This is a genomic window from Bdellovibrio sp. HM001 (genome assembly GCF_055397275.1).
In genome coordinates this window covers 2738725-2851548 of record NZ_AP029174.1, presented here as the reverse complement: position 1 = coordinate 2851548, position 112824 = coordinate 2738725, and the positions used below count along the sequence as shown (strand labels likewise).

The window sequence follows — 112824 nt, the reverse complement described above, 5'->3', positions numbered from 1 at the left end:
AGCTGTACCATGCAGGTGAATGAAAATCAGCAGTGGACGTGTCGGGTTCGCTTTCAGGACGAAGACGGTGACCCCGTCAAGGTGAGCAGTGACGGAATTGAGGGCTCGACAGCGGTCTATTTAAACGGACAGGCTACACCGACCGAAGTTGCAAACGCAAACGAAGTTGAAGTGCGTTGGACGCCTAATAACGAAGATGCACGCAAGGGTGTTAATACGATTGCTCTGCAACTTGTAGACTCTTTGGGCGGCCTGACTTTGGCAAATTTGCAGGTCAAGGTGATCGATACCAACTCGGCCCCTGTGATGCTGGGTGGGGTGAATCCGGTTTATGACAACCCCATTGAGTGGGACTACTGTGCCTCGGAAAATCCCGACGGCGTGGAGCCTTATCAATTCTATCTGGATTTCCAGGATCCTGACAATGTGGCGGCCATCCCGGCAAATCCTCTGGACGAAATCACATTGACGACGGCCGGGACTTTAAAAAGCTATATCACTCAGCTGGGCAGCGCTCAGGTTCTGGCCGATCGTGTGCGATACACCTTTGTATGGAAGCCTTTGCATTCATTGTTAAAAGGAACGTTCATTGTGACTTTGAAGGACAATCACAATGGAACTACTCCGCCCATCACTTTGAATCTGACTGCGGCAGATCGAAACACCAAGCCTTGTATGGGCGGTGGGGATATGACATTGCAGGTACAGTCCAATAAGCTGCAGCATCAATCTACCTTCTCTGTGAGTGACCGAGACAACGATCCCCTGTGGCTGGAGGCTTACGATTTCTCTATGGCGGGAACTCCTCTTTTGAAGGGGGCTGCGGATGCCTTAAGTAATCTGCAGGATTGTGGAACTAATCAGCCTCTTATCTTGCGGCGTTCAGTGGGAATGACGGAGCCGACTTATCGTCGGAATGCTTCCAGCTTCTGTATAAGAGCTCACCATACTTCTGAAAACGTCAATGGTGGTGTGGCGGGATATGTGCGTTTTGTGCGTGCAGCGGACGATACGGCAGTTCGGACTTTCTCGACGGCAAATACGTTCACCGATCCTGCGACAAATATCGTGTTCAAACCGCGTGTGACTGTTACCATTAATCCGGGAGACCTCGAAGTCTGGTTCCCGGTCTTTACCGAAGTCACAGCGGCGACCGCCGCCGCCAATACTCTGACTGTGATGTCACCTGCGGTGGCCGGAGTGACGGCGACAAATCCTTCTGCGTTTTACGACCGTGGGGTGATTCGTTTTACCAGAGCGACAACTGCGACGCCCCTTACGATTCCCAAGTTTACGATTGTCAAAACGGCTTCAGGCCGCTTGATTCAGGCCCGAACGGCGGATGATATTGTAATGGCTGTTGGGGTCGCTACCGTGGAGGTCCCGATTTGGCGTGTACCCCAAATGATAGCGAACAATACCGAGCTGACACCTTCCAACACATTGCCGGGTTCGCCAGCCTTTAAAATCCACGCAGTTTCGGGTGTTGTGACGGCGGGCAGTCTGCCGAATCCGCCGGGTCTGTATGATTGGAACGAAAATCTGGTGCATCAGGGAACTTCCAACAACGTCTTGCTGCAAAGACGTTTCCGTGTGCGGGTGATAGATGGCTATCGTCTTCCAGGCAATGCGGTTCTGACGTTCCTGGATGCTCCACCCGCCGGGGCTAGTAACGTCACCGTGAAGAATACGGCGACAATCTTTCAACATGAAGGAAAAGTGAACTTCACGCGTCCTTCCGGTGCGGGGGCTGCTGCGGCAATTACTTTGCCGGCCGGGACTCGTTTAAAGACAGCCAATAGAACTCTCTACGAGCTGATCGACCCAGTATCCATGGGTGTGAATGTGACTGCTGTTTCAGCATGGGTTCGTCGTATCAATAATATTGGGATGACGACGACGGCCGGGGTTAACAATCGATTTGCCACGATTCAGTTCCGTGATGTGAACATACCGTCAGTCATGGTAGGACCATCCGTAATTACAGCCTATGAGGGCGTGACCTTGCAGGACGGCCTGATCCAGATGGCTGACAGCACCCAGGAATTGCCTGTTCCCTATTATAAAAATCACGAGTACTGGTACCCGTTGGATGCCCCTGATTTCTTCAACTTTAAAGTTGAGAAGATCGGCACAGGTCCTGTGGGGCAGTGGGACTATTGTCGGGTGCCGGGCAATCCCACCGCAAATGGAGTAAGTTGTGCGGCCAGCCGTTGTGATGTCGACCCTGTCGTGGCGGACCGGGCTTTCTTCAGATCTAACAGATGTTATTTGCGCTATGTTCCTCACGCCAATGATCTATCCGGTACGTTCAACTTCAAGGTGACGATTACAGAAAGAGCTCCGTGGGGTAATACTGGCAACATTCAGACGATTACTTTGAATGTAAAAGAGATTAACAAAAAACCGGTTCTCACCGACAGCAACTTCGCTCCTCTGGCAGGGGGAGTGGGTTCGGCCTTGGGGAACCCTCAGGTGTTGGGTGACTATACAGAGGGAACAGAGTCTTTCTATAACATCTATGCGATAGATAGAAATAAAGGGGCTGAGCTGCAGACAGTGAACTTTGAGCTGGACACTCAAGTTTATGATCTTAAAAACAGCGTTTGGCGACCAGCACCGAGCGGTCTGGTTGTGCAGGTTGATAAGCGAGAGGCCTTGACGCCGGGGCCAGGTACGAAGACCACAGCAAAATTGTTGTGGAATCCAACCGACGAAGAGGCAAAGAAATTTGGCGGTACAGACGGATTGATCGTCAAAGTTAAGATTTATGACGCCAAAACGATGCCAGATGTGCGCGAGTCCATCGATGCATACTTTAAAGTGCGTCTGATTAACAAGAACCAGATTCCATCCATCGCGGAAATTTCTGCGGGCAATGAGTTTACCATTTTTGCAGACACGTATTTCTATAAAGATATCTATCTGTATGACAAGGATGCTTACACTCCGGAAGGCGGCAGCTTCACGACACAGCTGACCTTGTGTCGTGACTCGAATGGGGTGGCATTGCAACATCCCACTCTGGATCCAGGCGCCGCAAACCCATTTATTTGTCATGCTACGGTGGCCACATGGGCGACAGAACTGACCACTTACGATGCGGCCTACAAGCGTAATGTCAGTGTTACGAACTGTGGTGATGGCACCAATTTGAATGCGGATTTGGCCGTGCCGAAGCTGACTCCGGTTGGCTCTCCAGAGGTTATTAACGGAGTTCATCGCCAGCGCTATAAAATGGAATGGTGTCCACAGCGTTCGCACATTGGAGTTTATTCTTCAGAGCTATTTGTGAACGATAACGGGGACCAGGATCGAGATGGCACAATGTCTGGCAGGACAGTGAGCGCGACACCGCTAAGAATTAAAGTGGTGGCGCCTGCATTCTTCGTCAGTCCAAGGCAGAATCTTGCAGGGGATCCTATTCACTTCATGCCTCACACCAGTGCAAGTATGCCGTCTGCGCCATTTAAGTACCCTGTTATAGTTAACAATTCTCAAGGAAATCCCTTGGAGTATTCTTTGGTGACATCGCCAAGAGCCTGCTCTGAAGCCAACGGGATGTGTATTGACGCTGCCACAGGGATCATCTCCTGGAATCCTGCTTATCCGGGGGATGTGACTGCGGAAGGGGCGGCAGGGCACCTGGTGCGAGTGAAGGTCAAAGATTTAAAAACACAGGAAACCGATGTGGTGGGCTTCTATCTGAAGGTGCAAAATCCACTGGCGCCGTTTGAGGTTTCTCCAACCCTGGACAGCTTTATGCCGGCAGGGACTGATGTTCTGGCCTCTGAGAAAAATCCGGTGGCCTTCTCGGTGACGGCCTCGGATCCGAACACCAATGACACACTTTTCTATCGTTGGTATGTGAATGATGAGTTGATTAGCGATGAGGGGGCCAGTTTTTCCTTTAAACCCAAAGACACTGATGGATCTCTGGATCCGGATGGTTCTGGCCCGCTGAAGGCCGGGGAGTTTGTTGTCAGGGCCGAAGTGACTGACGGTAACTACATTGCTGCCAAAGAATGGAAAGTTAAGATTCGTAACAACTATCTGCTTGGAGAGTCATTGTTTGACCTGACCAAGGCTCGTCCAGAAAGTCTGCCATCTCAGATGCCATTAAGTCTGAACTGGAATCTTGAAAGTTATATTTCCGTCAGCTTGGGTGCAACCATGGTGGACCATGTGATCTTCGCAGGGACCTACATGATGGGGGTGTTTAAAAAGCATTTCTTGTGGGACTTTAGCTTGGTCAACGGTGTGGTGACGAAGCCCAATGGAACATTGATTAATCCTCCTTGGAATTTCTATGAGGATCTTCCTTGGTTGTCCGGAACAGAATCCAAACGTTTGGGGCTGGTCAGAACTAATGGCAGCTTTGATATTGTCCTGACTTCGCAGTCAGGGCGTGCGGGTCCCTTCGGTTTGACCACTGAAGCCCTGCGTATCCCGGCAGGTGATTTAACGGGGCTTTCCTTGGGCTCGGGGAACAAGTGTATCGGTGACTGTCCCCAAGATCTGTTCTTGACCTCAATGTATTCGGATGCTCGTTTTACGGAGTCAATGGATTCGACTTATGTCTTCTATTCCTCTGACAACAAGGACAAGCTGATGTACGACTATTTGGGTCCGGCGTCGCCGATCCAGATCTATAATTTCGGTTCAGCAAAGATTTCAGGAATGGCATTGAACAAGAACCTGAATCGAATTTACGTCACAACCCAGCAGACCAGTCCGTCTGTTTCACACAAACTTTGGGTCTTCAATGTTGCTCCGATCCGTTCGGGAGGGGCCGCAACCCTTGTCGCGCAGATTACTTTGTGGGATGGAGTCGTGGGACATGAAGACTGTAAGCCTTCGGATCTGGTTATCGACACCGTCAATCATCGCGTCATTGCGTTGCTATCCGGTACAGGCGGAGTGGCCGTCCTGACCGATGGCCCGGCGAAGACGCCGACAATTTCGGACGTTCAGTTTGTGGGAGTCAATGAAATCAGCAGTTCCCCATTTGATGTTCCGGGGCAGGGGAAGCGTCTGGTGATTCGTCCAGAGGACCGAATGGTCATTGGTACGATGAAAGACGCCAATCAGGTCTTCACGATTGATCTGGATAGCTATCATGTTTATACGAATTCAGTGCAGGATCCGATCGACAGCATCGGCAGTTTCGACTCTGGTCAGATCCTGCTGATCAGTCGAAGCAAGGGCCGGATTTACCGCGCTCGATAGCTTTGGAATTGTAACTTTCAGACAGGCCTCATAGACTTTAAGGGTGAGGCCTTTCTTCTTTTTTCTGAGTATTTTCTTATTCCTGAATGCGGCTTATGCCAGCATCATCAATACGGATATCATCCGTCGAAACTCTGTTCCTGTTGTCAGCGTCAACGACGATGTTGTCATGGTCAAACAATCACCTTTGATTCGCGTGGGGGATCTGGTGGTGATCGCGCGTATTGTTCAGGATGACATCGAGGTCATCGCACGCGGATCGGTTGAAAATGTTCAAAACGGCTTGCTGCTGATTCTTTTAGATTCAAAAACAATCACGAAGTTTCCCAAGGCCCGTGACAGGGTGGTCAGTCTGGCTCGCTTGCAGGAAAAAAAATATGAAGAGCCTCCCGTGCCACCTCCGGGAGATCTGATTCCGGATGAACCCGATTCCTATGAACCCGGTTATGCCCAGCTTGATTTTGGCCCTTACAAAGGAAAGTTTGAAAGTGGTTCTCCGAATCAGGCCAATCAGTACAAGATCTTTGAGTTTGATTTCATGAACACCCATCTGATGTGGTACTTCGATTTTCTCTGGCGAATTGGGATCGAATATCAAACTTCGGGTGGCTCGGTGCCTTTGCGATCTTACAATCGTGAAGAAAAGCCCACAAAGTATCAGGAAACCACACTGGCCATTCATTACCGTCTTCTGCCGATTTGGAAAGAGTTGCGTCCGACCTTCAAGCTGGTCAGTCGATCGACTAAATTTACCACTGAAAATGATGATGAATATGTTCTGAGCAGCACAGCGACAGGGACCGGCCTGGGGGTAAACCTGCACTATTTGTTCGGGGACAATAGATTTAAGTCGAATCGTACATTTGACTGGAGCTTCAACAGACTTTATTTCGACCTAACTTATTTTCCTATGTATTCGGCCAAAGACGAGGGTGTGACACGCGGGGAAAGTTCTACGGGCTCAGCGATGGAGCTGGCGGTGGGGGCAACAACGTTGGTGCATTTGGGGTTTGTGCCTTTCTTTAAAAGATTTTCGATCGATATCAGTATGGGGATGAGCGAAAGCCAGGTTGCCTTCTCGGGGGCACCGACGAACTCCCCGGATGGATTCTATTCCATACCCGAAGGTGGCACTTACAAAGAAACGCAGAACTTCGTTAAAATCATGATTGGCCTTCGTATGGAAGATTTCGTTGGAAAGATGTTGAAACCGCGATGAAAAAGATTTTATTCACAGGCCTGCTTCTTTGGGCCGGCCTTGGCGTTGCACAGACTGCTGAAGATAGTCCTTCGGTGCCGTTGGGAATGACCCAACTGCAGGCGACGGATCTTCTGGATAATATGGACTTTGACCCTGCGAAGGTTCCGGTCAGTCCCGAGGGGATTGCGACGGCAGAAAATCTTCCGGTGGAAGCTATTCCTTTGGTGGAATACATCATCGACAGTTCCGGCTCCATGGGGCAGTTGATGGGTCCCAAGAAAACCAAGATCTATGTTCTAAAAAAGCTTCTTTCTCGCTATCTGATGTCCCAGTGGACTGAAAAGACCAACAGTGGGCTTCGCGTGATCGGTTCCCGTCGTAAAAAGGACTGCAAAGATAACTATATTGCTATCCAGCCGGGACAGTCGAAACTGGGTGCGATCGAGGGGATTGTTAAAAGTTTCGAGCCGGTGGGCATGACACCGATTGGGGCGGCCTTGAAGGACGCTTACAAGGATCTGGAAGGCTATAAAGGACCTAAACGGGTGGTGCTGTTCACCGACGGAGAGGAAACTTGTGGTCAGGATCCTTGTAAGATTGCGGCAGAGCTTGCCGGCAAAGATGTGGATTTGAAGTTCTTTGTGGTGGCTTTCGGGTTGCAGAATCAGCCGGATGTTTTGGACAAGCTGGCCTGCATCGGCGAGATGAATCAGGCCGATGACGAAGAAAAGCTCGAGGATCTTCTGCAGGATCTGGATAAGAAGCTCAATCCAGGGAAAAACCTTTTCGTCAGCAGTCCACAACCCAATGCGACTGTCTTTTTGTTCCGTGCAGATTCACCTGGCGAGATCTATAGAAAGTTCCACGCCTCAACAGGAATTCAGGTTCCTCCAGGGAAGTATCTGGCAATTGTAAATATCAAACCCAAGTATAAGTTTGCCGAATTCGTGATTCCACCGGATAAGAAAGTAACTTTGAAAGTCCAAGGCAGCGGCTTCTTTCAGGCAAACTTTATTGAAAAGCTGATGAAGATCGAACTTTTGGATATCAACCGCAAGGTGGTTAAAAGATTCACCAGCGATGTCCGCACGCCACTACCTACCGGAAAGTGGGCCTTGCGACTGTATCGTGACCCGTTCTTCGAAAAGACCATTGAAAATTACCTGATTGTGCCTAACGGCGAGTACACCTATGATCTTCAAGAGGCGGGGGCTGTCGTGGTGGAAGATCCCAAAGTGCGTGGAATATATGTCTATGATGGACGTTTTGCCCTGCTGGGAAATCACCTGACCAATGTTCCATTTGTCTTGGGTAAGGGTGTTTACGAAATCAGAGTCGATGAGAAATGCGTCTTTAAGGATGTGATCATGGGTTCGAACTCCGGCCTGGTGAAGCTGGATTGCAGCAAGGTGAAAAAGAATGAATAGCAAAAGCAACAGGTCGATTCCCTTTTTCGTCAAAGTGCCTCTGATTCTGGCGGCTGTGATTTCTGTGGGACTGCTTGCCGTGATCTTTTTAGAGGAACATAAATCCCGAGGGGATCTTCCGCTGTGCACGACGACCCAATCCGGGAAGTTTGCAAACACAGCCATGGTTGTCGGGCTGGATAGATTTTCGGATGGAGAATACCGCGCTGTCAGCTTGAACCCGAAAGGGGACTCCTGGGTTCTGAATAAGCTGACTTTTAAGTCGGATTTCGCACCACATTTAGAGCCACAATCCACCACGGCCAACGCGATGTATGCGTTTGAGGAAGTAAAATATCAAATCGTGAATTCCTCGGGGGACATGGCTTTTCTTAGGTCCTCGACGGGAAGAACCTTGCCCATTCGCTTTGACAGTGAAAGGGTCGAGATGTTGAATCAACTGGGTATCTGCGGCAATCAGTGGTCGGCAGAGGTGCACTTTCTTCGTCTGAACCAACGGACCTTTGTTTCTTTGGAACCTTCCGGTCGATTGGGTTTTTACGACAGCCGCAGCTGGCAGAACGTGATTCCTCGTGAAGCCCCGCGCTCACCAGACACGTTGATGGGGGTTGAGGCGGGAAATACACTCAGTGTTCTGGCTTGCGGTCAGGCTTATTCCAACAGCAAAGCGCGTGTGCGAATTATACCGGGGATGCTGGCGTTTTCCTCTGGAGAAACCAATGACTTTGCTGTCTATAAGGTGGCCTCTGAAAAACTCAGCCTGGAATCTCAGCGTATGTCTTTGAGTGTCGCCACCAATCCTTTTGCGGATTTTGTGCTGGCTCCCTATGATCAGATAGGTTTTAAAACCAGTTCTTGGTTAGAGCGCGATGAAAAATGGGATTTCTATCCGCTTCGCTATTTGCAGGGGGCTGCGGCCACACCAGTTTCTGTCGGTGAGCCTCTGGAAACGCGTGAAGAGTATCGTGTGATTGGGGAATCAGAACCGCAGGCAGTATGGTTCGCCGAACGCCGTCGCCCTTATAATCTGTTGAAAGAATATGGGTTGACCGTGGCAGCACCGGCCGGAGAAGCCAAAAAGTATGTCCTGAAGGATGAAACGGCAATCAGTGCAGTGACGGATCGGGGATTGTGGACGGTTCTTCCTGGGGGGCGTCACTTGTTTATCCAGAATAAGAAAGACACTGTCGACTATTCTGTCGTTCAGTGCCCTCTGTAACTAAAGGAAATCCACGTTGGTCTGATAGCTTTGACGTTCAACGTATTGGCTGGCAGGTTCGCGCGCGGCAGGCACTTCCCAGTAAGCGGGCTGGCTTGGAGTTTCTTTTTTCGCGGCGGGGGTGCTTTCTCCGCGCACCACTTTTTGGGCCAGGTAAGTCAGCTGTGTTTTTGCCACATGCAGTTCGTGACGAATGTTCTTTTCTGATTCCAGGGCGCGGTTCCAAAGGACATAGATGCCCTGAACCTCATTACGGGCATCAGCCAGTTCTTTTTGGGTGGCAACCAGACGTTCGCCCAGAAGATTCTTTTCTTGATTGGCCTTATCCAGTGCAGATTGCAGCTTGGTATTTTTTTGCATCTTAAAATATTCAAGCCCTATCAAAATTCCTTCGACTGCAAAGATAAGTAGGCAGACCCCAATAAGAAGGTTTGTCATTTTCACTCCCTGTTCCATTTCATTATATAGAATTGCGGAACAAGTAATTTAGGCTTAACTGCGGAACACGCCAAAATCTAAGCCTTGGTACAGTTAGGGGGGCTGAAATATACGCCGAAAGGTGCAAGGTAAGGATTTACCTTTTTTCGGAGGAACTATGAACTTAGCGGGGCTTTTAGGTATTTTGGCTGCAGTGGGAATTGCAGCGTTCTCCATCTTGGATGCGGCAAAGAACCCGAAAGTGTTTGCAGACGTGCACGGAATTGTCCTAGTCATTGGCGGAACTCTGACTGTTGCGCTGATGAGCTTTAACTTTAAAAGCTTGTGGACGGCGCTAAAAATCGTCACTCGTAAAATGTTGGGCCGTGAAAGGGTTGACTACCTGGGAACGATTGCGACCATTGTCGATATCTCTGAAGCCTACCGCCGTGATCCAAAATCGGTTCAGGCCATGATCAAGCCGGACACGCATCCATTCATTAAGGACGGTGTGCAGTTGCTGGTGGAATATGGTTTTAGCTATGACGAATTGGCTGATGTCCTGACAAACTCTTTACGTGGTAAGAAAAAACGCGATGAAGAGGAAATCAAAGTATGGCACACGATCTCCCGCTTCCCACCAGCCTTCGGTCTTTTGGGTGCGACGCTGGGGATGATCTCTTTGTTGCAAACATTGGGTGAGCCTGGAGCTCAGGATCGCATCGGTCCTGCGATGGCAACGGCCCTGGTGGCGACTTTCTACGGTCTGGTTGTGGCCAATCTGGTTTTGATTCCGATTTCTGAAAAATTGCAGACGGTTTCCAAGGCGGACGTGACTTTGCGTGAAATCATTAAAGAGGGCATTCTTTTGGTTCACGAAAAGAAGCATCCATTGTTCATCAAGGAATATTTGAAGTCCTTCCTGTCTCCAGCGCAAAGAAGCGATGATGCGGCGGGATCTGCGGGTACTGTGAAGAAGGCGGCTTAATATGGGTGAACGCAAACAGCGCAGCCGAGTGCATCTGGAGGAGCATGAGCATGAAATGGCTCATGACGAATCCAACTGGCTTGTCAGTTATGCTGACATGATGACTCTGTTGTTTGGTTTCTTCGTTCTGATGTATTCAATGACCCGTTTTGACAATACCAAGTTTGATCTGGTTCGTAAGGAAGTGGCAAAGTACTTTGGTGGTAACATCAAGGAAGTCAGTGCCGTTCTGATGGCCGAGCAAAAAATTGTCAATATCCTTAAAGGCTCCGGCGAAATGAACGGTGTCGAAATCATCCGCGATGGAGATAACACCTTGCTTTTGAAGTTCGACGGCGAAGTGCTCTTTGACTCTGGTGCCGTGGAAGTGAAAGAGGCGGCCAAGCCTAATCTGCGTAAAGTGGTCAGCGCTCTGCGCTCTATCGAAGGGATCAATAAGATTGCCGTGGAAGGTCATACAGATGGTGATTCCATGAGCAGCGCGGGACTGGTGAAGTCCAACTGGGAGCTGTCGTCTTTGCGGGCGGGTTCCGTGGTTCGTTACTTTGAAGAAAGTGGTGTGGATTCTGATCTTTTATCCGCGGTCGGTTATGGTTCCTCCAAACCGCTGGCGCCTGAAAAGGACAAGGCGGGGCTGGTTCTTCCGGCGAATAAAGCTCTGAACCGCCGTGTGGTGGTGGCCGTGACGTTGGATGATGCGGAAGCGGCGTACAAGCTGCAGCAAAAGCAGTTCTCCAAACAGCTGACCAAAGAGGAAATCGAACACCAGAAGAAAGAAGCTGATCTGCAGGCGAAAATGAAGCTGGCCCAGGTTCGGTTCGAGGAAGCTCAGAAGCGCCACAAAGAGCAGATGGAGCAGCGTCGTAAGGAACAACAGTTAGAAAAGTTGCAGCGTAAAATCGAGGATCTTGAGAACAAGGCTCAGAAGTATGAGTCAGAACTCACACCTCCTGCGCAGTAACTAGTAATAGGAAGTGGTGAAGGAGATTCCGATTCCGAATCCGGAATAGCTCAACTTCTCTTCACCACTGCTGGAGCTGGCATCGCGGGTGCCCAGCTCTACGGCAATAAGAGCGTTAGGGCGAATAGGGTATTCGTAACCCACACCAAGACTCATTTCATACAATAAAGCACTAAACGAGAATCCATCTCCTGCATTGGGGGTGGATTCTTTCTTATTCAGGTTGAAGTTCACTGGAGTAAAGCTGGCAAACGTGAAGAAGCCCGGTTTGGACTTCTGGATCAAGGTCTCGTCCGGTGTGTTTTCATACGATGCCGGAAGACCCTTCAGATAGTAATAACCTGTGACACCGATTCCTGAAATCGGTGTAAATCCGTAGTTGCTGGCGAAATCAAGAATATAATGGATTCCCATACGAGAGTTGATGGAAGGGAAGTTCCACAGAACCATCGGTTGCAGAGTCAGCATTGAGCCCAAAGCCTCATCTTTAACCTGTTCACCGGCCGAAGCTGTCGTACTGAACATGGAGAGCTTCGTCCGAATTACCGGCGCTTGGAATTCCGCACTTGCAACGTGAGGAACAGTTAGAAATAGGACTAAGGTTATGAAGTATTTCATAGTGTTGTTAATTACGAGCTTTGCCGAGAAAATGTAGGAAGTCAACTGACCCCGAATCTAGGATGGATGGTGGTAATGAAAATCTTGAAAACAAGGCAACTTGTGATGTTGTCTTTATCTGTAACACCAGTATTGCTGTCTTCATGTGCTGGTAAGTACTCAATCAAATCCTATCCCAATGGAGCAAAAGTCTATATCAAGGACGTGCAAAGCCAGGAAAAGAAGCTTCTGGGGATTGCTCCATTGCAGGTCAAAGAGGAATCCAAGCTCGGTGACGTTTTCTTCCTGATTTTCGAGAAGCAAAATTACCGCACCAAAGAGGTGATGGTAAAGGTCAACGAAGGGGAAAGTTTGTCGGTGGCCACTCGACTGGATCCATTGTCTGACGAGGAAAAGAAAGCCGAAGAACTGGCGCAGAATGATGATCAGAAAAAGAATGATCAGCAAAAACCAAAGCCAGAAGACAAGGATAAAAAGCCGGAAGACAAAAAAATGGAAGAGCTGCTGGCGGAAATGCAGGAGCTTAAGCTTCGTGTGGCATTGCTGGAAAACACATCCTCCTTCTATAAAGATGCTTTGTTCTCGCCACGCCTTTCTGGTGGGATGCCCTCCACGGAGCGTGACCGCACGGATCGTGTGGTCGGCCATGTGTTCCAAGGTCAACAGTTGATCGTAAAAGGACAGTACGAAAAGGCCTTGGCGGAAATCGACAAAGCTTTGCAGCTGGATGAATATTCAAATAACGCATGGTTGTTGAAAGGGTCCGTCAAGTATCTGCAAAAAGACTTTGAAGGTGCGAAGATCGCCTGGGAAAGATGTTTGAAGATCGATCCTTACAACAAAGTGGCTTATCAGTATCTGTCTGATGTCTATCAGCGCTTGGGTATGGCGCCACTGCCTAAGACAGGAGCCGAGATGAGATATCCGGCATCTAATATCGAAATTGAGAAAAGAAATAATAGCAGGGTTCGCTGATGAAGATTCTGGGTGTCGTTCTTTCTTTAATGCTTGCTTTGCCTGCACAGGCCTATCTGTCGTCTGATTGGGACGTCAGTTTGGGGGCAAGTTCCCTGAAGTATCAGATGCCAAGTCGAGAGATTGACGAGACCGTTGAGTCTTCCACGACCCTGGAAGTAAATTACTCCATCAATAATCCTTCTCTGAACACGGCCATGACCTTATCCTTTATGGAAATGGCGGGTGGGGGTGGAAAGCAGCTGCCGTTCACGCGCATGGCAATTGGCGGCCGCTATTATATGTTTGGTGTGAATGGAATGCGCATGATCGTGGACAGCTCCTCTGAAGCCAAAGTCTGGCGGCCCACGCCGTTTATTGCGGCGAATCTGGGGTTGAGCAATCTGTCTGTGGACAACTTGAATGCTTCATTGATTGATCTGAGCTTGCGGGGTGGGGTGGAAATCCCGGTGATGTCCGATCTGCTTTTGATCGGGCAGGTTGCAATGGGCATGAGTCTGACGGCTCCCTCCGCCGAAGACGAAGATATCAAATATAACTTTATGACTTTATATGCGGGCCTCCGCTTTGTGGGGTTTGACTAATGGCAAAAACCAACACCAATAAAAAAATACTTATCGGGGCAGCGTCTCTTGTCGTTGGCGCGGGTGCCATCTTTGGATTTTACACCGTCTTTAAAGGCACCGGTGGATCCGTGCTCTCCAAGCAGCGCTCCAATCAGTCCAACTTTCAAGAGCTAAAACGAGCCCAGGCTTTGGCTGTGAACACGCACTTGTCCTCCAAGACAGGACAGGCGTGGAAGAATCACAACTTTGCTGACCTGCTGGCGGGTTTTGGAGAATCCAAGACAGCAAAAGAAAACAAGGAGTTTTTCCAGGCAAGCATCTTTGTCTTGGATGTGGCTCCTCCGGCATTTAAACCTGAAGAAAAGCAGGATGTTGAAAAGTTACAAAGTCAGATTGTGAAGTTCCTGACCCAGGATGCGCAAGTTGTTGGGGATGCGGCGCAAACACACAGCTATGCAGCGAAGACTCTCGTGAAGCTGGGCACGCCCTCGGCAGCTGATTTGAAGCAACTGGAAAGCTTCTATAAGAAAACCAAAGATGCCCGCAAGGAAATCATAGCGGATGTGTTGATTCAGACTGAACCTTTAAGCAGCGAAGGCAAGGCTCTTCTAAGCAAACAATTACTGTCCAAGTCAGAGGTGACTCAAGGCATGTTCTTACTGGCGCGGGTGCGTGATGGTGAGGCACGCAAAGAATTGTTTAATAGGGTTTATAAAAACTACGCAAGTTATCCTGCAGAGGTGAAACCGTTTGTGTACAAGCAGTTGGCTTTGAATCACGGTTTGATTCAGGGAGACCTGAAGAAACACCTGGCGGCAGCGGCTCAAAGCAAGGATGAAAAGTGGGAAGACACGTTCCTTGTGGCAGTTCAGGAGCTGGACTGTGTAAGTGAGTTTAAAGAGGATATTCGAAGAATTCAAAGTCAGTCACAACATCCGCATTTGCAGATGTTGGCCGGGGCGATTCTCGCGAAAGATAAAGGGATAAAATGATGAAGCGTTGGTCGGTACTTTTCGCATTGTTGATGTTTTCTCAGGCGTCCTGGGCCCAGTATATTGAAGAAATGGGCTCTTTGGAGAATGTGTATGAGGCGCGGGCTCGTTCAGTTCTGAATACTATTTTGCGCCCGACAGATTACACTCTTGTTGTCGCCATTGAGCTGGATCATGATGAAAAGAAACTGAAAGAGTTCCACGACGAAATGGATGTGCAGTACCTTCCGGGCATGCCGTTGATGGGTGATGTGCCGACGTTGGGTAAAGCCACAAACAAACTTCATGAAATGAAGTCCAAGACAGATATTTCGGTGGTGTTGTCTCGTAATGTGACCCCGGAAACGGAAAAGGTCATCAAGGACCTTCTGACTTCCAAGCTTCATCTGGATGCGACGGCGGGGGACAGTGTGACTGTCAAACGCATTGAACTGCCTGCGGACCCACCAAAAGGGGAGCCCAAGCCCGATACGTTGCCTGAGCTGACCTGGAAAATGTGGGCTTTGATTGTTATTCTGTCTTTGTTGGCACTGTCCGGTTTGATGTTCTGGGCGTGGAGACGCGGCCGTGCGCAGGAACCGCGCAAAGAACTTAAAGAAAATCACGATTATAAGCACACAGAGAAAGATCAGGAAAAAGAGCCGGAAGTTGCTGCTCAAGCCGCTCCGACCCCGGCACCGGTGCCTGAGGTCGCTGCAGAACCTGAATTCAATATGGATGCAGTAAAGCAGCATGTGCTGGCGATTGCGGCCCAATATCCTCAGATGACTTCTCGGGCCGTGACGGAATACACCTTGAACGATTCTGCCGACAACGCTTCCGTTTTGATGGAATTCCTGGGCTGGGATGTTTCCAAGCGTGTCTTTACAGAGGTCCCGGCGATGGCCTGGGCTCGTTTGGGTAAAGCAGTGAAAGAGCGCGCCAATCCGCCAACTAAAGCTCAGACAGAACAGGCGATTCGCGATGTCTATAAGGCAATTTTGGCTGCTTATGTTGAGCACGAAATGTCCACGGATGAAAGCAACCCGTTCTCGTTCGTTTTAAAAATGCGTGAGGAAGAGCGTCAGCAAATTCTGGACAAGGAGACCCCTTCCAACATCGCGGTTCTGTGCTTGCATTCCCCTCCGGAAGTGACGGCGGGTATTGTGGGGACATTGGATGCGGAAAAACGTGTACGTGTTCTTGCAGAGATTTCTCGTGTTGAAAAGCTTCCACACAATGTCGTGCAATCCGTGGTGGGTTCCTTCAATCAAAGACTGACGGAACTTAGAATGCGCCCTGAACCAAAAGTGGAAGGGGCGACTGTCCTGGCGAAAGTGATCCGTGGCATGTCCGCCGAAGAGGAGATGGATTTGCTGGCACTTTTTGCCAATGACAACCCTGAAGAGCTGGAACGTCTTCGCCAGGTGATTCTGACCTTTGACGATCTGAAGTTGGTGCCATCGGATATTCTTTCAGAAGTCCTGGGGGCCTACGAAGTGGATGCGTTGTATGCAGCGCTGTTCAAAACACACTCCGCTTTCTATAACAGAATTCTTTCCACGATCCCTGAGCGTAAAGCCATGATCGTTGAAAGAGATCTGGGTGACATGGTTCAGATCCCGTCCCGAAAGAAAACAGCGGAAATCCGTCGAGACATCTGTCTGCAGGTGGAAAAGGTGATGTACAGCAGATCCCTGCGTATCGGGGATCTGGTCAACGGCAACGTTCGCGTTGTTAAGTCGGTTTAACGTAGAGCCCGATGAACGTTATGTCGTCGGGCTGTTCCTGAGCCTCAATGTGCTCCACAATCTGTTTTTGCATAATATCATGAAGACTTCGGGCGGCTCCACGATTGGTGCTGTCCACAGCAGTTTTGATCACGGCTCGTTCACCGTAAGCCGTTCCTTCCTTGTTGACCGCATCAATCAGGCCATCTGTATAAGCAAAGAATGCACTTCCTGGTTGCAGGGGAACTGTGACTGTCGAAAAGACGGATTCCTTGGTTTCACCCAGGCGTTTTGAATTCGCATCCGTCAGGAAGACCAGGTCATTTTTCTTCAGCTTTTTACCTTCCGCAGGCAAGGGGCAGATCAAAGGGAAATCATGGCTGGCATTGGAATAGGTCAGGGTGTGGTTGGTCTGATCATACAGCGCAGCGAAAGCCGTCATCATTTTTTCACCTTTGGCCAGATCGCACAGAACCTGATTCATCATGCTAAGAACTTTTGCCGGATCCCAGATGTTTTCAGCCATCGACAAAGACAGGACAGAACGGGCGGCAGAGGTGATTAAAGCCGCCGGAACACCGTGCCCGGTGGCGTCGCCGATAAAGACAAAGAGTTTTTCACCATCGTTAAAGTGAAACCACAGATCTCCACCGCATTCGGTGGCAGGTTGATAGAAGCCTTTGAGTGTGTACCGATCTGTATCAGCTTTGCTCTTCGGAAGCAGAGTTGTTTGAACCTCTTTGGCGGTTTCCAGCTCGGCTTCCATGCGCGCCTTTTCCTCGGTTTGACGGAGCAAGCCCTGGATCTTTTCCAGCATGGAGTTAAAGACCTTGGCCATGCGTCCCACTTCGTCGGAGGACTTCAAATGAATCGGCTTGGACTGCCCTGTAGAGGCAAACAGGGACATTCCCCCCGCCAGAACAGAGATACTTTGAGTCAGAGAATCAACGCTGACAAAGGTGGCGATCAAACCCAGAGCAATGATGAGGGCCGAGGCCATCAATGTCTTATTCATGGTCTGCTTCAGAACAGAATAGATCTGGGCTTTGTCGAAGGCCTGAAACATGTAGGTTTGAATCTGGGGCAGATAAGAATAAGAAACCAGGTATTCACGATGGCCCAGTTCCACTTCACGCACACCACTGCTTTGATCCTTTAAGAAGGCCATAAAGGCCTGCTTTGCCATTTCCGGATTTTGCAGACCTGCAGGTGATTTCCATTGCGATCGGCCCGGACTCCAAAGCCCCAGGGCTCCTTTTTGGCTGGCAAGTTTCAACCCCTCGAACTTGAGGTCGCCGTAAATGAGCAACTCCCCTTTGCGGAAATAAACAATCAATGAGTCCGGACGATCCAGATTCAGGTCAGTTTGCAGTTTCCCTTCAGGCAAGGCTTGCAGGTAGCGCAATTGCGCCGGAGGAAGGCTGGTCGCTGTTTCGGCCAGGGAATCCATAAATTGGGTGGTACCTTCCACCTGGCGATAGACCTGGATATTTCCCCATTTTTGTTGCGTGGCGACCGTCTTGATCTGATTGGAGAAAACGGCGCCATCAAAAAAGAGCAGGGCGGTTTGCACCCGCTCCATCACCTTGTCAGAACCTTTGGTGATTTCATCAGTGGCATTCTGGATTCTTTCCATTGCCGAAGAATATAAATAGGAGCGCTTGTCATCCAGGAAAGAGGATCGATTGATCCAGAAGATCGTGGCAGAGGACAGCAGCAGAAGCAAAGATGTAATAACTAAGAACTTAATCTTGATCGACATGGCCTTTTCGTATCGGCTGTTTCCAGGTCAGAGTTAGCTGGACCATGGTCGAAGAATGCAAAGCTACGATCAAAGTCCAGGCCTGCTTTTCTGTGCAGCAATTGCTCCTGTTCTTATTTAAAATGAAAATATGAAGTATCTCGTAGTTGTCTCAGTCCTGTTCTTCGCATCTATATCTATGGCGGATGAAATCGTCTTTGATCGAACCACCAACGTGGGGGTGCGGCAGCGTGATGTCTTGCGTTTCGAAAAGGGTCATTACTATTTTGACGGTAAGGATCTGGGAAGAAAACTTCCGCCCATGGTTCAAGGAGCCTGGAAAGAGATTGAAACAGGCCCGACCGAGCGTCAACCGGCCTCTTGCTTTGCTGGCAATTATGTCTATTCCAAATCCCTTTCCGGTTCCAAGAAAAAGATCGTTCGGAAAGGTTGTACTTTCGGCCCTGAATTTGGTCGTTTGATGCAGAACCTTGAGGATCTGCGTAGCTATGCGCGGAGTTTATAAACTATGATAAAATTTTTGACCTTGGCGGCAATGTCGTTGTCTGTTTGTGCGGCTCAGGCCCAAAATGTCTCAGGAGAGGCCCTTTTGCAACGGCTGTCCCAGGTGCGTACGGCCTTGAAAGCGTCTGCGGGGGCATCGGTGGCTTGTGAAACACCTCAGTCTGCAAGCTGTGACTTTGCAGGTTATTGCGGTAAATTGGCGGAAAAGGCCGGTGATTTTTATCTGTATCGGGATAAAGAGGGTCGCACGATTCCCAATACGCAACTGATCGGGGCCTTAAGCATTGCCGAGTTCTGCGCCAAGAATCCGTTCCCACAGTCTGTGGTTCAGGATCCCTTTGTGTTCGTGGATCAATTTCTGTCTGAAGAAAAGGCCGGAGGAAAAGAACAGTTCCAAAAAAACCGGGCCGCATTGAAAGCCGCCGAACAGCGTGTGGAAAAAGTCTTCACCGACATGAAAACACGGGTGATCCGCATGTTGGAATCCAAGCGCACGGCAGAAAACTCGGCGGCCATTGATAATATGATCGGGCGCATTCGCACGGTGAAATACAAGCCCGCCAACACCAACGGCAACTATGGTGATCTGGCCATGCAGGGATGTGTTGGTCCTAACGGCTATTACAGTCCGGATGAACATGCCATCACCGTGTGTCCACAGTCCATGAATATGCCGGAGGCTTCTCTGTTTTCCTTGATGGCCCACGAAATCGGCCATGCCTTTGATCCCTGCACAATGACGATGGGACGCAGTCAGGAAGGATTGATAGAACCCGACTGGATAGAAGGTCGGCGTGCGGCAGGAAAAGAGGTCTTTGCCCCCGTGTTTATGGAGAAGAACCCCTTTAAATCCGTCGTGGCCTGTCTGCAGTCGCCAAGCTCTTTGAATGTTAAAATTCCTTCGATGAAGAATTTGCTCTCAAACGTCGACAAGTTTGAACAGGATTTGAAAAATGAGATGTCTGAAATGGAGGACCTGCAGGGTGAAGGCGAGGAGGCTCCTGCTCGCGATGCCACCATGGCTCGGTTTGAGGATGAGCGACAAAGAATCCGAGACAATTATGACAAGTTCAAATACTGCTCGATGCTGACCAACTCCGGCCATATCGGAGAGGCGTTTTCCGACTGGATTGCGGCAGAGGCGCTTGCCTCCAAAATCAAGGAGATTCCTGAAGCGGGCAAAAGACAAGAGTTTGCCTTTGCTTCGCAGGCGCATTTTTATGGCACCGGCTGTTCGAATATTCTGGAATCCAGTTTAAACAAGATTAACAGCGCCACTCAGGGGGCGTGTCCGGAACTTCAGGAATTTATGAAACATCAGGCTTCGGGGGGCCGACATAACGATCCTTATCATGTCGACTCACACCCAGCAACGGGCCAGCGTGTTGACCGCATCTATTATGCAAAGCCCGAATTGCGTGAGGCCCTGGGATGTAAGGGTGGCAATCACGGGCAGGCTTGTAAGTAGTGTGGCAAGCTGTGTTGAATTGTTAGGATTCTGTCAGGGGTCTTGACGGAACTCTGTCGTGGTCGCTAGCGTTGATGGCCATGACACCTGAAATGTTAACCAAACATTCGATGCCACTGGGAGCCCCACCCTCGGGAGAGAAAACCCGATTCGGCACCCGCTGTGTGTCTGCAAACCCGAAGTGTCAGCTAAAAAAATCAAATATTAATATCAATAAAAACGGCGTCCCAGTGACGCCGTTTTTGTTTTTTCAGGGAGTGCTTCCATGTGCGGAGTCGTAGGTCTTATCGGAGAAGATCAGGCCGGGGAAAAGCTGTATCCGGCGTTATTCGCCCTTCAGCATCGCGGCCAGGATGCTGCCGGAATTTTAAGTTACGACTTTGAACGCTGCCAGTTCCATCTGGAAAAAGGCCTTGGCCTGGTGGAAGATGTTTTTACCAGCGAACGCCGTCAGCGCCTGAAAGGCAGCATGGCATTGGGTCACACTCGCTATTCCACCATCGGCAGTGTCGACAAAGAGGACCTGCAGCCCATCTTCCTCAGCTACCCTTATGGAATCGGGATGATCCATAACGGCAATGTCACCAACTACGACGAGATCGTGGATTATCTTCGGGACCGAAAACTACGTCGCACATTCTCGCGTAACGACCTGGAAATTCTTATGCATATGGTGGCCGTGGGACTGGCTTCGCGCAAAGAGTCTGCCGACATTGCCGGCAACTTGTCCGCGTCAGTGAAGGAACTTTTGCAACAGGTTCAGGGCGCTTACAGTGCCATTGGCATGTTGGCAGATCACGGACTTTTTGCATTCTGCGATATGAATGGAATTCGTCCTCTTCTGATCGGGCGAAAACGGCAAGGGGACAAATACAGTTACTGTTTTGCCTCTGAAAAGCAGGTGTTTTTTGGTTTGGGGTTTGAGTACTGGCGTGATCTGCGCCCCGGTGAATTGGTGCTGGTGGATAAAGATCTGAATTTTCAGTCGTCAGTTTTGACGGAAAAAAAGCCGCGTCCCTGCATGTTTGAATGGATCTATTTTGCCGGCTCTGAAACCGAATGGCACGGACGTCCGGTGTATGAAGTTCGTTTGAAACTGGGTGAAATTCTGGCGCAGGAATGTCAAAAGCAAGGGATTGATGTGGACCTGGTGGCCCCGGTGCCGGATACATCCCGCGCAGCGGCCTGTCGTCTGGCGGAGGTACTGGAAAGGCCTTACCGCGAGGTTCTTATTAAAAACCGCTACGTACAAAGAAGCTTCATTGTCAATGAACCTGAAGTTCGCAAGATGATGGTGAATCTGAAACTCTCGCCCGTTCAAAGTGAGATCAAAGGTAAAAAGATTCTGCTCGTGGACGACAGTATCGTGCGGGGCACGACGTCCAATCGTATTGTGCGTCTGCTGCGTGAAGCGGGTGCGGAGAAAGTCTATCTGGCCAGCACATGCCCTCCGATCCGCCATCCTTGTTTTTATGGAATTGATTTCCCGGAAGGGGAATCCTTGGTGGCGCACAAACGCAGCGAGGCGGAGGTGGCGCGGATTCTGGAAGTGGACGGTCTGGTCTTTCTTCCGTTGAATCGTTTGCAGGAGGGCCTGGGGCTTAGCAGCCTTTGCAGTGCCTGCCTTGATGGAGATTATCCTGTTCCGGTCTCAAGCGAAAACTTTATGAGGACGCGGAACCTTAACCTTGGTGGTGAACTATGAAGATACAGGTTCTTTTTGGCAGTGCAAATGACGAGCGTGTGTACGGTCCGCTGTGCCGCTCTCTGGAAAAATGTGGTGAAGTAAAAATGCAGGTGGCTTCTGCCCATCGGGATCCACAAAAGGTCCACGAGATCGTCACGACCTGCAAAGCCGACGTTTTTGTGGCGGGTGCAGGTCTTGCGGCCCATCTTCCCGGAGTGGTGGCTTCCTTGACAGAGAAGCCTGTTTTCGGAGTGGCGGTCAATGGTGCCTTTGCCGGTTTGGATTCGTTCCTGTCTATTGTGCAGATGCCGCGTGGAGTCCCGGTGATGGCTGTGACCGAGGAAAATGCCGGGACCATAAGTGATTATCTGCTACACCTGAATCAAGTTCCCCGGGACCGAATTTGCCTGCACTGGAACCGCAGCCTTGAAAGTTATTCGCCCATTCAAAAGGCTTTGGACGAGATCCAGGCACAAACCCAACTCCCCGTGGAATGGACTGCAGCCAATGCTAAAAACTGTCTTGGTGAAATCGTCAGCCCCTGGGAATTGCCCAGAACACAGGGACTCAATCTGTTCCTGTGCGAAAAAGAACAACTGGCAAGTTCAAATCTGGCGCTGGATTTCTTTGCCAAAGCTCGCCACGGCGGATTCTGGGTTGGGGCCAACAATGTGACGAACTTTGTAGAGCAGTGGAAGAAGCTCATGATGTTGGGGGCGGCAAAATGAATCTAATCTATAAAGGTTCAGTGAAGGATCTTTACAAAAGCGGTGATGGCAAAATCATTTTTCAGTACAGCAACCGTTATTCCATTTTTGACTGGGGCGAAATGCCTGACGAGATCCCCTTGAAAGGGGAGGCCTTGGCGGTCATGGCCGGCATGTTCTTTGACTATCTTTCGGAAAAAGGAATTTCCTCCCACTACCTCGGGCAGAAAAACCGAAACTCCATTGAGGTTCAAGCCGTCGATGTTCTGCGGCCCGAATGGAAAGAAGACCGCTATGATTACGGTGCTTATGCCCATCGTCCGACGCAGTGTCTGGTTCCCCTGGAGGTGATCTTCCGTCGTCATTTGGGGATGGGGAATTCGCTGCAAGCCCGACTGGCCAGGAATCCGGCCTATGCTCAGGATCTGGGATTGAACCCCATCCCCACCAGTGACAGCAGCTTTGCTCCGGCTTTGATAGAGTTCTCCACCAAGCTGGAAAGCACAGATCGCTATCTTTCCAGAGCGGAAATCCAAGCCATGCATGTGGTGTCAGAAGAAGAGTTGCACGGTCTGAAGGCCCATACGCAACAGGTCAGTCAACTGATGGAGGATCTCTTTGCCTCTTTCGGTGTGAAACTCTGGGACGGCAAAGTGGAGTACGCGTTCAGGAATGACGTGAACGGGCAGCGCGAGTTGATGCTGGTGGATTCCATCGGACCTGATGAGTTACGCCTGACCTATGAAAACCTGCCGCTTTCCAAAGAGTTCCTGCGCCAGATCTATGCCGGATCCGCCTGGAGTGAGGCGGTTAAAAAGGCCAAGGACCTGGCACAGGAAAGAAAGACCCAGGATTGGAAAAAGATCTGCATCGAAGAACTGAAACAGCACCCTCTGCCGCTGACTGCCGCACAGATTCAAGTCGCCTCTTATCTGTATCAAGCCCTGGCCAATGAGGTGGCGGTGGCTCTGCGACGGCCGACGCCCTTTGCGCCCGATGTGAATTTGCGCTTCTGGTTTAAGAAAGTTCAAGAGATGGAGCCATTGTCATGAAGGTCGTTGTCGTCGGAAAAGGGGGACGGGAGCACGCCTTGGCGCGGGCTCTGCTGAAATCCCCCATGATCACCGATTTGTGGGTTTGCCCTGGCAACTCAGGGATGCAACAGGCGGGGATTTCATGTGCACCCTGTGAAAGTACCGAAGACATCGAAAGTTTCTGTGTCCGTCATGGCGTATCCCTGGTGGTGATTGGTCCTGAGATCATGATCCTTTCGGATCTTAAACCCCGTCTTGAAGCACACGGCATTTCCTGTTTTGCTCCCTCTGCAGAGGTGGCTAGGCTTGAGGCCTCTAAACTTTTTTGCAAAGGCGTTTTAAAAGAAGCCGGCGTAAAGACCGCGGCCTGTCAGGTCAGTTATTCTTTGCCTGAGGCCTTGAAGTCAGTGGAGGCGCATGATTTCGCAAGTCCTCTGGTGATCAAAGCGGACGGCTTGGCTCAGGGAAAGGGTGTCTGGGTTTGCGAAAGCAAAGACAAGGCCCGGGAGGCGGTCCGAACTTTGGGTGAGCACTTTGGCTTCCCTCTGCTTCTGGAAGAATGTCTGCAGGGGCCTGAACTGTCGGCCTTCGCTTTATGTGATGGTGAAGACTTTGTTGTCTTAGGTACGGCCTGTGATTACAAAAGAATTTCTTCGGATCCTTTTAGTGCGAATACTGGAGGCATGGGGGCGTACAGTCCTTGTGACTTCATCACTTCCCAGGATCATCAGGAGATTCGAGGTATTTTTGCCAAAACTTTGACCCATCTCAATCGCAAAAAAATGCCCTATCAAGGATTCCTGTTTGCGGGTCTCATAAAGACGGCCCGGGGACTTTATGTCCTGGAATACAACGTGCGTTTAGGTGATCCGGAAACGCAGGCTCTTTTGCCCCGACTGCGCTCGGATCTGACAGAACTTATTGTTAAAGCGGTGACCCATCAACTGCAGAACCAGGATTGTGAGCTTTCTCCGGAAGTGTCGGTCCACGTCGTGGCGGCCAGTGAAGGATACCCAACGTCCCCGATGAAGTTAGGAAGCCCCATTCAAGTTCAGGCGGTCGATGATCCGAAAGTGGATCTGTATTTTGCCGGAGTCAGCCGCATCCAGAATGAGCTAGTCAATGTGGGGGGGCGTGTTCTGGGGGTGACGGCCTTGGCCCAGACGAAGCGTGAAGCGCGAAGCAAGGTCTATGAACACATGGAACGGATCAACTTCGAGGGTATGTACCTGCGACAGGATATCGGACTATGAGACCGCCACGAATTGCCATTCTGGCCTCAGGAACCGGCAGCAACGCGCAAGCCCTGATTCGCAAGGCGCAGGATTTAGGAACTGACAAACTAGAGATAATTTTTGTTCTTTCTGATCAGGAAGAGGCCCCGGTTCTTGAAAAAGCCCGAGACCTGGGAGTTCCGGCTTTTCTGCGAATGAAGTTTGCGGATCGTCGCACCCATGAAGAATCCATTCTAATGCTGCTGAAAGAGCACCGCATAGACTGGGTCTTGTTAGCTGGTTATATGCGCTTGCTAAGCCCTTATTTTATAAAAACCCTGCAGTCCTGGCATCAGGGGGCTTCACAAGTCGTGAACATTCATCCCTCGCTGCTGCCAGCCTATCCGGGATTGGATTCGATAGCCCGAGCTCACGCCGATCAGGTGTCTGAAAGTGGTGTGACATTGCATTTAGTGGACGACGGCATGGACACCGGGCCGATTTTACGACAGCAGAGGATTCTACGGGGCCGAGAGACATTGCCTGAGTGGACTGCCCAGTTTCATCGGGTTGAACATCAAATCTATGGAGCTTTCCTGGCCGATATTGCCGAGGGACATCAGAAGACTTGTTATTTTATGGAGACTTAAAAATGCAAAGACTATCTGTTCACAGCCGCTTTGATCTGAGCACCGAAAACGCTCTTAAAAAAGCCTTTCTTCAAGCCGGACCGATTCATGATTTAAAACTCCGGAAACTGTACTGGGTGTTACCCAAAACGGACTTCCAGAGCGAACCGGATCTGGAAAAAAAACTGGGCAAAGTTTTTTTTGACCCTATCACTGAACAGATGCACCAGGGATTCCCCGAATTCCAAGACGACCGAATCTATGTTGAAGTCCGTTTTCTGGCAGGGGTGACTGACAATCTGGCCCGCTCGTCGACGGAAGCTTTGATGTTGCTGACTTCGCAACATAATACTTCTTCGTGGCAGGATTTCCCGTGGGAAGTTCATAGCGGATGGGAACTTGAAGTTCACGGAGATGTCTCCAAAGAACAGATTGAAAACCTGATGTTTCAAACATTGGCCAACCCTTTGTTACACAAAGTGACGGTGGCTCCGGGGCAAGAGTTGATAAAGAAAAACACCTGGGCGTCGTTTGCCGATTACTGGAAGACGGCCCCCCACAATCCCGAACTTTTGTTGCTGGATCTTCACCAGGAAACACTGGAACGGATCAACCAAGAGCGCGGACTGGCACTCAGTGAAGAAGAAATCAAAACCATTCTTAATCACTTTAATTCGCCGGAAGTCGTTGAAAATCGCAAAAAGTGGGGATGGGACGGCAAGATCACCGAGGTTGAACTGGAGTGTCTGGCGCAAACCTGGAGCGAGCATTGCAAGCACAAGATCTTTGCCGCAGAAGTGGATTATTCCGAAAGCGCCGAGGGACTTCCATCCCTTGGCAACAAGAAGGTCATGAGTTTATATAAAACATATATTCAACAGGCCACGAAGGATCTTTCAGATTGTGGCTATCTGGTGTCTGTTTTCAAAGACAACGCAGGCATCGTCGATTTTGATTCCCAGCTGAATGTCTGCGTCAAAGTGGAGACTCATAACAGCCCGTCTGCTCTGGATCCTTTTGGGGGAGCCCTGACCGGAATTCTGGGAGTGAATCGTGATATCCTGGGCTGCGGCCTTGGCGCAAAACCCATAGCGAACATGGATGTGTTCTGTCTGTCGACTCCAAATCTTTTTCCGCCCAAAGATTCGGCCCGACGGCCTGAGCTTTTAAAAGATCCCAGCCTTATCTTCAGAGGTGTTCATCAGGGGGTCGAAGAGGGCGGAAATCAAAGCGGTATTCCCACAATCAACGGAAGTTTTTGTTTTGCCAGCGAGTTTGCCGCAAAGCCGCTGATTTTTGTCGGCTCGGTGGGGATCTTGCCAAAGACGGTGCAGGGGCGCCGGTCAGAAGAAAAAAACATCCGTGCCGGGGATTGTATTGTGGTGGCCGGGGGGCGTCTGGGAAAAGATGGCGTTCACGGCGCCACTTTCAGTTCTTTGGCGCTGCAAGATCAGGTGGCTTCCAATGTGGTGCAAATCGGGGATAGCATCACACAAAAAAGACTTCTGGATTTTACCCTGATGGCGCGGGATCAGAATCTGATTCAGGCGATTACAGACAATGGCGCCGGCGGGTTGAGTTCCTCGATTGGCGAAATGGCCCAGTACTCGGGCGGTGCGCGCCTGGATCTTAGCTGCCATCCGGTAAAGTACCAAGGACTTGAGTTCTGGGAGATGCTGATCAGCGAATCTCAGGAACGCATGTCCTACGCTGTGGACCCTTTAAATGTTCCTCAATTCCTGGAGCTTGCAAAGAAGATGGGTGTTGAAGCCTTCGTTTTGGGTGAGTTCTCGGATTCAGGTGTCTTTGAAGTCCATCACGGTGAAACCATGCTGGCGTGTTTGGATTTACACTTTCTGCATGAGGGTCTAAGCCGGCTCAAGCTGAAAGCCCACTTCACCGGACCACGGGCCTATCAGGAGTTCTTCCGTGCCGTAGAACGAAAAGAGCTGCCGGCAGCCAATGCCGAAAATCTGGCCAAGGTTTTGAAGGTCGTTCTGGCCTCTCCGAACGTCGCCTCTCGCGAACCTCTTGTTCGCCACTATGATCATGAAGTGCAGGGTGCCACACGAGTAAAACCCTATGGGGGTAAAACGCAGCAAGGCGCCAACAACGCAGGTGTTCTGGATCTGTCCGTTCACGGGGGGGACGCCAATAATGCCGTGGTAGTTTCAAATGGTCTGTGCCCTCAGTATTCCTATTATGACACTTACTTGATGGCCCAAAAGGCGGTGGATGAGGCTGTTCGCAATCTGGTCGCAACCGGAGCAGATCCTTCCAGGATGGCCCTGGTGGATAATTTCTGCTGGCCGGATCCATTGGAAAAATCCAGCAATCCGGATGCTCATCATAAAATGGGACAACTGGTGCGTGCTTGTGAGGGGCTTTATCAGGCGGCTCTGGCCTTCCGGGCTCCGTTTGTCAGCGGCAAGGACAGCATGAAGAACGACTTCATCGGAAAAACCAGGGGCGGCGACACAGTGAAGATCTCAGTTCCACCGACGTTGCTGGTAACAGCCATCGCTCAGGTTCCCCAGGCAGAGAAAACAGCTCCGGGGTTCTTTCAAAATGAAGGCGATCAGATCTATCTTTTGGGAGAGCTCACAGAAAGCCTGTATGGCTCGGTCCTGGCACAGGAATACCTGGTGGACGAGGACAAGCCCGAATACCCGGATCTGGTGCGCAATAAAAACCTGTATCAACGTATTTTTGAGGCGCATCAGCTGGAGCTTCTGGAGTCCTGTCATGACATTTCCGAAGGAGGTGTGATGGCAGCTTTGGCCGAAGCGGGCTTTGGCAACGATCTGGGAATGGAATTGCAGTTAAGCTCTTTAAGTTGGAAGCAGCTCTGGTCCGAAGCCGGCTCACTGTTCGTGATCAGTGTTCATCCCGACAACGATCCGCAATTCAAGGCGCACTTCCCTGAGGCACGGGCTTTAGGTGTGGTGACACAAAAGCCTGCTATGAGCTGGGAATTCCAAGGCCAGCGCCATGAGGAATGTCTTAGCGATCTTCGCGATATCTGGAGCAAAGGAGTTCTGAATGTCTATCAAGCCTAAGTTTTTGGTTCTGTGGGGCGATGGCATTAATTGTGAAAACGAAACCGCACGCGCCATCGAACTGGCAGGAGCGGAAGCCTGCAAGGTTCATATCAATGTTTTGCTGGAAGCCCCTGGGCAGCTCGACTCTTATCAGGCATTGGTCATTCCCGGAGGGTTTTCCTTCGGGGATCATCTGGGCAGCGGTCAGGTGCTGGCATTAAAACTGGAGCTTCGCCTGAAGAGCGAGCTGCAGAAATTTGTAAAATCCAAACCCGTGATGGGCATCTGCAATGGTTTTCAAACCCTGATCAAACTGGGGTTGCTGCCGGATGCCGACTTTCAGCGCAGCTGTGCGCTGGTCAAAAATGAACAGGGTCATTTCATCAATCGTTGGATCGAGCTAAAGCGAAATGAAAAGTCCCCCTGCATTTGGACCAGAAGTCTTCCCGGCAGCTTTGCTTTGCCCATTCGTCATGGCGAGGGCCGTTTCGTGTGTCAGGATGAGGCTGTGTTAAACCGCCTGCTTCATAATAATCAGGCAGTTCTTCGTTACACCGAAGACGTCAACGGGGCCCAGGCGCAGATTGCCGGAATCTGCGATCCTTCCGGTTTGGTGTTTGCACTGATGCCGCATCCCGAAGCGGCACTGCATGACTGGCATCTGCCGGGGCCGGGCAAGGCCTACGGTCTGGAATTTTTTAAAAGTGCTGTTCAATATCTAAGGAGTCATTCATGAAATCCATTCACAGAGCTTTGCTGAGTGTGTCTGATAAAACGGGTTTGTTGGAGTTGGCGAAAACTTTGGCCGCTCATCATATCGAGCTGATCGCCAGTGGCGGAACCGCTAAAGTGTTGACCGATGCAGGTTACAAAGTCACTCCGGTGGAAAAACTCAGCGGCAAAGGGGAAGCCTTTCAGGGGCGGATGAAAACCATCAGCTTTGAAATTGCCTCGGCATTGCTTTTCCGTCGTGAAGACAGCAGCGATATTCAGCAGGCCGCTGAATTAGGCATTGAACCGGTGGATCTGGTGGTTGTGAACTTGTATCCCTTTCATGAAACATTGAAAAAGCAAGCCCCCTTTCAGGAGTGTATCGAAAACATCGACATTGGGGGGCCCACGCTTCTGCGGGCCGGGGCTAAAAACTTCCGCTCTGTCACAGTGCTCAGTCAACCGTCGCAGTATCAGGAATTCTGCGCAGAGCTCACCCAGCATCAAGGCAGCACCACACTGGAGTTCCGCCAAAGATGTGCGGCGCAAGCTTATACAATGACGGCTTTTTATGACTTGGCCATTGCGGGTTATATGACGGAACAATCAGGGCAGGTGTTGCGCTACGGGGAAAATCCCCACCAAAAAGGTCTTGTGTTGAAAGATCCGTTCCAAGCGGGTCTGGCCCATGCCAGGTCATTGCAGGGGAAAGAGATGTCTTACAATAACTATCTGGATGCGGACTTTGCGTTGAAGACCTTGCAGGATGTGCAGTCTTGGCAGGGGGATAAGGCTTTGCCGACGGCAGTGGTTGTGAAACATAACACGCCTTGCGGGCTGGCCATCGCCGAAACCCCGTTGCGAGCATTGGAAAAGGCCTGGCAGGGGGACGAAAAAAGCTCATTCGGAGGGATCATTGCTTTAAATGTGAAAGTCACCGACGAGATAGCCTCATTTTTCACTGACAAGTTTGTCGAAGTGATACTGGCTCCCGCCTTTGATGAGAGCGCCTGTGAAAAGCTTAAGAAAAGCTGTCGGGTGATGGAAATCTCTGTGAGTCCTCAGACCCATCCCCAGGTGCGCTCGATTGAAGGCGGCTTGCTGATACAGGACGCAGACATGTGGAGCTTGTCGCAAATGAAGGTCGTGACCCAGAAGCCGCTGTCACCGGAAAAAGAAAGACTAGCGGCTTTTTCGATGCTGGCGGTGAAGAATCTGAAAAGCAACGCGATTGCCCTGTGTCGGCAAGACGGGCCTGAGTTTGAACTTGTAACCATGGGGTCTGGGCAGACCAACCGTGTGGACTGCATTGAAAAGCTGATCACTTCCCGCTTAAAGGACAAGGGAATTTCAGATCTGTCAGAGGTGATGCTGGCGTCGGATGCGTTTTTCCCTTTCCCTGATTCTGTGTTGGCTGCGGCTCGTTTGGGGGTAAGGCACATTCTTCAACCGGGAGGCTCTGTGAAAGACACCGAGGTGATCGCCGAAGCCGATCGTCACGGCGTGGCCATGGTCTTTTCCGGGCGCCGCCATTTCCTGCATTAGAACTCTGTACCGTGGGTTTTCTCTTCTCGGGCTTTTTTGCTCCTTGAGAGAAAACCCACGTTACAGGGTTCTAAAACGAGGGAGCAGTTGTGGTTGATTATAAAGACTCAGGAGTTGATATCACAAAGGCCGATGCCTTTGTTGAGCGTATTAAAAATCTGGTTCCGACGACCTTTAATGATCAAGTCGTGCAGGGGATTGGTGGTTTTGCAGCCGTCTATAAGCTGAACCAGGAAAAATATCTGGCGTCTTGCACTGACGGTGTGGGCACGAAGCTGAAACTGGCGCAGAAGCTCGATCTTCACCATGGCATCGGTATCGATCTGGTGGCAATGTGCGTGAATGACCTTCTTTGTGTTGGCGCCAGACCGCTGTTTTTTTTGGATTACATGGCCTTCGGAAGGCTGGACACCCGGGTCAGCGAGGAACTGATTGCGGGCATGGTGGATGGTTGCCGCCAGTCAGGCATGGCGTTGATCGGTGGCGAAACTGCTGAAATGCCTGGGGTCTATCAAGGCGGCGAATACGATCTGGCCGGATTCAGCGTGGGCGAAATGACCCCCGAAGAGATGTACACTGAAAGCCACATCGAGGACGGCGATGTCCTGCTGGCCCTGCCTTCTTCGGGTTTTCACTCCAATGGGTACTCGCTCCTAAGAAAACTGGTCCAAGACGATGAAATGGAGCTAATGCGGGAACTTCTGACGCCGACCCGAATTTATGTGAAGCTGGTGACTGCATTGCGCAAGGAGTTCCGCGGGGCTCTGCGCGGAGCCTCACATATTACTGGCGGTGGAGTTCATAATATCCCGCGAATGAGCCAGGCCTTTGATTACGATCTTAGCGGCTGGCCTTCGGTGAAAGAAGTAGCCCCCATTTTCCAGAAGATATTGCCCAGACTGGAGCTTCCCCGCGAAGAGCTGTATCGCACATTCAATATGGGGGTGGGTTTGGTGCTTTTGGTCAAAAATAGTGAGGCAGCAAAGATTCAGTCCTGGCTCGAGGATCAGAATGAAAAATACTGGGTTTTAGGTGCTGTTCAAAGAGGAAATGGGCAGATTAGGGCCTGATTTCAGCGGGGCCAGGACTGTCAAAAGAATGATCAGTGGGCCCATTTTTTCGTGATTGGATTTATTGGTGGACTCACATTCCTAGGGTGGGCTATAGCTGGGGGCCTATTCATTAACCATGGAGTTTATCATGATGAATAAGAATGCATATCTGGTACTGGCTGCGACAGGGTTGTTGATGGCCCCTGCAGCGTTCGCGCAAAACTCTTCCACAACAAGTGTGAATACCAATTCCAGCACTGTTAAAATGGAAGACCTGAAAAAAGCTGACGAGAAAAACAAAGACATCGACAGCGAAATCACGGACGCCCGTATGAGAGCTCAATTGGGTTCCAAATCAAAATGGTCTTTCAAATCCAGCTTGGCATACTCTGGTGGTTCTATTCAGGAGCCTTTGAACAGTGTGCGCCCCAACTATCGCGCTTCTGCGACTATGGAAGCGATGACTTCCTTGTCCGGGGATGTGGGTATCAATTACCGTGCGGGTGAACGTGACAATTTCAGCTTCGGTACAGGTATCACGATCATCGATCCTCTTCACGGTGACATCACAAAACCTGCCCAGGATGAGCGCAAAGGCCGCGATGGATCCTTGGCTCGTTACCAGGTCTCCACTCCGTACCTGAGCTGGAGCCGTGGTTACCGCGCTTTCGACACTCAGATGATCTCCAGCATGCAGTATTCCCATGCGACCGACAGCGACTCTGTTAACATCGAAAAAGTCTTCGGTGCTGCCAGCTTCAGTCAGACTTTCCTGGCGAACTTTGGCAAGTCCGGATGGAATGGAGGTGCAAGTCTGACGATCAGCAAAACCCTCTATGGCGGTGATGTCACGGATGCAAAACTTTTGAAAAGAATGGATTTGGGTCTTTATAAGCGTTCTGAGCTGGGCTTCGGTTTGTATCCGTTCCTTCAGTACTCTTTCAATGACCGCTATTCTTTCCGTACAGTGTTTGGTTACTTCCAGTTCACTCGTTATCAAGGCGAGAACGACAATGTTCAAATCGAACCTTACCAATCCGTTGGGACTGGGATTTCAATTACTCGCGATATCTACTTGTATCCGAACGTTCAGTTCACTCCGAAGGACATCCGAGCGGACAGAACTAACGTGGCTCTTTCTGCGAACATCAACTTGTTCTAAAAACTTTCAGGACCATTTTGGTTTCTTATTAAAGACCGCCCTAAAGGCGGTCTTTTTATTTTTCTATTGCGGCTCTGCCAGTTTCATTTCCAAAGTCCGGTGTTAGCACCCACGGAAGCTGGTGAAAAGCTGATCGGAAGATTGCCTTTTGCCCTCATTTCAGCAACGCTTAGTGGGGTGGAGGTGAGACATGAGAAAGGCTATCTGGTTCATAATGCTATCTTTCGCATTGGTTTCAGTCCAAGGGCAGACGGCTCAGACATGCGGGACCAAGGAAATCTCTGCGGGTTATACCTACGACTATTGCATTCAAACGACGGATCGCACGAAGACTCAGGACGTTGTCTATTTCTTCCATGGTTTGGGCGGAAATGCCCGAACCTGGTTTACCCAGACTCAAGGTACGCAGTGGATTGAAAATAAGTGGAGCTCTCAGGGGTATAAACCAACGATTATCACAGTCTCTTTTGGTGAGATCTGGCTGCTTGTGAACAACGAAGAGTTTCCTCTGGTTTCCGCGTTTCGCGATGAAATGATGCCTTTTCTGGAAAACCAGATTGGGGGCCTTGGTAAGGGTCGCCGTTTGCTGTTAGGGCAGTCCATGGGCGGCTTTAACTCCATTCAGGCCTCGTTGCAGATGCCGGGGACTTTTCTGAAGGTGGTGCTGATGTGCCCGGCGATCACCACCGTCGGTCCCTTTGATCCGCCCGAAGCGATTGACCGTTATATTGCCCGAACCAAGGCTTTACGTTCGCGCGTCAACTTGATGCTGGATATTTCGCGTGAATTCTTTAAGACGCCAGAAGATTGGCAACGTCACGACCCTTTGCAGCTGATCAAGACGTTCGATCCGGCTATTAAGCAGGTTTATCTGGTCTCTACCGGGATGAAGGATGAGTTCGGCTTCCAAGAGGGATCGGCTGAGTTTGTGAAAGCCGCTAAGACCCAGGGGGTGATCGCCAGTTGGTTGCCGGTGCAGGGTGGGCATTGTGTCTTTGACCGTGACGCTGTCGCGCGCTTTATCTGGAATAAGTAAGATCTGTGGTGATGAACTTTTGGTCGTTTCTCAAACAGAAACGTTCCGGGTGGGCTGACGGGGAATGGCTTCTGAAAGCCCGCCTTCATCAGATATAATGGTATGATATGAAAACATTCCGTCCTCGTCGCAAGCTGATAGTAAATCGCGAAGTGCAATTTGATGTGGTCATGCACGTCAGCCTGTTTGTGGCCGTCCTCTTTTTGGGGCAGATTTTTGCCGCCTACCTTTTTATAGGAAAAATCCAGGAGCTGGCTGGCTCCGGAGCGTTTTCCCTGATGTCGGTATCAGAGTTCATCGGCCGCTATAAAACGGTTTTCCTGGTGTATCAGTTGATTCCCGTGTTGTTGGGGCTGGTGGTAGGGTTCTGGTACTTTAACCGCATGACCCGCAGGATTGTGGGGCCACTGTTTAATATCAAGCGCACTGTCAAAAGAATGGCGGAAGAAAATCTGGATTCCGTTGAAATTCATCTGCGCGAAAACGATTACTTTCAGGATCTGGCTCAGGACATTAACGTGATTCTGCAGAAAAAAACGAAGTGACGGCGGGGCCGGAAGCGGATCGGTTTTCTGGCGTATAGGATAAAAACCTAAAAAAAAAGGCCACTGATGAAGTGGCCTTTTTCGATCTGACTACTGGCAGTCGCTTTTGATGGCTTTGTCCACGTTCTGGTAGCGAGCATAAAGCTCTTCGTATTGGTCCATGTAAAGCTCAAGTTTGTCAGAGTTTCTTGTCTGTCTCATTTTTTCTCTGATCCAGTTCAATTCGTTAGCCAGTTTTGTTTTGTAAGAAACAAGCTGACCGCAGGATAGGGCCGCGTGAGAGGAAGAAGCCGCGCAAACGAATGCCAAGGCGATAAGAAGAGCTTTCATGTATTCTCCTTTTGAGGTTATTTAAATCCTGTTAACGGGCGCAACCTACTAACGCGGGCTGTGAAAGACAATCTTTGATGCCCTCGGCATAATTTTTACATAGAATCCAAAGGACCCCTGAAGGTATTCCAGGAGACTCCATGAGAAAAAACTTACGCGCGCACCCTATGAAAAATCCGATTATTTTGGCTTTGGATGTGGACACCCGTGATCAGGCGCTGAAAATCGCCGATGATCTGTCGGAAATTGTGGGGGGCTTTAAGTTGGGGCCACGCCTGTGTCTGCGCTATGGGATGGAGTTTGTAAAAGAGATGGCCGAGCGCGGTCCGATTTTTCTGGATAACAAACACTTCGATATTCCCTCCACGATGGAGGCGGCAGTTCGCGCCAGCTTTGAAGCCGGGGCTTCCTTGGTGACGGTGCATGCTCTCAGTGGCAAAGAGGCTTTGCAGCGCATGGCCGCTGTTGAAAAAGAACTCAACCAGCGCAGGCCTTTTAAGATTTTGGCGGTGACGATTCTGACCTCATGGGATCAAAGCTCTGTGCCGGCAAATATGAAGGATCAACCCATTGCTCAGCACGTGACAGACCTTGTGTCTTTGGTGCAGGATGCGGGGCTTTCCAGCGTGGTTTGCTCTCCGCATGAATTAGACCTTTTACAAAACCGTGATCTTTACCTTGTCACCCCGGGAATTCGCTTTAGTATGCAGGATTCTGGCGATCAAAAACGAATCATGGGGCCGAAAGAGGCGCTTCGTAAAGGGGCTTCCGCTTTGGTGGTGGGTCGTCCTATTCTGGAAGCTTCCAATGTGAAGGAAGCTGCAACTGATTTTGTAATGGCTGTATATGAAGAAAAATAACTCTCGTCCCTCTGGCAGAAACTCCTCCTCTCAACGTCCTCCGCATGGGCGCGGTGGAGGCGGTCGTCCTCACTCTCCGCAACAGCAGCATTCTCAGCCTCGTGCGGACTATATTCCTCGCGAATGGCGTGTGGTGATCGGCACACATGCGATCAATGAGGTTCTCAGTGTGCGCCCATCGCAGGTGAAGGGCTTCTGGCTTCGTCAGGGGTGGGAAAATTCGGGCGATCTGCGCGACATGAACGATCGTGCTCAAAAGCTGCGAATAAAAGTCGATGTGAAATCCGAACAGGTTCTGGAAAAATTCGGCCCGTCCCAGCAGGGTGCGGCTATTTTTGTTGATGGCGCCCCGGAACTTGATCTGGCAAGTCTAGAAAGTCTGGATAAATCCATCATGCTTATTCTGGACGGAATTGAAGATCCGCACAATTTAGGAGCTATTCTCAGAACTTCGTGGTTGGTCGGGGCGCAGGGTGTGCTGATTCCTGAAGACCGTGCGGTGGGTTTGACTCCCACGGTGCATAAAGTGGCCTGCGGCGGGGTCGAGCACGTTCCGGTCGAGGAGACAACTAACTTCGCTAACTATGCGGAAGAACTAAAGAAACAGGGTTATTGGATCTATGGATTAAGCCCTCGTGGAAAGCGTTCTATCTTTGATTTGGACCTGCCAGACAAGGTTGTTTGGGCCATTGGATCCGAAGATAAAGGAATGAGAGTGACAACGGAGCGACTTTGTGATGAATTGGTCGTCATCCCGCAAGCTAGCTCTTCGGCGAGTTATAACGCATCGGTGGCAACAGCGATGGCGTTAACGGAGACCTTAAGGCAGCACGCGGCGCGCGGAAATCGAAAAAAATCGTAATCTGGCGAATAATTATCTTTGACGGACACTGTTTTTCTCCGTAAAACATGTCGGTTATCTCAGTAAGGCTGGTTTAGCTCAATTGGTAGAGCAGCTGATTTGTAATCAGCAGGTTGCGGGTTCGAGTCCCATAACCAGCTCCAAATTTTTCTGGGTAAGCATTCACAAGTGGGTAGGTGCCCGAGTGGCTAAAGGGGACGGACTGTAAATCCGTTGGCTTATGTCTACGAAGGTTCGAATCCTTCCCTGCCCACCATTTTTGAATGTTTTCCCGGAAAAGTTTGAAGAAGGGGAGAAGTCCTCTTCGGGCGTTCTGATAGGGCGGGAATAGCTCAATTGGCTAGAGTATCTGCCTTCCAAGCAGAGGGTTGCGGGTTCGAGACCCGTTTCCCGCTCCAAATTTCAGGACACATGCCCATGTAGCTCAGTGGTAGAGCACACCCTTGGTAAGGGTGAGGTCGTCGGTTCGGCTCCGATCATGGGCTCCACTTATTTGGCTTTTAATTTATTTTTTGGTTTTAGATAAAATAAAAAAATCTCTGCAGGAGGAATAATGTCTAAAGAGAAATTTACACGCACGAAGCCGCACGTAAATATCGGCACAATCGGTCACGTTGACCATGGTAAAACAACTTTGACTGCTGCTATCACTACTACTCTTGCAGCAGCTGGTAAAGCGCAAGCGATGGCTTACGATCAAATCGATAAGTCTCCAGAAGAAAAAGCTCGTGGTATCACGATCTCTACTACTCACGTTGAGTACGAAACTGACAACCGTCACTACGCTCACGTTGACTGCCCGGGCCACGCCGACTACGTAAAAAACATGATCACTGGTGCTGCTCAAATGGACGGAGCTATCTTGGTAGTTTCTTCTGCTGACGGTCCAATGCCACAAACTCGTGAGCACATCCTTCTTGCACGTCAAGTAGGTGTTCCTGCTCTAGTTGTATTCATGAACAAAGTTGACATGGTTGACGATAAAGAACTTCTTGAGCTTGTTGAGCTTGAAGTTCGTGAACTTCTGTCTAAATACGAATTCCCTGGCGATGATATCCCAGTAGTAAAAGGTTCTGCATTGAAAGCTCTTGAGGGCGATCAATCTGAAATCGGCCGTCCAGCTATCATGAAATTGATGGAAGCTTGTGACGCTTACATTCCAGAGCCAGTTCGCGCAGTAGACAAAACTTTCTTGATGCCAGTAGAGGACGTGTTCTCTATCTCTGGTCGTGGTACAGTTGTTACTGGCCGTGTAGAGCGTGGTATCGTTAAAGTTGGTGACGAGGTAGAAATCGTTGGTATCCGTCCAACTCAAAAAACTACTGTTACTGGTATCGAGATGTTCCGTAAACTTCTTGACGAAGGTCAAGCAGGGGACAACTGCGGTGTTCTTCTTCGTGGTACTAAGAAAGAAGACGTTGAGCGCGGTCAAGTTCTTGTTAAGCCAGGCACTGTTAAGCCACACAAGAAATTCAAAGCTGAAGCGTACATCCTGACTAAAGAAGAAGGCGGACGTCACACTCCATTCTTCAACGGTTACCGTCCACAGTTCTACTTCCGTACTACAGACGTTACTGGCGTTTGTACTTTGAAAGCTGGTACTGAGATGGTTATGCCTGGTGATAAGATCGAAGTTTCTGTTGAACTTATCGCTCCTATCGCTATGGAAAAAGAGCTTCGCTTCGCGATCCGTGAAGGCGGTCGTACAGTTGGAGCTGGTGTTGTTACTGAAATCCTTGAGTAATAACGCAGCGTAAGCTAAGTAATAATCACCCGGGGGACTTCTTGACAAAAGAGTCCCCCTCGGTGTTTCTTGGCAGTAGTAAAATGTAAGTCAAAATGGCTTTTACTGGTCCTAAAATCTCCCTCAAAAACAGTATCGCTGGGGAGATTATTGATGAGAAACGATCCGGCGCGGTCGCTTGTCATCAATAAGATCAGTAGGGGTGTAGCTCCAGCGGTAGAGCGAACGACTCCAAATCGTTAGGTCGTGGGTTCGAATCCCTCCGCCCCTGCCAATTTTGACTCCATAACTTTAGGATGAGGAACAATGGAAAAGGCGAACTCTAAGATTTTGACTATCAGCTTTGCACTTGCAGGTATCTTGGTCGGTTTGACTGTGTCTCTTCTTATTAAGGCTTTCGCTGGTGCTTTCGGTGTTGTTGCTCGTGCGGCTGACTCCGATATGGTTCGCCACGGTTTGCCGGTGTTGGCAGGTTTCGCGCTTTTTGCGGCCCTGCAATTCAACCCACGCGTTCATGCTTGGGGTGAAGAAGTTGTTTCTGAAATCCGTAAAATCGTATGGCCTTCACGCAAAGACACAACAGCAATGACGATTGCGTGTGTGGTGATGGTTCTTATTTCCAGTGTTATCATCAGTTCCTTCGACTTGATCTCTGGCTTCTTTATCAACTATCTCATGAAGTAAGGACGGAACCATGGAAAAGAAATGGTACATCGTTAACGTTCAGACGAGCTGTGAAAATACAGCTAAGAAGGCCATTGAAGAGAAAATCAAGTCTTCCAAAATGGAAGAGTTCTTTGGCGATATCCTGATCCCTGCGGAAAGCGTAGTGGAGCTTGTAAAAGGTCAAAAACAGACAAAATCACGTAAATTTTTCCCAGGTTATATCTTCGTTCAGATGTTTTTGAATGATGAGACTTGGCATTTGGTACGTAATTCGTCTAAAGTCACGGGCTTCGTGGGCGGTACTAAAACCCGTCCTCCGGAAGTTCCGGAGGCAGAGGTTCTTCGTGTAACTCAGCAGATGGCTGGCGTTGCTGAAAAACCAAGACCAAAAGTGAAGTTCTCTGTTGGTGAGAACGTGACTGTTATCGACGGTCCATTCTCCAACTTCCAGGGAACTGTAGAAGAAGTGAACGAGGACAAAGCGAAGCTTAAGGTTCTTGTGAGCATCTTCGGTCGTCCGACTCCAGTTGAGTTGGACTACATTCAAGTAGAAAAACCATAACCAGATGCCGCATGGGGCGGCTTTTGGATATTAATTAACACAACCTCTTGCAGGAGTGGGTCATGGCAAAAAAAGTTACAGGAATGATCAAGCTGCAAATACCGGCAGGGAAAGCTAATCCAGCTCCTCCCGTTGGACCGGCACTTGGACAGCACGGGGTAAACATCATGGAATTCTGTAAGCAGTTCAACGCTCGTACACAAGCGTTGGGTGATAGCATCATCCCTATCATCATCACTGTTTACCAAGACAGATCGTTTACTTTCATCACAAAAACACCACCGGTGTCTTCTTTGATCAAAAAGGCGTTGAAATTGGAATCTGGTTCCAAGCAGCCTCAAAAAGACAAAGTTGGCAAAATCAATAACGATCAAATCAAGCAAATCGCTACAACGAAGTTGCCTGACTTGAACTGCTTGAAAGTTGAATCCGCAATGTCACAAGTTGCTGGTACAGCTAAGAGCATGGGCATCGACATCGGTTAAGGGTGGTAAAAATGGCAGGTAAGAAATTCGCAGCAGTCGCTAAAAAAGTTGATTCTGCAAAAAAGTACACTGTTGAAGAAGCATTCAAACTGGTTGTTGAAACAGCTCCAGCAAAATTTGATGAATCTATCGACGTAGCTTTGCGTTTGGGTATCGACCCTAAGCAATCCGACCAGCAAGTGCGTGGAGCGATCGCTCTTCCTCACGGTCTGGGCAAAGAAGTTAAAGTTGTTGTTTTCGCAAAAGGCCCGAAAGAGGCTGAAGCCAAAGCAGCTGGCGCTGACTTCGTAGGTGCTGACGACCTTGTGGCTAAAATCCAAGAAGGTTGGTTGGACTTTGATAAATGTATCGCGACTCCAGACATGATGGCGACTGTTTCTAAAGTTGCTAAGATCCTGGGGCCTCGTGGTTTGATGCCGAATCCAAAGATCGGTACTGTAACTATGAACGTTGGTGAAGCTGTGACTGCCGAGAAAAAAGGTAAGTTGGACTTCCGCGTTGATAAAGCAGGTATCGTTCACGCTGGTATCGGTAAGAAATCCATGGGCGATGCTAAACTTAAAGATAACTTCATGACTTTGTTGGGAGCTATCGTTAAGGCAAAACCAGCATCTTCCAAAGGTATCTATCTTAAATCCATCGCCGTAGCTTCAACTATGGGCCCTGGCATCAAGATCGAGCCAAATGCGGCAGCAGCTGCAACTGGTGTTAACTAGTAAATAATTAGGCTCCGATTTCAATCGGGGCCTTGTTTTTTTGTTAGTTATTTTGTATTAGTTCATACGTTTTATTGCGATCAGAGACAGTAGGTTTCTTTTAGTGGATTTAATCCTTCGTTTGTGAAGGGCCTACCGAGATAAGGCAAAAAGGTTTTCTAAATGGATTCAGATTTTTCTGGATTCACCAATGCGACCTCCAAACCGACCTGATTCGCACAGGCCCCTTCGAAAGAAGGGCAAAAGTCTAATGAAAGGAGGCTCACTTATGATCACTCGCGCAGATAAAGAGCAAGAGATTAAGCTTATCACTGAAAAGTTCGGTAAGGCTAAAGGGGCTTTCATCGTCGACTTCAAAGGCATCAAGGTTGAGCAAGTAACTAACTTGCGTAAAAAATTGAATGCTGCTGATTCTGAGATGAAAGTTGTCCGTAACACTCTTGCAAAAAGAGCGTTCAAAGATCACCCAGCTATTGAAACAGCATTTGCTAATTCAATGAAAGGTACTAACGCCATCGTATTCTCTTACGGTGAAGTGAACGCGACTGCTAAAACATTGGCTGATTTTGCTAAGGACGTAGAAGTTCTTCAAATCAAGTCTGGTGTGATGGACGGCGAAGCTTTGGATGATGCTAAGATTAAGTTCTTGGCGACACTTCCGGGCAAAGACCAGCTCCGCGCTATGTTGTTGGGTACATTGTTGGGTGCAGGATCTGCACTTGCTAGATGTCTTAACGCTTACGCTGAGAAAATGGGCGGCGGCGCAGCCGCTGGTACTGAAGAAGCTCCACAAGCTTAATGGCTTGAATCCCGAAGGTTCGGGACTGATGGTGCTGAATATTTGAATTTTTAAATAATTTTTTATCCCTGGAGGATTAAAATGTCTCTGACTAACGATCAAATCGTTGAAGCGTTGTCTGCGAAAACTGTTCTAGAAATCGCGGAACTTGTAAAAACTTTGGAAGAAAAATGGGGCGTTTCTGCTGCTGCTCCAGTAGCTGCTGCTGCAGGTCCTGCTGCTGTAGTTGAAGAAAAAACTGCTTTTGACGTTATCCTTGTTGACGCTGGCGCCAACAAAATCAACGTTATTAAAGAAGTTCGTGGCTTGACTGGTTTGGGTCTTGCTGAAGCTAAAGCCCTTGTTGAAGCTGGTAACAAAGCTGTTAAAGAAGGCGCTTCTAAAGAAGACGCAGAAAAAATCAAGAAAGCTCTTGAAGCTGCGGGCGCGAAAGTTACTGTTAAGTAATTTCTGCCTTTTAGTTTACGCTAAAAATGAAAAGCCTCGTGGAAACACGAGGCTTTTTGTTTTTCTGGGCCTGTCGTCGAATCTTACCAAGCAAAGCCGACTTTCATTCCGTAGGCTCCTTGTCCTGTCTGATTCGAATCTTTCCATTTAATATCAATATAGCTGTACTCGGCGGCGATGCGCAGTCCGCGGCGATGAGTGCTGAGTCCCAGGGAATAGTAGCTGTGAATCCCCTCGTCAGTGTAGGGGCCGAAAGATCCGTGATTGTTCTTTACGTCTGTTTCGATTTTGTGAGCCTCATAGATATATGAAAAGTAGGGCACTACGTGTTGAAATTTATAGCCTAAGCTGATTCCTGCCTGGGAGGTTGTGATGCTGGATTTGGCTTCAGACTGGGGTGTGGATTGATTGACGCTAAAATCGTCGGTGGACTCGCTTTTTGTTCCAAAAGCTCCCTGAAGCGACCCAACCCAGACGCCAGCTTGGGGTCCGTTGTTCAGGAATTGATACCGAGCTCCCCATAGAAAGTTATCCATGTAGATCTCAATGCCTTTATAGACGCTGAGGCTGGCGTCAAAACCGATATTATTGGCGGCAAACATGTCCCCAGCGTCGAAGTCCTCATTAATACGCACCTTATTGCGAACAGGAGGATTGGAGGTAATGTCATCGATGACAGTCACTCGCGTTTCAGAGGCGGCTACGATGGCTGCGTGGCCACTCCATTGGTTTTCTCCAACCACAGGAACGGCGAAATGTGAGGCGCGCAAGCTGATAGAGTGGGAGCAGGCGCTTAGAAATAGGGAAAAAAGAACAAAAAGAGCTTTCATCAGCTGGGTCCTTTGAGGGTTTAAAATAGGCTACGATGCGGTCTCGTTTCTGAGCCAGAAAAATGGCGGCAACCAGACCTATTGATGCGATGCGTTTGATTGCGAAAATCGGGCTCTGAAGAAATTGGAAAGTCCTCAAAAACCTCTAGAATCACTTGATTTATTGAAAACTTAGGGTAGTTTGAGATACTTGCGTTTTTATTTAATGTGGGCCTTGGAATGTTCCCCCCGAAGCGAACATCCGATTTTCTTATCACGGAGAGTACATTGGAAAAAACTCCAGTTACGGCTTCTAACATTCGAGTTAGAAAGTCATTCGCGAAAAATAAGCAAGTCATTGATATCCCAAATCTGATTGAACTGCAGAAGTCTTCTTACGAAGCTTTCATTCAAAAAGATATGGATCCAGATCGCCGTGGCGATGCTGGTCTTAATGGCGTTTTCAAATCTGTTTTCCCAATCACAGATTTCAACAATACAGCAAGCCTTGAGTTTGTATCTTACACTCTAGAGCCAGCTAAGTACGACGTGGACGAGTGCCGTCAGCGTGGTATGACTTTCGCTGCTCCTATCAAGGTGACTCTTCGTCTGATCGTTTTCGATGTTGATGAAGAAACTGAAGCACGCAGCATCCGTGACGTGAAAGAGCAGGAAGTTTATCTGGGCGAAATCCCATTGATGACTGCCAATGGTTCCTTCATCATCAACGGTACTGAGCGCGTTGTTGTTTCTCAGTTGCACAGATCTCCAGGTGTATTCTTCGACCACGATGGTGGTAAGAACAATGCTTCCGGTAAATTGATCTACTCTGCGCGCGTGATCCCTTATCGTGGTTCATGGTTGGATGCTGAGTTTGACCAAAAAGATCTTATTCACGTACGTATCGACCGTCGTCGTAAGTTCCCAGTGACAATCCTTCTTAAAGCTCTTGGTTACAACTCTGAGCAGCTTCTGGAATACTTCTACGATCTTGATGAGGTTTACGTTAAGGGTGGCAAGCTCTTCCGTAAGTTGGACATCGAGCGTATGTCCGGTCAAAGAGCATTGACTGATATCGTTGATCCTAAATCCGGTGAGGCGCTTGTTAAAGCAGGTCGTCGTATCACTCGTGCTATCGTTAAAAAGATCAAAGATCTTGATATCACAGAGCTTGAAGTTCAGCCGGAAGATCTAGATGGTAAAGTTTTGGCGAAGCCATTGATCGATGAATCCACTGGTGAAATCATCGCTGACGCCAATGCGGAATTGAACTCTGCAATCATCAAACGTTCCATTGAAGCTGGTATTGACCGCTTCTTCATGATCTTCTTCGATGGTTTGACTGTAGGTCCTTACCTGCGCAACACCCTGTTGGTTGATAAAGTCTCCAACAAAGAAGAATCTTTGGTTGAGATCTACAAACGTCTTCGCCCTGGTGAGCCTCCAACTCTGGAAGCTGCTACGACATTCTTCGGCCGTTTGTTCTTCGATCCAGAGACTTATGACCTTTCTGAAGTTGGTCGTATCAAGATCAATCACAGATTCGGTATCTCCATGGACGAGTGCCCACCGTCTCACAGAACACTGACTCACAAGGATATCCTGAGCACCATCAAAACTTTGATCGATCTGAAAAATGGTCGTGGTGTTATCGACGATATCGATCACTTGGGTAACCGTCGTGTTCGTTCCGTAGGTGAGTTGCTTGAAAACCAATACCGCATCGGTTTGGTTCGTATGGAGCGCGCTATCCGTGAACGTATGTCCCTTCAGGACGTTGAAACAATGATGCCTCACGATCTTGTGAACGCGAAACCTGTGAACGCCGTAGTTAAAGAATTCTTCGGTTCTTCCCAGTTGTCTCAGTTCATGGATCAGACGAACCCACTTTCCGAGATCACGCACAAACGTCGTTTGTCTGCTCTTGGACCTGGTGGTTTGACTCGTGACCGCGCTGGTTTCGAAGTACGTGACGTACACCCTACGCACTACGGACGTATCTGTCCTATCGAAACTCCAGAGGGTCCAAACATCGGTTTGATCGCTTCCTTGGCGACTTATGCTCGTATCAACAACTATGGTTTCATTGAGACTCCATACCGTAAAGTTGAAGCGGGTCAGGTTTCCAAAGACATCAACTATCTTTCCGCATTGGAAGAAGCTGGTCACCACATCGCTCCGGCGGCTCGTGACGAAGCTGGAAACAAAGCTATCCAGACTGCGACTACCATCACTCGTCGTGACGGTGAGTATGAGATCGTAGACAAGGATAAAGTTGCTTTGATGGACGTTTCTCCATCTCAGTTGGTTTCCATCGCAGCTTCCCTGATTCCATTCCTAGAGCACGATGACGCCAACCGTGCCTTGATGGGATCGAACATGCAACGTCAAGCGGTTCCACTGCTTCGTTCTCGCGCACCACTTGTTGGTACAGGCGTAGAGCGTTTGGTTGCTCGTGACTCCGGTACTTCCATCGTTGCTCAAAACGATGGTATCGTTGAGGAAGTTGATGCTTCCCGTATCGTTATCCGTCGTTTCGCCAAAGGCGGCGAGCTGGGTGCGAACGTGGACATCTACAACCTGACGAAGTATCAGCGTACGAATCAAAATACGTGCTTCAACCAAAAACCAATCGTTACTGTTGGTGACAAGATCTCCAAAGGCGACATCATCGCTGACGGACCTTCCACTGAACTTGGTGAATTGGCATTGGGTCAGAACATCCTTGTGGCGTTCACCCCATGGCAAGGTTACAACTTCGAGGACTCCATCCTTATTTCTGAGCGTCTGTTGAAAGACGACGTTTACACTTCCATCCACATCGAAGAATTCGAGTGCGTGGCTCGTGACACAAAACTTGGTAAGGAAGAGATCACTCGCGATATCGCCAACGTAGGTGAGGAAGCTCTAAAAGACCTGGACAGCTCTGGTATCATCCGCATCGGTGCGGAAGTTCGCCCTGGCTTCATCCTGGTTGGTAAAGTGACTCCAAAAGGTGAAACTCAGCTTTCTCCTGAGGAAAAACTTTTGAGAGCGATCTTCGGTGAAAAAGCCGGCGACGTTCGTGATACATCCTTGCGCGCTCCATCCGGCGTGTACGGAACTGTTATCGATGCTCAAGTTTACTCTCGTGAAGGCGCAGACCGCGATGAGCGTTTGTCCCTGATCATCGAAGAGAAAAAACGCAAGCTTGAAAAAGACTTGGCGGTTGAGCAGAACGTTATCAAAAATAACGCTATCTCCAAACTTCGTGACATCCTGGTGGGTAAAATCACTACAGGCGTTCTTCTGAATGAAGACGGTTCTCAGAAGTTGTTGAACAAAGGTCAAGAGATCACTGAGGCGGATCTAGAGACAGTTCCATTCGAATTGTTGAACTACATCCCTCTTGAACAAGACCTTGAGTTCCAGGTGAACAAAATCATCGACAATGCTCGTAACCAGTTGGATGCAGTTAAACTTGTGTTCAACGAAAAGATCGATCGTCTTCGTAAAGGTGACGAATTGCCTCCGGGCGTGATCAAAATGGTTAAAGTTTACGTTGCTATCAAACGTAAAATGCAAGTTGGTGACAAATTCGCCGGTCGTCACGGAAATAAGGGTGTTGTCTCCAAAGTATTGCCTGCGGAAGACATGCCTTATCTAGCTGACGGTACTCCAGTGGACATGGTTCTGAACCCACTAGGGGTTCCTTCTCGTATGAATATCGGTCAGATCCTTGAGGTTCACTTGGGTTGGGCAGCGCACAACCTTGGTAAGCAACTGGGTGCTCATCTTGAGAAATGGAATGCGGAAAACGCACGTTCCGAGATGAAAGACATCTTCAACGACAGCGATATCTCTGCAAAACTTGATAAAGCTGATGATGCTTCATTGAAGTCTATGGTTCAGCGTATGAAGAACGGTATCCACGTGGGTACTCCGGTCTTCGACGGTGCCCGTGAGTCTGATGTGAAAGGTCTTCTTGAAAAAGCACAGGTTCCAACATCTGGTAAGTCCGTCCTCTTCGACGGTCGTACAGGGGAGCCGTTCACGAACCCAGTAACCGTGGGTATCATGTACATGCTGAAACTTCACCACTTGGTGGAAGAGAAGATCCACGCTCGTTCTATCGGACCTTATTCTCTAGTTTCTCAACAACCATTGGGCGGTAAGGCTCAATTCGGTGGTCAGCGTCTAGGGGAGATGGAAGTTTGGGCGATCGAGGCGTACGGTGCGGCTTACTCTCTGCAAGAGTTCCTGACTGTTAAGTCAGATGACGTTGCAGGTAGAACTCGTATGTACGAAAGCATCGTGAAGGGTGAAAATATCCTTGAGCCAGGCTTGCCTGAATCCTTCAACGTATTGGTGAAAGAGCTTCAATCTCTGGCACTGAACGTGGAGCTGATGGAGTCTGACATTCTACGTGACCAAGATGAAGATTTTGGTGACGAAGAAGTGATCGAGGTAGAACCAGTTGCGCCGGTTGCGTCTAAAGACGAACCAGAGCAGCACTAAGTTTAATAATTTAACAACAGGGGTGTTCTTTGAGAGACTTGTTGAATTTTTTCGATAAACCAAAAGATCCACTTTCGTTTGACGCCGTACGAGTTTCGTTGGCGTCACCTGAAATGATTCGTGAATGGTCATTTGGTGAAGTTAAGAAGCCAGAAACTATCAACTATCGTACTTTCAAGCCTGAGCGTGACGGCTTGTTCTGTGCGAAAATCTTCGGTCCTATCAAGGACTACGAGTGCTTGTGCGGTAAGTACAAACGTATGAAGTACCGTGGCGTCGTCTGTGAAAAGTGCGGCGTTGAAGTGACTCAGACCAAGGTTCGCCGTGAGCGCCTTGGTCACATCGAATTGGCAACTCCAGTAGCCCATATCTGGTTCCTGCGTTCTTTGCCTTCTCGTATTGGTAACCTTTTGAATCTTTCTTTGAAAGACGTTGAAAAGGTTCTTTACTGTGAAGCACACGTTGTTATCGATCCAATGGAAACAACACTGGAAGAAGGTCAGGTTCTGACTGAAGAGGCGCTGCAAGCGGCTCTGAACGAATTTGGTCCTTCCTTCAAATACGGCATGGGCGGTGAAGCGGTTCGTGATCTTTTGAAAAAGATCGACCCAGAGTACCTGTCTCGCAAGCTTCGTATGGAAGTGAAAGATACCAAGTCTGAAGCTGGTATCAAAAAATTGACTAAACGTCTGCGCGTTGTTGAAGCCTTCAAAGGTTCCATCAACAAGCCAGAGTGGATGATGTTGGAAGCGCTTCCAGTTCTTCCTCCTGATCTTCGTCCATTGGTACCTCTTGATGGTGGCCGTTTCGCGACGTCTGACCTGAATGACCTGTACCGCCGTGTGATCAATCGTAACAACCGTTTGAAACGTCTTCAGGAGCTGAACGCTCCAGACATCATCATCCGCAACGAAAAACGTATGTTGCAAGAAGCGGTTGATGCGTTGTTGGATAACGGTCGTCGCGGTAAGACCTTCACGGGTCCAAATAAACGTCCATTGCGTTCTCTTTCTGACATGTTGAAAGGTAAGCAAGGTCGTTTCCGTCAAAATCTTTTGGGTAAACGTGTAGACTACTCTGGTCGTTCCGTTATCACAGTAGGTCCAACTTTGAAGCTTCACCAGTGCGGTCTTCCTAAGAAGATGGCTTTGGAGCTGTTCAAGCCATTCGTTTACAACAAACTTGAAGAAAAAGGTTTGGCAGCAACGATCAAGCAAGCAAAACGCCTTGTTGATCAAGAGACAGTGGAAGTTTGGGATATCCTGGCAGACGTGGTGAAAGAGCACCCAGTGCTTCTGAACCGTGCGCCAACTCTTCACAGATTGGGTATCCAGGCATTCGAACCTGTTCTTCACGAAGGTAAAGCTATCCAGTTGCACCCGCTAGTATGTACGGCGTTCAATGCCGACTTCGACGGGGACCAAATGGCAGTTCACGTTCCACTTTCTGTGGAATCCCAAGTTGAAGCGCGCGTTTTGATGATGTCTACAAACAACATCCTTTCTCCAGCTTCCGGTAAGCCGATCATCAATCCTTCTCAGGATATCGTGTTGGGTCTTTATTGGTTGACTCGTATGCGTCCAGGCGCCAAGGGTTCAGGCAAAGCCTTCTCTAGCGTTCAGGAAGCTCAATACGCGTTTGAGACTGGTTTGGTAGACCTTCAGGCGTCTTGTAAGGTTCGTATCAAAGGTCAATTGCAGGAAACGACTGTAGGTCGTGCAATCCTTTCTGACATCGTTCCTAAAGAAGTTCCGTTCAACGAAGTGAACGTGACAATGAATAAAAAACAAATCGCTGCGTTGATCGACAAGACGTTCCGTCTTGCGGGCGCTAAAGCGACTTGCATCCTTGCTGATAAGATCATGGAGTTCGGCTTCAAGTATTCAACAGCAGCAGGTATGTCCATCGGTATCGATGACATGGTGATCCCGGCAGCGAAAGCTCCGATGATCGCGGATGCCGAGAAGCAAGTGACTGAGATCCAGCAGCAGTACGACGAAGGTTTGATCACAGATGGTGAGCGCTACAATAAAGTGGTGGATATCTGGGCTCAGACTGCGGATAAGATCGCTAAAGAAGGTATGAACGCGATCGAAAAACAAACGTTCAACGTTGGTGGCAAAGAAGTTGTAGGTCCGTCCTTCAACCCAATTTACATCATGGCTGACTCCGGAGCCCGTGGTTCCGCAGCTCAGATCCGTCAGTTGGGTGGTATGCGTGGTTTGATGGCGAAACCTTCTGGTGAGATCATCGAAACTCCGATCACTGCGAACTTCCGTGAAGGTTTGACAGTTATCCAGTACTTCATCTCCACGCACGGTGCGCGTAAAGGTTTGGCCGATACCGCATTGAAAACAGCGAACTCCGGTTACCTGACTCGTCGTTTGGTTGACGTTGCTCAGGACGTGGTTGTTTCTGAAGTGGATTGCGGTGTTGAAGATGGTTTGGAAATCACTCCGATTTACGAAGCGGGTGAGATCGTTCAAAACATCGGTGACCGTATCTTGGGTCGTACGGCATTGAAAGATGTAGTTGATCCGGCAACGAACGAAGTTGTTGTTCGTGCAAATCAAGAGATCACTGAAACTGACGTTAAGGTTATCGAAGGCCGTGGTATCGACAAAGTCGACATCCGTTCTGCGTTGACCTGTCAGTCCAAGCGCGGTGTTTGCGTGAAGTGTTACGGACGTGATTTGTCCCGTGGTGCGACTGTGAATCTGGGTGAAACAGTGGGTATCATTGCCGCTCAATCTATCGGTGAGCCGGGTACTCAGTTGACGATGAGAACGTTCCACTTGGGTGGTGCGGCTTCTCGTGCGGTTGAACAATCTGTTCACACATCTCGTTATGACGGTACAATTAAACTTGAAAACGTTCATGCAGTTACAAACCGTAATGGCAAGTTGACTGTGATGAATCGTAACGGTTCTGCAAAAGTTATCGACGAAGCAGGCCGTGAAAGAGAAGACTTCAAGCTTGTTTACGGTGCTGTATTGAACTTCAAAGAAGGCGACAAAGTTGCCAAGGGTCAGACAGTAGCGGAATGGGATCCATATTCGAATCCAATCATCGCAGAGGTTTCTGCGAAGATCCAATACCAGGATATCGAAGAAGGTTCCACAATGCAGGAGCAAGTGGATGCGGTAACTGGTTTCGCGACCAAAGTTATCATGGAGTCCAAGTCTTCCGATGTTAAACCAACTGTCTTCCTAGTGGATGGCGCTGGCAAAACATTGAATCTTCCTGGTCGTGACATCCCAGCACGTTACCTGATCCCAGTTGGGGCTCAGTTGCTTGTTGCGGATCAACAGGAAGTGCATGCGGGTGACGTAATCGCGAAGATGCACCGTGAAGCTTCGAAAACGAAGGATATCACTGGGGGTCTTCCGCGCGTTGCCGAGTTGTTTGAGGCTCGTAAACCGAAAGAAGCAGCTATCATCTCTGAGATCGATGGTTATGTGACATTCGGTAAAGACGTTAAAGGTAAACAACGTGTGATCGTAACTCCTGAAGTGGGTGAGCAAAAAGAATACCTCATCCCTAAAGGTAAGCACGTTGCGGTAAGAGAAGGTGAGTACGTAAGAGCCGGTGAGGCTTTGATGGATGGTCCAACAAATCCTCATGACATTCTGGCGGTTCTGGGTGCTAAAGCCTTGTCTGCATACCTTGTAGATGAAATCCAAGAAGTTTACAGACTTCAAGGGGTTGGTATCAATGACAAGCATATCGAAGTCATTGTTCGTCAGATGCTACGTAAAGTAGAAATCAAAGATGCCGGCGACAGCCGCTTCTTGGCTGGTGAGCAAGTGGAAAGATACGCTTTCCTTGAGGAAAACGAACGTATCAATAAAGAAGGCGGACAGCCTGCGACTTGCAGCCCACTTCTTCTTGGTATCACTAAAGTTTCCTTGAGCACTGACAGCTGGATTTCAGCAGCGTCCTTCCAGGAAACTACAAAAGTTCTTACGGAAGCAGCGATCAATTCTCGCACAGACCATTTGCGTGGCCTGAAAGAGAATATCATCATGGGTCGTCTGATCCCGGCAGGAACTGGTTTGACTTCTTACAAACGCTGGAAAGTGTCTGTACATGAAGACGACGATATCGGCTTTGTTGCATTGCCAGGTATGACGTCTTCTGTTCAGCCACAAGGCTAAGCAGTAAGAAAAGCCTGATTTGCCGGCTTCACAGGCCGGCAATAGGGTAAAAAGCCCATAGAATAAGGACCTCACGCCTGTTTTTATGGATAAATGTAATTTTAACAACAAAGTCTTGACCTGGGCGTCACAGAAATGTAAGTTCCAGCGTCCAGAACCGCATAATTGTTTTTAAGGGGTATATAAAGTGCCAACAATTAACCAGCTCATCAAAAGTGAGCGTACAGTTCAAAAAAACCAAACAAAATCACCAGCTTTGGACTCTTGCCCTCAGCGCCGTGGTGTTTGTACTCGTGTTTATACAACGACTCCAAAGAAGCCGAACTCCGCTCTTCGTAAAGTAGCAAAAGTTCGTCTTTCCAATGGCTTCGAAGTTATCTCTTACATCCCTGGTATCGGCCATAACCTTCAAGAGCACTCCGTTGTACTAATCCGCGGTGGTCGTGTGAAGGACTTGCCGGGTGTTCGTTACCACATCGTTCGTGGGGTATTGGACCTTCAAGGTGTAAACGGTCGTCTGCGCGCCCGTTCTAAATACGGTACTAAGAGACCTAAGAAATAAGGATTGAGAGATGTCACGTCGTAAAAAGACCTTTAAAAGAGAAATCATTCCAGATCCGGTTTTCAAGGATCTAGTAATCGCTAAGTTCATCAATAAAATGATGATCCAAGGTAGAAAAGCAACTTCTCAAAAGTTGTTCTACGGTGCTTTGAAAGAGCTTGAAGGTAAAGTTCAAGGTGAAGAGCCATTGGCAGTCTTCAAAAAAGCTCTTGAGAACGTTAAGCCGTCTATCGAAGTTCGTTCCCGCCGTGTAGGTGGTGCGACTTACCAAGTTCCAGTAGATGTTCGTCCATCTCGTCGTTTGGCTTTGGCTATGCGTTGGTTGGTAGAATACTCTCGCGAGCGTGGTGAAAAAGACATGGCGAAGCGTTTGGCTGGTGAATTCTTGGACGCGTACAACAATAGAGGTAACTCTATTAAGAAGAAAGACGACGTTCACAGAATGGCTGAGTCTAACAAGGCATTCTCTCACTACAATTGGTAATCTGCTAAGATGTCAGCTAAAGATCCTAAAGTTGTAGCTGATCTCAAGTACACTCGTAATATCGGCATCATGGCTCACATTGATGCCGGTAAGACGACCACCACCGAACGTATTCTTTACTATACAGGTAAAAGTCATAAAATCGGCGAGGTCCATGATGGCGATGCTACCATGGACTGGATGGTTCAAGAGCAAGAGCGTGGTATCACTATCACGTCTGCTGCGACCATGGCGTTCTGGAAAGATCACAGAATCAACATCATCGATACTCCGGGCCACGTTGACTTCACTATTGAAGTTGAACGGTCTTTGCGCGTTCTGGATGGTGCTATTGCTGTTTTCGATGGTGTGAACGGTGTTGAGCCTCAGTCTGAAACTGTCTGGAAGCAAGCTGATAAATATAAGGTTCCGCGCATTTGTTTTGTGAACAAAATGGACCGTGTTGGTGCGGACTTTGTTATGTCCTACGGGACGATCAAAGAAAAGCTCAACGCGAACCCAATCCCTGTGCAAGTTCCTATCGGAGTCGAGGACACCTTCCGTGGTGTTATTGATCTGTTGGAGAATCGTGCTTATATGTGGGATCAGTCCGGAATGGGTGACCATTTCGAAGTTACCGATGTTCCCAATGACATGAAAGAGGAAGTAAACCGCTTCCGTACTGAGGTCATTGAGAAGATCGTTGAATTTGAAGACGAACTTCTTGAGAAATATCTCAATGGAGAAGAAGTCACTGTGCCAGAGCTTAAACGTGCTTTGCGCAAAGGGACTCTTGAATTGAAAGCCTTCCCGGTATTCTGTGGGGCCGCTTTCAAGAATAAAGGTGTTCAGCCACTTCTTGATGGCGTGATAGATTATCTTCCGTCACCTTTGGAAGTTCCTGCGATCGTGGGTCATGACCCTGATCGTCCTGATAAAGAAATTATCTGTAAAACTGACTTTGAGGGTAATACGGCTGCATTGGCATTTAAGATCGCCAATGATCCGTTTGCCGGTACTTTGACTTATATCCGTGTTTATTCCGGTGAAGTAAAAGTCGGTGAGCAGCTTTTGAATCCTCGCACTCAAAAGAAAGAGCGCATTCAGAAGCTTGTTAAGATGCACGCAAATTCCCGCGAAGAGATCGCGGGTCTTAAAGCAGGTGATATCGGTGCGGTGATTGGTCTTAAGTTCACTGGTACGGGAGACACTCTTTGTGAGAGTGCTCATCCTGTTGTGCTTGAGGCGATCACATTCCCAGAGCCGGTCATTTCTGTGGCGGTGGAGGCGAAATCCTCTGCGGATCAGGAAAAAATGTTGGCGGGCTTGGCAAAACTTGAAAAAGAAGATCCATCCTGTCGTTTGCGTACTGATCCGGAAACCGGGCAAATCCTGCTTTCTGGCATGGGTGAATTGCATTTGGAAATTCTCGTGGACCGGTTGCTTCGCGAACATAAGATTCAGGCCAATGTGGGTAACCCACAGGTTTCCTATCGCGAAACTATTACGGCTGCAGCCAAGGCTGATCACGTGTATGAGCGTGAAATCGCCGGTGAGGCGCATTTTGCGAAGGTTTCCTTGTCTTTGGAGCCTATTGCTCAGGCAGAGGGCATCCAGTTCGTTAGTAAGGTGGCTGTGTCTAAAGAGTTTACAGCCCCTATGTTGAAGGCGGTTGAGGCGGGCTTCCGTGAGGCGGCTGAGGTCGGTCCTTTGGCGAGCTGCTCTATGTTGGGTATTAAGGGCACTTTAACTTCTATTGAAGTGCGTCCTGAGGCTTCCAGTGAAATGGCCTTTAAAGCGGCGGCTTCCTTGGCGTTCCGGGATGCTGTAAGGGCAGCTTCTGTGGAGCTTATGGAGCCTATCTTTAAGCTAGAAGTGACATGTCCTGATGAGTTTGTGGGTAATATCGTTGGAGACCTCAATGCTCGTCGTGGAAAAATCCTCACGATGAATGTTAAACAGGGTGGCGGGCAGGTTATTTCTGCCGAGGCTCCTCTGGCGAGTCTGTTTGGTTATGCTACGGACGTCCGCAGTTTAAGTCAGGGTCGTGCTAGTTTTAGCATGGAATTCCTAGAGTACGCCGTGGTGCCTGCGAAGGTAAAAACGGAAATTCTACATAAAATGGGAAGATACTAAAAAAAGTAATATTTCCCTTTGACATTAGATTTCAAAGTGCGCATACTCGCGCACTCATAGCGTCTAAATCTACAAAAAACCCCCCGCGTTGAAGGCGATTCAGGCCGCAAGGGCTAATTCGGGGCAAGTTTTCGATGGGATAGGGACGTGAGTTGTTAACAATTTGCTAGTAAAAACGATACTTTATAAAAGAGAAGAGTGTCCATATGCAAAGTCAGAAGATTAGAATCAGATTGAAGGCATTCGATCATAAATTGCTTGATCAGTCGACGAAAGAAATCGTTGAGACTGCTCGTCGTACAGGCGCTAAAGTTGCGGGTCCAATTCCCTTGCCTACTCGCATCAATCGCTACACTGTATTGCGTTCTCCGCACGTAGATAAAAAATCTCGTGAACAGTTCGAGGTGAGAACTCATAAGCGTATGCTCGATATTTTAGAACCCACTCAACAAACAGTAGATCAACTTATGAAGTTGGATCTTTCTGCTGGTGTTGATGTTGAAATCAAACTTTCTGCGGTTTAGAGGTAAGACGTGAGCGAAACTACAGAAACTCAAAATACTGCAGGTCTAAAGTTGAACGGCCTGTTCGCGTTCAAAGAAGGTATGGCTACTATCTATAACGAGAACGGCGAAGCTGTTCCTGTTACAGTTCTTCGTTATGAGCCTTGGTTTGTTTCTCAAATCAAAACTAACGAAACAGATGGTTACGAAGCTCTTCAAGTAGCTTGTCATCCTAAAAAAGCTAAAAACTCCAACAAAGCTGAAAAAGGTCACCTTGAAAAAGCTGGCTTCGAGAATGGCGCTCAGTTCGTAAAAGAACTTCGTCAAGCTCTTCCTGAGGGTGCTGCTGTTGGTGCGCAAATCTCTATCGACAGCTTGGCTAAAGGTGACTTCGTAAAGATCACTTCCAAGTCTAAAGGTAAAGGTTTTGCGGGTTCCGTAAAACGTTGGGGCTTTGCGGGTGGTCCTGCGTCCCACGGTTCTAAATTCCACCGTCGTCCGGGTTCTTCTGGTAACAGAACATGGCCAGGTCGTGTAATGCCGGGTAAGAAATTCCCAGGTCATTTGGGTGCTGAAACTGTCACTGTTAAGAACGTAGAAGTTGTTCAGATCATCGCTGAAGAAAACGTTCTGATGGTTAAAGGGCCAGTTCCAGGTGCTAGAAACACTTTGGTGAAGTTGGTGAGAGAATAGTATGGCTACAGTAAATGTATTAAACTGGAAAAAAGAAAAAGTTGGTTCCGTTGAATTGGCTGCTGACGTGTTCGAAACTCCTGTTAAAAAGGAAGTTCTTCACACAGTTGTTCAATGGCAATTGGCGGCTCGTCGTCAAGGCACTCACATGACTAAGACCAAAGGTCTTGTGTCTGGTGGTGGTAAGAAGCCGTTCAAACAAAAAGGTACTGGTGGAGCTCGTCAAGGTTCTAGCCGTTCTATCTTGATGCCTGGTGGTGGTACCGCTTTCGGTCCTCAACCTCGCAGCTACGCTTTCGTATTGCCTAAGAAAGTTCGTCGTTTGGGTCTGAGCATGGCTCTTTCTCACCTTCAAAAAGAAGGTAAGTTGTTCGTTGTGGACAGCATGGCTTCTGAAGGTAAAACTGCTGAGCTTAACAAGCGTTTGAAAGCTTTCGGTTTGAAGAAAGCCGTATTGGTTGATTCTGCTGTTGATGAAAAATTCAGCCGCGCATCTAAAAACTTGCCGACATTCAAATACTTCCCAGTTGAAGGTTTGAATGTATTCGATTTGTTGAAATACGATGCAGCTATCATCACTAAAGAATCTGTGGCAAAAATCGTTGATCGTTGTTCATTGGAGAAGGCGTAATGAAACAAGTAATTAAAGCCCCTCTTGTTACAGAGAAAAATACATACCACAACGCAGCTGGCGTTTATGTTTTCGAAGTAGATATGAAATCTACGAAAACAGAAATCAAAGCTTCTGTTGAAAAGAACTTCAAAGTTAAAGTTGACAGCGTAAGAACAAGTGTCTGTCGCGGTCACTCTAAGCAAACTAAATTTGGTCTAACCAAGGTCCCTTACTGGAAAAAAGCTTACGTTAAGCTTGTTGAAGGTGAGAAGATCGCTCTATTTGAGGGAGTATAAAGATGGGTATTAAAACATTCGCCCCACGCTCTCATGGTCGCAGAGGAATGACTGGTTTCGATTTCAAAGAAATCACAAAGACAACTCCAGAGAAGTCTTTGCTTGCTCCTCTAAAAAAACAAGCTGCTCGTAACAATCACGGTCAAATCACGATCCGTCACCAAGGTGGTGGTCATAAGAGAAAATACCGTTTGGTTGACTTCAAGCGCACTAAGCTTGACGTAGCAGCGAAAGTTGTTGCGATCGAGTACGATCCAAACAGAACTTGCCGTATTGCTCTTATTTCTTACATCGACGGTGCTAAGGCTTATATCCTTGCTCCAGTTGGTTTGAATGTTGGTGATACAGTTATTTCTTCTGATAAAGCCGACATCAAGCCAGGTAACTCCCTGACTTTGGGTGCTATCCCAGTTGGTACTGTTATTCACAACATCGAATTGCGTCCGGGCAAAGGCGGTCAAATCTGCCGTGGTGCTGGTGCAAGCGCGACTCTTGCTGGTAAAGGCGAAAAGTACTGCCAAGTACGTATGCCATCTGGTGAGTTGAAGCAGGTGTTGACAGTTTGCCGTGCTTCTATCGGTCAAGTTGGTAACACTGACAACGAAAACATCAACCTAGGTAAAGCTGGTCGCTCTCGTTGGAGAGGTATTCGTCCATCCGTTCGCGGTATGCATATGAATCCAGTTGATCACCCACTCGGTGGTGGTGAGGGCGTTGGTAAGGGTCATCACCCAGTAACTCCATGGGGTCAACCATGTAAGGGTTACAAAACTAGAAACAATAAGAGAACCAACTCTTCAATCATCAAGAGACGTAAGTAGGAGTAAAAGGTGGCACGCTCAATTAAAAAAGGTCCATTTGTCGATACTCATCTTCAAAAGAAGGTCGACCATGCGATCGAAAAGAATGATAAAAAAGTTATTAAAACTTGGTCTCGCCGCTCAACAATTCTTCCTGAGACTATTGGACTTACTTTCGCAGTTCACAATGGAAGAAAGTTCGTTCCTGTGTACATCACAGAGAACATGATTGGTCACAAACTCGGTGAGTTTGCTCCAACAAGAACTTTCCATGGTCACGCCGAGAAGAAGGCCGCAGCTCCTGGCGCGAAGAAGTAATAGAGGTTGATAATGGAAGTTAAAGCAAGCTTGAAATATGCAAGAGTTGGCGCTCAGAAAGCAAGATTGGTTGCTGACCTGGTTCGCGGTAAAGACGTGAACGAGGCTGTTAAAACCCTTACTTTCCTGAACAAAAAAACCGCAGGTATGGTAAAAAAGCTAATCGAATCAGCTGTTGCCAATGCTGAATACAAAAAGGTTATGGATGTAGACAGCCTTTATGTTAAAGCTATCTGGGTTGATCAAGGTCCAGTTCTTAAAAGATTCCGTCCTCGTGCACAAGGTCGCGCGTTCGGTGTTCGTAAGAAGACCAGCCACATTAACGTAGTACTCGAGGAGAAATAGTCGTGGGTCAGAAGGTTAATCCAATTGGTCTAAGAGTTGGTGTTATCAGAACTTGGGATTCTCGCTGGTATGCGAAGGGTCAACAATATTATGAAAATCTCCACGAAGACATCCGTTTGAGAAAGTTCCTTAAGGACAAGCTTAAACACGCGGGTGTTGCGAAAATTGAAATGGAACGTGCTGCGAAGAAGATCAAAATCATCATCTCCACAGCTCGTCCAGGTGTTGTAATTGGTAAAAAAGGTACTGGTATTGACGCTCTTAAAGCGGAAGTTCAAAAACTTACACCCAACGAAGTTTTCTTGAGCATCCAAGAAGTGCGTAAACCAGACCTCGATGCTCAGCTCGTTGCTGAGAGCATTGCTCAACAACTTGAGAAACGTATCTCTTGGAGAAGAGCTCTTAAAAAATCTATTGCAGCTGCGATCAAAGGCGGCGTGAGAGGTATCAAGATCCGTGTTTCCGGTCGTCTTGATGGTGCAGAGATTGCGCGTTCTGAGTGGTACAATGAGAAGAGTGTTCCTCTTCATACATTGCGCGCTGATATCGACTACGGTACAGCAGAAGCTCTAACAGCATATGGTATCATCGGCCTGAAAGTATGGATCTATAAAGGCGATATCTTATCTGCTCGCGAAGTTGAGGAGGCAGGTCGTGTTAAGTCCTAAAAGAGTAAAATGGCGTAAACAATTTGTAGGCCGCGCTACTGGTTTTGCAGTAAGAGGCGCTAACCTTGATTTCGGAGACTACGGTCTTCAGGCAATCGAGGAAGGTCGTCTGACTGCTCGTCAGTTGGAAGCTGGTCGTATCGCTATCTCCCGTTCTGTTAAGCGTGGTGGTAAAATCTGGTGCCGTGTGTTCCCAAACATCCCGGTAACAAAAAAGCCTGCTGAAACTCGTATGGGTAGCGGTAAAGGTAACCCAGAACTATGGGTTGCTCGTGTTCTTCCTGGAAAAGTTCTTTTCGAAATGAACGGTGTGACTCGTGAGCAAGCTAAAGAAGCTTTCGAACGCGCAGCTCACAAACTTCCTTTCAAAACTCGTTTCTTGGTAAGGGAGTAGTTGTATGAAGTTCGTAGAGATTAAAGATCTTTCTGTAGCTGAATTGAAAAAGAAAAGAGCGGCTCTTTCTGAAGAGCTGTTCCAGGCTCGTATTAAGAATTCCATTGGGCAGCTTTCTAACCCAGTGCAAATCCGCGGTCTTCGCCGTGACATCGCTAAAATCAACACAGCGATCGTAAAAAAAGTGGCGAGATAGGGGTAGGACATGACTGAAACTAATTCTAGAGGACGTAAAATTGAAGTCGTAGGTGAAGTTATCAGTGACAAGATGGATAAAACTATCTCTGTCCTCATCTACCGCATGGTTAAGCACGCTAAATACGGTAAGTATGTTAAGAAGACATCTGTATTCAAGGCTCACGACGAAAAGAACCAAGCAAAAGTTGGTGATATCGTTAAGATCCGTGAAACTCGTCCTCTGAGCAAAACTAAACGTTGGGCTTTGGCTGAAGTCGTAGAAACGGCAAAGGCGTAGGAGACTGTTATGATTCAAATGCAAACTAGACTGAATGTAGCAGATAACTCCGGTGCAAAAGAAGTTATGTGCGTTAAGGTTCTTGGTGGTTCTAAACGTCGTGTAGCATCCATTGGTGATGTTATCGTTGTTTCCATCAAAGAAGCTTTGCCAAATGCAAAAGTAAAAAAAGGTGACGTAGCTAAAGCTGTTGTTGTTAGAACTGTTGCTAAACTTCGTCGTCCAGACGGATCTTACATCCGTTTCGATGATAACTCTGCAGTTTTGATCAATGCTTCTAAAGAACCAATTGGAACACGTATCTTTGGCCCAGTAGCCAGAGAATTGAGAGCTAAGTCTTTCGTTAAGATTGTTTCTTTGGCTCCGGAAGTTCTATAAGGGGTGATGAGATGAATCGCTTACATACAAGATATAATAAAGAGATCGCTCCCGCTCTTCAGAAACAACTGGGAGTTAAAAACGTGATGCAAGTTCCTCGCTTGGAGAAAATCACTCTTAGCGTGTGCTTGAGCGAAGCTGTTCAGAATCCAAAAATCTTGAACACTGTGGTTGATGAAATCACAGCGATCACTGGACAAAAAGCTGTTATCACTAAAGCGAAGAAGGCTATTTCCAACTTCAAATTGCGTGCTGGCATCCCATTGGGTGTTCGTGTGACTTTGAGAAGAGAGAAAATGTGGTCTTTCATGGATCGTTTGAACACGTTGGCACTACCTCGCGTACGTGACTTCCGTGGTTTGCCTAACAAAGGTTTCGACGGCCGTGGTAACTACAATATGGGCTTGAAAGAGCAGATCGTGTTCCCTGAGATCAACTACGATAAAGTTGATAAAACTCGTGGTATGAATATCACTATCTGTACAACTGCGAAGAACGATACTGAAGGCAGAGCGTTGCTTGAAGCGCTTGGCATGCCTTTCAGAAAATAAGAGGTGTCACTTGGCTCGTAAAGCAAGCATTGAAAAAAACAATAAAAGAAAAGCTCTTGCTGCTAAGTATGGTCAATACAGAGCAGAATTGAGAGCTAAAACTGTTGATATGAAGCTTTCTGACGAAGAAAGAGCGGCTGCACGTAAAAAGTTGCAAGCTCTTCCTCGTGACACAAATCCAAACCGCACAATCACACGTTGTGAAATTTCTGGTCGCCCTCGTGGTAACTACAGAAAGTTCGGTTTGTCTCGTATTGCGTTCAGACAATTGGCCCTTGACGGTAAATTGCCTGGCGTAACGAAAGCCAGCTGGTAAGAGGTTCAGAATGGATACAATTTCTCAGTTCCTTACAATGATCAGAAACGCTGGAGCAGCAAAACACGAAAAAGTGGATATGCCTGCTTCCAAAGTGAGAGCTGGTATTGCTCAGATCTTGGTAAACGAAGGTTTCATCAGAAGCTTTAAGGTTGCTAAAGACAGCAAACAAGGCATCATGCGTGTTTATTTGAAGTATGACGAAGCTGGAGCTCACGCGATCAATAGCATTGACCGTGTAAGCCGTCCTGGCCGTCGCGTTTATGTTAAATCTGACAAGATTCCAACTGTTCGTTCTGGTATGGGCATGTCCATCATCAGCACAAGCAAAGGGATCATGAGCGGTAAGCAAGCTACAGAGCAAAAGCTTGGTGGCGAACTGCTTGCGACACTTTGGTAGGTGAATTATGTCTCGTATTGGAAAAGCACCCGTTGTTTTTGATAACACAGTACAAGTAAGCGTAACACCTGCTAACGAAGTTGTCGTTAAAGGTGCGAAAAGCTCACTTAAAATCGGTATGAAGCCAAATGTTTCCGCGAAAATCGATGGAAACAAAGTGGTTTTGACTCCGAATGATGACTCTAAAGAAAGCCGCGCAATGCACGGTCTTTACAGAGCTCTTATCCAGAACGCAGTAACTGGCGTTACTAAGGGCTTCACTAAAGGTTTGGAGCTTCAAGGGGTTGGATATCGTGCAAACGTAGCAGGTAAGAAGTTGGAGCTTTCTTTGGGCTTCTCTCACCCTGTTATCTTCGATATTCCAGAAGGTATTGAAATTAAAGTCGATAAGCAAACCAGCTTGACCATCACTGGTCCAAGTAAAGAGCTTGTTGGACAAGTAGCGGCTAAAATCCGTTCCTTCCGTCCACCAGAGCCATATCTTGGAAAAGGTGTTCGTTACACTGGTGAGCAAATCAGACGTAAAGCCGGTAAGTCAGCTGGTAAATAATTGAGGTAACGTATGAAACTTAAAATTAGCAAACATACAAGCGATAGAAAAGTAAATCGCCTCAAGAAGAAGATCAGAATCCGCAAGACTGTACAAGGTACTGCGGAGAGACCACGTCTTTGCGTATTCAGAAGCGGTAAGCACGTCTACGCTCAGATCATCAACGACGTTGATGGTAACACGTTGGTAGCTGTGTCTTCTTTGGGTAAAGAGGATAAATCCGGTATCGAAATGGCGAAACTTGTTGGTATCGAAGCAGCTAAAGCAGCTACTGCGAAAAACATCAAGGACGTAGTTTTCGACAGAAACGGTTACCTCTATCATGGCCGTGTTAAATCTCTTGCAGATGGCGCTCGTGAGGGCGGCCTCAATTTCTAAGGAGTGATGTGTGGAGAAAGTTCAAGCTCAAGCAGCTGAATTAGAAGAGCGTGTAGTCGCGATCAACCGTGTAACAAAAGTTGTTAAGGGTGGTCGTCGCTTCTCTTTCGCAGCTCTAGTAGTTGTGGGTAACAAAGCTGGTGATGTTGGATTCGGTTCCGGCAAAGCTGGTGAGGTTCCAGAAGCAATCGGTAAAGCAAGCAGATCCGCTAAAAAATCTGCTAAATCTGTAGCTTTGAAGGAAGGTCGTACAATCCCTCACGAAGTTATCGGTAAATTTGGTGCTGCAAAGGTGATCATGAAGCCAGCAGCTCCTGGTACTGGTGTTATCGCGGGTGGTGCGGTTCGTGCCGTTCTTGAATCTGTAGGTGTAAAGGACATTCTTACTAAGTGTGTTGGTACTCGTAACCCACACAACGCTGTAAGAGCAACAATCGACGGCTTGAAGCAGTTGAAACAACAGCTTTAATTCGCGGACTGGTGGCAAAAATGGCTAAAACATTCGTAGTAACTTTGAAAAAATCAACTATCAAGTGCACACAAGACCAGAAGGACGCGGTTCGCGTTCTTGGTCTTAAGAAACTTCACCAAACTGTTGAGGTGAAAGATTCTGCTGCGGCACGTGGTAATATCATGAAAGTACAACATCTTCTTGATGTTGTAGTTAAGTAAGGAGAAGCCATGAGCTTGCTTAAAACATTGGCACCTAAGGCAGGATCCAAGCACGCTCCAAAAAGAATCGGTCGTGGTATCGGTTCTGGTATGGGCGGCACTTCTACTAAAGGTCACAAAGGTCAGCTTGCGCGTACTGGCGGAACAGTGCGTCGTGGCTTTGAGGGTGGTCAAACACCTATGCACCGTCGTCTTCCTAAGTTTGGTTTCAGCAACGTAGCATTCGCAAATAACTTTGAGATTGTAAACGTTGGCCAACTTGCTAAATTTTCTGGAGAAGTCACTCCTGAATCTCTACACGCTGCTGGACTTATTTCCAAAGGCGCTGTTAAGATTTTGGGAAATGGCGAGCTTAAAACAGCTTTGACTGTGAAAGCTCACAAATTTTCAGAAAGCGCTAAGAAAGCTATTGAAGCTGCTGGCGGCAAAGTCGAGGTAATTAAGTAGTGTCTGCAATTGAGAGCATCGCAAAGAATTCTGATCTTCGTAAACGCATCTTGTTCACATTGGCTCTTTTGGCCATTTACAGAATTGGTGTACACGTTCCGACTCCTGGTGTGGACGGATCTGCGGTGCTCTCATTTTTCCAGGCGCAAAGTCGTGGGATTTTTGGGCTCTTTAATACCTTCACGGGTGGGGCCCTGTCTCAGTTCAGTATCTTTGCACTCGGTATCATGCCTTACATCTCCTCTTCCATTATCTTCCAACTTTTGACTTCTGCGGTTCCATACCTAGAAGCTCTTAAGAAAGAAGGGGAGCAAGGTCGTCGTAAAATCAACCAATACACTCGTTATGCGACTGTCGCTTTGGCAATTATCCAAGGTTACGGTATCAGCACATGGTTGATGAACTCCACAAGCCCTGATGGACATCCTTTGGTGATTGCTCCAACTGTGGCCTTCCTTCCGTTCCAGATCATGACTATCATCACCCTGACAGCAGGTACCTGCTTCATCATGTGGTTGGGTGAGCAGATCACAGAACGTGGTATCGGTAACGGTACATCTTTGATCATCTTCACAGGTATCGCTGCTGCGATCCCTGGTGGTGCTCAACAGCTTTGGGAGCTTGTTCGCACAGGCGAAATGCGTTTTGCATTGGCTCTATTGTTGGTGGCTTTCATGGTTGCGATCATCGCAGCTGTTATTTACATGGAAGTGGCTCAGCGTAGAATCACAGTTCAGTACTCTCAAAGACAGGGTGGCGGTGGTATGCAGTCTATGCAGACTCCGACATCTCATCTTCCTATTAAAATCAATATCTCCGGGGTTATCCCACCAATCTTCGCCAGCTCCTTGTTGATGTTCCCAGCAACAATGGCTCAGTTCGTAGACACTCCATGGTTGAAGGCTTTGCAGGATTCTTTGAATCCGTCTGGAACAATCTTCAACATCATGTTCGTGGCATTGATCATCTTCTTCTCGTTCTTCTACACAGAGATCGTGTTCAATCCAAATGACGTCGCTGAGAACCTGAAGAAGTACGGTGGTTTTGTTCCTGGCGTTCGCGCTGGTAAGTCTACAGCTGACTATATTCAGAAGGTTCTTGAGCGTGTGAACGTTCTTGGTTGTATCTACCTTTGTACAATTTGTATTCTTCCGGGCATCATGGTGAACCAGTTCAACGTTCCGTTCCACTTTGGTGGTACAAGCTTGTTGATCTTGGTTGGTGTTGCTTTGGACACTGCTCAACAGATCCAGTCTCATATGATCACTCAGAAATATGAGGGCTTCCTAAAAGGAGCTAAGATCCGTAGCAGAAGGGTTCAGTTCTAATGAACTTGATCCTCTTTGGAGCCCCAGGGGCCGGTAAAGGTACTCAATCCGAACTTCTGATTAAACGTCAGGGCATGACACAGATCAGCACTGGCGACCTGTTCAGAGCTGCCATTAAAGGGCAGACTGATTTGGGTAAGAAAGCTCAGGAGTTCATGGATAAAGGGCAACTTGTGCCAGATAGCATTGTTATCGGCATGGTTGAAGAAGTGCTCCAAAAGGGCGTAAAAGACTTTATTTTAGATGGTTTCCCTAGAACTGTGGCGCAGGCTCAGGCTCTAGATGAGTTACTTGTAAAAATGAACCTATCCATTGGTAAGGCTATTTTCCTGGAAGTTCCCATGAAAATCCTTATGGATAGGCTGACTGGAAGACGCGTATGTAAAAATTGCGGCGCTGTCTATCATGTAGTCAGTAAGCCCTCCCAAGTAGAGGGTAAATGTGATTTGTGTGGTGGTGAGGTCATTCAACGGAATGATGACAAGGCGGAGGTAATCGAGACCCGTCTTAAAACTTATGAAGAGTTCACAAGCCCCCTAAAAGAGTTTTATAAAAAATCAGGCAAATATATTGAAGTGGACGGAAATAGAGACACCGAGGAAGTCTATAAAGAGATCGAAAAAATAATAAAATAGGCTGCTGTATTATTTTTATCTCTAGACTTTAAGGGTTTTCGGTGTTAGCGTGCCGGACCGCATTCGTATTTTTGCTGGAATTTTCACTTTTTTAATGAAGTGAAAAAATAGCGTATGGGAAGACAGTATGAAAGTAAGACCATCAGTAAAAGCAATCTGTAATAAGTGTAAAGTTATTAAAAGAAAAGGCGTTATTCGCGTTATCTGCGAGAACCCTAAACATAAGCAAAGGCAGGGTTAATCATGGCACGTATTCTTGGTGTCGACTTACCTAGAAATAAGCGCGTTGAAATCGCGTTGACCTACATCTACGGCATTGGCCGCCCTCGTGCTGCCATGATCTGCAAGCAAGTTGGTATTCCTTCCGAACTAAGAACTGAAGGTTTGACTGATGAGCACATTGCTAAAATTCGTAGCATCGTTGAAGCTAACTTCAAAGTTGAAGGTGACTTGCGTCGTGAAATCGGCTTGTCCATCAAACGTTTGATGGATTTGAACTGCTTCCGTGGTATCCGCCATCGCAAAGGCTTGCCTGTTCGTGGTCAGAACACTCGTTCTAATGCACGCACTCGCAAAGGTCCTAAGAAGACGGTAGCTAACAAGAAAAAAGCCGTATAATTGAGGTCACGTAAATGAACACTGATAAAAAAGCTGTTGCTAAGAAAAAAGTAAAAAGAAACGTTCCTCAAGGGAACTGCTATATCCAAGCTGGGTTCGGTAACGTTATCGTAACGATGACAGATCCAACCGGAGCTACTGTGGCTTGGTCCTCTGCAGGCCACCTTGGTTTCAAAGGAAGCCGTAAAGGTACTCCATACGCAGCTCAGTCCGCGGCAGAAGACGCTGCTAAGAAGGCTATGGAAGCAGGTATGAAATCTGTGGACGTTTACTTGAAAGGTCCAGGCGCTGGTCGTGAGCCTGCAATTCGTGCATTGGCTGCTACAGGAATGAGAGTTTTGTCTCTTAAAGACGTGACTCCAGTTCCTCATAACGGTTGCCGTCCACCTAAGCGTAGAAGAATTTAATAGGAGTATATCGTGAGCTGCATTAACGAAAGCGTTTGTAAGCTTTGCCGTCGCGAAAACGTGAAACTTTTCTTGAAAGGTGACCGTTGTTACACTGATAAGTGTTCCTTCGAAAGAAGACCTTATCCGCCAGGACAACATGGCCAATCTCGTTTGAAGTTCTCTGAATTTGCGCTTCAATTGCGTGAGAAACAAAAAGCTAAGAGATACTACGGTGTTTCTGAGAAACAATTTGTAAAATATGTTGGAGAAGCCAACCGTTCAAAAGAATTGACTGGTCATGCGCTTCTTAAGTTCCTTGAGACTCGTCTTGATAACGTTGTGTACACTTTGGGGTACGCAAATTCACGTCGCGAAGCAAGACAGCTTGTTAAGCACAACCATTTCCTGTTGAATGGTAAAAGAGCTAACATTCCAAGCATTCTTGTGAATAAAGGCGACGTTATTCAAGTTGCTGAATCAAGCCGCGAAATGGCTAAGATCCAGTCTGCTATCCAAGCGGTAGCTAGACGCTCTGTGCCAGCATGGCTTGAAGCCGATCATGCGAAGTTCACTGGAACTGTTAAAGATCTTCCAAATCGTGAAGACGTAGCAGTTGCTGTTGAAGAAAACATGATCGTTGAATACTACTCAAGATAATTTTACCTCTCGGGGGAGCTATGCAAGAGCATTATTATAAGTTTTGGAGAGAAATGATCAAACCAAAGGGATTTGAGGTTGATCGTGATTCTCTTCGTGATGACTACGCTAAATTCATTATCCGTCCCCTCGAAAGAGGCTTTGGGGTTACCTTGGGTAACTCCCTAAGAAGAATTCTTCTTAGCTCCATGATGGGTTCTGCAATTACAGCTGTTAAGTTCGAAGGCGTATTGCACGAGTTCACTACGATCCCAGATGTTCTTGAGGACGTCACTGACATCATCTTGAACCTCAAAGAAGTGCGCTTTAAACAATATACTGCAGATTCTTTGACTCTGAAGATCTCTAAAAAAGGTCCAGGCAAAGTAACTGCAGCTGATATCCAAACTAGCGATAAGATCGAAGTTTTGAACCCAGATCTTCCAATTGCTACTTTGGGCGCGAATGCAAACTTCAATGCAGAAATCGTTGTTAGTTTCGGTCGTGGCTATGTTCCAGTAGAGAACAGAGAAACAGACCTTCCAGTTGGCTTTATCGGCGTTGACGCTCTTTACAGCCCAATTAGAAAAGTAAACTACAACGTGTCCAATGCGCGTGTTGGTCAAAGAACTGACTACGATGCATTGACTCTTGAAGTTTGGACTGATGGTTCTTTGAAACCTGAAGAGGCAGTAGCTCTTTCATCTAAAATCATGAAAGAACAACTGCAAATCTTCCTTACTTTCGACGAGACTATGGAGCCTGCAGAAGAAGCACGCGAAATGGGTTCTCCAACATTGAACGAGAACTTGTTCCGTTCTGTTGATGACCTTGAGCTGTCTGTTCGTTCTGCAAACTGCTTGAAAAACGCTAACATCCGTTACATCGGCGAGTTGGTTGTTCGTTCTGAAGCAGAAATGCTTAAGACCAAAAACTTTGGTCGTAAGTCATTGAACGAGATCAAAGAGATCTTGGGCGAAATGGGTCTTGGTTTGGGTATGAAGATCGAAGGCTGGCCTCCAGCTGGTTGGGACCCAAGTCAACCTCCTCAAAAGAGAGAGACTCAACAATAAAGAAAACGGCACCATGAATGGTGCTTGAACACGCGGCCCTGCGGGGCTGCGAGGGCACGGAGCCCTGAAAAGTAACACTCGACCAAATTAACAAAGAGTGTTCTATCGTGTTGATACCTGATACGGTCAGCACGTTTAAACCGGAGAATAAAATGAGTTCACACAGAAGAAGAGTTAAACATTTTGATCGTAAATCTGGCCCAAGAAAAGCTTTGTTGAGAGGTCTTGTGACTTCTTTGATCGAGCACGGCCGTATCACTACAACTGTTGACCGTGCTAAAGAAGTACGTCGTCACGTTGAAAAGGCGATCACACTTGGTAAAAAAGGTGACTTGGCTGCAACTCGTTTGTTGCTTTCTCGTTTCCCTAACAAAGAAGCAGTTGCGACTATCGTAAAAGATTTGTCTCCACGTTTCAAAACACGTCCAGGTGGTTACACTCGTATCATCAAAATCGGTCGTCGCCCTGGTGACACTGCTGAGATGGCGTTCCTTGAGTTCGTAGACTACGATTTCGAAGCTAAAACTGCGAAAACTGAAGAAGCAGCTCCGAAAGCGAAAAAAGCTGATGCTAAAACTGCGGCAAAACCAGCAGCTAAAGCAAAAAAAGCTTCTACTAAGCTTGTAGCAGCTAAGAAAAAAGCTGTTAAAAAGACTCAAAAGAAAGCAAGAGCAGCAGCTCGCGCCTAATTGAGACTCAAAGATACATCTTCAAAAGAAGGCTCAAGGAAACTTGGGCCTTTTTTATTTTCTGATAGCTATCATCGTCGGCCGCAATTTTCGACCAAGCCTGAAGCCTAAAGCGCTCTCTTTCCTTCCGATGAACGTCACAAATTTATCTTGTGGGCCATAATACTAAAAGTAGACGGAGCCCACGCAGGGCTTCCCCGGATTGCGTCTTGCCAACGGGGACGGGGGCTTCTATTTTGAAGTTGTTCTTGCCCATGTGTCGGAGGTTCTTATGAAACAACATCTAAAAGCATTTGTTATTGTCGCCGTTTTAGCGATGGCCGGACTGTGGGCGTATACCACCTACTTTGCCAACAAGCTGAACCAGGCGCCATCTGATTATTCAACCATCGAGACGATGGAAAAAGAGGGTGTTGCGAGCTTCGCGATGAAGAACCTGGATGGTCAAGAGTTCCAGCTTCAGGACTATAACGGCAAAGTGGTCATTCTGAACTTCTGGGCTTCTTGGTGTGGACCTTGTATCGAGGAAGTCCCTTCATTGATCAAGCTGGTAAAGGAGTTCAAAGGCAACGTGCAGTTGATCGCGATTTCAGGTGACAGCAGTCGTGCGGATATCGACGTCTTTATGAAGTCTTTCCCGGAAATGAAAGGCGAGAATATTCATATCGTCTTTGACGAAGACCGATCATTGATGAAGAAGTTCCAAGTCGCAAGATTGCCAGAGTCCCTGGTGTTAGGAACGGATCATAAGCTGGTAAAAAAAGTTGTGGGATCTATTGAGTGGTATAACAAGGATTCGGTGGCCTACATCGAGTCCCTGCTAAAGAAGCAGGAATAACCCAGTAAAAGCATAAAACGGCCATTCTTGGCCGTTTGTCGTTTCAAGGCCCTCTCAGCCAAGTCTTATCATTCGATTCAACAGAGCCTGTTGGGGCGCGCTCCAGCGCCAGCCCATTAAGGAATTCCTTCCAAGCAATCATATTGCAGATCGATTTTAGTTCCTTCGATCAGTGAATAGGTGAACTTCAGCAGATTCTTATCCACTTTAAAGTTCAGAATAGGCAGCCCGTCGATGCTGACTTTCAAAGATGAAGGCACAGGTTGGCATTCCAAAGTCAGGTGTGACAATGAGTTTACGATCTTGTCTTTAAACGTGTTTAGGTTCGCGCTGTAGTCAGCATCACAGATACTGCCCACGCCCCCGTCGGTGAGCTTGGAGAGCTCTTCATAGACATGGCCCGCATGACTGGGGGAGGTGTCCTTATCCTGTTCGGCCTCGCAGACGGCATCACCCGGTTTCACGATGATGGAGCTAAAGGTAAAGCGAACGTCCTCGCCAAAGGTGGATTTGGATTTAGCCACCAGATTTTCCGGAAGATCTTCGGGCTCCATAGGTTGCAGGACGGCTGCGGCATCTTTTGCTTTCACGCGTGAAGCCACGCCGCCGACAGATCGTTCGTCTTCGTCGGAAATCAGGATCACAGAAATCGCAGCTCCTTCGCGATAGCATCCATGTGCATCTTTGCTGGCAAAGTGATCATGGGCAGCCTTGATGCCACGCTCATCCCCTGAACTGCCGCCACCGATGGTCAGCGTGTCAATCGTGGAGGTGAAGATGGTGTTCAGGTTGCCAGTGCCTTTTTTCAAAAGGTAAGCCGGAACCCCTGACGGAGGAGTATAGTTAGCCCAGTTATAGGGGCTGCCATAGGCCAGGCTGCCACCGGAGGAGAGGCCGCGAGTGGTCGTTAAACACATCTGCCAGTCGATATTGCTGGCGTCCAGAGAACTCACGAAGGTCGACATGCGTGCTGCCAGTTTTTTTAGTTCCGGTAACATGGAGTTGGAATCGTCCAATACAAACAGAAAGTCGACCTGCTTGTTGCCGTAGGCCACCACTTCCGTTGTGGAGACAGTCTTGTTGGGGGCTGGAGTTGGGGGCGGTGTGATCGCCGTTGACTCCTGCTCAGGGACGGGAGTGAAGTTCATCTTCGCGCATCCTGCAGTGAGAGTCATAACCACACAGCCCAGAACTATAAAATGTGTATTAAGCGATGCTTTCATACCTACCTCTTCGTCAAGACTAGCATGAAAATGAATGCTTAAAATAGAGGCAACAGCAAAAAGCGAGGAAAATTGATAAGTGAAAACAAGAAGTTAGAAGTTAGCGTCGAAGCTTTCGACAGGACCTGTTGAAAGCTTCGACGAAAAAGATAGAGAGAAAACTGACTGTTTGAGAGCTAGTCAGAAATCCAAAAAAACTTACCAGCCGAATTTTTTCTTCAACTCGTCGACAGCTTTCTGTCCTTCTTTTTCGAGTTGTTTGCGGCCTTGGTTTTCTGCATCTTTCTTGGCTTGATTGATGCGGGCTTCGGCCTGTTTTTTCTGTTCATTCAGCTGAGTCTCAGCTTTTTTGATCTCGCTGTCGAACTGGCTTTTAAGCTTGTTGATCTCGGCTTCCACGCGGGCTTTTTGTTTGCCGATTTCTTCGTTTACGTAAGCTTCGATTTTCTTGCGAGCTTCATCAATCTTGGCCTGAATCTGTTTTTCAAAGCCCTTTTGCAGCTCGGGGCCCAGATTCGAGTTGATCGACAACGGCACATTCGGGAAGACGCCCTGACCATCCACGGTCAAAGTCACCACGGGGATGCCATTAAAGACGGCCTTCAGAATCTGATCGGCGATGTCATTTTTAGACGACACCTTATAGTCAATTTGTGTGAACTTATTGTCCATTGCCAAGGTCACGTTCTTAAGGGCCACCAGCTTGCCTTCGATGCCCAAAGCTCCTTTGGCTTTGTTGAAGGCGATCTCAACATCCGGTGTTTTCACCAGGTCCTTACCATCGATCGAATAGGAGTCGACTTTGAATTTATAGTCGATCACGCTGTCGGCTTTGGTGTTATCCAATGACAAGCGCACCAGGAAACCGAAGATTTCCTTGGAAGGGAAGTCCCCCGCCAGTGTTGCCACTGTGGGCTTTCCGATCAATGCCTGATTTGAGGTGATGTTCAGGATTTCACCTTTGATGTTACCCGCATCCGGAGTCAGACCGGCTTGTGAACTGACGGCCGTGCGTTTGATCCAAAACAGCGGATAAGAGTTCGGGCGACCAAATTCATAGCTGATACCTTTTTCGCGCGGATGAGGCTGAATAGCCACCTCGGTTTCTGATGGGGTTTTCTTCTTCATCAGATTTGGTGGAATGTATTTTTCAGCCATGGCTTTATAGCGGAAGAACTTGGCTTTGTAAGGTCCCAGATAACGGTTGAAGATTGCCATGGACAAAGACTTGGCATCCAGCTTCGGAATACGGAAGTGCTGTTCCAGACTTTTGATGTCCAGCTTCACTTGTTTTTCGATTTCCTTGTACTGCGTCTCCAGTCCTTTGAGATCTTTTTTCAGATCATCGCCAGTGGACTGAACCTGCTTGTACATCGCATCGCCATCCTTGAAGACCTTATCCAGCTCTTGCAGAGAGGTTTGCAGTTCTTGAGGAGTTTTGAAGTCTTTGGTTTTGATTTTTCCCAGACGGGCGTTCAAAGCCTCAATGTCTTTGCCCTGAGGCAGAGTTTTCAGGCGTGCGTCCCATTCGGTTTGTTTGCCTTTCAAATCCTTTTCGAACTTTTCCAGCATCGCTTTGGAGGGCAATGAGTCCTGCAGTTTTTGCAGTTGTACGTTGGCGTCCGTGCCTGTCAGCATCGCGATCACATCGCCGAGGACGTTGTCGCCAGCCTGTTCTTTGGCTTCTTGAATGGCCTGCTCTTTGATTTTTTCTGCCATGCCAGGTTCATTGGAGACGGGCTCAGGTGGAGCCACCTTTCCAGGGCGCTTTCTTTTGTTGCCGAATTCGATTTGTTCAACGGCGGCTTCGTTGACAACGGCTTTGGCGCGCAACAGGGCATCCCAAAGCATGGAGAAACGAATGTCGCCAATTTTGATCGAATTGTGTGTCGGCTTTTCGGCGTCAGTGACCTCGATGCCTTGAATACGCAGGCTGGCATTAAAGAAGCTGGTTTTTACGCTGGCGATATTTACTTCCGCGCCGACAGCTTTGTAGCCGGCCCATTCCATTCCGAGACGCAGGTGAGTGTCGAAGAAGAAGTGGAAATACAAACCAATCAATGCACAGATAATCACAAAGGGAATGATGGCTTCCCAGCGGATTGGGCCTTTTTCTTTTTTCTTTTTTACGGGTGTTGTTTCTGGTGTTGTCATGATGCTGTCGTCCTATCCGTAAAGATTGTCGTAAGTGCAGTACCAGTTATAAAGCTTTGTGGCGGTGAAGGCCTTCCAGAATTTTGTGCCTTTGAATCGGGCCACAACGGTCGCACGATATTTCAGAATCGCGATCTTAAAGCCAAAGAACGCAAAAGGCAGAAGCAGAATGGAGACAATCATGGAGCCCATGACGATGGAGTTGTTAAAGCGGGTCATCGGCACAAACGGCATGTTGTACATGGTGACAAACAGCGGGCGCAGGGCTTCGTTTTCCAAAACAGCTTTTCCCAGGAAGTGGGCCGGCTGATCAAACAGGAAGGCCACAAACTTGAAGAAGAAGGCGGAAAGAAAAGCGGCGCCCAGTTGCACTCTGAAAATGAAAATCAAGGCGAAGACTAAAAGTGTCTGAATGGAAATGAACGGGGCAAAACCCAGAATCAGTCCCAGTGAAAGTCCCCACGCGAGCTGATTGGTGCCGGTGTCCGAGTTGAGGAGTTTCAGAAAGTTGAATATCTGCTTGAGTAACGCTGTCATGGATTCCTCCTGCAGCGATTTTAATAAGCATAAATGCAAGGCGGCAAGTAGAAACCCGAGGACAGGGGGATTGGTCTGTTGTAAACTGGGGCCCTATGTCACATCCGTTGGAGCTTTTGATTCTTGAAACAGTTCAACTGGGAGGAAACCTGGTCTTCCTTGCCGATAAGGCTCCGTCAACATTGTTTACCTGGACTGAGTCCCTACAGAAGCACTTTGGTGCCGAGATTCCCTTCACCATTCGACGCGTCCAGGACCTGGTGGCACGACGTTTTGTGACTCGCGCAGAGGATTTGATTTTGTTCTTCAAGGAGCAGGAAAGTTTGCTGCCAGTGCTGGAAAGTCTTCTGTCCGGTCAACGGGCTTTGGTGGGGACGGACGCAGCACCTCGACTGAAGGATTCCTGGGATTTTGTTTTTTCTGATGTGACGATCGAGACCTGGAGAGCTTTATTGCAAAGCTTGCACAATCAGTGGAATCACACTTCAGTCCTGCAGGGATTGCCTGGGGAGCATCAGGCTCCGTGTCTGTTCCTGGATCGAGACAATGTGGTTGTGAAGGATGTTCCTTACAATAAAGATCCAGAGGCTGTCGTGCTGATGCCGGGAATAGCGGATTTGATCAATCGTGCTCATGCTCTGGGCTGGTGGGTGGCCTTGGTAACAAATCAGTCAGGATTGGGGCGTGGTCGTATCGCTTGGGACGAATATCAGGGTGTGCATCAACAGATGCTGCGCCTTTTGGCGGAGCAGAATGCCTGGATTGATGACTGCGAGTGGTCAGCCTTTATCAGTGAATCCGTCACACAGCGCGGTCGTCTTTTGGCGGGCTTAAGAAAACCCCGCAACGGGATGTTCTTGAAAATCAATGATAAGTTGAAAGTGAATATGGGTCTTTCCATGATGGTGGGGGACAGTGCTTCGGATTTGAAGGCTGCTTATGCTGCCGGGGTGAGGAAGCTATATCTGCTGGCCTCTGATAAAACCTCAAAGCAGGAAGAAAGCCTGAAAATCTATCAGACGCTTCATCCTGAGTTCTCTTACGACACCGTCGAATCTTTGATGGATATTTCTTTATAAGTAAAAACCAAGGCCGGATTGAAGATCTGGCGGGTTCTTTTACATCTTTTCCAAAGCCGCCGTGCTGACGCGTTCTTTGATGCGCAGATAGAAGAAGGCTCCCGCCAAACTGACCACGAAAGTTGTGACCTGGAAGGCTGTGATGACGGTGGGGCCGACTTCAGAAGTATTTCCATTATAAATATTAAACAGGAAATAGAAGGCCGCTTGCCCGACGCCGACTCCAGCAGGAGAGATGGGTATTGCTGTGGCCATGTACCCCAGAGGAGCAACCAGGAAATAGGTCTTCGCTGCGATATCAGTGAAGCCTGCGGCATTGCCGGCCAGAATCAGGAACAGGATCGAGCAGACTTGGGACAAAAGACTGAGGCACAAGACCAAGACGAAACGTTTTCCGTCTTTGCCATACAGGTGCATACTTTCGTAAAGCTTCATGAACTTTTCAGACAGAGGTAACATGTGGATGATTTTTTTCAGAATGGATCTGTCATAGACCTTTTGTGAAAAGATCAGCGCCAGGGCGACGATAAATGCAAAGAACAGGCTAAGAATAAACCAGAACAGCGTGGTCAGTGCAGGCACGGTCAGGATGTGATTTAGGTCATAGACCATCACAAGCAAAGCCAGCAGCAACATTGCAAACAGCCCCAGCACCCGGTCCATCAGGACGCTGGTAACAGCAACAACTTTGGACCCGGGATTTTCCCGGGTAAAGTAGAAGGCCTTGATGACGTCGCCGCCGACCCCGCCGGGCATGGCGAAGTTAAAAAAAGACCCGATGAGGCTTAAGCGAAAGACCTTCAACGGACTGACCTTGAGCCCTTGGGACTTGATCAAGGCGCGCCAGCGTTCGCTGGCCAGGAACAGGTTCAGCACCACCAAAAGCAAGGCCACGGAAGCCGCCGCCGGAGTCAGAAGATTTTTAAGAGCTGCAAAGTTCAGCTTTCCGGATTGGACCAGCCAATAGATGATACCGGCCGAGAAGAGAATCTTGGAAGTTTGAACCAGGAGCTTTTTGGTGTGTTTAACCATAGGGGTCTGTCTTACTTGAAAACAGATCAGAACTCCAGAGAAATGGCTTATTTAAGGGCCGTCGGAGCTGCTATTTCAGAGGCTTTCTCAAGGGAACTCAGATTTTTGACGAATCGAGCCATGATGCGGCTAAAAATACTCACTCTCCTCGAATAGTGCTATAAAAGAGAGCTTATTTTGGAGGTCGTCTTGATACCAGTAATCCTATCCGGTGGCAGTGGAACGCGATTGTGGCCCGTATCCCGTCAGCAGATGCCCAAGCAATTCTGCGATATTTTTGGTGAGCCCTTGCAGACTCTGACGTTGAAGCGATGCCTTCGTATGGGAACGCCGTGGATTGTGACGTCCAAAGCCTTGCAGACCCTGACAGAGCTGAATCTGAAGCAAAACAAAGCCGACGGCGTTCAGGTGGTTTATGAGCCGATCGGCAAAAACACGGCCCCTGCGATTGCGGCCTTATGCAAGCTTTTGTTGGATCAGGGAAAAGGTTCTGAGGTCGTGGGTATTTTCCCTTCGGATCACTTGATTGCAAAAGATGATGTTTTTCTGAAAGTGGTGGATTTTGCCAACACTGTTGCAATGGAAGACCGTGTGGTGACCCTGGGGATCACGCCATCATACCCAGAAACAGGGTATGGTTATATTCAGACTAAAGCCGTCAGTTTGAAAGACGGCCCGGGCAGTTTGAAGGCCTATTCAGTTGTGAAGTTCCACGAAAAGCCGGATCTGCAAAAGGCCAAAGAGTTTATTGCTCAGGGCAGTTTCAGCTGGAATGCGGGGATCTTCGTTTTCAAGGTTTCCCATATGGCAAGTCTCTTTGAAAAACATCAGCCGGCCTTGTGGAAGCAGATTCTGGCTTTGAAAGCTGATGCCTCGAATCTGGGTGAAATCTACGCTCAGGTGCAAAGTATCTCCATCGATTATGCCATTATGGAAAAGCTCAATGATCAGGAGCTGGCGTGTATTCCGGCGGATTTTGGCTGGAATGACGTGGGCTCTTGGGATGCGGTGGCAGCCTTGCAAAAGGGCCAGGACATCATCAACGTCAAAGGTCAGGAAAATTTTGTTTTCGGGGATCCGGCAAAGAACTACTCCATGATCGGCATGGAAGATGTCATCGTTGTTGATACGAAAGATGCCCTGATGTTGGTGAAAAAGGGGCAGTCTCAAGATGTGCGCCACGTGGTGGAAAAGCTGACTCAAGCACAGTCACCTTTAGTGAAAGAGCACGTGTTCGAATATCGTCCTTGGGGTTACTTTGAGATTCTTAAAGACACAGAGAATTTTAAATCCAAAGTGATCCGTGTGAATCCCCATTCGCAGTTGTCATACCAGTCTCATGCCAAAAGAGAAGAGCACTGGACTATTACACAGGGTTCGGGGGAAGTGGTCCTCAATGATCAGGTGATTCCTGTGAAGGCGGGCAGCCATATTCATATTCCGCTGGGAGCAAAGCACCGCATGCGCAACAACTCGGATGAAATGCTGGAGTTTGTAGAGGTTCAGTTGGGAACATACTTCGGCGAGGATGATATTGTCCGTTATCAGGATGACTATAAAAGAGAGTAGTCACTTCCATCATCTGGATCTAAAATAAAAAAAGCCCCGAAGTTCTTTCGGGGCTTTTTTGATTTTACCTGGTGAGTTCCAAATCAGATTACTGCTGAGGTGCTGAAACGGCTGACTGGCCCTTTCTGACGCTTTCTTCTTCATCTGGCAAATCCACGTCTTCATCGTCTTTTTCGCCGGATTGAACTTCCTGCAGTGTTGGATCTTTGGCGGCGACTGGGATCAAATCTTTGTGGTAAGCATAGATCAGCCCGCCTTCTTTAAAGTTATTCAGCATCTTCTTAATGATTCCAGGTGCCACTGCCGGACAGCCCCAGCTGCGGCCCAGGCGACCTTGGCTTTTCACGTAGTCCTCGGAAACGTAGCTTGCAGCGTGTACGACGATATCGCGTTCTGCCGCCTTGCTGTTCGAAGCTTCAAGACCATACAGATTCAAAGATTCGCCATGGCCGCCATAATACGTATTGCCACCAAGATACATGCCTAAAGAAGACATTTTGGAGCCGTCGATATTTGAAAACTTGGCAGCCACGCGGACGCCAGAGCCTTTGCCGTGAGCGACGAAGTGTTTTGAGACAGCGCCGTCTTTCAGATTCATCACATACAGGCGTCGTTCACTGGAAGGCTTTGAGAAGTCGATGACAGCCACGAAGTCGTTGCGGATCGTGACTTCACGGTCGTCCATGAAGGTTCTTTCTTTGCCACGGACTTTGGAACGGACCTTGATGGTTTTGCCGGCATTGACATCGAGGAACTCAAAAGTTCTTTGTAAGGCGGCCTCTGGGACGCCTTGCTTGATAAACATATCGTAGAGGCGAACGTCCTTGACCTTTTTGTCGTACAGACTTTCTGCGAAGCTCTGTGAGCTGATAAGGGTGACTACTAGGGCTGTGATAAACTTCTGCAATTTCATTTCAGGTCCCAACTTTCCAATGAACGTTCGGTTATGATTCCGTTGTTTCTCTATACAAGGCACGTGCCATAATTTGGGGGCTTATGGACCCCCTTAAATCGAATTGAGTCAGCCTGGAGTGCCGTATATTGGCTTAGTGTGCAGAAGATATTCAGGGGGCTTGGGCCTTGGCAATATGCTCTTAAACAGTTTTCCGAGTTCGTGATTGAGGCTCCGCCTGGGCTGGAGATATGACTGTTCGGGAGGTATGAAAGTCACTTCGCCCTGATGTTGAAGTCGTCGGGATGTGGAGCATTGTTGCCGCTTCGAAAGCTAGTTGATAGAAACGTAATTCATCTTACAGCAAACGAGATTGCTAGGGGAATCTTCCGTCGGCTATCTATTCTGATGCTTGATACATCAAGGTAGGTGCCAATGGCGATTTTTAAGAAGTCTTTGATTTCGGCTTTTATTGCGGTCCATGTGATCATGATGGTTACGGCAGCACTTCCGGATCGAAGTGCGGTGGGGGATCAGGTCTTAAGATTTTTGTCTCCCTACCAGGTGTTCTTTGGCCTGGATCAAACTTGGAGCATGTTTGCTCCCAATCCCGCCTCGGTGAACTCATATTTAACAGCGACTTTGACGTTTAAAGATGGCTCCACTGAACGCTGGACCTTCCCACGGGCTTCTCAGCTTGACCCGCTGGAACGCTTCACTGCCGGTGAGCGATATCGCAAGTATCAGCAGGAAAATCTTTTGCCAATGGAAAAAGAAGAACTTTGGTTTGATCTGTCCCGCTATGTGGCCCGAGAGGTTGCGGCCATAGAGCAGCAGGGGCGTGGGCGTGAGCTGCAGGAGCTTTACTTCTATCGGCATTTCAATGTCGTGAAGCCTCCAGCACAATTGTTTATTCCCCACGGGCAGTTGAGCACCCAATACAATACCGAGACAGTTTTTCATTTCAAGCCCACGGGAGGGCCCCGCTATGAAGCTAGCAACAGTCACTAAGTCTTTAAATAATTTTTTCTTTAAGCCACAGCCTTCACACAGCGTCGCACTGATGAGGATTCTTTTTGGTGCGGTCTTACTGATCAATTGGTACATGATCTGGAGTCACCTGGAAACTTTCTGGGGAATAGATGGCCTGTTTTCCATGGAAAGCGCTCTGAAGTACAGTCACCCTTATCGCTTCAGTCTGTTTGAGCTGCTGCCGCCGGATGCCCGGGTTCCTATCTTGCTGGCATTAGTGAATTTGGTGGCGTCACTGGGGGTCTTTTTCGGTTTGTTCACCAGAACTTCTATTGCGCTCGCTTTTTTTACTCTTCTTTCCTTTCACAACAGAAACGTCTTTATTTTAAACAGTTCTGATATCGTTATCAGGAACTTTGTCTTTTTGCTGTTCTTTACTCCCTGTGCGGATTTGTACTCTCTGGATCGTTGGATTGGGTTGAAGCGGGGGACTGTGCCTCGGATTCCGGTCGAAAAGAGTCCTTGGGCCTTACGTTTAATGCAGATCCAGTTCAGTTTAATTTATATTGCGACGGTGATGTTTAAAATGAAGGGAACAATGTGGGCTGATGGAACGGCTGTTTACATTGCGACTCGCTTGGATGAGTTTGTACGAATGCCTTTGGAAATTTTAAACAATCTGATTATCGTCAAGTTTTTGACTTGGTCCACACTGGTGGTGGAGTTGGCTTTAGGAACTTTAGTGTGGATCAAAGAACTGCGCTATTGGGTTCTTTTGGCTGGCATGGGACTGCATTTGGGAATTGAAGTCACGATGAATATCCCGATGTTTGAGTGGGTGATGATCTTTTCCATGCTGTGTATGGTAGATTCCCGTGATCTTCAGTCGTGGTTGCAATCTGCCAAGGAAGGCCGTCTGATTCAAAGAATTCAATGGCCTTCCTGGTCTTTACGCTACGCTAAGGATAAGTAGTTTTTAGGCGCTTTGGATCGTTTTCAGGCGCAGTCTTTGAAGGCGATCCATCCAGCTTTTTATGTCTCGAGAGTCCACCATACTGACCATAAGAACAATCATGGCCCATTCAAAGACCGGGATCGACATTGTGTATTCGATACCCAGATGAAAGCCGACTCCCGCCAACAAAACCCAGTAACGAAGTTCTTTGACCCATACCAGGGTGCCCAACGCGAATTCAATAGCCAGTGTTGCCCAGGTCATCACTTTGATGAAGAGCATGCTGTTAAGCAATGGAAGTTCGAAGCGGATAAAGTCATCCAGACGGGTGGCGATGTAAACAGCGGTGCCGTCAACCCAACGATCGCCTTTAATTTTAAATAGAACAGTAGCAATGTAGATGATGCAGAACTGAATCTGAATCAAGCGAAGAGCCCAAGGGCTCTTCTCTTCTGGTATTTCAGGAGCACGTCCTTGTTGCCGCAAGCGCCAGCGATCCACAGACAGCCAATCTGCGCAGTGTGTGAAAAAGAGAAAGAAAAGGAAGATCCTTAGCACCGAATCTGCACTGTTTAAGATAAAGCCGTTGCGGTGATGAAACGAAACAAGAGTCACAAAGGCAATAAAGATGGATGTGCGGGTCCAGGCTCCGACGATGATTCCCAGAACAGCCAAAAGATTTACAAAGGCCAGTGTGGTTGTCACTTTTGCAGTGTTCGGTAAGTAATCAAATAGGGAAAAGCGCAAAGGATTTCCAAGTTGCTGCGCGGTCTGCAAGGACACAATGCCGTTAGGTCCGTAAAGGACATCGAGGTCCGTATAGAGCATCACCCAATTTAGGAGTAAAAGCAGTCCCAAGCCGATACGGAGAAGGGCGACACTATAGACGGGCTGTGGAATAAAGAGAAAATCATCAATGGCTTTGCTGATTGTTTTGAGCTTCATAGCGAATCCTTTCATAGGTTGGGACGTAGTGGAAGACATGAGTGACGTCAAAACGTTGGCTGCGCTGGCCGTGAGGTATGAAGGACCCCTCGGGCGGTAGATGAACACGGCTTTCAAATCGTTTGAATTGAATCTCTTTCAGCAATCGGCCTGAATTTTTGCTGGTCTCTTGCTGCATGATTTCGCGGGTGATGTAGCGGGACAGGTCGAACCAGACCAGATCATTATGCTCAGGCAGTAACGTTTCCTGCCCCAGGATACGATAACGATCTCCGGTCAGAATTTTTCTAAAGAAGGGGAGGTCATTGGGGCGAGGAAGCTTCCAGACAGAAGTGCTTCCGTCGTCGAATCGGAGGTCGGCTTCTATGAACGCCGTTGTGTTCATGGGGTTTGGAGCAAACATCGACCAAGGCTGATACAGCATCGCCCACGCCTGATAGCGCGACACCAACGAGATGAATCTGCCCCCCAGGGCACTTTGATCCGGCAAACCATCGGCGATCATGATACCTACGTTCAGGGTAAAGAAGATCAGTATTAAAAGCTTCTTAATCGGAGGAATTAATGCATGGATCTTTTCAGATATATTCATTGGCCGGCTCCCGTGCGTTTAAGACCTTGAGTATTAACATAGATGGTTTGAAAAAGTGCTTTACGCTTTTGAAAGATCAGCAACTTTCCACCGAGGGGATATATTTCGGGGGAGCAAGAAATATGTTTTTCTGTGCGGATTACTTTTAAAGAGCAAGTTGTTTTTTGCGGTGTTTTCTCTATGAAAAGTGTTGTGATCGCTTGTTGTGGAGTCGCCAAGGATTGGGGAGATTCATTAATTCTGTCATTAGACAGACCAAGTTGTGTCAATTAAATGGATGAAATTATTGTTTATGTAAGTGTCCAAAAAAATGCGTGCGTTCTAAAAAACTTAGTCAGCTTAAACAATTAATAACGCCCTGAAGATGAGGCCGCGGGGGCGGCGTCGTCAGGGGTGTCAAACTAAGGAGAATGCAATGAGTGGGTCAAGGAAGGTTCTTTTCTTGGCGGGCTTGTCGATGCTGGCGAACGTCGCATGGGCGAAGACGTCGGCAACCGCAAACGCAAAGAATGAGTCGCATCAGATTCTATCAGACGTAAAAGGTCAGGGAGGATTTGTCAGCTTTAACTCGGCAGATGGTCGAGCAAGAAGCATGTGTTTGATTAACAAGACATGGGTTCCTTGTGAGGGAGCGCCGTCTGTTCAGGCCGTTAACGGAACAAAAGGTAACAACGGTAATAACGGTAATAACGGTAATAACGTTAATAACGGAAATAACGTTAATAACGGGAATAACGGAAATAACGTTAATAACGGGAATAACGGAAATAACGTTAATAACGGGAATAACGGAAATAACGTTAATAACGGTAATAACGGTAATAACGGAAACAACGTTAACAACGGAAACAACGTTAACAACGGTAATAACGGTAATAACGGTAATAACGGTAATAACGGAAACAACGTTAACAACGGGAATAACGGTAACAACGGTAACAACGGTAACAACGGTAACAACGGTAATAACGGTAATAACGGTAATAACGTAAATAACGGCAATAACGGCAATAACGGCAATAACGGCAATAACGGCAACAACGGTAATAACGGCAATAACGGCAATAACGGCAACAACGGTAATAACGGTAATAACGGAAACAACGGTAATAACGGAAACAACGGTAATAACGGTAATAACGGTAATAACGGTAATAACGGTAATAACGGTAATAACGGTAACAACGGTAACAACGGTAATAACGGTAATAACGGTAACAACGGTAACAACGGCAATAACGGTAATAACGGAAATAACGGAACCAAGGGGAACCATGGCTCTACTGGCTATTCTACGGGTTATACAACCGGTTACTCTACAGGATATTCCACCGGATACTCAACGGGATACACGACCGGGCAGGCTACAGGTCAGACTACTTACAGTACCGGTTACACAACTGTGACGACTGCAACCACTTATGGTCCAACGTCCACTTCGACAGCTACGACCCGAGGGGATGATACGGTATCCACGTCAACGTCCACATCCACATCGACGTCCACGTCGACCTCGACGACTAGTGCAAGCAGTTCTTCCACTGGCTATGACGATGAAGATAAAAACGAGTTCAAGGCCAAACTGAAGCCTTTGTTCCATTTGAGCTTTGATTATGGTCAGTACATCGTCAACTTGACGCCACACTTCCGCAATGTTCAGCCGAAGTCCATCGTGAAGTATGATTATCGACCAAGCAGCGACACTTTGATCTATGGCGACTATCGTGATGGTTTCCAAAAAACCGTCTATGGTTCCATCGAAGTTGGTTTGGGCGCTCAGGTACGCTTCTGGTTCGACAATGCCACAGGACTGCGTCAGCACTTCTGGGGTTACGTCGGAGTTCTACCAATCGTGGGTAAAGAAACAGAGTCTGTCCGTTATGTCAGTACTCTGGAGAAAGCCCGCAATATGGGCGGACGCTGGCAGGTACCTAAGGATGCAAGTGATCTGGATACTTGGGATCCGGGTGACAGCATCACCTACATTGGACATGGTGGTGTTATCTTCTCTGCAGGCGCCGGTTTTGGCCCAGTCGGAGCGGGTGTAGCCAAACTTGCTAATGGTACTTGGGAAACCTATGTTGAAAAAGTGGGCTCTGATCAGGCTTACGTAAAAATGACCAAAGGTAAGCTGAACAGCTTCTCTATGTTCACAAACGTTTCTATCCTGACTTTGAGCTTGAGTGAATTCCGCTATGCCGATGACGGCTTCTCATTCCTGTTTGACTTGTCTACAGACACGGGACGCAAGGCTTACGAAGACGTGATCCGCGGAAACGTTTTGGCATCAGAAAACTTTGCGGCACAAAAGCCAAGAAATCTGGTCGAACGTGCTCCAGTTCTGAAAGTTGAGACATTCCGCTCTGTCTCCACGGGCCGTGTAGTCAGCAAGTCGCTGTCTATCCCTATTATTTGGGACAAAACATACAGCAAAGGCAAAGTCAGCTCGTTCACGACATCTGACATGCACTTAGATCGCAACACCGCGGTTGTGCATTACGGTATCTTCTCTGATTCCGAGGATTCTCGCTTCTGGTTCAAACATAAAGAGAAAGACTTTATGTTCTACGGTGCGAAGTACTCTGTACAGAACTGGGATACGAAAGCACGCATGGATAGTATGTTCGGTACCTACTCTTACGCCTTCAAACATGAGCAAAGCAATGGCAACCGTCTGAAAGCGGGTATCTATGCTCTGGTTAAGAAAACAGGTATTGATTCGTTGATGGTGGGTGTTCCGGATCGTGATCTGGGTTACACGGGAATTGAATTCAACGTGAACTTCGATGACACCAATACGATGAATCTGATGAAGGCTGCTCAGAAACTGAGTCAGGATGACTTTATCGACAAGGCAACGGACCTGATCTATCCATACTTCAACGAACGCAATGATCCATATGATTTGTGCATGATTGATGGTGGTGGACGTCTGCCAGGCTCTTGTCTGAATACGACCATTCGCAAGACTGCGGAGGCCGCAAGCAAAATGTACTATGCTCTGAAGACTATGTACAAAACTATGAATTCAGATCCTAAGGCGTTTGCTGCAGCTTATGGTACCTTCGGTGAAGGTATGGCAGAAAATCTGTTTACATTCAGAGCAGCTATGAAATTGGCTGGTCCTGGTGCGACGATTGATTATCTTGTCGAAGGCACGCACATCAACATGTACTTCCGTGAATGGGCTGTTGATAGATCCGGCAGCTGGGTTCCAGCGATGCAGTCACCTAAATACAAAGGTCTGCCGTTCGAACCAGCGACTCGTCACTCTCGAGTGCGTGGTATGATCATCGGAAACTCTGATGCAGGCAAAGTTCCACACATGAGTCCTGTGACATTCTAGTTGTTCGCAAAAAAAGAAGAAACTCTAGAAAGGCCGCTGATAAAGTCAGCGGCCTTTCTCATTTCTGGGGGTGGAGAAAATAAAGTTACAAATCCTTTAATTGCAGATTCGTATTTTGTGAGCTCGCGATACTTGCGGTTAGAAGTATTTACTCAAAAGTTTTTTTGTTTTTCCAATCAAGGAAATCAGAAAGGGAAATTTATGAATTTCAAAATGCTTCTTGGCGGTATTCTTCTGGCGACATCCATGCAGGTCAGTGCAAGTGAGTTTGAAAGTGGAAGTGATGAGTTTACTCCGCGCCCGCTGCCTCAATACTCGGAAGCTGAACTTCAGAAAAAAATTGAGAATGAGATGGCCGTCGCTTGTTCGGGGAATCTTTGTAAGATTGTAGGACAGGATAGCAGCGGTTCTGGCTGGACAGTGCAGTTCCAGGTGGGCTATGGGCGCGCCAACGGCGGCAACGGAGATACAATCTACATCGGCGACTATGACGGCAGCAATGATAACAATGGATTCGCCAGCATCACGGTGACATACAAAAACTATAAATGTCGATCAAACCTTCTGGTAACCCCCGCGGTATACCGTTTCGTTAATACCTACCTTTATAACATGGTGAACTCAGACGGATCTGTAAAAAGAAACTTCTCTCCTGCAGATCAGACCGTTGTTCTTTTCTATACGACGATGCTGAACAAAGTCAGCTCTTGCGGCAGTGGCATGAATTAAGGTCTTTTTTGGGGAGGCGGGGTCTATGGCTAAAAGTTTGATTTTATGTTTGCTGGTTTTTGGAATGGCGACGGGTGCTTATGCGCAAGTGGCTTCTTCTCTGGGGCTAAATAAGCTGCGAGTCACCAACCGGGCTCAGTGTGCCGTAGACTCCGAGATTCCGACAGAGTCCGCGTTTATCGTGGTGGACGGATACAATGCTGGAAAGATGGTTTACTCCCTTGGAAAGAACATCGGGTCTAATGCTGAGGCGATGAGTGCTGAGGGCATGCAGCAGTTTCGAATTGCAGTGACCCGCCTCACCAAGGCGATCATGAACAAGTTGCTGGCCGGGCAACTGCCTCTTCTACCGACCAATCTAAAGAAATCCACGTTGACGGGTTACAACGCCATTGTGGAAAAGTGTCAGAACAAAACCTACTGTCCTGAGCTAAATGGATATCTGTCAAAAATCTGGGACAACTCCGAGGGTGCTGGTTTGCGCTGGGAAAGTCTGGATAAATTCAATGGCAGTCACTTTTTGTCCATGAAGAAAGCGGATCGAGTTGCCTGTTTTTACGTGAAAAGATTCTCTGCCCTGCAGGAACAATTAAACTCTGTTGAGGTGGATAAATCAGTTCTGTTGGATGTGGCACAGGCGGCTCTGGCAAAAGAGAGATATATAACAGATTGTGAAAGTAAAGATGCGGCACTTGATTCGCGCAACTCCATAATCCAGCTTGATTTGAAAATTCCACGCGCCGTTGAGTTTGCCTCTGTCGGATTTGACTTCTGGAACAGCGTAAAAATCTATCTGTCTTTCGCGTGGAGATATTCGAACATTCCTCTGCAGGTGGCGCCAGAATACGGGCAGATGTTCCGCTCTATAGCTCTTGAGGAATCTATTATGATGATTCCGAACGGCTGTAAAAGCATTGAAAAGCCTGAGTGTGACGCTGCGACGCTTTCCATGAACAGTATTCGTGAGCTGGCTCGGCCGGACGGAGACAAGACGGAACACAAAAAGGAAGTCCCTCGCGGTCCGGAAGACGATGTGGTCAATCGCGGTCCTCGTGATGTGAATGACGACTTCCTGGGGACACGTAGTTTCGATGATGCCTCTGATTGGGTCGAGAATTTTCGCAAAAACTATGTTTCCGCACGTGGTTCTATGAAAAATCGCGTTCAAAGTGCCATTCAGTTTCTCAACATCATCGGGGGGTCTATGACTCCTGCCGAACTGACTGAATTTGTTCGACCACTGGCTTTTGCCAAAACCTATTCAAATCAACATCGCGATGAGCTGTATTACCTTTGTACCGAGGCTCGTTTGGCGGGCGATCAGCGTCTGGATTTCATGAAGACGGGCATCGACAAGGTCCAGCAGATGGAAGTCATGCAGCGGTCTTTCCAGGGTTCGAATGTGCAGCTTGCCGATGCGACTCAATACTTCGACAAGGTGGCTGAAAACATTGTGGCCTTCTGCGACGGCCTTGAGCGCGAAAGAATTTGGAATGTCGCTGGTTATACGGTCAACAGGAGTGGTTTCCATGCCTGGGCCCGGGAGCTTTTGCAAATCCCGCCGCCAGCGACTATCGCCGCAACGGAAATGCAGCCAATGAGTTTTGGAGCGCCTCTTTTGGTATGGGATATGTCGCGTGTTAATGATTCGGGAAATACAATTTGCGTTTCGGCGATTGATTGCTCCCGTAAGCTGATTAAAGCCATGGTTGATTTGTATGCTGTTGCTAAGTATGCCGATGCCTTCTTGCCGGTGAACTCGACTGTTTCAACGCCGGATGTTTTTAATCCATATGCGGATCTAAAGGCGTGCAAGGTCTATGATCCTTGGTTCCAGACTCGTCGCGCGAACAAACGACTGGTCGCAGACCTTGCCAGCACGGCCTTGTTTGGGTGGAATGCCTTGCCACTGTATCTTGATGTTGATTTTAAACCACCGAAAGTCACCAGCTTGAATGCGCTTATCCGTAATGGAGCAGTGAAGTTTGATCCGAAAATTCAGAAAGAAAAGATGGAAGTGGCTTTGTTGGCAGACTTCGGTCCTTTACTGGGGGCTCCTTGCGCGGTCTCGATAGCACCCAATAGTGCCAAGGACTTTAGTTTCTATGCGTTTAACGGAATTTCTGTGAACTATTGCAAGATCCGCGATGCGGGAGATGTTGTAGGGCGATCGCCAGGCGAAATGGTCAGCGCTCCGCCGACAAGCAAATCATACTGTGGTGGATGTTCAATCAACTTTGTGGGTGTTGCTGGAGGGGCCGCTGTCTCCAGTGGGGGAATGCCGCTCAATCCCATCAAGCTGGGCGTGTACCTGTTCCGGAGTATCCATCGCTATATCACTGCAAAGAAAGACAAGGTGAACATTCCTCGATTGCAGGAGATTGACGTCAACCAAGTGGTTGCAACCTACAAAAGATATGGCGGAATCCCGGATCACTGCGTGGAGCAGCTGGCCGCGGGTGTGGGCTGTTACCAGAATATCTGTGCAGCCAAAGCGGCGGACTATTTCGAGCGTTATACCGGAGAAAAAGTCAAACATCTGGAGTTGGAGGAACTGACGGATGGTAACGGAAATATCGTACCTTCCTCTGGAGTGATCATTCAGTCCGATTACTGTGACGGCAGGGTCCGGGTTCGTTACAGCTGCTCTGAGGATGGCAAGAAATTTAAAACATTTGAAAAGTTCGGTGGCATGTACGGCATGAGCAAGGACTGTCGTCGAACCATCGGCCATAACATCTGGGGCTTCTAGTGAAAAAGTGGATGGGTGTTTTAGTGATATCAGTTTTACTTCTGGCGAATCAGGCGTCGGCCTTTCTGGTGGAAAGCAATTACATGAAGCAGTCGGGGGGTGCCTATGTGAAGGTCACGCAAGTCACGTGCGATACGGCTTCTTCATCATACTGCCAAAGCCTGTGTCAGAATCCGACGGCATGTCAACGGCCAGAACCTTACTGTCGCAATTGTGCGGGAACCACGTCGCCGTTGCTTCGGCAGTTGTTCACTGAAATATCCAAGTCCTATGCGATTTCCCAAGAGCTGAACGATCGACAGGCATTGGTGAGGTTTCTGGGGATGGAGAAGTACGTTCTTTTGGATATAAAAAGTGTTTTTAACTACTACACGCCCGTGGGTGGCGAAGCGTTTGTAAATGAGCTGCGCACCTTCTGTGGCGATGCTGCTGAAACAGCCCTTCTGGCGGTGAAGTTGGATGAGGTTCATCAGCCAATGGCTTTGAGCTATGTGCTTTGCCGCAACAATATCGGACAGACTTCATCTTTCGAGGTGAAGCCTCGTGTGCCTGGCATTGGAAGTCGTCCTTTGACCGCGCCATTAATTTTTAATTTGAACTGAGAAATCAGTTTTTTACAACAACACCCTTAAGTGGGAAAGGAGACAACATGAAACGTATGTTTAAGGCGATGGCAACAACTGCCGTCACACTTATGGCGATGCAAGCCAACGCCATTCAGGTGACCTATAGCTTCAGAGTGAACAGCTCGGGTCCAAGTATCTATCCTTGTAATGCCGGGTTGATGACTCATGATCCGCATGAAGGCGATAAGGTGGCATGTTATACGGCGATCACTCATGAGAAGTGTTCTGGAGACTGTGTCGGTTTGGATTGTAAGGGCGGAGAAGAGGATGATCATGGTCCTAAGCCTCATGCAAAACTACCGAAGTTCATGAACTTCAGTGGTGGTCACCACGGACCTCCGGGCCCTCCAGGTGGTGGTAAAGAAGATGATAAGAATAATTGCGTCTGTACGACTTCCAAAGGGCGTAAGACTGGAAATTACTTCCACGCCAATTACCGCCCTTGGGGTGACAGTGTGGATCCACATGCTGACGTAGTGTCCGGCGAAAGTCCAAAATTCAACCAGTTGTTTGATGAAAAAACAGCTTATCACAAAGTCTTGGAAAAATTGGCCTTCAACCTTGGCAGTGAGTTGTACAACGCGAAATACTTCGTGGATATCTGCTATCGTGGGTCTCAGATTGACTACAGCCACTTTGAAACCAAATGGAATCTTCTGGCTGAAGCATCAGTTTCTGACTACGGTCTGAAAGTCAATGGTGACGGTTACAGCGATTTGTCTGATCTTAAGATGAAAGCTTACATCATTTGCTCCACGCAGGAAAGATCTTGTGCCGAGGGCAAGTGTGACGACAAGGATGACGAGTTGAAGTACGACCTTCCAATGTTCAACGAGCACTTCCTAAGCTACTTCCATCCGTACAATGCTGACTACGAGTATGAATCTGACACATACCCTGCGACGTCTTCTTCCTTCAAGAAGATCATCGACAAGCAGTACAAAGAATTGGATTACAAAGGTGGAGCTGCCAAGTTCTGTAAAATCCGTTACGTCTTCGAAGAAAAAGATGGATTGGATAAAAAATACGCTAAGCACAGAAAATGGCAGAAACATGGTGCAGATATCTGCACTCACACAAAAGTTGAGATGGCAAAACTTGAGAACGGTTGCAAAGACTGTGACTAAGGATTTGTAGAACTGTATGCGACGGAGGCAGGATATGTGGAATGTATGTGTAAATAGCTCTTGGCATTATCAAAACAGGACGCAACTGTCTCTGTTGCTTATGTTCGTCTTTCTTTTTACAGGGTCGCCGGCTTCGGCGGCCTGTATTGTTGAAAACGACGATCGAATTCAGATCAATATTTCACCCCAAAACCGCTCTTGGGCGGATTATCTTGGGCAAATGTCAATACCAGCTTCGAAGGTGGTCAAGTGTCAGGAAGAGGCAGGTAAGTTCCTGATGTTTTCGTTGGGTTCGGTTCAGTGGGGACCTTCTTCTGAGTCAAAGGACAGCTATATTTTTGACAGCTATGAACCTGGCAAGTGCCAGCTTGAAAATTCCCGGTCGGTGTCCTCCTATGTTCCCCAGGTGACACGGGATAATTTCCAACGACAGTACAAATTTATTCGCAGTTGCATTGATTTGCGTGTGGCAGACACTCGCGGACTTCCTTTGGTTGTGAAAGACCAGCAGGAGTTCTGTCAGGTCCAGAGAATCGATGAAAGTGCCGTGCTTCTGCGCGGAAGCATGTGCTTCGTGAAAATACGTGCGCAAAATGATTTTTCGGTTCAGCCTCTTTTACGGTCTGAGTGCACCGATCCGGACTATTTGAAGTCATTGGGTATAGAGGCGCAGGATCTATTCTCTAATTTAGATACACTGGTTGTCGGCGATGACACCGGCGTTTCGACTGATGTTCGCCATATTGGCAGTCGTGCTTTTAATGTCAATATCACTCCCAAAAAGGGACTGCTGGATCTATCCGATGATTTCGGCGAAGGGGTACCACGGTTTCCGACGACTTATAATGTTGAGGGCGATTGGGGGCCGGTTAATATTCGCACGCGCGAAAATATGACTCAATTTGATCTTTCTTTTTTTGTTTCCAATATCGGTGAACGTCGCTGTCTGAATGGTGAATGTTCCAGCTCTTCGAATTTTACCCAGCCTTTCACGGGTCAGATTGAACTTTACAAGCTTTCCAAGAACGCACGGCCTGAACTGATTGAGGAATGGTGGGATGGAGGACTGGTTCCACCTAATTGGCAGGGGTTTATGAGCGGTATGAGCTTTAAGGTCCAGGATCAGATTATTAAGTCCGGATCCCGGTATCGCCTGATTGCGACTTTCCAGGACCCCACGGACGATTATGCTATTTTTCTCAATGGACTAAAACAAATGTTGGTTCGCCTTTATAATACTGAGGGCGCCACGGTTGGGATTGACAACCTTCCTGCCATTCAGACGCTGGGTGAGCTTGGTGTGGTTCCCACCTTTGCTGGCCTGAGCGGTTTACGCGAGAATAATCAAACCGTGAACTTATCAGAAACATTGGCGGGATTGGAAGGGATCATTTCCTCTACGACCTGGCCTCCTTATTACGGAAAAATATGCAGTGAGAAGGCGAAATGCCAGAAGCTTGGCAATCGCAAGTTCCATCAAAAACTTATTTTGGAATTTACTGCTATTTTACCGGATCCTTCCGGAGGGCGCGTGATTCTGCAAGACATAAAAATGCAGAAGATGTCACCTGTCTTCAGGGAATATCCATTGCAGTCCGGGGAATTTATTTCCCTGCAGTGTGAGAGGTAATTAATGAAAAAAATGATTTTGGTGCTGCTGGCGTTTTTGAGTGAAGCGGTCCTGGCTTCTCCGGCGAACATGCAGACAGTTGTCAATAAAGACTCTGGCGAAATGCTTTATGCCTGCAATGCGAGGATCAGACATCCGGGCGGCGAAGAGCTTGAGTGTGTGAACCTTTCAACGGGGGAGTCCTGCTCTCCTGAGAAGGCCGCGGATGACGGAACTTCTTGTGTTTGTCGCAGTCGAAGCAACTGGGGTGATCAAATTCAGGCTTCGACTGTTTTTAATAAAACCCAAATCGCAATGGCGGGGCCTGACTGGGCATATCTTCAGCCTATGGATCGGTCTTTTGACAACAAGCTGTCGGAAATCGATATTTCATTAGGGAGCGAACGCCTTGGCGCGGAATATGCCATTACGTTTTGTTATGTCGGCCCCAAGGAGATGATGAAAAAGAAGACACGTCCAGAGGAGCAGGATCAGGACTTGTCAGAGGGGCGCTATCAGTTGGATGTTTCGTTGGCCGGAGTAAACTATGGCAGGTCTTTGGCGGATATCCGGTTTTTGCATAGCTGTGATTTGAGGAGCTCGGGGCAGCAGCTTCGCCCTCGTGATGCCAATGACTTGATCCCTTCAGGAGGTCTTCCGGAGGATGATGCTGGCTCTGAAGTGCAGATTTTAGGGGCGGGTTCCGGTTCCTCGGAGGTGAGCTTTTCCAAGAATAGTATTTTTCTGAACACAGATTTTGTTCAGGTTCCGCGTTTTTGTGTCTTTGAGTTTCGCTTCAAGGAGCTCAGTAAGGGCTTTCGAGATGCGGTCGGTAAAAGTACAAACTTTAGTGGAAAACTTCGTATCTGCAAACAAGGTGGCAGTTGTCCCTGAGTCGGTGTCCTCAGGGACAGGGCATGCTAGACTTTAAATTGCTTCTGGGCGGCGGATGAAATGGTGTCTGCAATCAGGAATGCGATATCGCGTGCCTGTTGCTCTTTTTCTTCCGGCCCCAGCCTTTGTAAAGACTTAAATTTTGTCAGTTGTTCATTTGTAGCGCCCATAGAGCGCACCAGGAACTCTTCCAAAACCTGCCAAGCCTGATCTTTTTCAAAGGCTCGCAGCATATCCAAAGAAAGCACGTTTGTGGTGCCTTCCCAGATGGAAAAGACCTGGGCATCACGCAGCAGACGGGGAACGCCGGTGTCTTCGATGTAGCCGGCACCTCCGAACATCTCCACCACTTCGCTGGCAATATGAATGGTTTTTTTTGCGGTATAGAGTTTTAGAATTGGCGTAAGGACCCTCAGAAGAATTTTTTCTGAAGCAGAGGCTTCGCCGACTTCTTCTTTGCCCAAAAGATCCGCGACCAGAAAGCAAAAGCTGATGCAGCGACGGAAATCCGCCTCCAGGGAATCCAGTGTGGTCTTGTGCAGGGGGTGATCAATCAGAAGCTTGCCGAACGCGTGGCGTTTGCGGGAATAGCTTTGCGCCAGATCCAGGCAGCGACGCATGTGTCCGACAGCGCAGATGGAATTGTAAATGCGGGTGATATTCAGGACGCTGGCGATGCGCTTGACGCCTTCGCCGGCGCTGCCGATCATGCGGGCCGGGGTTCCTGACAAGCTCAGTTCGGCCGTGGGCAGGGCCTTGGTTCCAAGTTTGTCTTTCAGACGATGAATCTGAATATTGTTCAGTTGTCCGTGATCATTGCGCAGTTCCAGGAAGAACAAAGCCAGTCCTTTGGATCCAGCCGGCGCACCCTCAGGACGAGCCAGTGTCAGCGCCATTTGGGATGTCGTTGCCGAGGTGAACCACTTTGTTCCATGCAAGGAATGGGTGGCGCCAAAGGCACTGGTACCAGTGAAGGGATGGGCGTCGGTGGAGGTGCCGCTGACGTCAGAGCCTCCGCTTCGCTCGGTCATCCATTGGCCTGCGGTCCAGAAGTTTTTGGGGTCACGAGATAGCAGGTGAGGCAAAGCCCGGGACTTAAGATCGCTGTCGCCATAAAGTTCAATCGCACGGGCCGCTCCGTCGGTCATGGCCAAGGGGCACGAGAATATCGCAGAGCTTGGAGAGTACAAATAAAGCAGCGCCATCTGGTAAGCCCGTGAGGCCGGGCCCCAGGTTCGATCGTAGGCCGTGGCCACGATACCCTCTTCCGCAGCGACGCGTTCAAGGGCTTTCCATCCCGATGAAGTTTTGATGTTATCAATGCGACGCCCCCAAGGATCGAAGGGGATATGTTCAGGGGGCAGGGCTTCGGCTTCCTCCGCCCAGATCAGCATATCCGTGACGGCACGTTCGCCCAGATGATCCAGATGAGGAAGGGCCTGTTTTTGAGCTTCCGGAGGCAACAGGGATTTAAGAATTTTCTGAAGAGTTTCATCGGAACGAAAAGTGTTCGAAAGGCTGGGACCTTCTTGATAAAAATTTTTCATACCTGAAAGTTTAGGCTTTTAGAGTCAGAGTTCAAGAATATGTCGGGAACCCCGTCTTTTTTTCAAAAATATGTTGCCGTTTGGTAACGTCCTACATATAAGAGCCCCTCTTTTAGGGGGAGGCTTTTTTGAACCGATATTTATTGGTATTGGCAACTATTGTTTTGGCGTCCTGTGGACTTTCAACTCGTCCACAAATCAACGCTAAGGATTCCACGGCTATTATTGGCGGCACAGATGTGGCGGAAAACAGCTCCATGTCCTCTGGTATTGTGGGAATCTATGACCTTGAAAATGATGCCATCTGCACGGGCTCTCTTATCGCGGATAACTATGTATTGACGGCGGCTCACTGTGTTTGGGGGGTGAAGCCAGCTAAAATTCGTCTGATCTTCGGTGTGGATATGGACGATCTTATGAACGCTCGTGAGCAGGATATCGTTCAGGCCTACACCCGCAGCGTGAGTGATTATAAAGTTCACTCCAGTTACGACCCGGATACCCAGGAAGACAAAGAGATGGATTGGGGCGATATTGCTCTTATTAAGTTCCGTGGTTCTTTGCCGCCAGGATACAAGCCTGTTCAGATTCTTCAGGATGACAGTATTCTGAAGCGTGGTTTGACTGTGACAGTGGCGGGCTACGGAGTTTCTGAAGTAGAAACTGAGCCGATCGATCCTAGAAAAGTAAAAAATCTGGACGAAGCCCTGGAATACGGCGAAGTCATGTGTGATGACGACCTGAAAAACTGCTTGAAAGTGGATATGTTCGGCGATGGGCTTTTGCGCGAAACGAAAGCTCCGATTTCATTTGTTCATGAAACAGAAGTTCGTCTGGATGAATCCAAAGGTCACGGGACATGTTCCGGTGATTCTGGTGGTCCCGCTTACGTGGAACAAAACGGCCAGATGTATCTGTTTGGCGTTACCAGCCGTGGCAGTGCTTTGTGTGACAACACGGGTGTTTACACCAATGCGGTTTACTACAAAGACTGGATCGCTCAAACGATGCCAAAGATGCGCTAATACGCATGAAACAGCTGGTTGAGATCTGCTCAGGCTGTATTGTGAGATCTTCCGGGGAAGAGGGGTCCTCGGTGGTCATTAAAAAGGAGTTCCTGGAAAAGCTGCAAATTCGGCTGCAGGAACTCTGTCCGGATATTGCGTGGTCGGTGTCGACCACGTCCTGCCTGAGGCTCTGTCCGCCTCAAAGAATGTCGATGGTTGTGGCCAACCGCATGGAAATGAGTCGCAGCAACACGGTTGAAAGTGTTGCTGACGACATTATCTCTCGAATTAAATAATAAACTAGAGCTGAGGTCTGAGGCGCACGTATTCGTTGATCGCGCCCGTGATATGATAAAGCGAGCTGGCTTTGGCAGGTTGAATTTTGAACTCGCCATTTTCCAGCCAGGTATCAAACCACAAACCCTTTTGGGGAGTTTCAAAGAACTTAAACAACGTCGCCATGGCTTCGTCTGCGGCTTTCGCGTAGACAGCACGCTGGGTTGTGTTTTCCAGCCCCATCTGCAGGACTGCTTTGATGCGCTCACATTGAGGCCAGAAGCGGGAAGAACGCTGCTTTGAAGACAGATCACTCCAGACTTCATCATAGACAGATTTTCTTTCCGGCCAGACGCCGTGCTTTTCGCTTAGAGCAATCAATTTTTCACGAACAGCTGTGAGATCTTTGCCTGTGAGGCCCTGATAAAGTCCCAGCAACCAGGCCCATTCATATTGATGCCCCGGCTCGAAAACAAAACGGCCACCTTCAAGAATAGGGGACCAGTCAGCATTGAAGTGCTCGGCCAATGTGCCTGATTTTGCATCGATAAATTTATTCAGACACAGTTGCAGAATTTCATCGGCCAACCTTTGCCAAAGAGGATCTTTGTCGATAGCCATCCACGCCACAGCGGACTCAAACATGTGCATGTGCGGATTGGCCTCGTACTGAACTCCTTTGTCAGTCAGCTCAGTGAAGCCGCCTTGAGGCAGATGCCGTTCGTTGTATAGATACTGCACCAGTTGGCGTGCGCGTTCTTTGTATTCTGTCTTGGGAAGAACAGCATAAGCATGAGCCAAGCCAAAAAGAGCAAATGCCTGTGCATACAGGTCCGGTGTGGTGTTCTGAGCAACGCCATCTTTGCTGGCGGAATGAATGAAAGCACCAGATGGCAAGGAATAGTTTTTGATCAGGGTTGTTGCACCAAGTTCGATGGCTTTGAGGGCCTTTTCCTTATCGCAAAGCTGAAGCTCCATGGCGATACGCAAACTGTATATTTGGCGGGCTTGCACCATCGAGCGACGGGGAACATCCTGCGGTTCGCCGTCCAGCGAAAAGGACTCTACAAAGCCACCATTCTGCCAGTCCACTCCCTTTGTGATCCATAGAGGTAGGACCTCCTGGGAAAGCCATTGCTTGCACTGATTGATCATATCGTCTCCACAAAATTACCAAGCTTTGCAGGTCACGATATCATTGCAAAGTGACAGGAGTCCAGCAGACTCTGGGCCCAAACCGTGGGATTGCACAGAGTTTGGGTGTGTAAAGTATGTGTTTCATCCGTTGGCTTGCCACTGAAAAGGAATTCCTTCCGAATAAGATGAAGGAAACATGAACTGCGCAAGCAAGGAGGACAGTATGAAGAAGTTGATTCTATTTCTGGCATTTGGTTTGACAGGGGCCTTTGCCCACGCCAACACCGAAGCTGTGGTGATGAATGATGAGGCCAGTATCGCCGGCAACCGCCTGTGGGCCTGTGGGTTGGCTTTCAAGGGCACATCCAAGGGCATCAAGGTGATCGTCGGACACTTTAAAACAGTGGCGTACGGAACTTTGAAGTGCAAGAGCATCAAAGGCACACGCTATTCACAGGATGTGAAGGTGACGATCGGACATCATTGGATTGGTCCAACGGCGGGTATAGGCTATTTCAAACTGGCCGGGGCTTCTTCAGAAGTCAGTCTTTTCAACTCGTCCCCGGACGTGATCTTGGGAAAATATCTGGTGGCACAAGGGGAAGCGGCGATCATTGGCGGTGTCGGGGCCTTCACGGCTGTGAAAGTGGGCTTGCCACAACTGGCTATGAATATCTCGTTGCAGCTGCTGCATGGCCTGGGCGTGCAGGTTGGTATTGATAAGCTGACAATCTCTGCGATCGATTAGTTTCTAAAATCATGACGAAAGAAAAAGCCCTTCCAATCAAGGAAGGGCTTTTTTAGTTTATTGCTTTTTCACGTAGGCATTAAGTTTCATGCCAGGAGCCATCGAGCTGGTGACGACCACCTGTGTTCCGCGAGCCAGGTCTTCTGTTTTATTCGCGCCAAAATCAACGTTGAATGTGATTGTTTTAGAGCGATTGCTAGGGCAGGTGAAGTTGCCTTTGAATTGTTTCGAGACGGCCAGAAGCCAGTTTTCATCCCAACTGACACTGCTCAGCAGGTTGTAAGTGCCGTTGCAGACTTCGTCTTCAGCGCCGTTGGCATATGTTCTTTGTACTTCGAATTCGGTTGTGTTTAATACGCGAAAGTTCGCATAAATCTTTTGAAACCCGGCACGAGCCTCCACCTTATAGCGGCCCACCAAAGTTCCTGGGGTGATTTCAGCCGCCATTGCTGGCAACGCGGATAAAAGAATCATAGATGCAGAAATGAAATACTTTTTCATTAAGAGACCCTCCATTGGTTGATGAGCTTTTATACCGAGGGTATGCTGGACGGGACAAAACAAAAGACGGGACTTTGAGGTTATACAAAAGAATCTCGTCAAAATTTTTGTGGCAGTTGCCACTATTGGGAAAAGTATGCCGGGAAGAAATGTCGCTAAGCTTCATTCGATGGAAGCACTGGGTATTGTCACAGCTCAAAGAGGTGATATTCGCGCTGAAAGATTGGAAGAACGTGTGAACCCCAAGGTGCCGTTTCCGCATCGCCATGATTTTTTTCAGGTGGTGATCGTCACTGCTGGCAAGGGGCTGCACAACATTGATTTTAACAGCTACCCGCTGAAGGCCGGGAATATCTTTGTGGTTAAGCCTGGTCAGGTTCATCAGTGGTATCTGACCAAAGGAACGCGAGGATATGTGGTCGAGTTCTATCTGGATTCCTTGCGCATGGATCTTTTGGAAAAAGCTCCTTTGCAAAGTCTGTATGATGCTCCGGATGTATTTCGATTCTCTGCAGAGCTGCAAAAAGAAATGCGCTTTTATTGTGAGAAAATGTGCCTGGAGTTTGCAAAGAAGAAAATGGGGGCAGACCAGGCCTTGCGAAGTTTATTAAGCTTGCTGGCCCTGGAATTACTGCGCACCACCGAGTCAAAACCTAGCAAGGCCAAAAAAGCTGAAGTCAGTTTCATGCGAGAATTTGAAGGATTGATTGAAAAACACTTCAGTGAACAGCACAACGTGGACTTCTACGCCAGATCGTTGGGGATTTCGCCCAAGGCTTTGACGATGCGGGTGCTGAGACTATTGAATAAATCCGCACGTGAGATGATTCATGAACGTTGTTTGTTGGAAGCCCAAAGATATCTGGCTTACACAGTTTTACCGATAGGGGAGGTTTCCAATGCGCTGGGCTTTCAGGATCCCAATTATTTCAGTCGGTTCTTCCGCGCCAAACTGGGGCTGAGTCCCGGGCAATTCCGGGACCGGTATTCCAAGTTGAATTAGCCTTTGAAAGGAGTGTTGCCAGTGTCTTCGGATGCACCTTCTTTGTGGCTGCGTTCAGCATCCAGGGCGACCTTGCCAGTGATGCCCACCCACTCGGGGAAGAACACCATCAAAGAGAAATAGACTATCACGGAGATTCCCGCCACTGCTAAAAAACCAAGTATGAACCATAATTCCATGGCATGCCCCCTAAGAACTCTTTCACTATAGTCGATATTCCAGTTTTTTGCCAGAGACGCCTTTCACATTCAATAGCACAAAGGTAACAGAAAAGCCTTTGGACCAGGGCGTCCAGCAAAAGAGCCTTTTTAGCTCTCCTGCTGTTGTCTGCGGGCTTCGGCTTTTTCCACTTCAAGGATGTACTTCTTGGTGGCCTCTGGCAGTTCCTTCCACATGCGCAGGGCAAGAACCAGGCCCAGAACAGCAAAGGGGATCAGGAAAAGTGGCCAGTAGTGCCAGTTTTTTGCGGATAGATAGCCGATCGTAAGAGATTGCAAACCAGATCCCAGATAAACACAGCCGTCGACAATACCCGAAGCTGTTGCTGTCATTTTCTTGCCACCAAAGTCAGCCGCCGCTGTTCCTGACATCAGGGAATGCACGCCGATCACGGCCAGGGTCATCAAGACAGCGGCCAATCCGAAGACCGTAGGATCTTTGGTTAAGAAAACGCACATCACAATCAATAGCAGAATCATCACAACGTTATTGATTGCAGCCGGAGGCCCGCGACGGGACTGGAACATGCGATCTGAAACCAGGCCGGCAATAAAGCCTCCGAGAACCCCGGTTAAGCACAACAACAGCCCCCAGTTCTTGATGAAGAATTCGGACCCTGCATAGAAGGCCGGATTGGTGTCCTTGGTTTCATTGGCAAAGATCAGATACCATTGCATGATCCCGTTGCGCAAAACCCCTGAAGTGAAGTCCACCATGGCAATCGTGATCATGACGGGGTTAGAAAACACCTTCTTCAGAATCAGTGTCATCGTCATTTTGACATTTTCATCGTCATCGGTGGAGGAAGCATCAGCGGTGTCAAAGTCATCGAAGTTGGCTTCTTTTGGGGAATCTTTTAAAAGCACCATGTCGATCAGGGCCCAGACGATCAAGATGAAGGCGGGAATGGTAAAGACCAGCCAGGTGGCATCTGTGGCACCGGTATCAATCGCAAAGATATGTTGAATGAATTTTTGGAAAGCGGTCTTTTCACCTTCGATATGTAACTTCGAGGCATCAACGATGGCCTGTCCCCAGTCGAAGGCGAAGTACACGCCGAACGAAATCAGGGTTCCAAAGATGGCGCCAAAGACGCCGCGTTCACGAACGTGGAACCAATAGGCTTTGACCTTGATGATGGATACAGCTCCATAGCTTTGGAAGAACATGTTCATCGCGTACAGAACCGAAAAGGCCACAACCATATTGGTTTTCAGGCGTCCCATCAGGTACAAATAGGTTGCGCCGCCCATCAGCAGATTCATCAAGGCAGAACCCAGGGTGGCAATCAGAATTCCCTTTTTGCCACCCATTTTGTCCACCAGGGGTCCATTAATCAGGAATGACAGGCCATAGACAATAGTGCCCGCAGCAAAGATGATCCCAAACTGTTCTTTGGTCATCATCTCGCCCATGGCATTCTTGGAAACATTCAGATTGTAGCGGGCCATGTAGAGAAAGGCATAGCTCATCCCCAGGGGGAACCAGTTCACGAAGCGCCTGAAGATAAATTTTTTCGAGTGATTCAGAGGATTGTTGTTGAAGTATAAATAAATGACCGCGGCTAGACATATGCTGACGAGAAGTAAGGCCATAGCGTCTCCAGTGCGTTGAGCGGCCCCACAGTATGTGAGAAACGAGCAAATGGCAAACTGAAGTCTGTAATGTGAAGAGGTTTATTTTTCTTCTCACATGGGGGCTGCGTGACAAGGCCAATGAAGACAGCAGAATGTTGAAGAAAGTGCCCAGGTCTTTGACAGCTCTCTCAGATTGAATGCCTCAAAGGGGACATTTTTGAGTCTGTAAGTCGAGAGGAGTATATTGAGCGTAAGAATTACCAGGAGGGTAAGATGAAGCGTGTTTCTGTAAAGCTTATATGCCTCGGTGCTGTGCTGCTTGGGTCCGCCTGCAGTCGCACTGTCAGTGAGCCAGACTCTGAAAGCGGAGCCACCTCGAGTCAGTACAAAAGTGAAATGAGCACAGTCAGTTTCAAACTGACAGATGCGCCGAATAAAGATCTCAAGTCCGTTGTGGTGGATATTGATCACATTGAAGTCTTGATCGGCGGGGCGGGTAAATCCGGGCGTCTGCAGTTGGCTCAAGGATTGGGGCCGGTGGATTTGTTGAAGTTGCAAAATGGTGTGACGCTGCCGTTGCAGGATATCGTTGCTCCAGCGGGATTGCGTATTCAGCAGATCCGTCTGGTTCTAAAACATGAAGGACATTATGCCGTCAAAGGTGATGACTCCATCTGTGAGCTGAAAACACCGAGCGCCCAAAAGACCGGTGTCAAAATCATCCTGACGAATAAAGTGGAATTTGAAGCAGGTCATAACTATCAGGTTGTTGTGGACTTTGATGCGCTGAAATCCGTCGTTGTGCAAGGTAACGGGGGTTGTCTGTTGAAACCTGTGTTGAAACTGAAGTCCGTTTTGAAAACACCGGCAGCTATTGAAGAGCCTGGCACTGGCGAAGAATCCGGATCTGGTGAAGAACCCGGAACGGGTGAAGAAGCTGGGGCTGGCGAAGACCCTGGAGCTGACGTGGATTCCGGTTCTGGCGTTGATAGCGGTGGTGATTCCGGAGCGGCTGAACCTGAGCCAACACCTGAGCAGCCAGGAGAAGAGCTGGTGACTGTGCCTGATACGAATGATGGTTCTGACGATGGTTATGTCCCAATCGTAGATGGTCAGGAGTATCCTGTAGTGACAGAGGAAGAACTTTCTCAGCTTTTGTAAGTCTTATCTTTTTCCCGGGCTCTCGGTCGAGAGCCCGGGGTTTTTGAGTTGCCTCGCTTTCGTGGCCCCGGCATCATGGAAAGCATGAAGCAACAATCCGTCAAAAGAAAATCCGCACGCATTCAGAGTCTCTTGCAGCTCTGGCAGCAGCGCCTTCGTCAACATCAGAACATTCGTCTTTTAACAGCCCTGATCTTTCTTGCAAGCCTTGTTGTGCTGTCTATGATACCAAATGCACGCTCAGGTTTTGCAGTTCCGGCGGTTTTGATGGTGATCTTCGTGGTCCTTGTAGTGCGAACGCGCCGGATCTATCGTCACGTGCAAAGGTTGACCCGTTGGAATGAATTCCTTCTGCGCCAGCACAGGCGTCTTTTAGGGCAACCCTCAGGTCGCAGTTGGAAGCAGGCATTTGACACGTCGGCAGAGTTTCCCATGATCCGGGATTTGGGATTGGTGGGGTCGCACTCATTGTGGACTTTGCTGGACGAAACACTTTCAGAAGGAGGACTGCGTCGACTTTTGCGATGGATGAGTCAGCCGCCCTCTGATGTCGAAGTTTTAAGAAAACGTCAGGAGCAAATCCGTCTGTTGCGCCCGCACGTCTGGTTCTACACGCGGCTGGGGATTGAAACCAATTCCAATGAGCTGAATCTTTCCACCTTGCAGATCCAGGAGTTTCTGAAAAACTCTTTCGTGGGGCCGCGCTTTGGTGTGCTTCTGATTGCCAATTTGATTTTATGGTCGATCACACTGGCTGTGTTGATTTTTGTCAGTGTGACGGGGACGATTTTGCCATCAGTGGTGTTTATGGCATTTCCTCTTTTAAGTCTTTTCAGTCTGGGGTCCGTGGGGTCCGCCTTTTTGCAGGGAACCGGATTGTCTCATCATCTGACGGCTTTGGCGCCGGTGCTGGAGGCGATTGAAAGAAAGTCCTCCAGCGATAAAGTATTGCAGGATCTTTGTCCGACAATCTTTCAGTTGTCACCGTCACGAACAGCACAGAAACTGGAAACAATTCTGGGCTTTGTGGGAACTCAGACCAATCCTATTTTGCATTTTATTTTAAATGCGATTCTTCCGTGGACGGTGGTCTCGGTCTATTTCCTGGAACGTTTAAGATTGAAGATGGCTCAGGACTTCCCGGCCTGTGTCGAAGAGCTTTCAGAATTTGAAGTGCTGGGGTCTTTGCTGGTCTTTGATAAGTATCAGACCCAGTGTTATCCGGAGTTTGCCACGGAAAAGACTTTGATTTGCAAGAATGTCTTCCATCCTCTTTTGGATCGCAGTAAGGCGGTCGCCAATGATTTTGAGTTCCCGAAAGATAAATCGTTGGGGCTTCTAACGGGGTCCAACATGTCGGGTAAGTCCACGTTCCTGCGCACCTTGGGGGTGAATCAGACACTGGCCAACATGGGCGCGCCAGTCTTTGCAGAACGCTTTGTGACGATTCCCCTGCAGATTGAAACCTGCATCGAGGTCAGTGATTCTTTGCGTGATGGGTATTCTTACTTCTATGCGGAAGTCCGACGTCTGAAGGACATTCTGAACACCGCGGCTTCAGGAAAGCCCGTTTTATACTTGATTGATGAAATCTTCCGCGGCACTAACAATCGGGAGCGTCAGATCGGCAGTCGTGCGGTGATTCAGACGCTGGCTCAGGAAAAATCTGCGATGGGCTTTATTTCAACACATGACTTGGAGCTGACAGCATTGGAAGCCAGCAACCCGACCTTGTTAAATCTGCACTTCCGGGAAGATATTGATGATAATGGAAAGATGATATTCCATTATCATCTGCGACGGGGGCCTTGTCCAACGACCAATGCTTTGCGAATTATGGCGGCTGAAGGTATTAAGGTCGAAGAAGTTTAAAGTTTACTCGGATTAAAGTGTCTGCTTCTTGGCAGCAGACGCTTTACTGAAGAAAAAGTGCGTTATAATAAGCATGTGGAAACGATCCGGAAGTTGGTAAGTGGTTTTAGATTTCATTCTTTTTTCACCTTCCATCTTTTAGGGGTCGTCCGAAACGGGACTTGGCCAAAGGGTCGGGGCCCGTTTCCATTTTTAGCGTCTAAAGTTCAAGTTCCTTTAAGCGCTCCTTCAAAAGATCACTGGCGCAGTTAATAAAAGCCATAAGGCGCGGTTGGGTAAATCGTTGAGGCGGGTAGACGAAGCTCACGGGTCTTACATCTGAACGCCAGTCCGGCAGAATGCGCACCAGTTTTTTGGTTTTCGACTCCGCTCCACAAAGGAAGGTCGGCAGCAGAGCGATGCCCTCACCTGAAACCGCCAGTTCCTTGATTGTATTCAGATCATCAATGACCAGATCTCCGCGCAGATTCACAGTCACTTTATTGCGGTTTTTGTTTAAAAATTCCCAGTGGTCTTTTCCCAGCGGCGTGAATTGTAGGCATTGATGGTCGCGCAGGTCCTTGGGGTGAAGAGGAGTGTTTGTTCGTTTGAGGTATGTCGGACTGGCGAAAGGGGCAAAATAACTCAGTCCCAGTTTCCTGGTGATCAGTGTTGAATCCTTCAGCTCGCCCGCGCGAATGGCCAGATCCACTCCTTCGGAGATCAAATCCACCTGTCGGTCTGTCAGCAGCAGTTCCAGTTGAATTTTCGGATATTGGCGACGAAACTCTGTGATCACTTCCTTTAACAAGCTGGGGCCGATGATGGCAGGGGCGGTGACCCTCAACAGTCCCTGTGGTTCTCCTTGTCCTTGACTGACCTCTTCTGTGGCGGCTTTAAGCTCGCCAATCCCCACCTGACAGCGTTGAAAGAACATCTGTCCGGCCTGTGTGATTTGCAATTTGCGAGTGGTCCGATGAAGCAAGGTGACGCCCAGGCGTTTTTCCAGAGACGAAATTTTAGCGCTGACAGTGGAGTTGGGCATTTCCAACTGCTTTGCAGCGGAGGAAAAACTGCCGGTCTGAACGACTTTGACAAAGATGGCGATTTCATTCAAGTCCATGGCTGAATTGTGCCTGAGACCTGCGGGAAAAACAAATCCGAAGGAGCCTTGGCCCCTTCGGATTCTTTTTAGCGCGAACCTTCGATGGAATCAATCTGACCCATTTTACCTTCTTGGAAGTCAATAAAGGCCTGACGTATTTCTGCTTCCGAATTCATGACAAACGGGCCATAACCAACAATACGCTCTTCAATAGGCTCACCACCTAAGAAAAGTATTTTGGCATCAGTGCCGGCAGCCAGAGTGAAGCTGGCTCCCTCGCGGTCCAGGACGGCCAGCTCCGCTTCCTGCAAGCGCTCTCCCGTACCCAGTGTGACCTCGCCACTAAGAACAAAGACAGCCGCTGTATGGCCAACGGGGGGATTGAGTTCCGTTTTGCTTCCGGCCTGTAAACGCAGATCCCACAAGTTGATCGGAGTGAATGTCTTTGCAGGTCCTCGCATCCCATGGAATTCACCGGCGATCACTCGCAAGTGGCCCGCCCCATCTGCCAAAGCAACTTGAGGGATTTCCGTATTCATCAAGCCCTGATAGCGGGGTTTGGACATTTTGTCTTTCTTCGGCAGGTTGACCCAAAGTTGAACCATTTCAAAATTGCCGCCCTTTTTCGCGAAGTCGGCACCATGAAATTCTTCATGCACCAAACCTGAAGCAGCCGTCATCCATTGCACATCGCCGGGTTTGATCAGGCCACCACCGCCTGCAGAGTCGCGGTGTTCCACTTCGCCGTCGTAAACAATGGTCACTGTTTCAAAACCGCGGTGAGGGTGCTCACCCACGCCGCGACGATGTTCCGACGGAGGAAAAACGGCCGGCCCCGAGTAGTCCATCAGCAGAAATGGACTCATTTCCCGGGCGATGTCGTTGTAGGTAAAGATCGAGCGGACTGGAAAACCGTCGCCGACCCAGTGTCGGGCATTACTTTGTTGAGAGAATAAGAGTTTTTTCATAACAGTCCCTTTCATATGCTGTTAATATAACACCCCGTTGATCTTTTGATTAGATGGATAAAATAGAAAGATTATTTAATGTATTGGATAATCAATGGATTTAAGGGGCTGGCTCATTGCCACAGCGTATAAGTTCGTTTTAAGAAAAAAGCAGGGACTTTGTCACAAGTGGGAAGCGGGTCTCCTAGTGACAGAGAGAAGCTTTGAAAGGATATTTATGATGAAGCAGTTCAAAGAATGGGGCGTTATTGTCGTTGCCGCCGTTTTGGTTTTTTTGGCGTTTGGATCAGAGGCTTTGGCAAAAGAGTCTTTGCAGATTGTTCCGAATCAAAAAGTCTGTATGGTGACGAACATGGTTTTCCCCCGTGATCAAATTCCAGTGTCCCATGCCGGGAAAACATACTATGGCTGCTGTGAGAACTGCAAAAAAACCCTGGCGGAAGATGCCAGTGCGCGCAAAGCGATTGATCCTGTAACCGGTAAGTCCATCGACAAAGCCACGGCTGTAATTGCGGCTCGCGCTGACGGTTCTGTGGTTTACTTTGAAAACAAGGCCAGCTTCGAGCGCTACAGTAAAAACAAATAACAATCGACCTTGGCCTGAGTCGTTCGCTGAGAGTTGGCACTTCGCTACCGGAGGGCTGGCTCTTGCGGAAAAGTCGCTATACTTTGAAGACATAAAACAGGGAGGTTTTATGTACAGCAAAGTATCAATCAAAGGGCATGGAATTCATCCCATGCTGGTGGCCTTTCCCATTACGTTTTATCTTCTTACCTTTGTCAGCTTTCTTGTGTACCAGTTCGCGGATGTTGAGATCTTCTGGTATAAGCTGGGATATTTTTCCAATATGGCGGCCGTGGCACTTGCCGTGGTGGCGGCCATTCCCGGATTCATTGACTGGGCCATGGCAATTCCCAAAGACACCACTGCAAAAAAAGACGGCCTGATTCACATGTTGCTCAATGTTCTCACTTTGGGACTATTTGCTGTGAGTGCAGTCCTGCTTGGGGGAACTTGGAATGCTCCGCTGAATTCGCTGACATTTCCGCTGGTTTTAACGGGCGTAGGTTGTCTGTGTCTGGTGGGCGCAGGTGCCTATGGATGGACCTTGGTAGCCATCCATAAAGTGGGAATTCCGATGAGTTCAGAACAGGCGATCTTGCAGGATCGTTATGAGCACGATGAAAGACCCCAGGATCATATCAGCTTTCATTAAAGTGGGCTGAGTCATTGTCCCCCTGGCGCAACAGAGTGATTCGGTTTTGAACCCTGCCGCAACAGTGAGTTCTTTCGGATAATGAATCCATGAAAGATCGATATCACCGAATCACACGCAGGTCCCTGATGTTCGGAGCCGGAGGTTTTCTGGCTCTACTGGGGCTGCGTCAGTTGAAGTTGGGGGGAGGTTCCTTGGATGCATCATCAGCTATGCCAGTTCTGTTTTTAGGTCATGGAAGCCCCATGAATGCAATCGAAGACAATCGTTTCACTCAGCGCTTAGGGCAGTTGGGAGTCGAGCTTCCGCGTCCCAAAGCCATCTTGTGCATTTCTGCTCACTGGTTGAGTGCCGGGACCTGGGTGACTCACATGGGTCAGCCTCGCACCATTCATGATTTTTACGGGTTTCCGCAGGCTCTTTTTGATGTGCAGTATCCTGCTCCGGGCAGTCCGGCCTTGGCAGAACAAATCCAAAAGTTGACCGACAAGCCCCAAATACACGCTGACAAAAATGTGTGGGGATTGGATCACGGGACCTGGTCCGTACTGCGCCGAATTTATCCCGAGGCGGATATTCCTGTGTTGCAGCTAAGCATAGATATGTCCGAACCTCCGGCGTTTCATCTGCAGCTGGGAAAAATTCTGAAGTCCTTGCGTGAGCAGGGGGTTCTGATCGTGGGCAGTGGCAATATTGTCCATAACCTTCGGCAGATTGACTGGAGTAAGCAGTCCCAGGGCTTTGACTGGGCCGTGGAGTTTGACGAGTGGGTCAAGGGACAGATTGAAAAAAGGGACTTTGCCTCATTGGCCTCTGATTTTATGAAGACCTCCGCCGGGCGCAACAGTGTACCGACTCCGGATCACTACTATCCGCTGTTGTATGTGTTAGGGGCTGCAGACGCGCAAAAAGATGAACTGAAGTTTGAGTTTGAAGGTTATGACATGGGTTCGATTTCCATGCGCTGTTTGAGTCTGGGAAGGAAGGTCTGAGTTATGTATAAATACATCCCGGCAAAAGAAGAATCATCTGCGAAGACACCGGTTCTGGTGCTGATGCACGGAGTGGGATCCAATGAGCAGGACCTTGCGGAGTTCGGAGCTTCGTTGGATCCACGCCTGGATGTTTACAGCTTGCGTGGTCCTTTGGCGATGGGCCCTCACAGTTATGGTTGGTTTCATGTGAACTTCACGGAGCAGGGACCTGTGCATAATAGGGAACAGGCCGAGGTGGCGCGGCAGCACGTCGTCGAATTTCTTCGTGACCTTTGTCAAAAACCGAATGTCGATACGGAGAGAATTTTCCTGGCGGGTTTCAGTCAGGGCGCTATCATGAGTTTTTCCGTTGCTTTGACAGAGGCAAGTCTGGTGAGGGCCGTGTTTGGTATGGGTGGGCGTACGTTGCAGGAGATGGCTGCGCTGTCTCGGAAGTCCAACTACTCAACGACACCGGATATTTTTATTCTTCATGGAATCGAAGATAACAGGCTTCCTTTCTTTCATGCTCAAGAGTCTGAAAGAGTTTTTTCGAATGCAGGCTTTCCTGTGCAATTACTGACTTATTCGGCGCAGCACGAAGTCAGTGAAGAGATGCGCGCGGATATCAGTCGTCTTCTGAAGCAACGACTTTGAGTTTATCCATTAGAAAGTCTGAAAGGTAATCCGAACTAAAAAGGAGTTGAATATTGTCAGCTCTAAATTCATGCTAGTCGGAATGTTTTTAAAATCGCTGCTGTTTATTGTGGGTCTTGTTATTTCTTTTCCGGCGATGGCCGAAAAAGTTGTCTTTGCTTCTTACGAAGATATTCCGCCCAAAATCTATCGGGACAAAGTGGAGCTGAAGGGCACTTACGTCGAGATCATTCGGGAGGCGTGCAAAAGAATGAAGGTTCAGCCTGAATTCGTGACGTTCCCCTGGGCGCGTGCTGTGGTGATGGCTCGCACGGGGAAGGTGGATGCGCTCTTTCCCCCGTTTGTGACCGAGGAACGAAAAGAATTTCTCTATTTTTACGAACCGGTCAGTGAAACCCGTAATATGGTTTTTGCGCTGAAGAAGAGAAAGTTTAAAATTCGCAGCCTCGAGGACCTCAAAGGTCTGACGGTGGGAGTGAATGATCAATACTCTTATGGGCCAAAGTTCGATGCCTATAAAAAGAATTTGCGATTGGATCTTAGTGGCACTCAGGAAATGCTGATTCAGAAACTGGGGCGCTCTGAGGGGGTCAAACGTGTGGATGTGGTGGTGGCATCAGAGGAAGCGTTCCGCTTCATGAGCAAAAAACTGGGATACAGGGATATCTTTGAATCTGTTTATCTGGTTTCTGAAAACCCGTCCTACGTGGCCTTTTCCAAGGCCCGAGGGCCTGGTAGCAAAGAGCTGGCAGAGCGCTTCGGAAAAACCCTGCAGCAGATGAAAAATGAAGGCGTGATCCAAAAGATTTTTGATGATTACATGAAATAGAGATTTTGCGTCTCAACTTGAGAGACGAAAATTCAGCGAACAGTTAATTATGAGCATTCCTTAGGTCGAAGTTAATCTCCGCCGATCAATAAAACATGAGAACGTTTCTTCGTATTATGCTTTACCTAAGTTTGGTTGCTGGCCTGGGAGCATGTTCTCTGGATGCCTCTTTCGAGGATCTTAGTCAGCTTCCGCCGACACTTTCAAAGGAAGAAAGCTTTTATGCGGACTATCCTCCCGCTGAGATCTCTTTTTTAAAGTCATCTGATGTGCAGGTGAAAACTGGACAGACCAGCAAGCAGGAAATAGTCGTGACCATGGCGGAAGCCAGTCCGACGAATATCTATGTTCGATACACCTTGATTCCGGAACTTAGCACGGCTCAACAATCGGTGAACCATAATCTTCAAGATGGAGTGGTGATGATTCCCGCGGGACAAACCGAGGGAAAAATAACCTATGATTATTTTGGATCGTCTTCGGGTTCGAAAACTTTGCAGGTTGCTTTAAAAGAGGTCATTGGCTATCCGTCCTACTTTAAGCAGCAGGTGATGCGTCGGTTTGTTCTTGATCCTGCCGAGGATAAAACATTTATAAAAGTCAGCAGGGGCAGTGATTTTTCCTGCGGTATTTCTACGGGCGGAGTCCTGAAATGCTGGGGGCAGAATTCAGCCTTGCAGTTGGGAGCACCGGGGCCTGGACAGATTAGTCCCGTGGTTGTGGACGGTGGTGTTCTTTACAAAGACGTCGAGTTGGGGATGACGTCTGGTTGTGCGATCACGACGGCCGGGATAGTCAAATGCTGGGGCGGCGGGGCTGCCATGGCCGAAGTGGATGCGGCAGTGACGTACAAAAAGGTGGCCCGAGGAACCAACCATGCCTGTGGGATCACAGATGGTGGTGTTCTGAAGTGCTGGGGTAAGAATGATTATGCGCAAATGGGAACGGGGAGCACCAGTCCTTCGAGTACCACATTTGATCCAACGGAACTGGACCCTGGAGTTTTTTATAAAGATGTCACTGCCGGTGCCTATCACAGCTGCGGAATTACCACTGACAATGAATTGAAATGCTGGGGGACCAACAGTTCTTTGCAGGCGTTGGGAACGGGCGGTTCGCCGGTGGCAATCACGACAGTGGATGCCGGGGTTGAATACCGTCAGGTTTCCGCAGGGACCAGTCACACCTGCGCCATCACAATGGACGATAAGCTCAAGTGTTGGGGTAACAATGCTTCAGGTCAGGTGGGTGACGGAGTTGGCACGGGGAACAACCCTGTGACAGCGATTGATTCAGCGGTGACCTATTCATCAGTAAGCACGGGTGGAGGGCATACTTGTGCCATTACCAAGAACGACAAGCATCTTAAATGCTGGGGTGGTGGTGATTACGGGGAGTTGGGTTTAAACTCAACGGGTAAAGCCCTCGTGCCGACGCAGGTGTCTGATGCAAGCTATTTGACAGTTGCCACTGGAATTGTCGGAACCTGCGGAATTCAAACTTCGGGTGTGATGTTCTGTTGGGGCGAAAATGGAAGTGGGCAGAATGGTGACGGCATGGCCTCTGTCCGACCTGTCCCTATTGTCGTCGACAATGGGGAACAATATCAGTTGATGGATGCCGGGATCCTTTATCATGTCTGCGGTATTACAACGGCGGGTGTGCTGAAGTGCTGGGGGAACAACGGCAATGGCCAGGTGGGTGATAAATCAACGATCACTAAGCCGTTCCCAGTGGAAGTGGACCGTGGAGTCAAATACAAAGCCGTTTCGCCCGGGAACTATCATACATGTGGGATTACGGTCGATGGAGTTTTAAAATGCTGGGGCGCAAATGGGATCAATCACCGTCTGGGCGATGGTATTACCACTCAGCGCGCGGTTCCCAAAGTTGTGGACAGTTCAGAGAAGTTCCTCAAGGTTTCAGCCGGAGGCGACCACTCTTGTGCATTGACGGATCAGAATAAGATCATGTGTTGGGGACTTAATGATGTCGGCCAACTGGGGAATGGCACCACGGACACCGCCAGCAAACCTCAATTTGTGGATTCAGTAGAAAGCTTTAAAGACATTGCCGTCGCCGGAAACAAGGCCACTTGTGCCTTGACCGGAGCGGGAGCTTTGATGTGCTGGGGTGGTGCCGGGCATTTTGTGCCAGAGAATGTTGACGCGGGAACGGTTTACGAATCACTCAGCCGCAGCGGGAATAACTTCTGCGCCAAAACCCAGGCCGGGGTTTTCAACTGCTGGTCGTCAGGAACCTATCCGACCAGCTTTACAGCTCAGCCTGCGGATCCTGGATTTGTGCATCAGGCCTTGGACGTGGGGTTTGCTCACAAATGTGTACTGACCAGTACGCAGGATATTCGTTGTTGGGGCAGCGGTTCTGACGGGCAGTTGGGGAATGGTCTGCAGGTTGTACAAGCTTCAGCAGTACCGATTTCTTCTTTGGATAAATACAAGGCTGTGGCAGTCGGGCGATATCATAGTTGCGGCATCACGTTGGCGGGAGCTTTGCACTGTTGGGGCTCTGATCGTCTGAATCAGCTCGGAGCAGGGCGTTTGGTGAATGTTCCTTCGCCAGTGAAGCCTTAGTCTGTAAAGTCCTGAAGGGTGGACTTGTTTTGTCTTATGTGCTATAGTGAGCAGATGTCGATTTATTCCTTTTATTCAGTCTCAGAGTAGTTTGTTGGAAGGACCTTAAGTCTTAGAGGTCTTTCCCTTCGTCGTCCTATCTTCAACAGAATAGACAATAGAATAGGTTTGAAAGCAGATGGCCACAGCCGTAAGGCTTTGTCCGTTGGATTTCTTAGAAAGAAAACAGAAGAATGAAGAAGGTAATACAGGTAGAGGAATCAAGCCCGGTTGAAAATTGGGAGCGCTGGTGGCATGCACTGTCTATCTCAGACACGATCTTGTCGCGGTCTGCAGAAGCCCCTTCGGCGGAGGAGATTTGCAATTATCTGGAAAGTATCGAAGTGGTCTTTGAAGATGCCTGCGATCCGGCCGAGGATTTCAAAGCCTATGCGATCCGGGCACTTTGTCAGGCCGTGCGACGGACTTTGGAAAATGGAAAAGAGTCCTTAGTAAAAGGCCCTGGGAGTCTGGAGGAGTGATCGATTTTTTCAATAAAACACGAAACCAAGGGCGTGTATTGAGGTCTTTCTTGAGATTTTAATTTATCGGGCATTGGCAAACTCTTAGCATTGTAATGTAGGAGTTTTTCTATGAAGACCGTTGTCGTTCTGTTGTCTTTTTTGATTTCCACTCAAGTGTGGGCCCGCTCCTGGGAAAGAATTCAGATCCCTGGCGCTTATTGTGGGGACGGCAGTCAGTACTCGGTCTTTCTGGACCAGCGTCGTAAGGATAAAATCTTAATTGAGTTCATGGGCGGAGGAGCCTGCTGGTCGGAGTCCACCTGTCACGGTCTGGATCGAAAAACTTGGATCTATAAAATTCCGGCAGTTCCGGCTTTTAGCTATTTAACGGCCGAGTCGGCATCCCATCCCTGGACAGAT

At 48.4% G+C, this 112824-nt stretch carries 111 protein-coding genes and 5 tRNA genes (2 of these 116 cut by a window edge); 97 read left to right on the top strand and 19 right to left on the bottom strand.

Annotation, left to right across the window (positions count from 1 at the left end; all coding sequences use genetic code 11):
• The 4 genes in view from ACZ5ZZ_RS13520 to ACZ5ZZ_RS13505 are tightly spaced (at most 43 nt apart) and all read left to right on the top strand, a layout consistent with a single transcriptional unit that may run on beyond the window.
• Positions 1–5229 carry the 3' portion of a hypothetical protein gene (locus ACZ5ZZ_RS13520; protein ID WP_464139856.1) on the top strand. The gene continues 960 nt to the left of window position 1, outside the view, so 5229 of the gene's 6189 nt are visible here — the last part of the coding sequence; its start codon lies off the left edge, out of view; it ends in the stop codon at positions 5227–5229.
• 43 nt (positions 5230–5272) lie between these two features.
• Positions 5273–6448: a hypothetical protein gene (locus tag ACZ5ZZ_RS13515; RefSeq protein ID WP_374000549.1), complete on the top strand. Its 1176-nt coding sequence runs from the start codon at positions 5273–5275 to the stop codon at positions 6446–6448.
• The gene (locus ACZ5ZZ_RS13510; protein ID WP_464139854.1) at positions 6445–7857 is read left to right on the top strand and encodes a vWA domain-containing protein; all 1413 of its coding nucleotides are present in this window, start codon (positions 6445–6447) and stop codon (positions 7855–7857) included. The genes ACZ5ZZ_RS13515 and ACZ5ZZ_RS13510 overlap by 4 nt, the downstream gene beginning before the upstream one ends.
• The gene (locus ACZ5ZZ_RS13505; protein ID WP_464131730.1) at positions 7850–9076 is read left to right on the top strand and encodes a hypothetical protein; all 1227 of its coding nucleotides are present in this window, start codon (positions 7850–7852) and stop codon (positions 9074–9076) included. The genes ACZ5ZZ_RS13510 and ACZ5ZZ_RS13505 overlap by 8 nt, the downstream gene beginning before the upstream one ends.
• Here ACZ5ZZ_RS13505 and ACZ5ZZ_RS13500 read toward each other — a convergent pair whose 3' ends face one another.
• Positions 9077–9436 (bottom strand): hypothetical protein, encoded by a 360-nt coding sequence (locus ACZ5ZZ_RS13500; protein WP_464139852.1) that lies wholly within the window; start codon positions 9434–9436, stop codon positions 9077–9079.
• A gap of 235 nt (positions 9437–9671) precedes the next feature.
• Between ACZ5ZZ_RS13500 and ACZ5ZZ_RS13495 the strand changes: the two genes are divergently transcribed.
• Positions 9672–10481: a motility protein A gene (locus tag ACZ5ZZ_RS13495; RefSeq protein WP_464118203.1), complete on the top strand. Its 810-nt coding sequence runs from the start codon at positions 9672–9674 to the stop codon at positions 10479–10481.
• Between the two features lies 1 nt (position 10482).
• On the top strand, positions 10483–11442 hold the full coding sequence (locus ACZ5ZZ_RS13490; protein ID WP_464118202.1) for an OmpA/MotB family protein: 960 nt from the start codon (positions 10483–10485) through the stop codon (positions 11440–11442).
• Here ACZ5ZZ_RS13490 and ACZ5ZZ_RS13485 read toward each other — a convergent pair whose 3' ends face one another.
• The gene (locus tag ACZ5ZZ_RS13485; RefSeq protein ID WP_464118201.1) at positions 11443–11967 is read right to left on the bottom strand and encodes a hypothetical protein; all 525 of its coding nucleotides are present in this window, start codon (positions 11965–11967) and stop codon (positions 11443–11445) included. It lies immediately after the preceding gene.
• 168 nt (positions 11968–12135) lie between these two features.
• Here ACZ5ZZ_RS13485 and ACZ5ZZ_RS13480 point away from each other — a divergent pair, with 168 nt between their 5' ends.
• Genes ACZ5ZZ_RS13480 through ACZ5ZZ_RS13465 form a run of 4 tightly spaced genes read left to right on the top strand, consistent with a single transcriptional unit; the run spans position 12136 to position 16323 of the window.
• Entirely contained in the window at positions 12136–13035 is a 900-nt protein-coding gene (locus ACZ5ZZ_RS13480; protein WP_464139850.1) for a tetratricopeptide repeat protein, read from the top strand.
• The gene (locus ACZ5ZZ_RS13475; protein ID WP_464118199.1) at positions 13035–13619 is read left to right on the top strand and encodes a hypothetical protein; all 585 of its coding nucleotides are present in this window, start codon (positions 13035–13037) and stop codon (positions 13617–13619) included. Before ACZ5ZZ_RS13480 ends, ACZ5ZZ_RS13475 begins: the two co-directional genes overlap by 1 nt.
• Positions 13619–14593 (top strand): hypothetical protein, encoded by a 975-nt coding sequence (locus tag ACZ5ZZ_RS13470; RefSeq protein ID WP_464139848.1) that lies wholly within the window; start codon positions 13619–13621, stop codon positions 14591–14593. The genes ACZ5ZZ_RS13475 and ACZ5ZZ_RS13470 overlap by 1 nt, the downstream gene beginning before the upstream one ends.
• The gene (locus ACZ5ZZ_RS13465) at positions 14590–16323 is read left to right on the top strand and encodes a FliG C-terminal domain-containing protein (RefSeq protein ID WP_464118197.1); all 1734 of its coding nucleotides are present in this window, start codon (positions 14590–14592) and stop codon (positions 16321–16323) included. Before ACZ5ZZ_RS13470 ends, ACZ5ZZ_RS13465 begins: the two co-directional genes overlap by 4 nt.
• On the opposite strand, the gene ACZ5ZZ_RS13460 is transcribed toward ACZ5ZZ_RS13465, so the two are convergent.
• Positions 16310–18064, bottom strand: a complete 1755-nt coding sequence (locus ACZ5ZZ_RS13460) for a SpoIIE family protein phosphatase (protein WP_464131724.1) — start codon at positions 18062–18064, stop codon at positions 16310–16312. The genes ACZ5ZZ_RS13465 and ACZ5ZZ_RS13460 overlap by 14 nt on opposite strands.
• A 130-nt stretch (positions 18065–18194) precedes the next feature.
• On the opposite strand from ACZ5ZZ_RS13460, the gene ACZ5ZZ_RS13455 reads away from it, so the two are divergent.
• The 14 genes from ACZ5ZZ_RS13455 to ACZ5ZZ_RS13390 all read left to right on the top strand — a co-directional run bounded on the left by ACZ5ZZ_RS13455 (position 18195) and on the right by ACZ5ZZ_RS13390 (position 34399).
• Positions 18195–18569 carry a hypothetical protein gene (locus tag ACZ5ZZ_RS13455; RefSeq protein ID WP_464139846.1) on the top strand — a complete coding sequence of 125 codons (375 nt, stop codon included), beginning with the start codon at positions 18195–18197 and terminating at the stop codon, positions 18567–18569.
• A 3-nt stretch (positions 18570–18572) separates the two neighbouring features.
• Entirely contained in the window at positions 18573–20036 is a 1464-nt protein-coding gene (locus ACZ5ZZ_RS13450; RefSeq protein ID WP_464131721.1) for a hypothetical protein, read from the top strand.
• 265 nt (positions 20037–20301) lie between these two features.
• Entirely contained in the window at positions 20302–21741 is a 1440-nt protein-coding gene (purF, locus tag ACZ5ZZ_RS13445; protein WP_464139844.1) for an amidophosphoribosyltransferase, read from the top strand.
• Positions 21738–22451, top strand: a complete 714-nt coding sequence (locus ACZ5ZZ_RS13440) for an AIR carboxylase family protein (RefSeq protein WP_464118192.1) — start codon at positions 21738–21740, stop codon at positions 22449–22451. The genes purF and ACZ5ZZ_RS13440 overlap by 4 nt, the downstream gene beginning before the upstream one ends.
• Complete coding sequence (locus ACZ5ZZ_RS13435; protein ID WP_464139842.1) at positions 22448–23482, top strand: phosphoribosylaminoimidazolesuccinocarboxamide synthase; 1035 nt, start codon at positions 22448–22450, stop codon at positions 23480–23482. Before ACZ5ZZ_RS13440 ends, ACZ5ZZ_RS13435 begins: the two co-directional genes overlap by 4 nt.
• Positions 23479–24717, top strand: a complete 1239-nt coding sequence (gene purD / locus ACZ5ZZ_RS13430) for a phosphoribosylamine--glycine ligase (RefSeq protein WP_464139840.1) — start codon at positions 23479–23481, stop codon at positions 24715–24717. Before ACZ5ZZ_RS13435 ends, purD begins: the two co-directional genes overlap by 4 nt.
• Complete coding sequence (gene purN / locus ACZ5ZZ_RS13425) at positions 24714–25328, top strand: phosphoribosylglycinamide formyltransferase (protein ID WP_464139838.1); 615 nt, start codon at positions 24714–24716, stop codon at positions 25326–25328. The genes purD and purN overlap by 4 nt, the downstream gene beginning before the upstream one ends.
• A 2-nt stretch (positions 25329–25330) precedes the next feature.
• Positions 25331–28366 carry a phosphoribosylformylglycinamidine synthase subunit PurL gene (locus ACZ5ZZ_RS13420; protein ID WP_464139836.1) on the top strand — a complete coding sequence of 1012 codons (3036 nt, stop codon included), beginning with the start codon at positions 25331–25333 and terminating at the stop codon, positions 28364–28366.
• Complete coding sequence (locus ACZ5ZZ_RS13415) at positions 28350–29084, top strand: phosphoribosylformylglycinamidine synthase subunit PurQ (RefSeq protein ID WP_464131711.1); 735 nt, start codon at positions 28350–28352, stop codon at positions 29082–29084. The genes ACZ5ZZ_RS13420 and ACZ5ZZ_RS13415 overlap by 17 nt, the downstream gene beginning before the upstream one ends.
• Positions 29081–30604: a bifunctional phosphoribosylaminoimidazolecarboxamide formyltransferase/IMP cyclohydrolase gene (purH, locus tag ACZ5ZZ_RS13410; protein ID WP_464131709.1), complete on the top strand. Its 1524-nt coding sequence runs from the start codon at positions 29081–29083 to the stop codon at positions 30602–30604. The genes ACZ5ZZ_RS13415 and purH overlap by 4 nt, the downstream gene beginning before the upstream one ends.
• An 89-nt stretch (positions 30605–30693) precedes the next feature.
• Positions 30694–31674 (top strand): phosphoribosylformylglycinamidine cyclo-ligase, encoded by a 981-nt coding sequence (gene purM, locus ACZ5ZZ_RS13405; protein WP_464131707.1) that lies wholly within the window; start codon positions 30694–30696, stop codon positions 31672–31674.
• Between the two features lie 130 nt (positions 31675–31804).
• On the top strand, positions 31805–32818 hold the full coding sequence (locus ACZ5ZZ_RS13400; protein ID WP_464139834.1) for a hypothetical protein: 1014 nt from the start codon (positions 31805–31807) through the stop codon (positions 32816–32818).
• A 190-nt stretch (positions 32819–33008) separates the two neighbouring features.
• Positions 33009–33854 (top strand): alpha/beta fold hydrolase, encoded by an 846-nt coding sequence (locus ACZ5ZZ_RS13395; protein WP_464131703.1) that lies wholly within the window; start codon positions 33009–33011, stop codon positions 33852–33854.
• A 107-nt stretch (positions 33855–33961) separates the two neighbouring features.
• Positions 33962–34399 (top strand): HAMP domain-containing protein, encoded by a 438-nt coding sequence (locus ACZ5ZZ_RS13390; protein WP_464118179.1) that lies wholly within the window; start codon positions 33962–33964, stop codon positions 34397–34399.
• Between the two features lie 90 nt (positions 34400–34489).
• Here ACZ5ZZ_RS13390 and ACZ5ZZ_RS13385 read toward each other — a convergent pair whose 3' ends face one another.
• On the bottom strand, positions 34490–34729 hold the full coding sequence (locus ACZ5ZZ_RS13385) for a hypothetical protein (protein ID WP_347359624.1): 240 nt from the start codon (positions 34727–34729) through the stop codon (positions 34490–34492).
• Positions 34730–34869: 140 nt separating this feature from the next.
• Between ACZ5ZZ_RS13385 and pyrF the strand changes: the two genes are divergently transcribed.
• The 14 genes from pyrF (at position 34870) to rplL (ending at position 41870) form a co-directional block, all read left to right on the top strand.
• Positions 34870–35589, top strand: coding sequence for an orotidine-5'-phosphate decarboxylase (gene pyrF, locus ACZ5ZZ_RS13380; protein WP_464118178.1), 720 nt, complete (start codon positions 34870–34872; stop codon positions 35587–35589).
• A complete protein-coding gene (locus ACZ5ZZ_RS13375; protein ID WP_464118177.1) occupies positions 35576–36451 on the top strand; it encodes a TrmH family RNA methyltransferase in 876 nt (291 codons plus the stop codon). Before pyrF ends, ACZ5ZZ_RS13375 begins: the two co-directional genes overlap by 14 nt.
• 67 nt (positions 36452–36518) lie before the next feature.
• Positions 36519–36594, top strand: a tRNA-Thr gene (locus tag ACZ5ZZ_RS13370).
• 27 nt (positions 36595–36621) lie between these two features.
• Positions 36622–36707 (top strand) — tRNA-Tyr (locus ACZ5ZZ_RS13365).
• Between the two features lie 65 nt (positions 36708–36772).
• Positions 36773–36849, top strand: a tRNA-Gly gene (locus ACZ5ZZ_RS13360).
• Between the two features lie 15 nt (positions 36850–36864).
• Positions 36865–36939: transfer RNA gene (locus tag ACZ5ZZ_RS13355), tRNA-Thr, on the top strand.
• Between the two features lie 65 nt (positions 36940–37004).
• Entirely contained in the window at positions 37005–38195 is a 1191-nt protein-coding gene (gene tuf, locus ACZ5ZZ_RS13350) for an elongation factor Tu (protein WP_464118176.1), read from the top strand.
• A gap of 198 nt (positions 38196–38393) precedes the next feature.
• Positions 38394–38469: transfer RNA gene (locus ACZ5ZZ_RS13345), tRNA-Trp, on the top strand.
• 32 nt (positions 38470–38501) lie between these two features.
• A complete protein-coding gene (gene secE / locus ACZ5ZZ_RS13340; RefSeq protein ID WP_464118175.1) occupies positions 38502–38879 on the top strand; it encodes a preprotein translocase subunit SecE in 378 nt (125 codons plus the stop codon).
• A 10-nt stretch (positions 38880–38889) separates the two neighbouring features.
• Positions 38890–39423 carry a transcription termination/antitermination protein NusG gene (gene nusG, locus ACZ5ZZ_RS13335; protein ID WP_464118174.1) on the top strand — a complete coding sequence of 178 codons (534 nt, stop codon included), beginning with the start codon at positions 38890–38892 and terminating at the stop codon, positions 39421–39423.
• Between the two features lie 62 nt (positions 39424–39485).
• Positions 39486–39908, top strand: coding sequence for a 50S ribosomal protein L11 (gene rplK / locus ACZ5ZZ_RS13330; RefSeq protein ID WP_464118173.1), 423 nt, complete (start codon positions 39486–39488; stop codon positions 39906–39908).
• A gap of 11 nt (positions 39909–39919) precedes the next feature.
• Positions 39920–40624, top strand: a complete 705-nt coding sequence (gene rplA, locus ACZ5ZZ_RS13325; RefSeq protein ID WP_464118172.1) for a 50S ribosomal protein L1 — start codon at positions 39920–39922, stop codon at positions 40622–40624.
• A gap of 268 nt (positions 40625–40892) precedes the next feature.
• Positions 40893–41423, top strand: a complete 531-nt coding sequence (rplJ, locus tag ACZ5ZZ_RS13320) for a 50S ribosomal protein L10 (protein WP_464118171.1) — start codon at positions 40893–40895, stop codon at positions 41421–41423.
• An 81-nt stretch (positions 41424–41504) separates the two neighbouring features.
• Positions 41505–41870 (top strand): 50S ribosomal protein L7/L12, encoded by a 366-nt coding sequence (gene rplL, locus ACZ5ZZ_RS13315; RefSeq protein WP_464118170.1) that lies wholly within the window; start codon positions 41505–41507, stop codon positions 41868–41870.
• An 83-nt stretch (positions 41871–41953) separates the two neighbouring features.
• On the opposite strand, the gene ACZ5ZZ_RS13310 is transcribed toward rplL, so the two are convergent.
• Complete coding sequence (locus tag ACZ5ZZ_RS13310; RefSeq protein WP_464131701.1) at positions 41954–42700, bottom strand: hypothetical protein; 747 nt, start codon at positions 42698–42700, stop codon at positions 41954–41956.
• Positions 42701–42919: 219 nt separating this feature from the next.
• Here ACZ5ZZ_RS13310 and rpoB point away from each other — a divergent pair, with 219 nt between their 5' ends.
• The 34 genes from rpoB to ACZ5ZZ_RS13140 all read left to right on the top strand — a co-directional run bounded on the left by rpoB (position 42920) and on the right by ACZ5ZZ_RS13140 (position 69497).
• Positions 42920–47176, top strand: a complete 4257-nt coding sequence (gene rpoB, locus ACZ5ZZ_RS13305) for a DNA-directed RNA polymerase subunit beta (RefSeq protein ID WP_464131699.1) — start codon at positions 42920–42922, stop codon at positions 47174–47176.
• A 29-nt stretch (positions 47177–47205) separates the two neighbouring features.
• Positions 47206–51333, top strand: coding sequence for a DNA-directed RNA polymerase subunit beta' (rpoC, locus tag ACZ5ZZ_RS13300; protein ID WP_464131697.1), 4128 nt, complete (start codon positions 47206–47208; stop codon positions 51331–51333).
• A gap of 187 nt (positions 51334–51520) precedes the next feature.
• Positions 51521–51895, top strand: coding sequence for a 30S ribosomal protein S12 (gene rpsL / locus ACZ5ZZ_RS13295; RefSeq protein WP_011165356.1), 375 nt, complete (start codon positions 51521–51523; stop codon positions 51893–51895).
• Between the two features lie 10 nt (positions 51896–51905).
• The gene (rpsG, locus tag ACZ5ZZ_RS13290; RefSeq protein WP_464118166.1) at positions 51906–52379 is read left to right on the top strand and encodes a 30S ribosomal protein S7; all 474 of its coding nucleotides are present in this window, start codon (positions 51906–51908) and stop codon (positions 52377–52379) included.
• A gap of 9 nt (positions 52380–52388) precedes the next feature.
• Entirely contained in the window at positions 52389–54494 is a 2106-nt protein-coding gene (gene fusA / locus ACZ5ZZ_RS13285; protein WP_464131695.1) for an elongation factor G, read from the top strand.
• A 206-nt stretch (positions 54495–54700) separates the two neighbouring features.
• On the top strand, positions 54701–55018 hold the full coding sequence (rpsJ, locus tag ACZ5ZZ_RS13280) for a 30S ribosomal protein S10 (RefSeq protein WP_011165353.1): 318 nt from the start codon (positions 54701–54703) through the stop codon (positions 55016–55018).
• Between the two features lie 9 nt (positions 55019–55027).
• Positions 55028–55690, top strand: a complete 663-nt coding sequence (rplC, locus tag ACZ5ZZ_RS13275; protein ID WP_464118164.1) for a 50S ribosomal protein L3 — start codon at positions 55028–55030, stop codon at positions 55688–55690.
• A gap of 1 nt (position 55691) precedes the next feature.
• Positions 55692–56321, top strand: coding sequence for a 50S ribosomal protein L4 (gene rplD, locus ACZ5ZZ_RS13270; RefSeq protein ID WP_464118163.1), 630 nt, complete (start codon positions 55692–55694; stop codon positions 56319–56321).
• Positions 56321–56599 carry a 50S ribosomal protein L23 gene (gene rplW, locus ACZ5ZZ_RS13265; RefSeq protein ID WP_347358360.1) on the top strand — a complete coding sequence of 93 codons (279 nt, stop codon included), beginning with the start codon at positions 56321–56323 and terminating at the stop codon, positions 56597–56599. The genes rplD and rplW overlap by 1 nt, the downstream gene beginning before the upstream one ends.
• Positions 56600–56601: 2 nt before the next feature.
• Positions 56602–57420: a 50S ribosomal protein L2 gene (gene rplB / locus ACZ5ZZ_RS13260; protein ID WP_262553302.1), complete on the top strand. Its 819-nt coding sequence runs from the start codon at positions 56602–56604 to the stop codon at positions 57418–57420.
• Positions 57421–57429: 9 nt separating this feature from the next.
• The gene (gene rpsS, locus ACZ5ZZ_RS13255) at positions 57430–57717 is read left to right on the top strand and encodes a 30S ribosomal protein S19 (protein WP_464118162.1); all 288 of its coding nucleotides are present in this window, start codon (positions 57430–57432) and stop codon (positions 57715–57717) included.
• Positions 57718–57729: 12 nt separating this feature from the next.
• Complete coding sequence (rplV, locus tag ACZ5ZZ_RS13250) at positions 57730–58062, top strand: 50S ribosomal protein L22 (RefSeq protein WP_011165347.1); 333 nt, start codon at positions 57730–57732, stop codon at positions 58060–58062.
• Between the two features lie 2 nt (positions 58063–58064).
• Positions 58065–58730, top strand: coding sequence for a 30S ribosomal protein S3 (gene rpsC / locus ACZ5ZZ_RS13245; protein ID WP_262553304.1), 666 nt, complete (start codon positions 58065–58067; stop codon positions 58728–58730).
• Positions 58717–59124 carry a 50S ribosomal protein L16 gene (gene rplP, locus ACZ5ZZ_RS13240; protein ID WP_041577922.1) on the top strand — a complete coding sequence of 136 codons (408 nt, stop codon included), beginning with the start codon at positions 58717–58719 and terminating at the stop codon, positions 59122–59124. The genes rpsC and rplP overlap by 14 nt, the downstream gene beginning before the upstream one ends.
• A gap of 4 nt (positions 59125–59128) precedes the next feature.
• The gene (gene rpmC, locus ACZ5ZZ_RS13235) at positions 59129–59320 is read left to right on the top strand and encodes a 50S ribosomal protein L29 (protein ID WP_011165344.1); all 192 of its coding nucleotides are present in this window, start codon (positions 59129–59131) and stop codon (positions 59318–59320) included.
• 9 nt (positions 59321–59329) lie between these two features.
• Positions 59330–59599 carry a 30S ribosomal protein S17 gene (gene rpsQ / locus ACZ5ZZ_RS13230; protein ID WP_041577921.1) on the top strand — a complete coding sequence of 90 codons (270 nt, stop codon included), beginning with the start codon at positions 59330–59332 and terminating at the stop codon, positions 59597–59599.
• A 9-nt stretch (positions 59600–59608) separates the two neighbouring features.
• On the top strand, positions 59609–59977 hold the full coding sequence (rplN, locus tag ACZ5ZZ_RS13225) for a 50S ribosomal protein L14 (RefSeq protein WP_011165342.1): 369 nt from the start codon (positions 59609–59611) through the stop codon (positions 59975–59977).
• Positions 59978–59988: 11 nt separating this feature from the next.
• Entirely contained in the window at positions 59989–60528 is a 540-nt protein-coding gene (gene rplE / locus ACZ5ZZ_RS13220; protein ID WP_464118161.1) for a 50S ribosomal protein L5, read from the top strand.
• 10 nt (positions 60529–60538) lie between these two features.
• The gene (gene rpsN, locus ACZ5ZZ_RS13215) at positions 60539–60844 is read left to right on the top strand and encodes a 30S ribosomal protein S14 (protein ID WP_464118160.1); all 306 of its coding nucleotides are present in this window, start codon (positions 60539–60541) and stop codon (positions 60842–60844) included.
• 10 nt (positions 60845–60854) lie between these two features.
• The gene (rpsH, locus tag ACZ5ZZ_RS13210; protein WP_464118159.1) at positions 60855–61244 is read left to right on the top strand and encodes a 30S ribosomal protein S8; all 390 of its coding nucleotides are present in this window, start codon (positions 60855–60857) and stop codon (positions 61242–61244) included.
• Positions 61245–61251: 7 nt separating this feature from the next.
• Positions 61252–61794, top strand: a complete 543-nt coding sequence (gene rplF / locus ACZ5ZZ_RS13205) for a 50S ribosomal protein L6 (protein ID WP_464118158.1) — start codon at positions 61252–61254, stop codon at positions 61792–61794.
• Between the two features lie 12 nt (positions 61795–61806).
• The gene (rplR, locus tag ACZ5ZZ_RS13200) at positions 61807–62172 is read left to right on the top strand and encodes a 50S ribosomal protein L18 (RefSeq protein ID WP_262553310.1); all 366 of its coding nucleotides are present in this window, start codon (positions 61807–61809) and stop codon (positions 62170–62172) included.
• Between the two features lie 10 nt (positions 62173–62182).
• The gene (rpsE, locus tag ACZ5ZZ_RS13195) at positions 62183–62641 is read left to right on the top strand and encodes a 30S ribosomal protein S5 (RefSeq protein ID WP_011165337.1); all 459 of its coding nucleotides are present in this window, start codon (positions 62183–62185) and stop codon (positions 62639–62641) included.
• A gap of 20 nt (positions 62642–62661) precedes the next feature.
• A complete protein-coding gene (rpmD, locus tag ACZ5ZZ_RS13190; protein WP_347358350.1) occupies positions 62662–62844 on the top strand; it encodes a 50S ribosomal protein L30 in 183 nt (60 codons plus the stop codon).
• Positions 62845–62853: 9 nt separating this feature from the next.
• Complete coding sequence (rplO, locus tag ACZ5ZZ_RS13185; protein ID WP_088564474.1) at positions 62854–63291, top strand: 50S ribosomal protein L15; 438 nt, start codon at positions 62854–62856, stop codon at positions 63289–63291.
• Positions 63291–64619, top strand: coding sequence for a preprotein translocase subunit SecY (gene secY / locus ACZ5ZZ_RS13180; RefSeq protein ID WP_464118157.1), 1329 nt, complete (start codon positions 63291–63293; stop codon positions 64617–64619). The genes rplO and secY overlap by 1 nt, the downstream gene beginning before the upstream one ends.
• Complete coding sequence (locus ACZ5ZZ_RS13175) at positions 64619–65254, top strand: adenylate kinase (protein WP_464118156.1); 636 nt, start codon at positions 64619–64621, stop codon at positions 65252–65254. Before secY ends, ACZ5ZZ_RS13175 begins: the two co-directional genes overlap by 1 nt.
• A 127-nt stretch (positions 65255–65381) precedes the next feature.
• A complete protein-coding gene (rpmJ, locus tag ACZ5ZZ_RS13170; RefSeq protein WP_011165332.1) occupies positions 65382–65495 on the top strand; it encodes a 50S ribosomal protein L36 in 114 nt (37 codons plus the stop codon).
• Between the two features lie 2 nt (positions 65496–65497).
• On the top strand, positions 65498–65872 hold the full coding sequence (gene rpsM, locus ACZ5ZZ_RS13165; protein WP_464118155.1) for a 30S ribosomal protein S13: 375 nt from the start codon (positions 65498–65500) through the stop codon (positions 65870–65872).
• A 14-nt stretch (positions 65873–65886) separates the two neighbouring features.
• Positions 65887–66279: a 30S ribosomal protein S11 gene (gene rpsK / locus ACZ5ZZ_RS13160; RefSeq protein ID WP_464118154.1), complete on the top strand. Its 393-nt coding sequence runs from the start codon at positions 65887–65889 to the stop codon at positions 66277–66279.
• Between the two features lie 12 nt (positions 66280–66291).
• Positions 66292–66918, top strand: a complete 627-nt coding sequence (gene rpsD, locus ACZ5ZZ_RS13155) for a 30S ribosomal protein S4 (RefSeq protein ID WP_464118153.1) — start codon at positions 66292–66294, stop codon at positions 66916–66918.
• 20 nt (positions 66919–66938) lie between these two features.
• On the top strand, positions 66939–67970 hold the full coding sequence (locus tag ACZ5ZZ_RS13150) for a DNA-directed RNA polymerase subunit alpha (protein ID WP_347358345.1): 1032 nt from the start codon (positions 66939–66941) through the stop codon (positions 67968–67970).
• Positions 67971–68122: 152 nt separating this feature from the next.
• Positions 68123–68659: a 50S ribosomal protein L17 gene (gene rplQ / locus ACZ5ZZ_RS13145; protein WP_464131693.1), complete on the top strand. Its 537-nt coding sequence runs from the start codon at positions 68123–68125 to the stop codon at positions 68657–68659.
• 271 nt (positions 68660–68930) lie between these two features.
• Positions 68931–69497 (top strand): TlpA family protein disulfide reductase, encoded by a 567-nt coding sequence (locus ACZ5ZZ_RS13140; protein WP_464139831.1) that lies wholly within the window; start codon positions 68931–68933, stop codon positions 69495–69497.
• Positions 69498–69613: 116 nt separating this feature from the next.
• Here the strand turns inward: ACZ5ZZ_RS13140 and ACZ5ZZ_RS13135 are convergent, their stop codons facing one another.
• The 3 genes from ACZ5ZZ_RS13135 to ACZ5ZZ_RS13125 form a co-directional block, all read right to left on the bottom strand.
• Entirely contained in the window at positions 69614–70720 is a 1107-nt protein-coding gene (locus ACZ5ZZ_RS13135; protein ID WP_464139829.1) for a hypothetical protein, read from the bottom strand.
• 198 nt (positions 70721–70918) lie between these two features.
• Entirely contained in the window at positions 70919–72874 is a 1956-nt protein-coding gene (locus tag ACZ5ZZ_RS13130; protein WP_464139827.1) for a TIGR03545 family protein, read from the bottom strand.
• Positions 72875–72886: 12 nt separating this feature from the next.
• Positions 72887–73411, bottom strand: a complete 525-nt coding sequence (locus tag ACZ5ZZ_RS13125) for a TIGR03546 family protein (RefSeq protein ID WP_464131687.1) — start codon at positions 73409–73411, stop codon at positions 72887–72889.
• 95 nt (positions 73412–73506) lie between these two features.
• Between ACZ5ZZ_RS13125 and ACZ5ZZ_RS13120 the strand changes: the two genes are divergently transcribed.
• Positions 73507–74490 carry a D-glycero-alpha-D-manno-heptose-1,7-bisphosphate 7-phosphatase gene (locus ACZ5ZZ_RS13120; RefSeq protein WP_464131685.1) on the top strand — a complete coding sequence of 328 codons (984 nt, stop codon included), beginning with the start codon at positions 73507–73509 and terminating at the stop codon, positions 74488–74490.
• 39 nt (positions 74491–74529) lie between these two features.
• Here ACZ5ZZ_RS13120 and ACZ5ZZ_RS13115 read toward each other — a convergent pair whose 3' ends face one another.
• Complete coding sequence (locus ACZ5ZZ_RS13115) at positions 74530–75522, bottom strand: lysylphosphatidylglycerol synthase transmembrane domain-containing protein (RefSeq protein WP_464131683.1); 993 nt, start codon at positions 75520–75522, stop codon at positions 74530–74532.
• A 189-nt stretch (positions 75523–75711) separates the two neighbouring features.
• Between ACZ5ZZ_RS13115 and ACZ5ZZ_RS13110 the strand changes: the two genes are divergently transcribed.
• Complete coding sequence (locus ACZ5ZZ_RS13110; RefSeq protein WP_464118145.1) at positions 75712–77091, top strand: mannose-1-phosphate guanylyltransferase/mannose-6-phosphate isomerase; 1380 nt, start codon at positions 75712–75714, stop codon at positions 77089–77091.
• An 88-nt stretch (positions 77092–77179) separates the two neighbouring features.
• Here ACZ5ZZ_RS13110 and ACZ5ZZ_RS13105 read toward each other — a convergent pair whose 3' ends face one another.
• Positions 77180–78004: a murein L,D-transpeptidase catalytic domain family protein gene (locus tag ACZ5ZZ_RS13105; RefSeq protein ID WP_464131679.1), complete on the bottom strand. Its 825-nt coding sequence runs from the start codon at positions 78002–78004 to the stop codon at positions 77180–77182.
• A 414-nt stretch (positions 78005–78418) separates the two neighbouring features.
• Between ACZ5ZZ_RS13105 and ACZ5ZZ_RS13100 the strand changes: the two genes are divergently transcribed.
• Positions 78419–78994: a hypothetical protein gene (locus tag ACZ5ZZ_RS13100; protein WP_464118143.1), complete on the top strand. Its 576-nt coding sequence runs from the start codon at positions 78419–78421 to the stop codon at positions 78992–78994.
• Positions 78972–79928, top strand: a complete 957-nt coding sequence (locus ACZ5ZZ_RS13095; protein ID WP_464118142.1) for an HTTM domain-containing protein — start codon at positions 78972–78974, stop codon at positions 79926–79928. The genes ACZ5ZZ_RS13100 and ACZ5ZZ_RS13095 overlap by 23 nt, the downstream gene beginning before the upstream one ends.
• Before the next feature lie 3 nt (positions 79929–79931).
• Here the strand turns inward: ACZ5ZZ_RS13095 and ACZ5ZZ_RS13090 are convergent, their stop codons facing one another.
• Both ACZ5ZZ_RS13090 and ACZ5ZZ_RS13085 read right to left on the bottom strand, forming a co-directional pair.
• Entirely contained in the window at positions 79932–80855 is a 924-nt protein-coding gene (locus ACZ5ZZ_RS13090) for an HTTM domain-containing protein (protein WP_464118141.1), read from the bottom strand.
• On the bottom strand, positions 80824–81447 hold the full coding sequence (locus tag ACZ5ZZ_RS13085; RefSeq protein ID WP_464118140.1) for a hypothetical protein: 624 nt from the start codon (positions 81445–81447) through the stop codon (positions 80824–80826). The genes ACZ5ZZ_RS13090 and ACZ5ZZ_RS13085 overlap by 32 nt, the downstream gene beginning before the upstream one ends.
• 415 nt (positions 81448–81862) lie before the next feature.
• Between ACZ5ZZ_RS13085 and ACZ5ZZ_RS13080 the strand changes: the two genes are divergently transcribed.
• From ACZ5ZZ_RS13080 to ACZ5ZZ_RS13050, 7 genes are all read left to right on the top strand, one after another.
• Positions 81863–84793, top strand: a complete 2931-nt coding sequence (locus tag ACZ5ZZ_RS13080; RefSeq protein WP_464139825.1) for a hypothetical protein — start codon at positions 81863–81865, stop codon at positions 84791–84793.
• A 201-nt stretch (positions 84794–84994) separates the two neighbouring features.
• Positions 84995–85522, top strand: a complete 528-nt coding sequence (locus ACZ5ZZ_RS13075; protein WP_464139823.1) for a protease — start codon at positions 84995–84997, stop codon at positions 85520–85522.
• 25 nt (positions 85523–85547) lie between these two features.
• A complete protein-coding gene (locus ACZ5ZZ_RS13070) occupies positions 85548–88274 on the top strand; it encodes a hypothetical protein (protein ID WP_464139821.1) in 2727 nt (908 codons plus the stop codon).
• Positions 88274–88876, top strand: a complete 603-nt coding sequence (locus tag ACZ5ZZ_RS13065) for a hypothetical protein (protein WP_464139819.1) — start codon at positions 88274–88276, stop codon at positions 88874–88876. The genes ACZ5ZZ_RS13070 and ACZ5ZZ_RS13065 overlap by 1 nt, the downstream gene beginning before the upstream one ends.
• A gap of 47 nt (positions 88877–88923) precedes the next feature.
• Complete coding sequence (locus ACZ5ZZ_RS13060; protein WP_464120259.1) at positions 88924–90027, top strand: hypothetical protein; 1104 nt, start codon at positions 88924–88926, stop codon at positions 90025–90027.
• 220 nt (positions 90028–90247) lie between these two features.
• A complete protein-coding gene (locus ACZ5ZZ_RS13055) occupies positions 90248–91657 on the top strand; it encodes a hypothetical protein (RefSeq protein WP_464139817.1) in 1410 nt (469 codons plus the stop codon).
• A 3-nt stretch (positions 91658–91660) separates the two neighbouring features.
• Positions 91661–92530: a hypothetical protein gene (locus ACZ5ZZ_RS13050; RefSeq protein WP_464139815.1), complete on the top strand. Its 870-nt coding sequence runs from the start codon at positions 91661–91663 to the stop codon at positions 92528–92530.
• Between the two features lie 26 nt (positions 92531–92556).
• On the opposite strand, the gene ACZ5ZZ_RS13045 is transcribed toward ACZ5ZZ_RS13050, so the two are convergent.
• Positions 92557–94077 carry an acyl-CoA dehydrogenase family protein gene (locus ACZ5ZZ_RS13045; protein WP_464139813.1) on the bottom strand — a complete coding sequence of 507 codons (1521 nt, stop codon included), beginning with the start codon at positions 94075–94077 and terminating at the stop codon, positions 92557–92559.
• A gap of 128 nt (positions 94078–94205) precedes the next feature.
• Here ACZ5ZZ_RS13045 and ACZ5ZZ_RS13040 point away from each other — a divergent pair, with 128 nt between their 5' ends.
• Positions 94206–95102, top strand: coding sequence for a S1 family peptidase (locus ACZ5ZZ_RS13040; protein WP_464139811.1), 897 nt, complete (start codon positions 94206–94208; stop codon positions 95100–95102).
• A 5-nt stretch (positions 95103–95107) separates the two neighbouring features.
• Positions 95108–95380, top strand: coding sequence for a hypothetical protein (locus tag ACZ5ZZ_RS13035; protein WP_464139809.1), 273 nt, complete (start codon positions 95108–95110; stop codon positions 95378–95380).
• Positions 95381–95384: 4 nt separating this feature from the next.
• Here the strand turns inward: ACZ5ZZ_RS13035 and ACZ5ZZ_RS13030 are convergent, their stop codons facing one another.
• On the bottom strand, positions 95385–96515 hold the full coding sequence (locus ACZ5ZZ_RS13030) for an AGE family epimerase/isomerase (RefSeq protein ID WP_464139807.1): 1131 nt from the start codon (positions 96513–96515) through the stop codon (positions 95385–95387).
• 205 nt (positions 96516–96720) lie between these two features.
• On the opposite strand from ACZ5ZZ_RS13030, the gene ACZ5ZZ_RS13025 reads away from it, so the two are divergent.
• A complete protein-coding gene (locus ACZ5ZZ_RS13025) occupies positions 96721–97245 on the top strand; it encodes a hypothetical protein (RefSeq protein ID WP_464131661.1) in 525 nt (174 codons plus the stop codon).
• 57 nt (positions 97246–97302) lie between these two features.
• On the opposite strand, the gene ACZ5ZZ_RS13020 is transcribed toward ACZ5ZZ_RS13025, so the two are convergent.
• Complete coding sequence (locus ACZ5ZZ_RS13020) at positions 97303–97746, bottom strand: hypothetical protein (protein ID WP_464131659.1); 444 nt, start codon at positions 97744–97746, stop codon at positions 97303–97305.
• Between the two features lie 109 nt (positions 97747–97855).
• Here ACZ5ZZ_RS13020 and ACZ5ZZ_RS13015 point away from each other — a divergent pair, with 109 nt between their 5' ends.
• The gene (locus ACZ5ZZ_RS13015) at positions 97856–98749 is read left to right on the top strand and encodes a helix-turn-helix domain-containing protein (protein WP_464139805.1); all 894 of its coding nucleotides are present in this window, start codon (positions 97856–97858) and stop codon (positions 98747–98749) included.
• Here the strand turns inward: ACZ5ZZ_RS13015 and ACZ5ZZ_RS13010 are convergent.
• Both ACZ5ZZ_RS13010 and ACZ5ZZ_RS13005 read right to left on the bottom strand, forming a co-directional pair.
• Positions 98746–98928, bottom strand: coding sequence for a hypothetical protein (locus ACZ5ZZ_RS13010; protein WP_464120270.1), 183 nt, complete (start codon positions 98926–98928; stop codon positions 98746–98748). The two genes, ACZ5ZZ_RS13015 and ACZ5ZZ_RS13010, sit on opposite strands and share 4 nt — an antisense overlap.
• A gap of 129 nt (positions 98929–99057) precedes the next feature.
• Positions 99058–100563: an MFS transporter gene (locus tag ACZ5ZZ_RS13005; protein WP_464131656.1), complete on the bottom strand. Its 1506-nt coding sequence runs from the start codon at positions 100561–100563 to the stop codon at positions 99058–99060.
• A gap of 255 nt (positions 100564–100818) precedes the next feature.
• Between ACZ5ZZ_RS13005 and ACZ5ZZ_RS13000 the strand changes: the two genes are divergently transcribed.
• A complete protein-coding gene (locus ACZ5ZZ_RS13000; RefSeq protein WP_464139803.1) occupies positions 100819–101706 on the top strand; it encodes a DUF4382 domain-containing protein in 888 nt (295 codons plus the stop codon).
• A gap of 84 nt (positions 101707–101790) precedes the next feature.
• Complete coding sequence (locus ACZ5ZZ_RS12995) at positions 101791–103578, top strand: MutS family DNA mismatch repair protein (RefSeq protein WP_464139801.1); 1788 nt, start codon at positions 101791–101793, stop codon at positions 103576–103578.
• Positions 103579–103777: 199 nt separating this feature from the next.
• Here the strand turns inward: ACZ5ZZ_RS12995 and ACZ5ZZ_RS12990 are convergent, their stop codons facing one another.
• Both ACZ5ZZ_RS12990 and ACZ5ZZ_RS12985 read right to left on the bottom strand, forming a co-directional pair.
• On the bottom strand, positions 103778–104680 hold the full coding sequence (locus tag ACZ5ZZ_RS12990; RefSeq protein WP_464139800.1) for a LysR family transcriptional regulator: 903 nt from the start codon (positions 104678–104680) through the stop codon (positions 103778–103780).
• Positions 104681–104748: 68 nt separating this feature from the next.
• On the bottom strand, positions 104749–105630 hold the full coding sequence (locus ACZ5ZZ_RS12985) for a pirin family protein (RefSeq protein ID WP_464139798.1): 882 nt from the start codon (positions 105628–105630) through the stop codon (positions 104749–104751).
• Positions 105631–105847: 217 nt separating this feature from the next.
• Between ACZ5ZZ_RS12985 and ACZ5ZZ_RS12980 the strand changes: the two genes are divergently transcribed.
• From ACZ5ZZ_RS12980 to ACZ5ZZ_RS12945, 8 genes are all read left to right on the top strand, one after another.
• Positions 105848–106216 (top strand): hypothetical protein, encoded by a 369-nt coding sequence (locus ACZ5ZZ_RS12980; protein ID WP_464120276.1) that lies wholly within the window; start codon positions 105848–105850, stop codon positions 106214–106216.
• Between the two features lie 109 nt (positions 106217–106325).
• Positions 106326–106847 (top strand): DUF2231 domain-containing protein, encoded by a 522-nt coding sequence (locus ACZ5ZZ_RS12975; RefSeq protein ID WP_464131646.1) that lies wholly within the window; start codon positions 106326–106328, stop codon positions 106845–106847.
• Positions 106848–107059: 212 nt separating this feature from the next.
• Positions 107060–107839: a 4,5-DOPA-extradiol-dioxygenase gene (gene ygiD, locus ACZ5ZZ_RS12970; protein ID WP_464135216.1), complete on the top strand. Its 780-nt coding sequence runs from the start codon at positions 107060–107062 to the stop codon at positions 107837–107839.
• A 3-nt stretch (positions 107840–107842) separates the two neighbouring features.
• Complete coding sequence (locus tag ACZ5ZZ_RS12965; protein WP_464139797.1) at positions 107843–108478, top strand: alpha/beta hydrolase; 636 nt, start codon at positions 107843–107845, stop codon at positions 108476–108478.
• Positions 108479–108560: 82 nt separating this feature from the next.
• Positions 108561–109307: a substrate-binding periplasmic protein gene (locus tag ACZ5ZZ_RS12960; protein WP_464139795.1), complete on the top strand. Its 747-nt coding sequence runs from the start codon at positions 108561–108563 to the stop codon at positions 109305–109307.
• 95 nt (positions 109308–109402) lie between these two features.
• Positions 109403–111901, top strand: coding sequence for an RCC1 domain-containing protein (locus ACZ5ZZ_RS12955; protein WP_464139793.1), 2499 nt, complete (start codon positions 109403–109405; stop codon positions 111899–111901).
• Positions 111902–112134: 233 nt separating this feature from the next.
• Positions 112135–112422 (top strand): hypothetical protein, encoded by a 288-nt coding sequence (locus tag ACZ5ZZ_RS12950; protein ID WP_464120281.1) that lies wholly within the window; start codon positions 112135–112137, stop codon positions 112420–112422.
• Positions 112423–112533: 111 nt separating this feature from the next.
• A protein-coding gene (locus ACZ5ZZ_RS12945; RefSeq protein WP_464139791.1) for a pectin acetylesterase-family hydrolase crosses the window boundary here: on the top strand, positions 112534–112824 show its 5' end (the start). Its footprint extends 702 nt past the window's final position; only the first 291 of its 993 coding nucleotides appear in the window; the start codon lies at positions 112534–112536; its stop codon lies off the right edge, out of view.

What these genes read in the sequence shown, in the direction of transcription:
- ACZ5ZZ_RS13510 (WP_464139854.1), top strand. Translation starts at nt 6,445, where the DNA reads ATGAAAAAGATTTTATTCACAGGCCTGCTTCTTTGGGCCGGCCTTGGC.
- ACZ5ZZ_RS13505 (WP_464131730.1), top strand. Translation starts at nt 7,850, where the DNA reads ATGAATAGCAAAAGCAACAGGTCGATTCCCTTTTTCGTCAAAGTGCCT.
- ACZ5ZZ_RS13500 (WP_464139852.1), bottom strand. Translation starts at nt 9,436, where the DNA reads ATGCAAAAAAATACCAAGCTGCAATCTGCACTGGATAAGGCCAATCAA.
- ACZ5ZZ_RS13495 (WP_464118203.1), top strand. Translation starts at nt 9,672, where the DNA reads ATGAACTTAGCGGGGCTTTTAGGTATTTTGGCTGCAGTGGGAATTGCA.
- ACZ5ZZ_RS13490 (WP_464118202.1), top strand. Translation starts at nt 10,483, where the DNA reads ATGGGTGAACGCAAACAGCGCAGCCGAGTGCATCTGGAGGAGCATGAG.
- ACZ5ZZ_RS13485 (WP_464118201.1), bottom strand. Translation starts at nt 11,967, where the DNA reads ATGTTCAGTACGACAGCTTCGGCCGGTGAACAGGTTAAAGATGAGGCT.
- ACZ5ZZ_RS13480 (WP_464139850.1), top strand. Translation starts at nt 12,136, where the DNA reads ATGAAAATCTTGAAAACAAGGCAACTTGTGATGTTGTCTTTATCTGTA.
- ACZ5ZZ_RS13475 (WP_464118199.1), top strand. Translation starts at nt 13,035, where the DNA reads ATGAAGATTCTGGGTGTCGTTCTTTCTTTAATGCTTGCTTTGCCTGCA.
- ACZ5ZZ_RS13470 (WP_464139848.1), top strand. Translation starts at nt 13,619, where the DNA reads ATGGCAAAAACCAACACCAATAAAAAAATACTTATCGGGGCAGCGTCT.
- ACZ5ZZ_RS13465 (WP_464118197.1), top strand. Translation starts at nt 14,590, where the DNA reads ATGATGAAGCGTTGGTCGGTACTTTTCGCATTGTTGATGTTTTCTCAG.
- ACZ5ZZ_RS13460 (WP_464131724.1), bottom strand. Translation starts at nt 18,064, where the DNA reads ATGTCGATCAAGATTAAGTTCTTAGTTATTACATCTTTGCTTCTGCTG.
- ACZ5ZZ_RS13455 (WP_464139846.1), top strand. Translation starts at nt 18,195, where the DNA reads ATGAAGTATCTCGTAGTTGTCTCAGTCCTGTTCTTCGCATCTATATCT.
- ACZ5ZZ_RS13450 (WP_464131721.1), top strand. Translation starts at nt 18,573, where the DNA reads ATGATAAAATTTTTGACCTTGGCGGCAATGTCGTTGTCTGTTTGTGCG.
- purF (WP_464139844.1), top strand. Translation starts at nt 20,302, where the DNA reads ATGTGCGGAGTCGTAGGTCTTATCGGAGAAGATCAGGCCGGGGAAAAG.
- ACZ5ZZ_RS13440 (WP_464118192.1), top strand. Translation starts at nt 21,738, where the DNA reads ATGAAGATACAGGTTCTTTTTGGCAGTGCAAATGACGAGCGTGTGTAC.
- ACZ5ZZ_RS13435 (WP_464139842.1), top strand. Translation starts at nt 22,448, where the DNA reads ATGAATCTAATCTATAAAGGTTCAGTGAAGGATCTTTACAAAAGCGGT.
- purD (WP_464139840.1), top strand. Translation starts at nt 23,479, where the DNA reads ATGAAGGTCGTTGTCGTCGGAAAAGGGGGACGGGAGCACGCCTTGGCG.
- purN (WP_464139838.1), top strand. Translation starts at nt 24,714, where the DNA reads ATGAGACCGCCACGAATTGCCATTCTGGCCTCAGGAACCGGCAGCAAC.
- ACZ5ZZ_RS13420 (WP_464139836.1), top strand. Translation starts at nt 25,331, where the DNA reads ATGCAAAGACTATCTGTTCACAGCCGCTTTGATCTGAGCACCGAAAAC.
- ACZ5ZZ_RS13415 (WP_464131711.1), top strand. Translation starts at nt 28,350, where the DNA reads ATGTCTATCAAGCCTAAGTTTTTGGTTCTGTGGGGCGATGGCATTAAT.
- purH (WP_464131709.1), top strand. Translation starts at nt 29,081, where the DNA reads ATGAAATCCATTCACAGAGCTTTGCTGAGTGTGTCTGATAAAACGGGT.
- ACZ5ZZ_RS13400 (WP_464139834.1), top strand. Translation starts at nt 31,805, where the DNA reads ATGATGAATAAGAATGCATATCTGGTACTGGCTGCGACAGGGTTGTTG.
- ACZ5ZZ_RS13395 (WP_464131703.1), top strand. Translation starts at nt 33,009, where the DNA reads ATGAGAAAGGCTATCTGGTTCATAATGCTATCTTTCGCATTGGTTTCA.
- ACZ5ZZ_RS13390 (WP_464118179.1), top strand. Translation starts at nt 33,962, where the DNA reads ATGAAAACATTCCGTCCTCGTCGCAAGCTGATAGTAAATCGCGAAGTG.
- ACZ5ZZ_RS13385 (WP_347359624.1), bottom strand. Translation starts at nt 34,729, where the DNA reads ATGAAAGCTCTTCTTATCGCCTTGGCATTCGTTTGCGCGGCTTCTTCC.
- pyrF (WP_464118178.1), top strand. Translation starts at nt 34,870, where the DNA reads ATGAGAAAAAACTTACGCGCGCACCCTATGAAAAATCCGATTATTTTG.
- ACZ5ZZ_RS13375 (WP_464118177.1), top strand. Translation starts at nt 35,576, where the DNA reads ATGAAGAAAAATAACTCTCGTCCCTCTGGCAGAAACTCCTCCTCTCAA.
- tuf (WP_464118176.1), top strand. Translation starts at nt 37,005, where the DNA reads ATGTCTAAAGAGAAATTTACACGCACGAAGCCGCACGTAAATATCGGC.
- secE (WP_464118175.1), top strand. Translation starts at nt 38,502, where the DNA reads ATGGAAAAGGCGAACTCTAAGATTTTGACTATCAGCTTTGCACTTGCA.
- nusG (WP_464118174.1), top strand. Translation starts at nt 38,890, where the DNA reads ATGGAAAAGAAATGGTACATCGTTAACGTTCAGACGAGCTGTGAAAAT.
- rplK (WP_464118173.1), top strand. Translation starts at nt 39,486, where the DNA reads ATGGCAAAAAAAGTTACAGGAATGATCAAGCTGCAAATACCGGCAGGG.
- rplA (WP_464118172.1), top strand. Translation starts at nt 39,920, where the DNA reads ATGGCAGGTAAGAAATTCGCAGCAGTCGCTAAAAAAGTTGATTCTGCA.
- rplJ (WP_464118171.1), top strand. Translation starts at nt 40,893, where the DNA reads ATGATCACTCGCGCAGATAAAGAGCAAGAGATTAAGCTTATCACTGAA.
- rplL (WP_464118170.1), top strand. Translation starts at nt 41,505, where the DNA reads ATGTCTCTGACTAACGATCAAATCGTTGAAGCGTTGTCTGCGAAAACT.
- ACZ5ZZ_RS13310 (WP_464131701.1), bottom strand. Translation starts at nt 42,700, where the DNA reads ATGAAAGCTCTTTTTGTTCTTTTTTCCCTATTTCTAAGCGCCTGCTCC.
- rpoB (WP_464131699.1), top strand. Translation starts at nt 42,920, where the DNA reads ATGTTCCCCCCGAAGCGAACATCCGATTTTCTTATCACGGAGAGTACA.
- rpsG (WP_464118166.1), top strand. Translation starts at nt 51,906, where the DNA reads ATGTCACGTCGTAAAAAGACCTTTAAAAGAGAAATCATTCCAGATCCG.
- fusA (WP_464131695.1), top strand. Translation starts at nt 52,389, where the DNA reads ATGTCAGCTAAAGATCCTAAAGTTGTAGCTGATCTCAAGTACACTCGT.
- rpsJ (WP_011165353.1), top strand. Translation starts at nt 54,701, where the DNA reads ATGCAAAGTCAGAAGATTAGAATCAGATTGAAGGCATTCGATCATAAA.
- rplD (WP_464118163.1), top strand. Translation starts at nt 55,692, where the DNA reads ATGGCTACAGTAAATGTATTAAACTGGAAAAAAGAAAAAGTTGGTTCC.
- rplW (WP_347358360.1), top strand. Translation starts at nt 56,321, where the DNA reads ATGAAACAAGTAATTAAAGCCCCTCTTGTTACAGAGAAAAATACATAC.
- rplB (WP_262553302.1), top strand. Translation starts at nt 56,602, where the DNA reads ATGGGTATTAAAACATTCGCCCCACGCTCTCATGGTCGCAGAGGAATG.
- rplV (WP_011165347.1), top strand. Translation starts at nt 57,730, where the DNA reads ATGGAAGTTAAAGCAAGCTTGAAATATGCAAGAGTTGGCGCTCAGAAA.
- rpmC (WP_011165344.1), top strand. Translation starts at nt 59,129, where the DNA reads ATGAAGTTCGTAGAGATTAAAGATCTTTCTGTAGCTGAATTGAAAAAG.
- rpsQ (WP_041577921.1), top strand. Translation starts at nt 59,330, where the DNA reads ATGACTGAAACTAATTCTAGAGGACGTAAAATTGAAGTCGTAGGTGAA.
- rplN (WP_011165342.1), top strand. Translation starts at nt 59,609, where the DNA reads ATGATTCAAATGCAAACTAGACTGAATGTAGCAGATAACTCCGGTGCA.
- rplE (WP_464118161.1), top strand. Translation starts at nt 59,989, where the DNA reads ATGAATCGCTTACATACAAGATATAATAAAGAGATCGCTCCCGCTCTT.
- rpsH (WP_464118159.1), top strand. Translation starts at nt 60,855, where the DNA reads ATGGATACAATTTCTCAGTTCCTTACAATGATCAGAAACGCTGGAGCA.
- rplF (WP_464118158.1), top strand. Translation starts at nt 61,252, where the DNA reads ATGTCTCGTATTGGAAAAGCACCCGTTGTTTTTGATAACACAGTACAA.
- rplR (WP_262553310.1), top strand. Translation starts at nt 61,807, where the DNA reads ATGAAACTTAAAATTAGCAAACATACAAGCGATAGAAAAGTAAATCGC.
- rpmD (WP_347358350.1), top strand. Translation starts at nt 62,662, where the DNA reads ATGGCTAAAACATTCGTAGTAACTTTGAAAAAATCAACTATCAAGTGC.
- rplO (WP_088564474.1), top strand. Translation starts at nt 62,854, where the DNA reads ATGAGCTTGCTTAAAACATTGGCACCTAAGGCAGGATCCAAGCACGCT.
- ACZ5ZZ_RS13175 (WP_464118156.1), top strand. Translation starts at nt 64,619, where the DNA reads ATGAACTTGATCCTCTTTGGAGCCCCAGGGGCCGGTAAAGGTACTCAA.
- rpmJ (WP_011165332.1), top strand. Translation starts at nt 65,382, where the DNA reads ATGAAAGTAAGACCATCAGTAAAAGCAATCTGTAATAAGTGTAAAGTT.
- rpsM (WP_464118155.1), top strand. Translation starts at nt 65,498, where the DNA reads ATGGCACGTATTCTTGGTGTCGACTTACCTAGAAATAAGCGCGTTGAA.
- rpsK (WP_464118154.1), top strand. Translation starts at nt 65,887, where the DNA reads ATGAACACTGATAAAAAAGCTGTTGCTAAGAAAAAAGTAAAAAGAAAC.
- ACZ5ZZ_RS13150 (WP_347358345.1), top strand. Translation starts at nt 66,939, where the DNA reads ATGCAAGAGCATTATTATAAGTTTTGGAGAGAAATGATCAAACCAAAG.
- rplQ (WP_464131693.1), top strand. Translation starts at nt 68,123, where the DNA reads ATGAGTTCACACAGAAGAAGAGTTAAACATTTTGATCGTAAATCTGGC.
- ACZ5ZZ_RS13140 (WP_464139831.1), top strand. Translation starts at nt 68,931, where the DNA reads ATGAAACAACATCTAAAAGCATTTGTTATTGTCGCCGTTTTAGCGATG.
- ACZ5ZZ_RS13135 (WP_464139829.1), bottom strand. Translation starts at nt 70,720, where the DNA reads ATGAAAGCATCGCTTAATACACATTTTATAGTTCTGGGCTGTGTGGTT.
- ACZ5ZZ_RS13130 (WP_464139827.1), bottom strand. Translation starts at nt 72,874, where the DNA reads ATGACAACACCAGAAACAACACCCGTAAAAAAGAAAAAAGAAAAAGGC.
- ACZ5ZZ_RS13125 (WP_464131687.1), bottom strand. Translation starts at nt 73,411, where the DNA reads ATGACAGCGTTACTCAAGCAGATATTCAACTTTCTGAAACTCCTCAAC.
- ACZ5ZZ_RS13120 (WP_464131685.1), top strand. Translation starts at nt 73,507, where the DNA reads ATGTCACATCCGTTGGAGCTTTTGATTCTTGAAACAGTTCAACTGGGA.
- ACZ5ZZ_RS13115 (WP_464131683.1), bottom strand. Translation starts at nt 75,522, where the DNA reads ATGGTTAAACACACCAAAAAGCTCCTGGTTCAAACTTCCAAGATTCTC.
- ACZ5ZZ_RS13105 (WP_464131679.1), bottom strand. Translation starts at nt 78,004, where the DNA reads ATGAAATTGCAGAAGTTTATCACAGCCCTAGTAGTCACCCTTATCAGC.
- ACZ5ZZ_RS13100 (WP_464118143.1), top strand. Translation starts at nt 78,419, where the DNA reads ATGGCGATTTTTAAGAAGTCTTTGATTTCGGCTTTTATTGCGGTCCAT.
- ACZ5ZZ_RS13095 (WP_464118142.1), top strand. Translation starts at nt 78,972, where the DNA reads ATGAAGCTAGCAACAGTCACTAAGTCTTTAAATAATTTTTTCTTTAAG.
- ACZ5ZZ_RS13090 (WP_464118141.1), bottom strand. Translation starts at nt 80,855, where the DNA reads ATGAAGCTCAAAACAATCAGCAAAGCCATTGATGATTTTCTCTTTATT.
- ACZ5ZZ_RS13085 (WP_464118140.1), bottom strand. Translation starts at nt 81,447, where the DNA reads ATGAATATATCTGAAAAGATCCATGCATTAATTCCTCCGATTAAGAAG.
- ACZ5ZZ_RS13080 (WP_464139825.1), top strand. Translation starts at nt 81,863, where the DNA reads ATGAGTGGGTCAAGGAAGGTTCTTTTCTTGGCGGGCTTGTCGATGCTG.
- ACZ5ZZ_RS13075 (WP_464139823.1), top strand. Translation starts at nt 84,995, where the DNA reads ATGAATTTCAAAATGCTTCTTGGCGGTATTCTTCTGGCGACATCCATG.
- ACZ5ZZ_RS13070 (WP_464139821.1), top strand. Translation starts at nt 85,548, where the DNA reads ATGGCTAAAAGTTTGATTTTATGTTTGCTGGTTTTTGGAATGGCGACG.
- ACZ5ZZ_RS13060 (WP_464120259.1), top strand. Translation starts at nt 88,924, where the DNA reads ATGAAACGTATGTTTAAGGCGATGGCAACAACTGCCGTCACACTTATG.
- ACZ5ZZ_RS13055 (WP_464139817.1), top strand. Translation starts at nt 90,248, where the DNA reads ATGTCAATACCAGCTTCGAAGGTGGTCAAGTGTCAGGAAGAGGCAGGT.
- ACZ5ZZ_RS13050 (WP_464139815.1), top strand. Translation starts at nt 91,661, where the DNA reads ATGAAAAAAATGATTTTGGTGCTGCTGGCGTTTTTGAGTGAAGCGGTC.
- ACZ5ZZ_RS13045 (WP_464139813.1), bottom strand. Translation starts at nt 94,077, where the DNA reads ATGAAAAATTTTTATCAAGAAGGTCCCAGCCTTTCGAACACTTTTCGT.
- ACZ5ZZ_RS13035 (WP_464139809.1), top strand. Translation starts at nt 95,108, where the DNA reads ATGAAACAGCTGGTTGAGATCTGCTCAGGCTGTATTGTGAGATCTTCC.
- ACZ5ZZ_RS13030 (WP_464139807.1), bottom strand. Translation starts at nt 96,515, where the DNA reads ATGATCAATCAGTGCAAGCAATGGCTTTCCCAGGAGGTCCTACCTCTA.
- ACZ5ZZ_RS13025 (WP_464131661.1), top strand. Translation starts at nt 96,721, where the DNA reads ATGAAGAAGTTGATTCTATTTCTGGCATTTGGTTTGACAGGGGCCTTT.
- ACZ5ZZ_RS13020 (WP_464131659.1), bottom strand. Translation starts at nt 97,746, where the DNA reads ATGAAAAAGTATTTCATTTCTGCATCTATGATTCTTTTATCCGCGTTG.
- ACZ5ZZ_RS13010 (WP_464120270.1), bottom strand. Translation starts at nt 98,928, where the DNA reads ATGGAATTATGGTTCATACTTGGTTTTTTAGCAGTGGCGGGAATCTCC.
- ACZ5ZZ_RS13005 (WP_464131656.1), bottom strand. Translation starts at nt 100,563, where the DNA reads ATGGCCTTACTTCTCGTCAGCATATGTCTAGCCGCGGTCATTTATTTA.
- ACZ5ZZ_RS13000 (WP_464139803.1), top strand. Translation starts at nt 100,819, where the DNA reads ATGAAGCGTGTTTCTGTAAAGCTTATATGCCTCGGTGCTGTGCTGCTT.
- ACZ5ZZ_RS12995 (WP_464139801.1), top strand. Translation starts at nt 101,791, where the DNA reads ATGAAGCAACAATCCGTCAAAAGAAAATCCGCACGCATTCAGAGTCTC.
- ACZ5ZZ_RS12990 (WP_464139800.1), bottom strand. Translation starts at nt 104,680, where the DNA reads ATGGACTTGAATGAAATCGCCATCTTTGTCAAAGTCGTTCAGACCGGC.
- ACZ5ZZ_RS12985 (WP_464139798.1), bottom strand. Translation starts at nt 105,630, where the DNA reads ATGAAAAAACTCTTATTCTCTCAACAAAGTAATGCCCGACACTGGGTC.
- ACZ5ZZ_RS12980 (WP_464120276.1), top strand. Translation starts at nt 105,848, where the DNA reads ATGATGAAGCAGTTCAAAGAATGGGGCGTTATTGTCGTTGCCGCCGTT.
- ACZ5ZZ_RS12975 (WP_464131646.1), top strand. Translation starts at nt 106,326, where the DNA reads ATGTACAGCAAAGTATCAATCAAAGGGCATGGAATTCATCCCATGCTG.
- ygiD (WP_464135216.1), top strand. Translation starts at nt 107,060, where the DNA reads ATGCCAGTTCTGTTTTTAGGTCATGGAAGCCCCATGAATGCAATCGAA.
- ACZ5ZZ_RS12965 (WP_464139797.1), top strand. Translation starts at nt 107,843, where the DNA reads ATGTATAAATACATCCCGGCAAAAGAAGAATCATCTGCGAAGACACCG.
- ACZ5ZZ_RS12960 (WP_464139795.1), top strand. Translation starts at nt 108,561, where the DNA reads ATGTTTTTAAAATCGCTGCTGTTTATTGTGGGTCTTGTTATTTCTTTT.
- ACZ5ZZ_RS12955 (WP_464139793.1), top strand. Translation starts at nt 109,403, where the DNA reads ATGAGAACGTTTCTTCGTATTATGCTTTACCTAAGTTTGGTTGCTGGC.
- ACZ5ZZ_RS12950 (WP_464120281.1), top strand. Translation starts at nt 112,135, where the DNA reads ATGAAGAAGGTAATACAGGTAGAGGAATCAAGCCCGGTTGAAAATTGG.